Source organism: Ferrovibrio sp. GW821-FHT12D07 (assembly GCF_058807275.1).
The window spans coordinates 937,056-1,048,498 of the sequence record NZ_JBXAQN010000001.1; the positions used below are offsets into that span (position 1 = coordinate 937,056).

The window sequence follows — 111,443 nt, forward strand, 5'->3', positions numbered from 1 at the left end:
GCTGCGCACGCGCGAGGTCAGGGTCTTTTCCCGCCGGGCCGGGTCACGGTCGACCTGGGCGGCGAACATGTGGCGGTCGATATTCTCGGCCGTGCAGATCGCGTCCAGCGCCGCCCATTCCAACCGCTCGAGACGAATACTCGTTCGTCCTCGCCCCAGCCGCAGATTGCGGGTCACGAGGCTGGATCCGCCGAAGGCGGGGGTGGGATGCTGCGGCTGTCGTGTCATTGGCATACCGCAACCTATAATGGATGTTCGTTAAGTTTTCAAAGGAAAAGGTTGTATTATCTGGAATTCCTGCGTGAATCAGGTTGTATAGGCGAATCAACCCATTGGTGGAACTAGGTCTTTTGCTCGTCCGGGCTTTGGGCGGTGATTGCCAGGGCATGCAGCCCGTCTTCCAGTTCCTGGGCCAGAATCTGGTAAATCAGGCGCTGGCGCTGCACCCGGTTCAACCCGTGGAAGCGCTCGGCCACCACCCGCAGCCGGAAATGGGTTTCCCCGGCCGCCAGACCCTTCATGGCGGCATGGCCGGCATGCATGCCGGATTCATCCACCAGCTCGAAATGGCTGGGATTGAGGGCCTCGGTCAGTTTGTCGCGGATGCGGGCGGCGATCGACATGATAAAAAATCCCAAAAGATGGAAGAGCCTGCACAATCAAGAAAAATGCAGGTTTTATGATAGTGCAGGGCACTGGCTATTGCCTTGCCAGTATCCCCCCTTCGACCCATAATTTACCAGTCATGCCGCGTGCCCGGACCGCCCAGCAAAAACTGTTTCTCGACGCCGAGGCGGACGCCGCTTTCGGGCGTCGCCGGCTGAAGCGCTGCGACCATCCCGGCTGTCAGGAAGAGGCGCGGTTTCCCGCCCCCAAAAGCCGCGAACGACACGATGGCCGGTGGCATTTCTGTCTCGATCATGTGCGCCAGTACAATGCCGGCTGGGACTTTTTCCGCGGCATGACCGATGCCGATATCGAGCGCTATCAGCGGCTGGATCCGCTGGGCCATCGCCCGACCTGGAAGCTGGGCACCAAGCCGCAGTCCGACGAGCCCCAGGTCTGGGTCAAGGACGACCTGGGGATTCTGGCCGAGGTGGGCATCAAGCTGGGCGCCGAACGGCGCAAGACGCGGGCCGAACTGCAGCTCGATCCCAAGGAACGGGACGCCCTGGTGACGCTTGGCTTCGACTTGTCCCAATTGACCCTCCCCTTGCGGAAGGCTGACATCAAGGCGCAGTACAAACGGATGGTGAAACGCTATCACCCTGACGCCAATGGTGGTGATAAAGCGGCCGAAGACCGGCTGAAAAGCATCACCCAAGCCTATGCCTTCCTGCAATCACGCGGCTATACTTAGCCCCTGATCTCCCCACGGTGCATGACAAGTCAGGACGATCCGCCCTGACACCGACTTGAAGCCCAAAAACGTTTGAGAGTGACGATGACGGCCCTTCAGACCAAGCCTGTTTCCCAGCCGGCAGCCGATCTGCCGGATATCACCATTTCTGTGCGCGATGTCTTCGGGATCGACAGCGACATGAAGGTGCCGGCGTTCAGCCAGCCCAGCGAGCATGTGCCTGATCTTGATCCGAACTACCGTTTTGATCGCGAGACCACGCTCGCCATCCTGGCCGGCTTTGCCTACAACCGCCGCGTCATGGTCCAGGGCTATCACGGTACGGGCAAATCCACCCATATCGAGCAGGTCGCCGCCCGCCTGAACTGGCCCTGCGTGCGCATCAACCTCGATAGCCATATCAGCCGCATCGATCTGGTCGGCAAGGACGCCATCGTGCTGCGCGACGGCAAGCAGGTCACCGAATTCCGCGAAGGCATCCTGCCCTGGGCACTGCAGTCGCCGGTGGCGCTGGTCTTTGACGAATACGATGCCGGCCGCCCGGACGTGATGTTCGTGATCCAGCGTGTGCTGGAAGTGGAGGGCAAGCTGACGCTGCTCGACCAGAATCGCGTCATCCGCCCGCACAAGGGTTTCCGCCTGTTCTCGACCGCCAACACGGTCGGCCTCGGCGACACCACCGGCCTCTATCATGGCACACAGCAGATCAACCAGGGCCAGATGGACCGCTGGAGCATCGTCTGCACGCTGAACTACCTGCCGGCCGAGGACGAGGCCGGCATCGTGCTGGCCAAGTCGCCGAGCTATACCGGCGACAAGGGCAAGAAGGCGATCCAGAACATGGTCGCGGTGGCCGAGCTGACCCGCGCCGGTTTCATCAACGGCGACATTTCGACCGTGATGAGCCCGCGTACGGTGATCACCTGGGCCGAGAATGCGCGCATCTTCGGCAATGTCGGTTTCGCCTTCCGTCTCACCTTCCTCAACAAGTGCGACGAACTGGAGCGCCCGCTGGTAGCCGAGTATTACCAGCGCTGCTTCGGCGAGGAACTGCCGGAAACCGCCGCGAAGGCTGATCTGAACTGATCTAGCCAGAACTGGAGTTGGCTAGGCGATGGCCAGCAAGCCGGAAAATCCGATCGAACCGTTCAAGCGGGCGCTGACCGCCGCCACGCGTGCGATTTCGCGCGATCAGGATGTGCAGGTCAGCTTCGGTCCGGAAACGCCGGGCCTGCGGGGCAAGCGCGCCCGCCTGCCGGTGCCCGGTCGTGATCTGCCGGCCGCCGAAGTCGCGCAGATTCGCGGCCTGGCTGACGCCATGGCGCTGAAGCTGCGCCATCACGACGATACCCTGCATTCCAGGCTGCTGCCGCAGGGCGGCACCGCGCGCGCGGTATTCGATGCGATGGAGCAGGCCCGCGTGGAGGCCATCGGTGCGACGCGGATGGCTGGCGTGGCCAAGAACCTGAATGCCGCGCTAGAAGACCGCTGTCGTTCCAGGGGCTATGCCAAGGTCAAGGATCGCTCGGAAGCGCCGTTATCTGATGTGCTCGGGCTGCTCGCCCGCGAGCGCTTGACCGGAGAGCCTGTGCCCAAACAGGCGCAGAAGATGGTGGCGCTGTGGCGTGAATGGGTCGAGGAGAAGGGCGGTGCCGATCTCGACGCCATGCTCGCCAACATGAACGACCAGCGCGCATTCGCGAAAATGTCGCGCAAGCTGATCAAGGATCTCGAACTCGTCGATGACGAGAGCGGCGATCTCGACGACGAGGATGAGGGCGAGGACCAGGACAGCCAAGGGCAGCAGCCCCAGAGCGAGTCCGATGGCTCCGATTCCGAACAGGGCGAAGCCGCCAGCAGCGGCATGGAGCAGGCCGATTCTTCCGATGCCTCGGGCGGCGAGTCCGTCGAGATGGATGCCGAAGCCGGCATGGAGGAACAGGTCGCGGGTTCAGGCGAGGAGGCCGGCAAGGGCCGCCGTCCGCCGACCTCCGACATGATGGGCCATAACCGCGAGGCGGCCTACAAGGCCTTCACCAAGCAGTATGACGAAGTGGTGGGCGCCGACGATCTTTGCGATACCGAGGAGCTTGCGCGGCTGCGCCATCATCTCGACCAGCAGCTGAGCAACCTGCAATCGGTGGTCGGCAAGCTGGCCAACCGGCTGCAGCGCCGCCTGATGGCGAAGCAATCACGCTCCTGGCACTTCGATCTCGAGGAAGGCATCCTGGATGCCGCGCGCCTGGCGCGCGTGGTGGCCAACCCGACCGTGCCGCTCAGTTTCAAGCAGGAAAGCGACACCGATTTCCGCGACACCGTGGTGACGCTGCTGATCGACAATTCCGGTTCGATGCGCGGCCGTCCGATCACGGTGGCGGCGATGTGCGCCGATATCCTGGCCCGCACGCTGGAGCGCTGCGCCGTGAAGGTCGAGATTCTCGGCTTCACCACGCGCGCCTGGAAGGGCGGCCAGAGCCGTGAGAAATGGCTGTCTGACAACAAGCCGGCCCATCCCGGCCGCCTGAACGACCTGCGACATATCGTCTACAAGGGTGCCGATGCGCCCTGGCGCCGCGCGCGCCGCAACCTCGGCCTGATGCTGCGCGAAGGTCTGCTGAAAGAGAATATCGACGGCGAGGCGCTGATGTGGGCGCATGACCGTCTGATCGCCCGGCAGGAGCAGCGCCGCATCCTGATGGTGATTTCCGATGGTGCGCCGGTGGATGATTCCACGCTCTCGGTCAATCCGGGCAATTATCTCGACCGCCATCTGCGCGAGGTGATCGACTGGATCGAGCGCCGCTCGCCGGTCGAGCTCACCGCCATCGGCATCGGCCATGACGTCACGCGCTATTACAAGCGCGCCGTCACCATCGTGGATGCCGAGCAGCTCGGCGGCGTGATGATGGAAAAGCTGGCCGAGCTGTTCGACGAGACCGGCGAGCAGCCGGGTCGCACGCGCGTCGGCGGCAAGGGCCGCAGCCGCGCCGCCTGATGCGCGCTCCGCTTCAGGCGGATAGCTTCATTTCAGTTTCTTGAGCGACGCCAGCAGATTCCCCAGGCCGGCCTTGGCCTTCTCATCAAGGACCGGATCGGGTGCGGGCGTCTGCGGTTCTGTCGGCGCTGCGGTCGGGGCTGTTGCCAGGGCTACTGTCTGGGCGGCGCTGCTGCCACCCAGCACGCGATTCATGGCCGCGATCAGCTGGGGCAGGGCAATCGGCTTGGCCACATAATCGTCCATGCCCGACGCGATATAGCGTTCGCGGTCGCCTTCCATGGCGTTGGCGGTCAGCGCGATGATCGGGATGCTGGCGCAGGCCTGAGGCAGGCGACGGATGGTCTGCGTGGCGGTCATGCCGTCCATTTCCGGCATCTGCATATCCATCAGCACCAGATCGTAAGGCACTTTCTGCACCTGCTCGCAGGCCTCGATGCCGTTGATGACGACATCGACCTGGTGGCCGAGCTGGCGCAGCATCAGGCCGATCACCATCTGGTTCACCTGGTTGTCTTCGGCCACCAGGATGCGCAGGGCCGTCTGCGTGGCGGGGCCGTCGGTGCTCATGTCCTGCACTTCGGTGACCACGGCCTGACCTTCGTCCAGCGGCAGGGTGAACCAGAAGGTGCTGCCCTTGCCGTCTTCACTGGTGACGCCGATCTCGCCACCCATCAGTTCGACGAGCTGCTTGGAGATCGCCAGGCCCAGACCGGTGCCGCCGAAGCGCCGCGCGATCGAGCTGTCGGCCTGGCTGAACTTGCCGAACAGGCGGTCGATCTTGTCGGCCTGGATGCCGATGCCGGTATCACTGACCTTGACAGTGAGGTCGTAGCGGCCATCGTCGCGCTTTGCGGTATCGACGATCAGCTTGACGCCACCCTTGTCGGTGAACTTGATCGCGTTGCCGGCCAGGTTGAACAGGATCTGGCGCAGGCGGCCCGGATCGCCCTTCAGGAAGCGCGGCGTATCGAGCGGCACTTCGCTCGACATATGCAGGCCCTTCATCACGGCGCGCGGGTTCATCATGGAGATCGCGCTCTCGACCAGATGCGGCAGGTCGAAGTCGATATTCTCCAGGTCGATGCGGCCGGCTTCCAGCTTGGAGAAATCGAGGATGTCGTTGATAAGGGTCAACAGATGCTCGGCGGATTCGCGCGCCGTGCTGACCAGCTTGTGCTGGTGCTTGGTCATGTCGGTATTCTGCAGCAGGCCGATGGTGCCCAGCACGCCGTTCATGGGCGTACGGATTTCATGGCTCATCATTGCCAGGAATTCCGACTTCGCCCGGCTGCCTTCCTCGGCGCGTTCCTTTTCCTGGGCGAAGCGGTCGGCCAGCTCGCGCATGCGGAAGGACTGCTGCTCGACCTGACGCTTGGCGGCTTCCAGGTCGGCGATGTTGCGGCGCAGTGCCTCCTGCTGTTCCTTCAGCGTGGTGATGTCAGTGCGGATGCCGACCACGCCGCCATCGGAGGTGCGTCGTTCGGTGTTGCGCACCCAGCGGCCATTGGCCAGCCGGGTCTCGGTGCTGCCGCTGCCCTTGCGGAACTGCTCGATGCGCTCCTGCAGCCAGTCGTCGAGGAACTGCTGGTCGAGATCGATGGTGTCGCGCTGGATGCTGGCTTTCAGGATGTCGGAGAAGGTGGCGCCCGGCTTCAGGTGGTCGGTGATTTCCTTGTACAGCTCGCGATACTTGCTGTTGCTCAGCACCAGGCGCTCGTCCTTGTCGTAGAGGACGAAGCCATCGGAGATGCTTTCGATGGCGTCGTAAAGTTGGCGCTCGGCCTGCTTGATCGCCGTGATGTCCGTGCCGATGCCGACGGTGCCGCCGGTGACGGTGCGCTGCTCATGCACCAGCAGCCAGCGGCCGTCTTCCAAGTGGCGCTCGAAGGCCTTGCCCTGCGGATTGCGGTGATGCATGACCCGCTCGGCGATCCAGTCCTCGGTCGACGTGCCGCCCGGCACCTTCATCAGGCCGCGTTGCACAGCGATGCGGATCAGGTCTTCAAACGGCACGCCCGGCTTGATGGCGTCGGCCATGCTGCGGCTGTGATCGACGAAGCGTTCGTTGAACAGCACCAGGCGGTCGTCGGCGTCATACAGCGCGAAGCCGTCGCTGATGGCGTTGATGGCGTCTCGCAGGTTCTGCTCGGCCTGCTTCAGATCCGAGATGTCGTTGAAGACGGTGATGATGCCGCCGTCGCCGGTGCGCCGGCGCTGCATGCGCAGCCAGACGCCGGGGAAGGGTTCGGCGTCGATCGGCTTGCCGGTCGGGTTCTGGAATTCCTTCGAGATGGCGGAGACATAGCCATCGACGTCGAAATCATGATCGAAGTCGATCTGGCGCTGCGCCGTGATGCGCATGATCTCGCTGAAATGGATGCCGGGTTTGACGATGTTAGTGTCATGCCGGGTCATTTCGTAATAGCGCTGGTTGGCCATGACCATGTAGCCGTCACGGTCATAAAGCACGAAGCCCTCGGTCAGCGTCTCGATGGCGTCACGCAGGCGGTTCTCGGCCAGCTTGAGATCGGTGATCTCGCTGGCCACCAGGATGGTGCCGCCATCGACGGTGCGATGACGGACGTTGCGCAGCCAGTGGCCGGGCAGGAATTCGCCGTCGACCGGCTTGCCTGAAGGCTTGTGATAATCGGCGCGGGCGGCAGTGATATAGCCCTGGTGATCGGCATTGGGCCAGGAGCGCGCGCGCCGCGCGGCAGCCACATCCACTACCTCGTCCAGCGTCGCGCCCGGCTGCAGTTCGCTTGGCTCGATATCGAAGACCTCGTAGTAGCGGTGATTGGCCATCACCATGCGGCCATCGGGACCGAACAGGATGAAGCCCTCGGCCAGCGCCTCGATGGCGTCGCGCAGGCGGCTTTCCGCCAGCTTGAGGTCGGTGATGTCGCTCATCACCACGATGGTGCCGCCATCCTCGGTGCGGTGGCGCATGCTGCGGACCCAGACGCCGGGCCGCCCCTCGCGGTCGAATGGCCGACCGGTGGGATTATTGTGCTCCTCCAGCAGTTTCGCGCGATAGGCAGTCTGGTCCTGGCCCGGCCAGGCGACCAGGCGGCGCGCGATGATGATGTCGAGGAGTTCATCATAGGTCATGCCGGCGCCGACGATGTCGGGGTCGTGCTCGCTCAGTTCGTAGAAGCGCCGGTTGGCCAGGACGATGCGACTGTCGGCGTCATAGAGGACGAAGCCGTCGGCCAGCGACTCAATGGCGGTGCGCAGGCGCGCCTCGGCCATCTTGAGGTCGGAAATGTCGGCCACCATGCTGATGACGCCGCCATCGCTGGTCGGGTGGCGCACGGTGCGGACCCAGTAGCCCGGGCGTGGCGAGATGTCGAAGGGCTTGCCGCTGGGCTTGGCGAAATCGGCACGCAGCTCGGCGACATGGGCGGCGGCTTCCATCTCGCGGCCCTGGGCTTTGCCCTGGGCCAGCAGGCTGGCCATGATCTCGCTATTGTGGATGCCGGGCTTGATGATGTTTTCATTATGGCCGGTCAGCTCGTAATAGCGCTTGTTGACCGTGATCAGGCGACCATCGGGACCGAACAGCGCAAAGCCTTCGGCCAGGCTGTCGATGGCGTCGCGCAGCCGCTGCTCGGCCTCTTTAAGCGCAGTGATGTCGGTGATGATGTCGACGGCGCCGCCATCCTGGGTGGGGTTGACGGTGAAGCGCAGCCAGCGGCCGTCTATGGTCTGGCGCTCGAAATGATAGCCCTGACGCTTCTCGCGCAGCATGATGCGTCGGTATTCCAGCCGGCGCGCGCGCTGTTCCTCGGTGGCGCCGCCGAAATCGGCCTCCAGCGCGGTGATCGCATCAATGTAGTGGGGCGACTGCTGCATCACCGGCTCCAGCGTCGGCAGCAGCTCGACGGTGCGGTGGTTGGAGCGGACCAGACGGTCGTTCTGGTCGTAGAGCAAGAAGCCGTCCGACAGGCTGCTGATCGCATCGCTCAGGCTCTGCTCGGCGGAATGACGTCGGTACATCTGCCGCCGCAGCACGATCAGGAAACCCAACCCGGCAATGGCGGCGGCCAGCACCGTCGCGATGGAGAACATTACGTTCTCTTTCCAACTCGACAGCACATTGTCGCGCGCCACGCCGACGCTGATGATCAGCGGATAGCCGACGACATGATTGACCGCCAGATAGCGGACGACGCCGTCGACGCCGCCTTCCGTGGTGATGTCGACGCGCTTCTGCCCCAGATACGGCGGCTTGAAGATCGACAGATTGCGTCCCGATGTGCCGATGCCGGGGCCGTTTTCAGGCACGCGCGCAATGCGGATGCCGGATTCGTGGTACAGCACCAGCGCATTCTCGGCGTCGATGACGGAGTCGCGATAAAAGCTGAGGAAGTATTCCGGCTCGATCGAGACCGCGATCACGCCGCCGAAGCTGCCATCGGGCTTGTTGATGCGCCGGCTGGCGCTGATGCCCCACATGTTGTTGATGCGGCTCTGGCGCGGTTCGTCGATGAACAGGCCGCCATGCGGATGGTCGCGGTGGAACTGGAAATAGGGGCGGTCGGCTCCGTTGAAGCTGCGCGGCTGCATCGAGGCGCTGTCCATGATGGAGTTGCCACTCTCGTCCAGCACGATGAAGGCCCGCACCTGCGGCAGGTCGGCCAGGCGGGCGTTCATGCGCTGGCGTAGCGCCGTCTGGTTGCTGACCTGGCCGGTGCCGGCCATGCCGCTCATGGTTTCGGCGAAATTGATCAGGAAGATGTCGATGGCGCCGATGCTGCGGCCGGCATGTTCCTCCAGCAGGTTGGCCATTGACCGCGCGGTTGCCCGCCCTGCCGTAATCTCGTCATTATATTGCCGGTAGAGTTGCAGCCCGAGCATGCCGGTGAAGAGCAGGACCATGGCGCTGACAAACAGCGCCGGCACACGCATCAGCCCGCCGGTCTGAGTTTGGCCGGTCTGGGTTTGGGCGGTCTGCGGCTGGGCGGCCTGGGATTTGTCTGCAACCTTGTCGATCATGAATACGGATACTCCTCCTCTTGCGGAAGCATACCGAATGCCCGGTTTCAGCCAAGGTAAACATTTGAGAAGGTTGGGGCCTGCCGCGTTATTCACCCTGCTTTTAGGGCTGGGGATGATGGCTGGCGGCGGCACGGCCCGGGCCGAATCGGTCACCGTCCGCAGCGCCGTCCTGCTGCTCAATCCCGACGATCCGGCGCAGGACCGGTTTGGCAGCCTGCAGTATCTGGGCGGGTTGATCCTGGCCTCCGATCGGGATGGCTTCGGCGGCTACTCCGGCATGGTGGTGGATGGCGATGGCGGCGGCCTCTGGGCGGTTGCCGATACCGGGCATTGGCTGCGACTGGATTTCCGGCGCGACGCGGCCGGCCTGCCCACCGAGATCGCGTCCGGCGACATCCAGCCGCTGCGCGATGCCAACGGCGCGCCGGTCACGCGCAAGGTGCTGAGCGATGCCGAAGGATTGCGCCGTGTGCCTGATGGCCGCTGGCTGATGTCATTCGAGCGCGCGCATCGCCTGTGGTTCTACGATGCGCCGGGCGGTGTGGCGACGGGCGCGCTGCAGGTGCCGCCGGCCGTCGCGGCGCAGCCTGACAATGGTGGCATCGAGGCGATCGCGGCCTTTTCAAACGGCGAGCTGCTGCTGTTCAGCGAAGAGATGCCCGCCGTGCTGAATGGGGGCAGCAAGAATGACAGTGCCGTCTGGCTGCTGCGCGACGGCCGCTGGCATGATCTGGCCTGGCCGGCGCGCAACGATTTCAAGCCGACCGATGCGGTGGCGCTTCCCCACAAGGATGGCAAAGGCGGCGATGTGATCGTGCTGGAGCGTTATTTCACGCCCCTGGTCGGCCCCAAGGCCCGGCTGAGCCGCATTGCCGCAGCCGATATCCAGCCTGGCGCAGTGCTGAACGCCACGCTGCTGGCCGAATGGGCGCGGCCGGTTTCGGTCGACAACATGGAGGCGCTGGATGTGCGCCGCGCCGCCGACGGCAGCCTGTGGCTCTATGTGATGTCGGACGACAACCAGAATCTGCTGCAGCGAACGCTGCTGATGGTGTTCAGGCTGATCGAATAGCGGAGAAACGAAAACGCCCGCCAGCATCGCTGCCGGCGGGCGTCTGGAATTCGTAGGTGGAAAGCTTAGGCAGTCCAGCTATTAAGCAGCCTTGGCGGCCAGGGCCTTCTTGATCTTGCGCTTGATGACGCGGGCCGGGCTCGACAGCAGCTCGTCCTTGGTCTTGAGCAGCCAGTTGTCGATGCCGCCGTTATGTTCGACCGAGCGCAGGCCATTCGAGGACACGCGCAGCGTCACATCGCGACCCAGCGCTTCGCTGATCAGCGAAACGACGTGCAGGTTGGGCAGGAAGCGACGCCGGGTCTTGTTGTTGGCGTGGCTGACATTGTTGCCGCTCTGAACGCCCTTGCCGGTGACTTCGCAACGACGAGCCATGGTGAACCTCTAACTTTCCAGTGTTTGTCGCAAATTTGGTGGCCGGTTATAGGGACTGGCCCCCGGCCCGTCAACCGGCAAAACCCCTGCCGGGGCGGACTCTGGCCCAGGTTCGGGCCGGAATGGCTTAACCGGCCGGAAAGGCGGCCAAATCTGCCCGCAAAAGGGCGCGAATCCCGCGTTGACTCCTCCCCGGCGACCCCCTATACAGCGGGACCGATTTTGCAGGGGCCTCCTCGGGCCCCCGCATTTGTATATTATGTTAAGGTTTTTTAGCGGTTTTTCGCTAAAAAACCGGCTGTCAGACGGAGAGCCGCTGTGAAACGGACCTATCAACCCTCCAAGCTGGTGCGCAAGCGCCGCCATGGTTTCCGCGCCCGCATGGCCACCGTTGGTGGCCGCGCGGTCATCGCCTCGCGGCGCGCCCAGGGCCGCAAGAAGCTTTCGGCCTAAGTCAGTCCGCGATGGCGACGGGCGGTGTCGAACGACTCCGCCGCCGCGCGGATTATCTCCGGGTGCAGGCGGCCGAGCGGCGCGTGGCGCTGCCGGGACTGCTGCTGCAGGCCGCACCCGGTGAGAAGGACTGTCGCCGTGTTGGCTTTACCGCCTCTCGCAAAGTCGGCAACGCTGTTGCCCGCAATCGCGCCCGCCGCCGCCTGAAGGCGCTGGTGAGCGAAATCCTCCCCCTTCATGCCATGCCCGGCCATGATTATGTGCTGGTCGCGCGCCGCGACACGCCGGCCCGTGACTTCGCGGCCCTGCGCCGCGATCTCGAAGCCGCGCTGCGCAAGCTGAAGCTCTGGCAGGATGGTCAATCCGCCCAGAATTCCGATCAGATTTCCGGGGGTGCGGCATGACGCCGCTGGCCCGCCTGCTGGCCCTGCCCGTGCAGGCCTACCGCCTCGTACTCTCGCCCTGGATCGGGCATAACTGCCGCTTCCAGCCGACCTGCTCCTGCTATGCCCTCGAGGCACTGGAGAAGCATGGTGCGGGCCGCGGCGGCTATCTCGCCGTGCGGCGGCTGGCGCGTTGCCATCCGCTGGGCGGCAGCGGTTACGATCCAGTGCCACAAAAGTCTGTTACGCCTACCTCGTCATCCGTTCAGCAAGGCTCAGTCTGATGTCCGACCAGAAGAATCTCATCATCGCGATCGTGGTGTCGGTTGCGATCATGCTCGGTTTCCAGTTCTTCGTGGAAGCGCCGAAGCAGGAAAAGCTGCGTCAGCAGCAGGCCGAGACGCAGGCGACCGCACCGCAGGCGCCCGGCGCGCCCACGGCCAGCGGCGGCCTGCCGCAGCTGCCGAGCCTGGCGCAGCAGATGGAGGCGCCTGCCAATCGCGAGAAGGTGCTGTCCGACAGCCCGCGCGTAAAGATCGAAGGCAAGCGCCTCACCGGTTCGCTGAACCTGACCGGCGGCCGCATCGACGATGTGGTGCTGCCTGAATACAAGGAAACCATTCAGCCCGGCAGCCCGGCGATCCATCTGCTGTCGCCGGCCGGCGGCCCGTCGCCCTACTATGCCGAGTTCGGCTGGACTGTTGCTGGCAACAGCGCCGCGCTACCCACTGCGCAGACGCGCTGGACCGCCGACAAGGCCGTGCTGCGCTCGGGCGAGACCGTGACGCTGACCTGGGACAACGGCCAGGGCCTGGTCTTCGCGCGCAAGATCGCGCTGGACGACAACTATCTATTCACCGTGACGCAGACGGTCGAGAACAAGGGCGGGCAGGCGATCACGCTGTTCCCCTATGGTCTGGTCTCGCGTCATGGCACGCCGCATACCGATGGCCTCTACATCCTGCATGAAGGCCCGGTGGGCGTGACGCGCGAGAAGGCCGACGACAAGGGCACGCTGAAGGAGTTCAGCTACAAGGATCTCGCCGACGACAAGGGCCGCGAATTCGACACCATCGGTGGCTGGGTCGGCTTCACCGACAAGTACTGGCAGACCGCGCTGGTGCCGGGACCGGATCAGGCCGTGAAGGCGCGCTTCAGTCATGCCAAGCCGGCGGCCGGCCCTGATCGCTACCAGGCCGATTTCCTCGGCGCGGGCCAGCAGCTCGAGCCGGGCAAGAGCATCACCAGCAGCGCGATGCTGTTTGCCGGCGCCAAGGAAGTGCGCGTGCTGGATCGCTATGAAGAACAGCAGAAGATCGCGCGCTTCGAACTGTCGATCGACTGGGGCTGGTTCCACTTCCTGACCAAGCCGATGTTCTACAGCATCGAGTATCTGAAGGGCGTGCTGGGCAATATCGGCCTCGCCATGCTCGCGGTCACCGTGATCGTCAAGCTGCTGTTCTTCCCGCTCGCCTACAAGTCCTACGTCTCGATGAGCGCGATGAAGAAGCTGCAGCCCGAGATGCAGAAGATGCGCGAGAAATACGGCGAAGACCGCGCCAAGATGCAGCAGGAGCTGATGGCGCTGTACAAGAAGGAAAAGGTCAATCCGGCCGCCGGCTGTCTGCCGATCCTTCTGCAGATTCCGGTCTTCTTCGCGCTGTATAAGGTGCTCTACATCGCCATCGAGATGCGCCATGCGCCCTTCTATGGCTGGATCCAGGATCTTTCCGCGCCCGATCCGACCACCTGGATGAATGCCTTTGGCTTCCTGCCGTGGGATGTGCCGCATCTCGGCCCGCTGCAGATTCTCTCGATCGGCGTCTGGCCGATCATCATGGGCATTTCGATGTTCCTGCAGATGAAGATGAATCCGCAGCCGCCGGATCCGGTGCAGCAGAAAATCTTCGCGCTGATGCCGCTGGTGTTCACCTTCATGCTGGGCAGCTTTGCCGCCGGCCTGGTGATCTACTGGAGCTGGAACAACACGCTGTCGATCCTGCAGCAGTATGTGATCATGAAGCGCATGGGCGTGAAGATCGGCGGTGGTGCCGAAAAGCCCGAGCCCACGCCCAAGCCGAAGAAGTAAGGCGCATGGCCGATCTGCCGGCGCCGGACGAAAGCTTCAGCCCGGCCGCGCTGGAACGCGGCCGGCTGCTGTTTGCCGGTCCCTGCGATTTCTTCGCCGGAGCCATGACCGTGCCGCAGTTGCCTGAGGCGCGCGGACCCGAGATTGCCTTTGCCGGTCGTTCCAATGTCGGCAAGTCCTCGCTGGTCAATGCGCTCTGCGGCCGCAAGGCGCTGGCGCGCACGTCCAATACGCCGGGCCGCACCCAGCAGCTCAATTTCTTCGATCTCGGCCTTGGCACTTTCAGCCTGGTCGACCTGCCGGGCTATGGCTATTCCTCGGTCGGCAAGGCCAAGGCGGCCGCCTGGACCGAAACCACACAGGCTTATCTGCGGGGCCGGCCGGAGCTGAAGCGCGTCTGCCTGCTGGTCGATGGCCGCCATGGTCTCAAGGCCGGCGACGAAGACATCATGAAGCTGCTGGATAAATCGGCGGTGATCTATCAGGTGATCCTGACCAAGGCCGACAAGACCAGCGCCGCGGAGCTGGGCAAGGTGAAGGACGCCGTGGCGGCGGTCCTGAAAAAGCATGTGGCGGCCCACCCCATCATCCGGATGACGTCCAGCCATGATGATATCGGTATCCCCGAGCTGCGGGCCGAGCTTGCGGCCCTGGCCTGACGCCCCGTATAACCGTTTGAACGATAACACGCCGAGAAGCACCATGAAGACGACGACCGGACCGCAGCCGCTGGAAGCGCATCTGCAGCAGACCGCCAAGGTCCTGTCCGAGGCGCTGCCCTATATGCGTCGTTTCGCCGGTCAGACCATGGTCATCAAATACGGCGGCCACGCCATGGGCGACGAGGCCCTGGCGCATCAGTTCGCCCGCGACGTGGTGCTGATCAAGCAGGTCGGCATCAATCCCATCGTGGTGCATGGCGGCGGTCCGCAGATCGGCGCGATGCTGGATCGGCTGAAGATCAAGAGCGAATTCGTCGACGGTCTGCGCGTCACCGATCAGGCGACCGTCGAGATCGTCGAGATGGTGCTGGCCGGCTCGATCAACAAGGCGATCGTCACTGCGATCAGCGCCGCCGGCGGCACCGGCATCGGCCTGAGCGGCAAGGACGGCCGCCTGATCGAGGCGCGCAAACTGCGCCGCAGCGTGCGTGATCCGGGCTCCAACATCGAGAAGCTGCTCGACCTTGGCTTCGTCGGCGAGCCGGTGCGGATCAATCCCGGCATCCTGCAGACCCTGCTCAGCTCCAACGTCATTCCAGTGGTGGCCCCGATCGGCATCGGCGAGAACGGCGAGACCTACAACATCAATGCCGATACCTCAGCCGGCGCGATTGCCTCGGCGGTCGGCGCGACCAAGCTGCTGATGCTGACCGACGTGGCTGGTGTGCTGAACAAGGACAAGAAGCTGATCCCCAGCCTCACGGCCAAGGAGTCGCTGGTCCTGATGGGCGACGGCACCATCTCGGGCGGCATGATTCCCAAGGTGGAAACCTGCCTGGATGCCGTGCGCGGCGGCGTGTCAGCGGCGCATATCTTGGATGGCCGCATCCCGCATGTGCTGCTGCTGGAACTGTTCACGGCGCACGGCGTCGGCACGATGATTGAACGCACGCCTTAAGCGCTGCGTTTTCTGCCTTGAAAAAGCCGCCGGTAAAACTGGCGGCTTTTTTGTTTACCGTGGTGGCGTCCAGGTCTGCAGGAAGCGTTGCACCACCATGGCGGCATTGTCGGATGCCAGTCCCATGAAGGTGGCCATCTCGTTGCCGCCCTGCTCAGCGCCGGCCAGGTCCGACAGGCTGCGGAAGGCGATAAAGGGTGTGCCGTTGGCATAGGCCACCATGGCGACGGCGGCGCTTTCCATATCCAGCACCTGCGCCTTGAAGGTGGCGAAGACATAGCTGCGGAAGGCGGCATTGTCGACGAAAGCCTGACCGGATACGCCGTTGCCGCCGATGATCAGCCGTGGCCGGCGCTCCAGGCAACGAGCGGCGGTGATGCAATGCTTCAGCGTCACATCGCTCATTCTGCCGGCCGCGGCCAGCATGCCGGGGTCGACATCGAACCATGTCTTTTTCTCCGGCGCTGTGCTGCCGGTGCGGCGCACCTCGACCGGGCCGGGGAAGATCATGCCATAATTGGGGGTATCGCGGCTCTGCCAGGGCGGCACAGCCCATTGGCCGTTGCCGAGATCGCGCGCAAAGGTCGCTTCCAGATACTGCGACCATTGCCGCGCCACAACCACGTCGCCGACATGCAGGCCGGGATCGACACCGCCGGCGATGCCGCTGAACACAATGCCGCTGATGTCGAAGCGGTCGAGCGCGATCTGTGTCGACATCGTGGCGTTCACCATGCTGATGCCGCTCAGGAACAGCACGACGTCACGGCCCGCCAGCTGGCCGGTGATGAAGTCGATGCCGTTGACGTTGTGGCTCTGCTGCCCGGTCGTGGTCGCTTTCAGTATCTGCCATTCCGGCGCGAAAGCCGACATCACGGCGATGCGCGGCTTCGGATCGAGGCGCTCGGCCGCCACCAGCGGCGAGGTGATCAGCATCAGCAGGCAGGCAAGCAGCGCATGCATGGCAGACTCCGGGGTTAGCTGAACAGCCAGTTGCGGAAGGCACGGATTGCCGGATCGCGGTCGCGGCTTTTCAGATACAGCAGGTAATAGCCGCCGCGCCGCTCCACGCGATTTCCCGGCAGCGGTTCAACCAGGCGGCCATCGCGCAATTCGCCGGTGACGTAGAAATGCGGGACCAGTGCGAGTCCCAGGCCGTTGACCGCCGCCTCGATCGACATGAAGAAATGTTCGAAGGCAGGCCCTCCGCGCGGTGACGTGGCGCTTTTCAGGCCGGCGGCCGCAAACCACTCCGTCCAGGCTTCGGGTCGGGTCGAATGGGTCAGCAGCGTGTGGCGCTTCACGTCTTCGGGCTTTTTGATCGGCTTGCTTTTCAGCAGCGCCGGGCTGCCGACCAGCACCACGGTTTCAGGAAACAGGAATTCCGCCGTCAGCTCGTCCGGCCATTCACCGCTGCCATACTGGATGCCGACATCGACGGGTTCATGTGCGAAGTCGATAGGACGGTCGGCACTGGTGACATCGACCGAGATATCGGGATACAGCCGCTGGAAGTCGGCCAACCTGGGCATGAACCAACGCATGGCAAAGGTCGGCAGCATGGTGATGGCCAGATGGTTGGCCGGCCGGCCGCTGCGCGCCACCAGCCTGGTCGCGGCCTGCATGCGCTCGAAGGCATCGCTGAGCGGCGGCAGATAGGCGGCGCCGGCCTCGGTCAGCTCCAGCCCGCGCGGTCCGCGGCGGAACAGCGTGACGCCCAGATCGGCTTCCAGCTGTTGTACCAGGCGGCTGACCGCACCCTGCGTGACATGCAGTTCCTCGGCGGCCCGTGTGAAACTCAGGTGACGGCCGGCGACGCTGAAGGCACGCAGCGCGTTCAACGAGGGCAGGCGAGACGGCTCTATATGAGAAAAACTCATGATGGGCCAAGTTTAAATCGGTTGAGAGCGCCGCGCCAGCCGCTAAAATCCCCGCCATAGACCAGCCACCCCGTATGAGGTTTCCCCATGAATGCCCTGACCCCGGTCAAGTCCAAGCACACCACCATCCGCCCGTTCCATCTGGCCTTCCCGGTCAAGGACATCCCGGAAACGCGCAAGTTCTACGGTGAGCTGCTTGGCTGCTCGGAAGGCCGTTCGGCTGAACACTGGGTCGACTTCGATTTCTACGGCCATCAGCTGGTCGCCCATCTGGCGCCGGAAGAATGTGGCGTGAAGGCCTTCAGCTCGGTCGACGACCATCAGGTGCCGGCCAAGCATTTCGGCGTCATCCTCAGCATCCCGGATTGGCAGAAGCTGGCCGACAAGCTGGTCAAGGCCGGCATCAACTTCATCATCGAGCCCTATGTGCGCTTCGAAGGTGAAGCCGGCGAGCAGCACACCATGTTCTTCCTCGATCCCTCGGGCAACGCGCTTGAGTTCAAGGCGTTTGCCAACGACGACATGATCTTCGCGAAGTAACTAGAAGCGGCCGAGCGCTTCGGTCGCGACGCGCTCGCCCCATTCCTGTACGAAATGCCCGGCCTCGCTGAGCTCCAGCGGCGCCGGGCAATTCTTTATCTGCTTGGCCAAGGCGCGCATCACCGGCGGACCAAGCACCGGATCGGTCATGCCGATCGCCATCATGCTGGTGCCGGTCCAGTCCTTGCTCCAGAAATCGCGCGCGCGCCGCGCGCTTTCGGCACCCGGGGCATCCGGACTGTCCGCCACCAGATTGGGAAAGCGCCGCACGCCGGCCTTGTAGGCGGCATCGGGATAGGGCGCATCGTAGGCGGCAGCTTCGGCGTCGCTTAAGTGCGGGCAGCCGCGCTTCATCAGCTTGCCGATCGCCATGTCAGGGTTCTTGTTGTTCCAGGCGCGCCAGTCGAGGAAGCCCTGGGTGAGCGGCTGGTCTCCGGTCGCCAGCGTGGTGTTCATCACCAGCAGGCCGGTGAAGCGCTCGGGCATTTTCTTCGGGATGGTGAGGCCGAGCAGGCCGCCCCAGTCCTGGCAGACCAGCACGATGTTTTGCAGGTTCAATCCGCGGATCAGCGCGATCAGGCTGTCGCGGTGGAAATCGAAGGTATAGGTGCTTTCGTCGCGCGGCTTGTCGGACCTGCCGAAGCCGAAGAGATCGGGCGCCACCACGCGATGGCCGGCGGCGGTGAAGACCGGAATCATCCGACGATAGAGGTAGCTCCAGGTCGGCTGGCCGTGCAGGCAGAGGAAGGTCTTGCCGCCATGCTTGCCCTCGTCGAGGTAATGCATGCGCAGGCCGTTATCGTGGGTGAGGTAGTGGGGCCGAAAGGCGTAGCCGGGCAGGTCTTCAAAACGCTCGTCGGGCGTGCGCAGGGCCTCGATCATGGCATTCCTCTCCCTTTGTTATAGGGAGAGGCTGTCACGATTACCCGGTGACGGGCAATCTTTTACCGCTTCTTCCTGGCCGCCTTCTTCTTCGGAGCAGCCTTTTTGCCCTTGCCTTTCTTCAGCTTGGGCGTCTTGCCTTCCTTGCCGAAGACGCGGGCGAAGATGGTGTCGACATGCTTGAGGTGATAGCCCAGATCGAACAGCGCGGTGACCTGCGCCGGCTTCAGCTTGCTGGTCACCGCCGGTTCGCCCAGCAGCGCCTTCAGGAAGTCGCCGCCATGCTGCCAGATCTGGTGTGCATGCTTCTGCACGATCTTGTAGCTGTCCTCGCGGCTGACGCCGGCCTGGGTCAGCGCCAGCAGGATGCGCTGCGAATGCACCAGGCCGCCGAAGCGGTCGAGATTCTTCATCATGTTGTCAGGGTACACGACCAGCTTCTCGATCACGCCGGCCAGACGATGCAACGCGAAGTCGAGATGGATGGTCGCATCCGGCCCGATACCGCGCTCGACGCTTGAATGGCTGATGTCGCGCTCATGCCACAGCGCGACGTTTTCCAGCGCCGGCACGACGGCGGAACGCACCAGGCGGGCCAGACCGGTCAGGTTCTCGGTCAGCACCGGGTTGCGCTTGTGCGGCATCGCCGAGCTGCCCTTCTGGCCGGGCGAGAAGAATTCTTCGGCTTCCATCACTTCCGAGCGCTGCAGATGGCGGATTTCGGTGGCGAGACGCTCGATGGAGGCGGCGACCACGGCCAGATGCGCGAAGTAGGCGGCATGGCGGTCGCGCGGGATCACCTGCGTCGACACGGTTTCCGGCACCAGGCCGAGCTTCTTGGCCACCCAGGCTTCGACGAAGGGATCGATATGCGCATAGGTGCCGACAGCGCCGGAAATCGCGCAGGTGGCGACTTCCTCGCGCGCGGCTTCCAGGCGCTTGCGGGCGCGCTGGAACTCGGCATGGAAGCCGGCCAGCTTCAGGCCAAACGTGGTCGGCTCGGCATGGATGCCATGGCTGCGGCCGATGGTGGGCAGCAGCTTGAATTCAAAGGCGCGGTCTTTCAGCGCGGCCAGCACGCGATCCACGCCGGCGAGCAGCAGATCGGCGGCGCGCACCAGCTGCACGTTGAAGCAGGTGTCGAGCACGTCGGACGAGGTCATGCCCTGGTGCACGAACCGGGCGGACGGCCCGACATATTCGGCCAGGTTGGTCAGGAAGGCGATGACGTCATGCTTGGTCTCGCGCTCGATCGCGTCGATGCGGTCGACCTTCCACTTGCCCTTTTTCCAGACTTCCTTGGCGGCGGCCTTGGGGATCACGCCGAGCTGGGCCTGCGCGTCGCAGGCATGGGCCTCAATCTCGAACCAGATGCGGAAGCGCTGTTCCGGCTCCCAGATGGCAGCCATTTCGGGACGGGTATAGCGCGGGATCATCGCAAAGCCTCTGGGCAGAATCGGAGGAGGAAAACGGCGGGACTCGGCCCGCCTGACTTGCGCGGCTGGTTTAGACCCTCAGGGCGGGCCAATCAAGGTGATCCAATCGGCTTCGGGCCGGTTCGTTTCGCTTCGTTTGCGTTCGTTTGGCTTCGTTTTGGTTCGTTTGGCTTCGTTCGTGTTCGTTTGCGTTCGTTTTGGTTCGTTTCAGTTCATTCCGGTCCATTCGCTGCCCATTGGTGACCGCTGGAGCCCGCTGGAGCCCGCTGGGGCCCGTTGGCACCCATTCCGGCCCGTTTCCACTGTCCCTGATGAACCGCATACGAAAGTATGCAAATCGGCAAGGTAAATAAGAACATAGATAGAACTAATGTCCCGATAGTCAAGCCGGGAGAGTCCTCCGTGTCCGGTGGATTTCGCCCCCGCAGGTGAAAGGCGCGGGGCGGGCGGCTTGCTAGTTTTCGCGCCCTCCCCGCAACAGCCTTTTTGAGGTTTTCCCATGTTTACGCGTTTCTGCCGTTTTGCCGCCCTGCTGCTTCTGCTTGTCCTGCCTGTCGCCACGTCCGCGCAGGACAAGGGCGCTGATGTCCTGCTGTTCCGGATCGTGACCGTGAAGGACGACGTCACCGTCGGCTTCTCGCGCGACCAGATCGCCGCCATGGGCGCTGGCGGTTCCCATGTCGAGATCGTGTCGCGCGAACTGGCGCGCCAGGGCCAGATGCCGGCCTGGCAATATGCCGTCACCAAGAAGGATGGCGAGAGCCGCATGGCGCCGCTGCGCCAGATCGTGCTGTTCGCCGCCAACACCGCGCGCGTCGAGCCCTTCAGCGCCGCCTGGCCGATCCTGCCGCAGCCGAAGTAACGCTGCCCGAAATAACAGCAGCGGAATTGTCGCAGGACAATTCCGCTGCTGAAGGCGAAAAGACCATCCGCTAGGATGGCGGCATAAAAGCCATAACAGCCGAGTCTTCCCCTCATGCCGACCACCACGAACCTGCTTGCCTTCGCCGCCGTCTGTCTCGGCATGGTGCTGACGCCCGGGCCGAATATGATCTACCTGATCTCGCGCTCGATCTGTCAGGGACGGCTGGCCGGGCTGGTCTCGCTGGGCGGCGTCTGTCTCGGCTTCGTGGTCTACATGCTCTCCGCCGCCTTCGGCATCACGGCTTTGCTGTTTGCCGTGCCCTATGCCTATGACGTGCTGCGCTTCGGCGGCGCGATCTATCTGCTGTATCTCGCCTGGCAGGCGCTGAAGCCCGGTGGCCGTTCGCCGTTCCAGGTGAAGGATCTGCCGCAGGACAGCCCGCGCAAGCTGTTCACCATGGGCTTCGTCACCAGCCTGCTCAATCCCAAGATCGCCATGCTCTATCTGGCGCTGCTGCCGCAGTTCATCACCCCGGCCGAAACCGCCGCCGGCACGATGACGGCGGGCAGCGTGCTGAGCCAGTCGCTGATGCTCGGCAGCACCCAGATCGCCATCAGCATCACGGTGAACGGGATGATCGCCATCACGGCGGGCACCATCGCCAGCTTCCTCGCCGGCCGTCCGCTCTGGCTGCTGATCCAGCGCTGGCTGATGGGCACCGTGCTGGCCGGGCTGGCTGTACATATGGCGCTGGAGGCGCGGCGGTAAGCCTCCTATCGCTGCGGCTGAGTGCAGCCATCGCATAAAATCAGGGCGCGCCGGTCTGGAATGGCTGCGTGTGCCGCGCTACAGTTTTCATGACCGGATCAGCCGGTCATATACACCTGCTCTGTGCCGGCCCAGCGTGCCGATGACCTGAAGACCGCAACCCCGATGCTCTGCCATCAGAGCCTCACGTCATCGGCCATGGACATATGACACAGCACGCACAGACCTCCCTCACACCGGCCTTCGCTGCCGGCCTGCTTGCCGCCTTTGTGGGCTTTGCCTCCTCCTTCACCGTCATCCTGCAGGGCTTCACCGCCATGGGCGCGAGCCAGGCCGAAGCGGCGTCGGGCCTGATGGCGCTCAGCATCGCCATGGGGCTCTGCGCCATCGTGATCAGCCTGCGCACGCGCCTGCCGATCAGCATCGCCTGGTCGACGCCCGGCGCGGCGCTGCTCGCCACCTCTGGCCTCGCGGCTCTTGGCGATGGCGGCTTTGCCGCCGCCGTTGGCGCCTTCATCATCTGCGGCGTGCTGCTCACGCTCGCCGGCATCTGGAAGCCGCTCGGCCGCTGGGTCGCCGCCATCCCGGCGCCGCTGGCCAATGCGATGCTGGCCGGCGTGCTGCTGCCGCTGTGCCTTGCGCCGGTGAAGGCCGTTGCCGCCATGCCGCTGTATGGCCTGATCATCGTGGTGACCTGGGCACTGATGGCGAAGTGGAAGCGGCTCTATGCCGTGCCGGCTGCCGTGATCGTCACGGTGATCATCATCGCCCTCACCACCGATCTGTCCGGCATCGCGCCGGATGCGCTGGTGCCGCAGCCGGTCTTCGTGATGCCGGTCTTCACGTTGCAGGCGATCATCGGCGTGGCGCTGCCGTTATTCATCGTCACCATGGCCTCGCAGAACATCCCGGGCATCGCGGTGCTGAACGCCAACGGCTATCACCCCGATCCGTCGCCGCTGTTTCGCGACACCGGGATTTTCTCACTGCTGGCCGCGCCCTTTGGCAGCCATGCGGTGAATCTCGCCGCGATCACGGCGGCGATCTGCGCGGGGCCCGACGCGCATCCCGATCGCACCAAGCGCTGGGTCGCCGCCACGGTGGCGGGCACGGCCTATATGCTGCTGGGTCTGGGGGCGGGGGCTGCAACGGCCTTCATCGCGGCGGCGCCGCCGATCCTGATCCAGGCGGTGGCGGGCCTGGCCCTGCTGGGCGCGTTTGCGTCCTCGCTGGTAGCGGCATTGAGTGACGCCGAGAGCCGCGAGGCAGCCGCCATTACATTTCTGGTCGCGGCCTCGGGCCTGACCATCTTTGGCATCGGCGGCGCCTTCTGGGGCCTGGTGGCGGGCGGCGCGATCCTGGCGCTGACGCGCTGGAAGGCCAAAAAGCCGGGAATCTGAAAGCCGGAACCTGAAGGCTGCGTGGCGGGTTTCTTCTGCAGAGAAGGAGCCCCGCCATGCCCAAGACGATTGTCCCTCCCAAAGCCCCGCAGCAGTTCACGCTGGAACCCGGCGATCATGGCCGTGGCGACGGGCCGCTGCACAAGGAGCCGCTGGTGAAGAATTCCCCGCGCCAGGGCAGCTATGGCCCCGGCACCTATGGCAACGACCAGTTCGCCGCCGAGCATCACGACGATTTCGTCACCGATGGCACGGGCGAGAAACCCGAAGGCCTGGACGTGCACCCGACGTCACCCACGCGCCCGACACAGCAACCGAAGGAACAGCGCTACGGCCGCACCGGCAAGCACGGAGCAGACTGAGCAGATTTATAGCGAGGCGAGATAGGCGGCGGCGGGTATATCGACCGCCGCCTTGCTGCCGGTTTTCACCAGCAGCGGCGCCAGGGTCTGGCGCAGGCCTGCCTCCAGCGAGACCTGCGTGCGGATGCGCAGGCTGGTGGCGGCGAAGTCGGGATCGCCGACCAGATGGCGCAGGTCGTTGCCGCGCGGCGCGGCCAGCCGCAGGTCGAGTGGGCCGCCGACAATCCGCGTCATCAGCATGGCCAGTTCGCGGATGCGGGTGGCGCGGCCGCTGCAGAGATTGAAGACATCGGCCTGGGCCACGCCACGGTTTTCCAGCCGCTGCATCGCCGCCACCAGCCAGGCCACCGCATCGCTGACATAGACGAAGTCGCGGGTCTGCTCGCCGTCGCCCTGCAGGGTCAGCGACAGGCCGGCCTCCAGCCGCGCGGCGAAGCGCGCGACCACGCCGGCGCCGTCCAGTTCGGCGTCCTGCCGCGGGCCATAGACATGGAAAAACCGCAAGCCGGTATTGGGCACGCCATAGCCGGCTGCGATGCGCCCCTGCACCTCGCAGCTCAGGGCATCGGCGCCGCGCCGGTCGCGCGGACGCGCCGGCATGCCTTCGGCCAGGCGCGGTTCCAGATTCTCGCCATAGATGGCGCAGGATGAGGCATAGACCACCGGCAGCTTGTCGCGGCATGCGGCATCCAGCACGGTGACCGTGCCGGTGAGATTGGTGCGATGGGTGTCGAGCCAGTCCGCATCATCGCTGACCGGCAGGGCGGCGAGATGGAAGCAGCCGTCGCTGTTGCGCATGGCGGCGCGCACGGTGAGCGGATCGGCGACATCGCCGAAGATCAGTTCGGCCTTGGGATTGAGATTCTGGGTGCGGCCGGCGCTGAGATTGTCCAGCACGCGCACATCATGCCCCAGCGCCAGCAGGGCGTCGACCAGATGCGAGCCGATGAAGCCGCAGCCGCCTGTGATGAGATACCGCGTCATGCAGAGCCTTGAGGAAAACCGGCCGTAAACTGGAACGGAATGCGGCGGCTTGCAAGTGGAGTCTGTGCGGCTGCAATACGCTCCGGCGACGGTTCAGAAAATGGTACCAAGCAGGCTGCCGATCAGGCCGTCGCTGTGAATACCAACCTTGGTGAAGAGCGGCGGAGTCTCCTCATCCCCTTGTGGTTGCCCCCCATGCGGCAGACCGGCGCGCGGCGGATCGAAATCGATGCGCAGCAGCTGGTTGCGCGACACCGGCTTGAAGGCGGTCTGGAATTCCCTGGGCAGCGCCATGGCCACCGGCTCGATGGCGGCGATGCGGCCGCGGGTGCGTTTCACGCCCCATTCCACCGTGACGCGCTCACCGACGGCCACAGTGTACAGGGTGCCGATGGGCATATAGGCCAGGATGTAAGTGCCGTTGCCGTAAATTTCGGCAACCACCGCGCCGGGCGCGATCACCGTGCCGGCCTCGACATTGCGGCGGCCGACAATGCCGTCGATGGGTGAGACCAGTTCGCCGGTGCCATAGAGCGTTTCGAGCTGCATGAGCGCCATCTCGGCCTTGTCGATGACGGGCGCCAGCCGCTCGAGCTGCTGCCTGATCGCCGCCGTCTCGGCCTTCAGCGCGCCGGCATCGAGCTGCGAGCGATATTCGCTGTCCATCGCCGCCATGCGCTTGTCCATCGGCAGCACGCCGCGCTTCTGCAGCTCCTCGTATCGTTCGCGCGTCTGCGCGGCGAGCTGGCTGCGCTGGCTGGCCAGCTGGTTGAGCGAACCGTTCTTCTCGGCCTGGATGCGCAGATCCGCCTCCTGGGCGCGCAGGCGGGCGAGATCGCTGGTCAGCCGTGCCACGGTTTCGGTCACCTGCTGCGAGGAAATGCCGGCGATGCGCTGGCCGGCGGTGACGCGGTCGCCCTCGCGCACGCTGATGTCGCGGATGGTGGCCGGATATTCGGTGGCCAGGGTGGCCGAGGGCGCCACCACCATGCCTTCGCTCTTCAGGTAAACATACGAGCCGAAGAGGAAATCGGTGAACCACAGGCCGAGGCCGCCCAGGATGCAGAGATAGACCAGCCTGGTCCAGATCACGGTCTGGCGGCGGACGTCGTTGCCTAAAGTGTCGGGGCGTGAGCGCAGGCGGAAGCGTCGCATTATTCGCGATCCTTTTCTTGTCAGTAGTTTTCCACCTGGCGCATGACGCGCCGGGGCACATAAGAGTCGTGGAAGGACGTGCGGAATATCCATTCGTCGATGGCGGAATAGACCCGCACGGCTCGCATGACGAAGCAGGCGAACAGCACGTAATAGGGCAGGAAGAGAAACCGGTGCAACACCTCGCCGTCATTGTCGGCTAGGCCGGCGATCAGCAGCATCATGGCGGCCAGGATGGCGTAGACCGCCAATGTGGCGATCAGCAGCACGAAGCCGAACCAGCCAAAGGTGAGCAGCAGCCAGCCCAGATAGACGAAGAATCCGCCGGCGATAAGCACTTGCATGAAGACCACGTCCCAGATCACCAGTGCATTGGCCAGGTCGAAATTGGCATGGAAGGGATTCAGCATCTGCTTGTACTTGCGCAGCCAGACGGTGATCACCGAGCGGTCCCAGCGCAGGCGTTGGCGGATCAGGCCGATCACGTCGACCGGCACGTCCGTACCGGCGCGGGCGCGCGGCTCGAACACCAGACGCCAGCCCGCCGCGCGCAGCTTCATGGTCAGGTCGGCATCCTCGCCGACCTCGACATCGAAGCCGCCGACCTGTTCCAGGGCCGAGCGGCGGAAGGCGCCGAAGGCGCCCGACACGATGCCGAGGATGTTCATCATCGAACTGATGCGGCGGCCAAGCGAGATCGAGATGCGGTATTCGATATCCTGGTACAGCGTGGTCAGGCTGGTACGGGCGTTGCGGGCGAACAGGCTGCCGCCCACCGCGCCGACGCGCGGATCGTCGAAATGCGCGATCATGCGCTCGAAGGCGTCACGGTCAAAGGTGGTGTCGGCATCGACCACGATGACGATGTCATGCCTGCAATGGGCCAGCGCCAGGTTGGTGGCGGCGGATTTGCCGCCCCGTAGTTTGAGGGATAAACCGACATCGATCAGGCCCTGGCGCTGCAGGTCGGCGATCACGTCGGCCGTGTTGTCGCTCGAGCCGTCGTCCACCACCACGATCTGGCAGCGCCGCGTGTCCAGCACGGTGTCATGCATCACGGTCTGCTCCAGGATCGAGCGGATGCAGGTGGGCAGCGCCAGCGCCTCGTTATGGCCGGCGAGAATTACGCTGAACTTGCGGCGCTCCAGCGGTGGCTGGCCGGGGTCCTCGGCCGATGCGTCCCTGTACCGGAGGATGCCGCGCTGTTGCAGCGAGCCGGCGAGGAAGACCACCGCGCCGATGAAATAGCGCGGCAGCTCCAGGATGATCATCATCCAGAACAGCGGCACCAGATCCTGCGCATCGAGTGCGAACAGCAGGTCGAGACCGGCAGCGAGGGTCGCGGCAAGATCGCCGGTCATGCCACCAGTTCCTCCAGCAGCTCGCCGGCCTGCGCGGCGGGCATGGCCTCGAAGCGCAGCGCCAGATCATGCACCAGCGTGTCGCCGGCAGCCCTGGCGATGCGGTCGAAAATCCGCTGCGCCTCGCCGACCGGCGTCTCGGGCAGCGCGATCAGCAGCCGATCGTCGCGCGGCACGGTGGCGAAGTCGGTCTCGCGCAGATTTTCCACCAGAATCTGCGCGAACAACCGCAGCGCTGCATTCACCGCCGGCACACCGCTGACACGGCGCAGGCTGGCCAGGTTGCCGATATGGATGCGCCCCAGCGTCATGGCGCGGTCGTAGCGGCGGGCCACCAGCACCTGCTCGCGCACCAGCAGCACGAAATCCTTCAGCGGCATGGTGCGCGGCATGGCGCGGATCAGGCTGGCGATGTCCAGCTGCGGCAGTTCGCCGTCGCGCGCGGCCGCGATGCCGCGCTCGGTCAGGGTGTAGTGGAACCAGTCGACCGGCAGGGTCTGCTCGCCGCGGCTGGTGGTGGCGCAGTCGAGGCAATGGAAGCTCGGCTGCGGCTCACCCATCACCTGCTGGCAGGCGCGGCAGCGCATCATGGTGCCGGGACGGCCATAGTCGACGCCGAAATGCCGCAGCTCCTGCTGGCATTTCGGGCAGACGAGGTCGAGGCCGCTGAGGAAGCGGCTTTCGCCATCCTGGAAGCCGCAGCGGTAGTGATGGATGATCGGTTCCTCGAAGAGATTGGCGCTGCCGCAGGCGGTGCAGGCCTCGAAAGCGTTCAGCCGTCCGCCATGGCAGGCCGGGCAGCCGAGCACGCGCGCAGCGAAGCGGCGTTCCAGCAGGTCCATGCCGGCCAGCGATTCCAGCGTGGGGCGCAGGGTTTCCGCGTCGATGCCGGGACGGCCCTGCAGCAGCGGATAGGTGACAGTGGTGCTGGTGGCCGGGCTGAGCAGCGCATCGATGGACTGCGCGCGGCTGTAGCCCAGACGCAGGACCGACAGTTCCGGCGTGTCGGCCACGGCATTTATATCATCCAGCCGAGTGCGGATCGGCGCGAAGGCCGCCAGCATGGCATCCAGCTGTTCAGGCGCGGCCTGCGTCGCGGCGAAATCAGGCAGCAGGGGCGGCGTCACGCCGAAGCTGGCCAGCGGCGTCAGCGGCGAGAGGTCCGTGGGCAGGAGTGTCGGGCCGAACAGCGCGGCGGCGTCATACGGCGCGCGCGCATCGTCGCTCCAGTGGATGGCGGGATGATCGGGCAGAGAGTCGCCGTACCGACCGATTGCAAGGATGCGCCACATGATGGGTGCCTTGTTCTTTTCGTTTCACAAAAAATATCGCCATCGCGGTAACGGCCCGATGGCGAATAGGGACGTATGCAATGCAAACGTTGCTTGAGCGGAAAAATTCACCGAGTCGGGAGAAAAAATCGTGACAAACGCCGCGGATGTTCCGCATGCGTTACACGGCGCCCCTAATGCGGGCGCGAAACTTCGACCGGGAGATGGTGAAGCGGCATCGCCCGCAGCTGGGGCGGTGCAAAATCGCCGCGGCTGAGCGTCATGCACAGGCCGTCTTCCAGCGGCGTGGTGGCGGCGACATGCAGGTCACGGATGGCGGCCGTGGGATCGCCGAGCGACAGGCGGATATCGCCGGGCCGTGCCGGGCCATGCTGCAACGCCGGCGGCCGGCCGGCCAGTGTCGCCATGGTCAGCGCCAGATCGCGGATACGGGTGGCGCGCCCGGTGCAGACATTGAAGACATGGGCCTCGGCGGTATGGCGATCACGCTGGCGTTCCAGCATCTGGTCCATCGCCGCCGTGAGATGCGTGACGACATCGGCGACGAAGATGAAGTCGCGCACCTGCTGCCCGTCGCCATGCAAGGTCAGTGCCTTGCCGTAGGCCAGTCGGCTGGCGAAAGCACTGATGACTCCGGAATAGGGCGAAGAGCTGTCCTGCCGCGGACCGTAGACATTGAAGAAGCGGAGTCCGGTATTGGGCACGCCATGACCGAGCGCGGCCACACGCCCCTGCAATTCGCAGGCGAGTTTGTCGGCGCCATAGGCGGTGAGGGGACGCGCGATCGACCGCTCGGCCTGATGCGGATCGCTGCTGTCGCCATAGACGGCGGCAGAAGAGGCGTAGGCCACCGGCACGGTGCGCTTGCGGGCAGCATCGAAGATGGTGATGGTGCCGGTCTGGTTGGTGCGGTGGGTTCCGAGCCAGTCTTCTGCCGATGCCTGCACGCTGGCAATGGCGGCCAGATGAAAACAGCCGGTGATGCCGCGCATGGCGGCAGAGGTGATCTCGGGGTCAGCGACATCGCCCAGCACCAGTTCGGCCTGGGGCGCGAGATTATGGGTGCGGCCGCTGGACAGGTCGTCGAGGACACGGACGCGGTGGCCCTGGCCGAGCAGGCGGTCGACCAGATGCGAGCCGATGAAACCGCATCCGCCGGTGACGAGAAAATGTGCCATGCGACGCTCTGCTGAATGACCTGTACCGACAAGTCAGGCAGAACGGCAGAGGCAACCGGAAGTTCCGGGCCGGCCCAGGGGTGAGTCCTGTGGTCGGCCCGGCGGTTTTTTTACGTGGTGTTGGTTTTACGCGTTGGTGCCGCCATCCACGGCGATCTGCGCGCCGGTGATGTAGCCCGCGCCCGGACCGGCCAGGAAGACCACGGTATCGGCGATTTCGCTGGTTTTGCCGTAACGGCCGAGCGCACCGAGCGCGATCTGGCTGGCGGCATTCTCGCCATCGGCCGGGTTCATGTCGGTGTCGATCGGGCCGGGCTGCACGACATTCACGGTGATGCCACGCGGGCCGAGGTCTCGCGCCAGGCCGCGCGTCATGCCGGTCATCGCCGCCTTGCTCATCGAATAGAGCGCGATGCCGGGGAAGCGGACGACCTCGCCCAGGCAGGAGCCGATGGTGATGATGCGGCCACCGCTGGTCATATGTTCGGCTGCGGCCAGCGAGGTGAGGAAGGGCGCACGGGTGTTCACTGCCAAAGTTTGATCGATATCTTCCAGCGTCTGGCCGTAGAGCGCGATGCCGGCGTTGTTCACCAGGATGTCGAGGCGACCCAGCGTCTTCGCCGTCTGGTCGACGGCACTGCGCACCGCTGCCGGATCGGCGCTGTCAGCCTTGATGGCGATGGCGCGTCGGCCCGTGGCCTCGATCTCCTTCACCACCGCTGCCGCCTTGTCGGGCGAGCTGCTGTAGGTGATGGCCACATCGGCGCCGGCCGCAGCCAGGCCCTTGGCGATAGCGGCGCCGATGCCGCGACTGGCGCCGGTCACCAGCGCCACCTTGCCCTTGATATCTGTCGTCATGGTCTTTCTCCTGATTTGTAGTGATCGATACAGAATGTGGGATGGACAATAGGCCCTTGCCGGCGGTGGTCAATCGCATTATTTAGCGACTGATACAGAATGTGATGGAATCACAGGATCCGGATATGCCCCGCCAGACACCCGTGAAAACTGCCAGGACGCCGGACTCCGCCCCGAAACGCGGGCGGCCGCGCAGTTTCGACCGCACCGCCGCGCTGAAAAAGGCCATGGGCGTATTCTGGCAACGCGGCTATGAGGCGACCTCGATGGCCGACCTGACCGATGCCATGGGCATCAACGCGCCCAGTCTCTATGCCGCCTTTTCCTGCAAGGAGGCGCTGTTCGAGGAAGCTGTGCAACTCTACCAGGCCAGCGAGGGCGTGGAGGCCAATAGTTTGCTGGAGGCGGCGCCGACGGCAAAAGAAGGTTTTGCGGCGATGTTCCGGTATCACGCCGCCAATTATGTCGATCCGGCCAAGCCGCCGGGCTGCATGGTGGTGATCTCGGCCATTGTCGGCGCACCGGAAAACAAGAGCGTGCGCACCCTGCTGGCCGGTATTCGCCGCACGGCATCACGGCTGTTCGAGGACCGCATCCGGCGCGGCATCCGCGAAAAGGACGTACCGGCCGGCGCCGATGCGGCGACGATGGCGGCTTTCTATACGGCCCTGCTGCAGGGCCTGTCGATCCAGGCGCGTGATGGCGCAACGAAAAAGCAGCTGCTGGCCATGGCCGAGGGCGGCATGGCGGCCTGGGACGGGATGGTAGGGAAGACGTAGCTATCCCTTGAACGGATGCGTCTTCTTCCAGTGCTCGGCGATGTCGATGCGGCGGGTGATCCAGACTTTATCGTGGCTCTGGATATAGTCCATGAACCGCGCCAGTGCCGCCGCGCGGCCGGGCCGGCCGATCAGGCGGCAATGCAGCGCCACGGTCATCATCTTCGGTGCGCCCGCGCTGCCCTCGCGGTACAGCATGTCGAAGGCATCCTTCAGGTGATCGAAAAAGTCGTTGCCGGTGGCGAAGCCGTGCAACTGGCCAAACTTCATGTCGTTATTGTCAAACGTATAAGGCAGCATCAGCAGCGGCTTCTTGCCCGCCGTGGTCCAGTAGGGCAGGTCGTCGTCGTAAGCATCTGACGCGTAGGCGAGGCTCTTTTCCTCGGCCACCAGTTTCAGCGTGTTGGACGACAGGCGGCCGGTATACCAGCCGCGCGGCGCCGCGCCGGTCGCCTGGCGGATCGCTTCGATGGCCAGTTTCATATGGGCGCGTTCGGTGGCCAGCGGCACCTTGCTGTAGTCGTACCAGCGCCAGCCGTGGCTGGCGACCTCGTGCCCGGCTTCATGCATGGCGCGGGCGGCTTCAGGGTAGCGCGCCACCGCCATGCCGACGGCCCAGGACGTGAAGCGCATGTCGCGCTCTTTGAACAGCCGCATGATGCGCCAGAAGCCGGCGCGGCTGCCGTAGTCGTAGACGCTTTCCACCTGCTCGTCGCGCATGCGGTCGCGCGGTGCGCCACCGGGGACCTCGTGCAGGAAAGCTTCCGAGGTCTTGTCTCCGTGCAGGATGCTGCGCTCGCCGCCTTCCTCGTAATTCAGCACAAAGCTGACGGCGATCTTCGCCTTGCCCGGCCATTTCGGATCGGGCGTATGCTCGCCATAGCCGATCAGGTCGCGCGGATAGGGCTTGTTGCCCAGCGCTTTCGCGACAATATCGGTTTTTTTCGCAGTCTTCTTCGGGGTTTTCTTCTGGGCCATGATCAGGGCGCGCGGAAATTCTCGATGAAATGCAGCAGGGCGCTGGTAGCGACTTCCACATCCTCGGGCAGTACGGCTTCCAGCGGGTTATGGCTGATGCCGCGCGTGCAGCGCATGAAGATCATCGAGATGGGGCAGAGCGGCGCCAGCGTCGCGGCATCATGGCCGGCACCCGACGGCAGGCGCATGGTCTTCACGTCCTGCGCCTTGATAGCGGCCTCGGCCGCATCCATCAACGCCGGATGGCAGGGCGTCGCGGTGCTGTTGTAAAGCTCGGTGATCTTCTTTTCCAGCTTGCGGCCGGCGCAGACGATGGAGATGTGCTTGAGGATGTCTTCCGCCGCCAGGTCGCGCAGGTCGTCTTCACCGGCGCGCACGTCGATCGAAAAGACGGCCTTGCCCGGAATGACATTCATCGCACCGGGCAGCGCTTCCAGCATGCCGACGGTGCCGACCAGCGTGGGCGTGCCGGTGCAGCGCTTTTCGATATACTGCACGATCTCGGCCGCCGCGATCAGCGCGTCCTGGCGTTGGCCCATCGGCACCGTGCCGGCATGGCCGGCGAGGCCGGTGATCTCGACGCGATAGCGGCGTGCCCCGGAAATCGCGGTGACGACGCCCAAAGCAAGACCTTCCTGCTCCAGCACCGGGCCCTGCTCGATATGCAGTTCCATGAAGGCGGCGATGCTGCCCGGCTTGCGGGCGCAGAAGCCGACCTTCGCCGGATCGAGGCCGTAGGTCTTGTAGGCCTCGCCCATGCTGACGCCCTGCTTGTCCCTGGCTTCCAGGATGGCGGGATCGAAGGTGCCGGCGATGGCGCGGCTGCCGGTCATGGCCGAGCCGAAGCGGGTGCCTTCCTCGTTGGCGAAGCCGATCACCTCGATGGCATGGGGCAGGCGCTTGCCGCGCTTGTGCAGGTCGGCGACGCAGGCGATCGGCGCGATCACGCCCAGCATGCCGTCATACTTGCCGGCATTGCGCACGGTATCCAGATGCGAGCCGGTCATCAGGATGGGCGCATTCGGTGTCGCGCCGGCATAGCGGCCGACCACATTGCCGGCCGAGTCATGCTCGACTTCCATCCCGGCCTCGCGCATCCAGTCCGCCGCCCGCTCATGCGCCTTTTTCTGTTCGGGCACCAGGAAGGTGCGCTGCAGGAAATCGGAGCTTTCGCTGATGCGACCGAGTTCGTCCAGCTGGGCGAGCATGCGGTCGGCGAAGCGGTACGCGGGCATGGGGCGGGTCCTTGATCTGAACAAAAGGCTGTGGTCTGAAGAATGGCTGGCCGATAAGTGTATACGGTTTCCATGCCGGAACAACCGCATAGCCCATAGTCGGGCGCATAGTTGGGACTGGCCAAGCCCGACGGCATGGATTAGCACAGGTTGATGAAAGAGGGGGCAGGGGGAGTTCCTGAGATGCACGATCCGGAAGCAATCCTGCAGGCCATGTTCGATGCGGCGCGACGCGCCGCCGATCCGGCTGCCTGCGTGCCGCTGCATCTGCCTCCGGTGCCGAAAGGCAAGACCATGGTGGTTGGTGCCGGCAAGGCCGCCGCCAGCATGGCGCGTGCGGTGGAGCAGCATTGGCCCGCCGATGCGCCGCTGGAAGGCCTGGTGGTGACGCGCTACGGCCATGAAGTCCCCTGCGAGCGCATCACCGTGGTCGAAGCCGCGCATCCGGTGCCGGATTCGGCCGGCGAGAAGGCGGCGGCGCTGATCCTGCAGAAGGTGAAGGGGCTGGGGCCCGACGATCTGGTGCTCTGCCTGATTTCGGGCGGCGGTTCGGCGCTGCTGTCGCTGCCGGCCGATGGCATCACGCTGGAAGACAAGCAGGCGGTGAACAAGGCGCTGCTGAAATCCGGTGCCAACATCGCCGAGATGAACTGCCTGCGCAAACATCTGTCCGCCATCAAGGGCGGCCGGCTGGCTGCGGCGGCTGCGCCGGCGCCATTGGTGTCGCTGCTGATCTCCGACGTGCCGGGCGACGATCCGGCCGTGATCGCCTCCGGGCCCACCGTGCCCGATCCGACGACGGTGGCCGATGCCATCGCAGTGCTGGAGAAATACGGCATCCAGCCGCCGCCCAATGTGAAAAAGCATCTGGAGGCCGGACAGAATGAATCGCCCAAGCCGGGCGACAAGGCTTTCGCCAATACGAAGACCGCGATGATCGCCACGCCGCAGATGGCGCTGGAGGCAGCGGCGCAGGTCGCACGTGACGCCGGCATCACGCCGCTGATCCTGGGCGATGCCATCGAGGGCGAGGCGCGCGAGGTGGCCATGGTGATGGCCGGCATGGCGCGCCAGGTCCGCCGCCATGGTCAGCCGGCCAAAGTGCCGTGTGTGCTGCTCTCGGGCGGCGAGACCACGGTGACGGTGCGCGGCAAGGGTCGCGGCGGCCGCAACGCGGAATTCCTGCTTGCTTTTGCCGTTGCGCTGGATGGCGCAGACGGCATCTATGCGCTGGCGGCCGATACCGATGGCATCGATGGCAGCGAGGATAATGCCGGCGCGCTGCTGAAGCCCGACAGCATCATGCGCGCCGCCATGAAAGGCATCGAGGCCAAGGCCTGCCTGGCTGACAACGATGGCTACAGCTTCTTCCAGGCCGCCGGCGGACTGATCGTCACCGGGCCGACACTGACCAACGTCAACGACTTCCGCGCGATCCTGATAGTGTGAGTGCTGCATGACCGCTGCCGCGCCGAGCCTGTCCGACCTGAACCGCATGACGGTGGCTGCATTCGTGGCGGCGCTTGGCGGCATCTTCGAGCATTCGCCCTGGGTGCCGGAGCGCAGCTTTGCGCATAAGCCTTTCGCCAGCCTCGACAGCCTGCATGGCGCCATGGTGGCGACGATGTGGGCGGCCAGTGCTGAAGAGAAACTGGCGCTGCTGCGTGCTCATCCCGAGCTGGCCGGCAAGGAGGCCGATGCCGGCACGCTGACCAGCCATTCGACAGCTGAGCAGGACAGCGTCGGCCTGACGCGGCTGACGCCTGAGGAAAAGGCGCGCATCGTTGCGCTGAACGCCGCCTATCGCGCGGCGCATGGCTTTCCCTTTATCATTGCGGTGAAGCTGCGCAGCAAGGCGCAGATCTTCGCCGCCTTCGAGCAGCGGGTGAAGAATCCCAAACCCGTCGAATTCACCACGGCGCTGAGCGAGGTGGGCAGGATCGCCCGCATCCGGCTTGAAGCGTTGCTGGACGCCTGAGGAGATATGACATGGCCCGCCTGAGCACCCATGTGCTGGATACCATGAACGGCCGGCCGGCAGCCGGCGTCGCTATCGAGCTTTACGCGCTCGCCGGCAGCCAGCGCATTCTGATGAAGCGCACGGCCACCAATGCCGATGGCCGCACCGATGCCCCGCTGCTGGCCGGCGATGAATTCAAGCCCGGTCAATACGAGCTGGTCTTCCATGTCGGGGACTATTTCAGCAAGACCGGCGCCAAGCGGCCCGATCCGGCCTTCCTCGACACCGTGCCGATCCGCTTCGGCCTGGCCGAACCAGACGGGCATTACCATGTGCCGCTGCTGGTCTCACCCTGGAGCTATTCGACTTACCGGGGCTCGTAACTCTCTCAGGAGGTCTGTCATGACCGACCATCCCGCCTTCATGCGTCGCGCCATCGCGCTGAGCCGCCAGCATATGGAGGCCAATGACGGCGGACCCTTCGGCGCGGTGGTGGTGATGGATGGCAGGATCGTCGGCGAGGGCTGGAACTGCGTCACCTCGACGAACGACCCCACGGCGCATGCGGAAGTGCAGGCGATCCGCACGGCCTGCAAGACGCTCGGCCGCTTCGATCTCAGGGGCGGCGTGCTTTACACAAGCTGCGAACCTTGTCCGATGTGCCTGTCGGCCACTTACTGGGCGCGGATCGAAAAGGTCTATTACGCCAACGAGCAGGCCGATGCGGCGGCGATCAATTTCGACGACGCTTTCCTCTACCGCCAGCTCGGCCTGCCGCGCGAGCGCCGCACACTGGTTTGTGAACAGATCCTGCGCGACGAGGCGTTGGAGGTGTTCCGCGCCTGGGATATGAAGCCCGACAAGGTTCCTTACTGAGGACCAGGACATGCGCGCGATTCTGCTTGCCTGCACGATTGCAACTCTGGCATTGCCGGCCACTGCCGCCGACACCGTGCTGGATATCCCGACCCGCGGCAGTGTGATGCATGTGCTGCTCACCCAGCCCGATACGCCGCCGACGGCGGCCGTGATCCTGATCTCCGGCGGCGCAGGGCGGCTCGATATCCAGCCTTCGGGCCGCATCGGCAGCATGGGCGGAAACCAGATGGTGCGCACGCGCGGCGATTATGCGCGCGCCGGCTTCCTGGCGGCGACACCGGATATCGCCGACGACCTGAAGACCGCCGATGGCGGCGTGCGCAATGCCTATCGCTGGGGCGCAGAGCAGGCGGCCGATCTCGGTGCGTTGATCGAGCATCTGCGCAAGCAGACACCCAAGGTCTATCTCCTCGGCACCAGCCGTGGCGCGCTGACTGTGGCCAATGCCGCCGCCCGCCTGCAGGGCGCGCAGAAACCCGATGCCATCGTCATCACGTCGGGGATGCTGACGCAGACCGATGCCCGGCAGCCGTCGGTGCAGAACATGGTGAAGCCGTTGACGGCCATCACCATGCCGGTGCTGCTGGTGGCCAATGAACACGATGCCTGTCCCTATACGCCGGCCACCAACATGGCGACGTTCCGGCCGCTGCTGCCGGCGGCGACGAAGGTCGAGACGGTGATGCTGAAAGGCGGCCGGCCCGACAAGAAGGGCGAGGAATGCGAGGCCGCCGGCTATCACGGCTTTGCCGGCCTCGACAAAGAGGTGGTCGCGGCGATCGCCGGCTGGCTGCAGGGCCTTAATTAAGCGGCGCGCCCGCTGCGATCCAGGCGCCGAGAATCTGGCGCTCTTCCTGCGTGATCCCGGAAGCATTGCCCGGCGGCATCGCCTCGGTGCGCACCGCCTGCTGGCTGATCTGCGCGGCGAAGCGGCGAATCTGTGCCGGTGTTTCCAGCATCACACCTTTGGGCGCTTCGGTGATGCCGTTGAAGGTTGGCTTGGCCGCATGGCAGGCGGTGCAGCGCGCGGCGACCACTTTCTGCACGTCCTCCACCGTCACGCCTTCCGCCAGTTCGACGCGGCGCGGGTCCCAGTGGGTGAAGAAAACCAGCCCGACGGTGAGCAGGAAGGCGGCGACCAGGAATTCATAGCGGATGCCGCGGCCCTGGTTCTTCAGGTTGAAGAAATGCCGCACCAGGCCGCCGATCACCATCACCACGGCGAGGATCACCCAGCCGTAAGGATGGCCGTAGGTGATCGGATAATGGTTGCTGATCATGGCGAACAGCACCGGCAGGGTCAGGTAGTTGTTGTGCAGCGAGCGCTGCTTCGCCTGCTTCCCGTAAGTGGGATCGGGCACCTGTCCGGCCAGCATCTCGGCCACGGCCTTGCGCTGGTTGGGGATGATGTTATGCGCGACATTGGCGGCCATGATGGTGCCGATCAGCGCGCCCACATGCAGATAGGCGGCGCGGGCCGAGAAAATCTGGGTATAGCTCCAGGCCGCCAGGACCAGCAGGGCGAAACCGACGATGGCGAGCAGCGCATCATTGCGGCCCAGCGGCGAGCGGCAGAGCAGGTCGTAGATGATCCAGCCCAGCACCAGCGACACCAGACTGAAGCCGATGGCGGCCGATTTGCTCAAGGGCAGCACACGCTCGTCGATCAGGTAGAGATCGGCGCTGACGTAATAGAGCGCACCCATGAGGAAGAAGCCGCTGATCCAGGTGAAATAGGCTTCATACTTGAACCAGTGCAGCTCGGCGGGGAGTTGCGGCGGCGCGACGGAGTATTTCTCGGTGAAATAGAAGCCGCCGCCATGGATCAGCCAGGCCTGGCCCAGCACGCCAGGACCCTGATCGGCCGATTTGCGCAGCGAATTGTCGAGCCAGACGAAGAAGAAGGACGAGCCGATCCAGGCAATGCCGAAAATCAGGTGCATCCAGCGCAGCACCAGATTGAGCCATTCCATTGCCAGATCGAACATCAGTCGTCGTCCCCCATGTCGCCGGCGTCCTGCAGCAACAGCATGACAGCCCTACCGGGCGACAGGGGAATCGTCAACCGCGTTGTGTGGAATTTTGCAGCGCCGCTTAAGGATGCTGGCGTCGCATATCATCCTTGCTCAGGATGATGGGGCGGCCCGGCATGTTGCAGGTCATGATGCGGCTGACCTTGCCATCGGCATCGGTCAGCGGCAGCACGATTCGATCCCAGCTGTTGATGGTGATCTGCATCGGCATCTCGTGCCAGGTATGCACAGGCTCCGGCCGCAGCAGCAGGGCGCGATAGACGGCCGTGTAGAAAGTGCTGGCGAGCGGACCGGTCACCATCTCGGAGGTGCGCTTGCCGGTCATGTCAAAACCGGCGACGCGGGCAATCTCGCTGCCGTAAAGCCGGTAGCGGTAGTCATGGCCGTCATCCAGCACATCGAGGATAAGGATGTAGCCCAGAGCGGGCTTGAGCGCGAAGGGCTCGATCCTGTCGTGCGGGACATGGCCTTTTTCGTCGCGCAGGTTTTGCCAGAGCCGCAGCACGAAGGGCAGTTGCGATGTGGGCAGGTCTTCCGGCGCCGGGTTCCAGCGCACCAGCGGGGCCTGCAGGCCATGGGTGATGAACGGCGCGGACAGGCGCGCGATGCCGCCGGCCACGAGCTCGTCACGCATCGCGTCAATCTCTGTCGTATCGATCTTGTTTACCATACCTGCAACCCGCAACCAGACTGACGCTTTCCGGTCAGGCCCGCAAGATCGGGAATGTGACGGGTTGCCGTCTGGTCTATCGGCATCCACGACCACTGGTTGATGCCAGTTTTTACTGCACCTCTGCGAAGGCCGTCTGGTGCACGGCCCGCCGGTTGCGTTAAAACCGGGCCATGAAAAACCGTCTTGTTCTGGTGGTGGGGCCCAGCGGTGTGGGCAAGGACAGCGTGCTGGATGGCGCGCGCCATGCCCTGCGGGGCCAGACGGATATCGTCTTCCCGCGTCGCGTGGTGACGCGGGCGTCAGGCCTGGGCGGTGAGGATTACATCGCCGTCAGCGAGGCGGACTTCATCGCCATGCAGGCGCGCGGTGCCTTTGCCCTGCATTGGCCGGCCCATGGCCTGCACTATGGCATCCCGATAGAAATAGAGCAGGATCTGGCGGCCGGTCGCCAGGTGGTGATCAATGTCTCGCGTGCCGTGATCGACGTGGCGCGCCGCAGATATCCCGACCTGATGGTGATCGGCGTGACGGCTTCGGCCGATGTGCTGCGCGGACGGCTGGAGGGACGCGGACGCGAGACGCCGGCCGAGATCGCCCTGCGGCTGGATCGCGCCGCCGCTTTCGATCTGCATGGCGCGGATGTGGCGAGGCTGCATAATGATGGCGCCCTGGCCGACACGGTGGCGCAATTCCTCGCCCTGCTGCGGGCCTGAAAAAGGAAAGGGTGCATCATGGACGCCATTCTGCCGCTGCTCGGCATCTTTGCCACCATTGCCGTCGGTGCCATGAGTCCCGGGCCCAGCTTCATCATGGTGGCGCGCACCGCGATCGCCGGCACGCGCGGCACCGGACTTGCCGCCGCGCTGGGCATGGGACTGGCGGGATCGATCTTTGCTGCGCTGGCGCTGCTTGGATTGATCGCGCTGCTGGCCCAGGTCGCCTGGCTCTATGCCGGCCTGAAGATTCTCGGTGGCCTGTACCTGCTGTATCTCGCGGTGATGCTGTGGCGTGGCGCCCGGCAGCCGTTGAGCGCACCGGTGACGGCGACACCATCCGCAGCGGGCCTGCGCCGGGCATTTCTGTTCGGCCTGATGACCCAGCTCAGCAATCCGAAAACGGCTGTGGTCTATGCCGGTATTTTTGCGGCTCTCATGCCGGCCGCGCCGCCGCTCTGGCTGGCGCTGGCCTTGCCGGCAGGCATTTTCCTGATCGAGTTCGGCTGGTATGCCGTCGTCGCGGTCGCCTTCTCGGCCGAGCGGCCGCGCGCCACCTATCTGCAGGCCAAACACTGGGTGGACCGTCTGGCCGGCGGCGTCATGGGCCTGCTGGGCCTGCGGCTGATCTACGAGACCGCACGGGGCTGACAAAAACACGGGGCTCACAGAAGCGCGGAGCTCACAGAAGCATGGGGCTCACAAAAAAAGCCCGCCGGATGGCGGGCTTTTCGTTGGCGAACCGAAAATCAGTGGCGCAGCAGGGCGCGGCGCTTGGTCGCGGGGCGCGCCATGGTTTGCCAGTGCGGCGGCGTCGATATTTCAGCGCCTTCGCCGCGACGGTCGGCATTATCGTCCTTGCGTGCCTGTAGACGACGGCGCGCCTTGGTCAGCGCTTCCTGGGTCATGTACAGCAGCAATGTATTGGTCAGCATTATCGCCTCCATGGGCGTTTGGAAAATCGCACGCTTCAATCGCGGCGACACAGACCTATACGGGCAGTGCCGCCAAATCCTGCGGGCTTCTTAGCCCCGGAAGGGTTAAGGAGCCGTTGTCGTGTGCCAGAGGCCATCGGCCATCCGGCATGCCATCCCGTAGCTTTGTTCGGTCTGGCCATCGATGGTTCCTACAGCCTGATATTCCCGGCAGTACTGGCCATCGCGTTCGAATGTCTTCAGCGGCGTGATGGCATAGGCCGGGCCGCCATAATTCGGTCGTGGCGCACCGTACCAGCGAATCGCCGCACGGTCGGGCGCGTATTCCAGAACCCGTCCGACGCAGGCCTGATCGGTGTTGTCCATCGCATGGCCGATGGAGGCGGTCACCAGCAGGCTTTGAACGGCGGAGTCGCTGCTTTTGTTTTTGGCGCTGCGATTCCGGTCTTTGGCCGCGTCGCGCTGTAGCTGTCTGCGGTCACATGTGCCGCGATTGATTCCGTAGGACGCCGCGTGCATGGCATAGTCATCTGCACTGGCGCGGGAAAGTTTGGGGGGCGGATCTGCCATCGCCGTCCCGAATAACATCGAGACGACGATGGCAGCGGCCAGGCCGAGGGTGGGTCGGCGACCAGGCCGCGGCGCGGCAGTGGAGGGGGTACTCCACCACGGGGTTGAGGCAGGCATGACGCGCCGCTCCGCTAAACCCTAAAACTCATACGCACTAACTTACTGTTTGCCGTTGCTCTTCTCGTTCGAGTCAACGATCAGGCCACCGGCCGTACCAGCTGCGGCACCGATGAGGGCGCCGGCTACGGTGTGGCCGGTCAGAAGGCCGATAGCACCACCGGCTGCCGCGCCCATGGCGCCGCCGGATACCGCGCGCTGCTGCGTGTTGTTCATGTTGCTGCAGCCAACGGCAACCAAAGCAGTCAAGGCAAGGGCGACGATCTGCGACTTGTTCATCGTGGATCCTCCTCTCGCTGCAGGGCCGGTCATCCAGTAGCCGCCGGACTGGCGGTTAAGGGGGGCCTGGAGGGCCGTTAGTCCCTGCGTGTCGCTCATAAGAATTGGGGATTCGCATGTATTCAGCAATGAGTATTTCTTGACGTCTCTGTTTTATTGCGGCCATCACAAGTATATCCCCTTTGCATCACACCTTTGTCACACGAATTACTAGAGTATTTACTTAGAACGACTTTGTAGTTCTTTGATCAATCAACTATAAACTTTGGAATACCGACGAATCGTGCTTTTCCACGTCGCCCGTCCTGCGTATCGTTCCGGACATGTCTCGACTCACCCATCGACTGACAATTCTGATCCTGCTGCCGGCTGTAATGCTGCTGGGTGCTTGCGAGATGCTGCAGAAGTACTCCTCGCCTTCTGCCGATCCCGCGCCAGTCACAGCGCCGCCGCCCGTTGCAGAGCCCACACCGGTTCGTCCCGCGCCGGTACCGGCGCGTAAGCCGGCGGTGCCCGCCGTTGCCACGCCTGTGCCGCCCCCGGTCGCCGAGCCCGACCTGCCTGTGCCGCGCGTGATCGGCCTGAATCGCATGGGATTGATGCAGACCTACGGTCTGCCAGTGGCCGAACGTGAAGCGCCACCGGCCCGGATCATGGAATTCGGCATAGGGGATTGTCGTTTAGCTGCATATCTATACTTCGATACCGCGCGAAATGATTTTTATACCTTGCAATATGAAGTGAACGGCATGCCCGCACCCAATGCGTCGGCCGATCGCTGCCTCACCAGGATTTCCCGAGATGCCAACCGCCGCTGATCCAGCCTCCCTGATCGCCGTTGTCGATGACGACGGCCTGTTCCGAGACACGATCTCGGCGAACCTGCGTGAGGCCGGGTATCGCGCCATCACCTTTGAGAACGGCATGAAGGTCGTCGAGTGGTTCGGGCAGGGCAATCGTCCTGCCGCGCTGCTGCTCGACTGGCAGATGCCGCATCAGGATGGTCCGGCGACGCTTGAGCAGCTGCGTGCTGCCGGCCACACCATGCCGGTGATTTTTCTGACTGGCCTGAACCAGCCGATCTTCGAGGAGAAGGGGCTGAAGCTGGGCGCCGTCGACTTCGTCGACAAGAGCAAGAGCTTTGCCATCATCCTGCAGCGCCTGCGCATCGCGCTGACCGCCAAGTCGCCGGCCGCCGGCGAAGCCGCCAATGAAGTGGGCGATGGTGGCGGCCTGGTCCTGGATGTGGCCAGCGCGCGCGCCGTGTGGAATGGCGCCCAGGTCGATCTCACGCATGGCGAGTTCAAGGTCGTACAGCTGCTGGCCCAACGCGTCGGTCGCGATGTCGGGTATCGCGAAATCTATGACGCCGTGCGTGGTGTCGGTTTCGAGGCCGGCCAGGGACCGGAAGGCTATCGCGCCAATGTGCGTGCCATGGTGAAGCGCATCCGGCAGAAATTCCGCGATCTCGATCCGGAATTCGAGGCGATCGAGACCTATCCGGGCTTCGGGTATCGCTGGCGTCATGGCTGAGACAGCGACGCCCTGGACCCTGCATCGCCTCTGGCGCTCGCTGACGGTACGGGCCCTGGTGGTGCTGGCGCTGTTCATCGCGCTGCCGATCGTGCTGTATCTCACCTTCCGCCAGGCCGATCTCGACCGCCAACGGCTGCTGCTGGAAAGCATCCGCGTGAAGGGGCTGACGGTCGGCCGCGTGCTGGAAGAGCGCCTGCAACGCGCCGACATGATTCCCTTGTTCAAGCTGGGCGAAGAACTGTCGCGCTTCCAGACCGAAGGCGTCAGCCTGCGCCTGCTGTTCCGGCCGCAGGAACGCGCGGCGGATTCCGGTTTCCTCTATGTCGCCTCTGCGCCGCCGGTGCAGCCGGCCGATCTGGAATATGAAAAGGCGCGGCTGGCCGATGCCGGCGTGCTGGACCAGCTGGGTGAATCCTGCGCCGGCGATCTGCCGGTGGCGCTGCGGGTCGATCATGCCAGCGGTGCGGCCGAACTGATCACATCCATCACGCCGGTGCGCACGGTGCGTGGCTGCTGGGTGCTGGTGGTGTCCAGCGACCTGACGGATTCAGCCGAGCGGCGGCTGGGCAAGCCCTACTGGCAGGCGCCCGAGGTGCAGATCGCCGCCGCCATCTATCTGATCTTTGCCGCCATCGTACTGATCATCGCCTTCGATATCGGTCATGGCCTGCGGCGCTTCGCCGCCACCGCACGCGCGGTGGCTGAACGACGCATCGAGGGGCGGTTCGCAGCGCGCAACCAGATTCCTGAACTGGAAGCCGTAGCCACTGCCTTCGACCGCATGGAAGACAGTCTGCGGGCGACGGCCGGCGAATTGCGTGCGGCGGCGGAAGAAAGCGCGCATGCCTTCAAGACGCCGCTGGGCACCATCCGGCAGGCGCTGGTGCCGTTGCGCAGCCGGGTGGCCGGTGATGACAAGCGCAGCCATACCGCGCTGATGGCCGTCGATGGCGCGCTTGACCGCCTCGATACGCTGGTGCGCGCTGCCCGTCATCTCGATGATGTGGTGGCCGACCGCCTCGATCCGCCGCGTGAGCGCGTCGATCTCGGCGCGCTGGTGGAAGATGTGGCCGATGCCCATGCCGCCGATGCCGCGACCAGGGGTGTCGTAATCAAGACCTCGGTGGAAGCCGAGGCGACCGCGCCGCTGGGCGGCCGCCTGATCGCTGCCGCGCTGGCGCAGGTGATGGAGAATGCGCTGAGCTATGCGCCGGCGGGCAGCGCGGTGACCATCACCTTGCATCGCGGCACCCGGCGCGTGCTGATCGTGGTGGCCGACAGCGGCCCGGGCGTCGAGCCGGCACTGATGTCCAAGATTTTCGATCGCCATGTCTCGTTCCGCGACGGCAGCCGCAATGACCGCGGTCCGGGTGCGCCGGCGAATTTCGGTCTCGGCCTGTGGGTTGCCAAGCGCAACATGGAAGCCGTGGGCGGCAGCATCGAGGCCGCCAATCGCCGCGGCGGCGGCTTCATCGTGACGCTGGGTCTGCCACTCGTCTGATGACGCTGGTCTACAGCACCATGCTGTCGCGCTGGTGACGGCGCCAGGCAAACGCCAGCAGGCCCGCACCGAGCAGCAGCGCAAGGATGCCGATCACCCAGGTGGCGGCGACAGCCACCGCACCGGGAAACAGCGCCAGCAGCAGGCCGATCACCACCAGCAGGATGCCGCCCTTGCTCACCGGCCAGTCGCTGTGCTGCCGCTTCAGGCTCAGGCTGTGGGCGATGGCGATGAGGCCGAACAGCACCAGCCAGGCGGCAAAGACATAGATCAGCAGCGTCACCGTGACCTGTGGCCACAGCACGCTGATCAGGCCGACGATCAGCCCGGTCGCGCCGGTGAGGACCAGCAGACCGCGGCGCGGGACATGGCGCGGCAGCCGCAGGGCGAGCACCAGTGTCAGTGTGCCGTCGACCAGTGCATAGGCGCCGAACAGGGTGACCAGCAGCGCCAGGCTGACGCCGGGCCAGAAGATGGCGATCAGGCCGAAGGCCACGGCGGCCAGACCGCGCAGCACGATCATCCACCACAGGCGGCGCGGCATCGGGGCGGCGCCTGGCGGCATGCGTTCGACCATGATCTCGTCATCTCCCTGTTGCATGGCGGCAGTATAGTCATGATTACCGCAATTGTCGCGGCGGCAGCGACACGCTAGTCTTTTCTCATGACCGATCTCAGCCCCTTCATCGCCGGTCTGCCCAAGGCCGAGCTGCATGTGCATATCGAAGGCACCTTCGAGCCGGAACTGATGTATGCGCTGGCGCAGCGCAATGGCGTCGCCTTCGCCTATCCATCCGTCGCGGCGCTGAAGGCGGCGTACCGTTTCGGCAACCTGCAGGATTTCCTCGATCTTTATTATCAGGGCATGGGCGTGCTGCTGGTCGAACAGGACTTTTACGACCTCGCCATGGCCTATTTCCGCAAGGCGGCTGCGCAGACTGTGCGCCATGCCGAAATCTTTTTCGATCCGCAGGGCCATACCGACCGCGGCGTGCCGTTCCAGACCATGATCGACGGCCTGTGGCGGGCCAAGGTGGATGCCGAGAGAGAGTTCGGCATGACCATCAGCATGATCCTGTGCTTCCTGCGGCATCTGGATGAATCCAGCGCGCTGCGCACGCTGGAAGAGTCGATGGGATGGCGCGACCGCTTCATCGGTGTCGGGCTGGATTCATCGGAGAAGGGCCATCCGCCGTCGAAATTCCAGCGCGTCTATGCGCAGGCACACCGGCATGGCCTGAAAGCCGTGGCCCATGCCGGCGAGGAAGGTCCGCCAGCCTATGTCTGGGAAGCGCTCGACCTTTTGCGCGTGCATCGCATCGATCATGGCAACCGGTCGCTGGAGGATGCAGCCCTGGTGGCGCGCCTGGCGGCCGAGCAGGTGCCGTTGACCGTCTGCCCGCTGTCGAACCTGCGGCTCTGCGTGGTGGACGACATGGCGCAGCATCCGCTGCGTCGCATGCTGCAGGCCGGTCTGGTGGCGACGGTGAATTCCGATGATCCGGCCTATTTCGGCGGCTATGTCACCGAGAATTACCTGGCCGTGCAGCAGGCGCTTGATTTGAGCCGCGCCGAGATCGCCACGCTGGCCGGCAACGGCTTTCGTGCCGCCTTCATCGACCAGGTTGCCAAGGCGCGGCACCTGAAGACGCTGGACGACTACGTCAGCGCTTCTTGACGGCGCGCTCTTTTTCTATGGTGTCGAGCAGCCAGTCGCGGAAGGCGCGCAGCACCGGATCATTGCGGCGGGCTTCCGGATAGAACAGGCAATAGGCCTGCTTGCTGCCCAGCGATTGCGGAAACGGCATGATCAGGCTGCCGTCCTTCAGTTCCGGCTCGACCAGGAAACGCGGCACGATGGCCGCGCCCATGCCGATGACGGCCGCCTGCAGCACCATCGCAAACTGGCCGTAACGCGGCCCCAGCGGCACCGGCGGGCAACTGATGCCTAATGCGGCGAACCAGTCGGGCCAGGCAGAAAGCCGCGTCGACTGCTGCAAGAGCGGCAGGCGGAACAGGTCCTCGGGTTTCTTCACGCGATGCCTGGCCAGCAGCTTCTTGGAGGCCACCGGCACCAGTTCTTCCTCGATCAGGCGGTCGACGGCGGCGCCGGGCGAGACCGGATCGCCGAACGAGATCGCGGCATCCAGCGGTTCGGCGTTGAAGTCGAAATTCTCAATGCGCGTTGGTAGGTTCACCGTGATCTGCGGATGCTTGTCGGCGAAATCGGGCAGGCGCGGAATGAGCCAGCGCGTGCCGAAGGTGGGCAGGGTTGCGATGGTCAGCATGGCATGGCCGCTGCGCGCGCCCATGGTGTTGACGGTGGCGGTGCCGATGCGACCCAAGGCGTCCTGCAGTTCGCGCGCATAGGCCGCGCCGGCCGGCGTCAGCATCACCCGTTGCCGGATGCGCTCGAACAGGGTCAGGCCGAGGATTTCTTCCAGCAGCTGGACGCGGCGGCTGACGGCGGCCTGACTGACATTCAGCTCGTTGGCAGCCGCCGTGAAGCTTTCATGCCGGGCGGCCGCCTCGAAGGCGGTGAGCGCCGAAAGCGGCGGCAGGTAACGGCGGGGCAGGGCCACAGCAGGCTCTCCTTGACTTGATAACCTCCGGTTATCAAGTAATAGCGAGAAGTCGTTTGCGTGCCAAGGGCGGCTCGGGCAGCTTGCGGCTCCAGTCGAGGGGTATATTTTGCTCCCAAACAGATCGCCCGAGGAAACAGCCATGAACGTCCAGAAAGCCGCCAAGACCGCCTTCAAGTGGGAAGATCCCTTCAACTTGGACGCGGAGCTGACCGAGGACGAGCGCCTGATCCGCGACTCTGCGCGCGAGTATTGCCAGAACAAGCTGCTGCCGCGCGTAAAGGAAGCTTTCCGCGAGGAAAAGACCGATCCGGCGATCTTCCGCGAAATGGGCGAGCTCGGCCTGCTCGGTTCGATGATCGAGGGCTACGACTGCGCCGGCGCGTCCTATGTCGCTTATGGCCTGGTCGCTCGCGAGGTCGAGGCTGTCGATTCCGGCTACCGCTCGATGATGAGCGTGCAGTCGAGCCTGGTGATGTATCCGATCTATGCCTATGGCTCGGAAGCGCAGCGCCAGAAGTATCTGCCCAAGCTGGCGAGCGGCGAATGGATCGGCTGCTTCGGCCTGACCGAGCCGGACCACGGCTCCGATCCGGGCGGCATGAAGACCCGCGCCAAGAAGGTGCCGGGCGGCTATGAAGTCACCGGCGCCAAGATGTGGATTTCCAACTCGCCGCTGGCCACCATCTTCGTCGTCTGGGCCAAGGCCGAGGATGGCATCATCCGCGGCTTCATCCTGGAAAAGGGCATGAAGGGGCTCTCTGCGCCGAAGATCAACGGCAAGCTCTCCTTGCGCGCCTCGATCACCGGCGAGATCGTCATGGACAACGTCTTCGTCCCTGACGAGAACCTGCTGCCCAACGTCGAAGGCCTGAAGGGGCCGTTCGGCTGCCTGAACAGCGCGCGCTACGGCATCGCCTGGGGCGCCATGGGCGCGGCGGAAGCCTGCTGGCACCAGGCGCGTCAGTATGTGCTGGATCGCAAGCAGTTCAATCGCCCGCTCGCCGCCAACCAGATCATCCAGCTCAAGCTGGCGAACATGCAGACCGAGATCGCACTGGGCCTCAATGCCGCCCTGCGCGTCGGCCGCCTGCGCGATGCCGGCAAGGAAACGCCGGAGATGATCTCGCTGATCAAGCGCAACAACTGCGGCAAGGCGCTGGATATCGCCCGCATGGCCCGTGACATGCACGGCGGCAACGGCATCCATGAGGATTATCATGTGATGCGCCACCTGGTGAATCTGGAGACGGTCAACACCTACGAGGGCACGCATGACGTCCATGCGCTGATCCTTGGCCGCGCCATGACCGGCATCCAGGCCTTCTATTAAGCCGCAGATCACGGAGTAGCGTCATGCGCGCGCTCGACGACATCGTCGTGCTCGATCTCAGCCGGGTTCTGGCCGGGCCCTGGTGCACCCAGAACCTGGCCGATCTCGGCGCCACCGTCATCAAGGTGGAAAAGCCGGGCGAGGGCGACGACACGCGCGGCTGGGGTCCGGTCTATCTGAAGGACCCGGAAACCGGCGCGCGGGCCGATTCCGCTTACTATCTGGCGGCCAATCGCGGCAAGCGCTCGATCACCGTCGACATGGCGAGCGAAGACGGCCAGAAAATCCTGCGCGACCTGGCGGCCAAAGCCGATGTCGTGGTGGAGAATTACAAGCTCAGCGGCCTGAAGAAATACGGGCTGGATTACGACAGCCTGTCGGCGATCAATCCGCGCCTGGTCTACTGCTCGATCACCGGCTTCGGCCAGACCGGCCCTTACGCGCCGCGCGCCGGTTATGACTTCATTATCCAGGGCATGGGCGGGATGATGAGCGTGACCGGCGAGAAGGATGATCTGCCGGGCGGCGGCCCGCAGAAGGCCGGCGTGGCGCTGGCCGATGTGATGACCGGCCTCTACTCGACGATCGCCATCCTCGGCGCGCTGAATCAGCGCCATCGCAGTGGCAAAGGCCAATATATCGACATGGCGCTGCTGGATGTGCAGGTGGCGGCACTGGCCAACCAGGCGACCTATTACCTGGTCGGCGGCGAAGCGCCGGTGCGCATGGGCAACGGCCATGCCGCCATCGTGCCCTACCAGAGTTTTCCGGCCTCCGATGGCTACGTGATCATCGCCGTGGGCAATGACGGCCAATTCGGCAAGCTGGCAGACGAACTCGGCCATCCGGAATGGAAGGCCGATCCGCGCTTCGCCAAGAATATCGACCGTCTGAAATACCGCGCCGAGGTGGTGGCTGCGATCGAGGCCGAGACAAAGAAGCGCACGATGGACGACCTGATCGCGGCGCTGGAAAAGCGCGCCGTGCCCTGCGGCCCGATCAACACCGTCGACCGCGTCTTCGCCGATCCGCATGTGCAGGCGCGCGGCTTGCAGAAAACCGTGCCGCACAGCCAGCAGGGCACGCTGCCCAGCGTGGCCAGCCCGCTACGGCTGTCCGATTCGGCCGTCAGCTACGATCGCGGCCCGCCGCTGCTGGGCGAGCATACCGATGAAGTGCTGGCCGAGCAGCTTGGCCTGGATGCGGCAAAGCTGGCCGACCTGCGCAAGAAGGGCGTTATCTAGGCCGGTTCGCGACCCGGAACTTCAGTGCCGGCCGGCGGTTTACCCGGCATGCCGAAACGCACCCTGTCCACCTATAACCGCAAGCGCGATTTCACCAAAACCGCCGAGCCGCGCGGCAGGGCACACAAGCGCGACCAGCATCGCTTCGTGATCCAGAAGCACGATGCCAGCCGGCTGCATTTCGACTTCCGGCTCGAGCATGACGGTGTGCTGAAATCCTGGGCCGTTCCGAAAGGCCCGAGCCTCGATCCGGCTGACAAGCGGCTGGCCGTGCAGGTCGAGGATCATCCGATCGAATACGGTGGCTTCGAGGGCACGATCCCCGAGGGTGAATATGGCGGCGGCACGGTGCAGCTCTGGGATCGCGGCCACTGGCATCCGGTCGAGACCGAGGATGCGGGGAAGGCGTTTCGCAAGGGCAAGATCGCCTTCGAGCTGGAAGGCGAACGCCTGCATGGCCGCTGGGCCCTGGTGCAGATGCGCGGTCCGCGCCGGGGTGACGGCAGGAACTGGCTGTTGATCAAGGAAAAGGACCGCTTCGTCAAAACCGGACGCGCCGCCAACATCGCCGCCATCGATGAATCGGTCAGCACTGGCCGCTCGCTGGTCGAGATCGCCGAAGGCAATTCCGCCGAATGGCGCAGCGGCAAAGCCGTGAAGCCGAAGGCGAAGAAAGCCGCTAAAAAGAAGACGGCAAAGAAAAAGACAGCGACAAAAAAATCCAGCCGCAAATCCCGGGAGGATGAGCCACCGGGCTTCATCGCGCCGCAACTGACCAAGCTGTGGAACAATCCCCCTGAAGAGGCGGGCTGGGCCCATGAGATCAAGTTCGATGGCTATCGCATCCAGTTGCGTATCCAGGATGGCACCGTGACAGCCTTCTCGCGCAGCGGCCTCGACTGGACGGAGAAGTTCCCCGAGATCGCTGCCGCGGCTACCGGCCTGCCGGACGGTATCCTGGATGGCGAAGTCTGCGCGCTGGATGAGGAAGACCGGCCGGACTTTCCCATGCTGCAGGCGGCTCTGCAGGAGGGTGATACCGGAGGTCTGGTCTATTTCGCCTTCGACCTGCTTTGGGGTGCAGAAGGCCGCGACCTGCGAGCAGAGCGATACGAGGAACGCAAGCGCCTGCTGCAGGATTACCTGCCGCCCGAGAAAAAGCAGACGCTTATCCGCTATGTGCCGCATTTCATCTCGCCGGGTGAAACCCTGCGCCAGTCGGCCTGTCGCATGGCGCTGGAAGGCATCATCTCCAAGCAGCTCGATGCGCCTTATCGCTCGGGCCGCAGCGACCTCTGGGTAAAAACCAAGTGCAAGGGACGGCAGGAATTCGTCATCGGCGGCTACAGCCTCGGCACGGCGGGCAAAAGCATGGGCGCGTTGCTGGTGGGAGTCTATGACGGCAAGAATCTGAAATACCGCGGCCGGGTCGGCACGGGATTCAATGCCGCGTTGTCAAAGGCGTTGAACACGGCACTGAAACCGCTGGCCGCCAAGGCGACGCCCTTTGTCGGAACACAGCCAGAAAAGACCTCCGATGTGCACTGGGTGAAGCCGGCACTGGTGGCGGAAGTGGAATATGGCGGCTGGACCGGCGACGGGTTGCTGCGGCATGCCTCATACAAGGGGCTGCGCGAGGACAAGCCGGCGAAAGCCGTGAAGGGCGAGGGCAAGGCCGTGGCGAAAGCGAGGATTCCGGACGCGAAAAGCAAGGTGACGCTGAGCAATCCCGACAAGCTGCTCTGGCCCAAGGAGAAGATCAGCAAGTCCGACCTGGCCGCCTATTACGCGCGCATGGCCGAGCCGCTATTGCGTTTCGCCGGCCGCCGGCCGCTGTCGATCATTCGTGCGCCCGACGGCATTGCGGGCGAGCAGTTCTTCCAGCGCCATCATAACCGCGGTACATCCGCCCTGATCGGCAAGGTGAAGATAAAGGGCGAGGCCCAGCCCTATCTCACCGTGGAGGATGCGGAAGGCCTGCGGGCGATGGCACAGTTCGGCGTGCTGGAACTGCATCCCTGGGGATCGACGGTCAAGGATATCGAGCGCCCCGACCAGATGATCTTCGATCTCGATCCAGATGCAGCCGTACCCTTCGGTTTCGTGAAGAAGGCTGCGCTGGCGATGCGCGATCATCTGGCCGGACTGGGCCTGGTGAGTTTCCCCAAGCTGACCGGTGGCAAGGGCGTACATGTGGTGGTGCCGCTGAAACCCAAAGCCAGCTGGAAAGAAGCCAAGGCCTTCACTCATGCAGTGGCCCTGGCCTTCGAGCAGGCCGATCCGGAGCATTTCATCGCCGAGGCGCGGAAGGCCAAGCGCAAGGGCAGGATTTTCGTCGACTATCTGCGCAATGACCGCACGGCCACGGCGGTGTCATGCTGGTCGCCGCGCGCCCGGCCCGGTGCGCCGCTGGCCGTGCCGGTGACCTGGGATTTTCTTCAGAAGCAGAAACGCCTGCCGGTCTACAGCATGAAAAAGCTGTCGGCCGCGCTCAAACATGTCGGCGACTGGGACGATTTCGAGGCCAGCCGCGTGGTCCTGACCGCGGCTATGCTGCGGCGCGCCGGCGCGTAGCTTTCTTCCGGCTGCTGCGGGCGGCCGGTTTGCGGCGAGCCGTTGTCTTGCGGGCAGCGGTTTTGCGTGCGGCGGTCTTGTGCCGGGCTGTGGAGCTGGCTGCAGGTTTCCCGCCGCCGCCCTTCAGGCTGCGCCGCAGGGCGCCCAGCAGGTCGCTGTCCTCTTCCTTGGCTGCTTCTGGCGGCGGCGCGGAGATTTTCTGGCCTTTGCCCTTGCGCTTGATGATCTTGCGCAGTGCATCTTCATAGCGATCGGTGAAATCCGAGGGATCGAATGCCTCGGCCTGCTGGCCGATGATTTGCTCGGCGATGGTCAGCATCTTCCGGTCGGGCTTGCGCGCCGGAATGCCACGGAAGAAGGGCTCCTCGTCGCGGATTTCATCATGGCTGCGCAAGGTGGTCAGCAGCAGGCCCTTGCCGCGCGGTTCCACGGCGACAACGCGTTCGCGCGTATGCATCACCACCCGGCCAATGGCGATGCGCTGCGTGCTTTCCATGGCTTCGCGGATGATGGCATAGGCTTCCATGGCATTCTTGCCATTGGGCGCGACGTAATAGGGCTGGTCCCAGTAGAGCCGGTCGATCTCGTCCATTTCAACGAAGCTCTCGATCTCGATATTCTTGGTGGATTCGATGCGGGCCGCACCGATTTCCGCATCGGTGAGGATCACGTGGCGGTTCTTGCCCACCTCGTATCCCCGCACCAGATCGGTGCGTTTCACCGCACCCAGTTTCGGGTCATGCGGCACCATGCGGATGCGACTGTGGGTCTTCTTATGGATCAGGTGGAAGGAGATGTCGTTGCCGCGCGTGGTCGCGCTGAACAGGGCGATGGGGCAGGAAACCAGGGAGAGTTTCAGATGGCCTTCCCAGCTCGGACGCTGCATGGCGGTTCTCCAGGCAAAAAATGCACACAGAAAATGTGATGACCGAGTTGAACGGAGGGCCTACCAGGCGGTTCCGGCCGGATTATTTGCTACCGGATGGAACGGATACGGCTCGTCTGGGTTTGAATCGGTAACCACAGAACCGCAGGAGGGACCTATGGAGCAGATACCGAAACAGCCGTCCCCGGTTCCGACCGCAGGGGACAGGGCCAGCCTCTCTGCGCGCGCCCAGCAGGCGACCCGGCTGCAGCCCCGGCCCGAACAGCCAGTCAACCCGGATGCGTCGCAGCAGCAGGACCAGGCCATGCAGCAAGTTCAGCAGTAAGCACCAGTCATGCCCGATATCATTGCCCTTCTTCGCCTCGACCATGAGGAAGCCTTGCGGCTGGCCGATGCGTTGTGCCGGCAAGAGGAGAATGGCCAGAGGCGGCGCGAGATTTTCCACGCGCTGAAACAGACGCTGCAGCTGCATACCCGCGCCGAGGAAGCCGCCGTCTACGAGGCGCTCAAGGCGCTGCGGGACCCGGCAGCCGAGCGCTTTGCCCTGGAAGGCTATGTCGAGCACAATCTGCTCGACTACATCTTCGAGAAGCTGACGCGCTCCAGCGCCACCACCAGCCCATCCTGGACGGCCCATGCCGTGGTGCTGAAAGAACAGCTGCAGCATCATATTGATGACGAGCATGCCGGGCTGTTCGCCCTGCTGACCGGGTATTTCGACGAGACCCAGCGCCGCGACATGGCCACTGCCTACCGGGTCGCCAAGGCAGAACTGGCCGGGTCGGCCGAGCCGGCGAAACGCCGGGCCTGAGGCATTCCCTGCCGGCATAGGGTTCGCACCAAATCGGTTTTGACAGACGAGGGCTGGCTTTCGGAAGCTGACCGCCACAGGTAACCTATGCCTGTTCTGCAGGCGGCCGGGGGGCGAAGCATGCGATTCCGTAACAAGCTACATATCCGGGTGGCGACTCTGCTGGCCATTGGCTTGCTGGCGCCCCCGCTGGCAGCGCAGCAGCGATCATTCGATGCCATTGCCCCGGAAGGAGCCACCGGCCGCGCCGACAAGACCGCCGTTCATGCGAGCCAGTATATGGCCGCTGCCGCCAACCCCCTTGCGGCAGAGGCCGGTGCGCAGATCATGGCGGCCGGCGGCTCCGCCGTGGATGCCGCCATCGCCACGGCGCTGGTGCTGAATCTGGTCGAGCCGCAATCCTCAGGCATTGGCGGCGGCGGCTTCATGCTAGTCTGGGACGATGCCAGGAAAGTCCTGCGCGTTTTCGACGGCCGCGAAACTGCGCCGGCTGGTGTCGACCGCAGGCTGTTCCATGAGGCGGATGGAAAAAGAAAATCCTTCATGAACGCGGTGGTCGGGGGCGCCTCGGTGGGCGTGCCGGGCCTGCTGCGCATGTTCGAGATGGTGCATGCCGACTACGGCAAACTGGCCTGGGCCGATCTGTTCCGGCCGGCGATCAGCCTGGCGGAAGCGGGCTTTCCGATGTCACCGCGTCTGTATGCGCTGCTGGACGGTGACAAGGCCTTCCGCAACACGCCGCAGGCGCGGGATCTCTATTACATGCCGGATGGCGCGCCCAAGGCCGTCGGCACGATGATCGTCAACAGGCCCTTCGCAGGTCTGCTGCGGCGGATCGCCCGTGAAGGCGCAAAGGCTTTCTATACCGGCGAGATTGCTGCCGATATCGTGGCGGCGGTGCGCAACGCCCCGGCCAATCCCGGCGCGATGACGCTGGAGGATCTGGCTGGCTACAAGGCGATCGAGCGCGATCCGGTCTGCATGCCATATCGGGTCTACAGGGTCTGCACTGTGCCGCCGCCGTCTTCGGCGGTGAACATGCTGCAGGTGCTGGGCATCCTGGCGCATTTCGACCTGTCGCGGCACGCGCCGCTCTCGCCCGAGGCCGTGCATCTGATGGCCCAGGCCGGGCGTCTCGCCTATGCCGACCGCGATTATTACGTCGGCGATCCGGCTTTCGTCCGGATGCCGGTGAGCGGCATGACGGACAAGGGCTATCTCGCCGGCCGCGCGAAGCTGGTCGATCCGACCAGGGGCAGTGACCAGCCGGCGAAACCGGGCGAGCCGCCAAGCCGCCATGGTGCTTTGTTTGGCCGAGACAGCGCCATCGAATTGCCATCCACCACGCATGTCTCGGTGGTCGATGCGCAGCGCAACGCGGTCACCATGACCATCACCATCGAGAACGAGTTCGGCTCGCGCCAGATGACGCATGGTTTCATCCTTAATAATGAACTGACCGATTTTTCCAGCGAAGCGGAAGAGAGCGGCCGTCCGGTCGCCAACCGCATCGAGCCGGGCAAGCGCCCGCGCAGCTCGATGGCCCCGACTGTGGTCTTCGATGCTGATGGATCGCTGCGGCTGCTGGTTGGCTCGCCCGGCGGCAGCCGCATCCTGGGCTATGTCGCGCAGGCCATCATTGGCGTCCTGGATTGGAAGCTGGATATCCAGCAGGCGATCAGCCTGCCGCATTACATGGACCGTAATGCCGGGCTGGAGCTGGAGAAGGATACCCCCGCCGGCGTCCTGGCCGAGACGATGCGCCAGCGCGGCCATCAGGTTTCGGTGCGCGACCTGAACAGCGGTCTGCATGGCATCGAGCTGCGCGGCAACGGGTTGATCGGTGGAGCCGATCCGCGCCGTGAAGGCGTGGCGGTGGGGCGCTAGCCCGGGGCGCCAATCACGTGGTCGGCCCGCCGCCGCTGGCGGTCAGGTACTGCATCATGTGCAGGCTGTCGCTGACCAGCTGACGTACATCCTGGAACAGCACTGCCAGTTCCAGGCTGGCGAGGAAGGCCACGCAGTAGAAGGACGTGGCATGCGCCGATTCCCAACGCAGCAGCGGCGCCCCGAGGAAACGCGGACGCAGTATCTGGAAGGTCGCCAGCATGACCACGATGCCGACAAGCGCGCCAACCAGGATATCGGTGGCATAGTGATAGCCGAGATACATGCGCGGCAGGCAGATCACGCAGGCGGTCCATAGCAGCGCCATGATGCCGGCGCCGCGCTGCAGACGCCACATGGCGAAGGCCAGTGCGAAGAACAGTACGGCATGATCACTGGGGAAGGAGCTCCAGCCGTCCAGAGTCTTGGCGTCCATGCCGATCGGCAGGACGAGCTCCAGACTGTCATTGTGGATGGGTCGGTCGCGGAAGGGCAGGATCACCTGCAACACACGGGCAATGGCAATGGCGACGATGCCGCCGGCCAGGGCCGTGATGATGGTCTGGCGTCGTTCGACCATATCGCCGTCGCGGCGGAACCACTGCCACCAGAAGAAGGCCATGAACAGGCCACCCTTGAAGATGGCGGAATCGGCGATGTTGTAGACAAAGCGATCCAGGCTGCCGTCGAGGCCGGCGAACTGGTTGATCCAGATGGCGATGCTGTGGTCGAGCTGGATGACTGGAGCCAGCGCAGCGGCGAGACTGTTCATTGATGCGTTTCCACCCATGTTGGACACGCATTTGTCATAAAACCTTCATCGGGACGCGACTGTGACCAACGCGTCCTGACCGGTGACCAGGCGGTGACTGGGAAGCGAGGCGTAGCCTTAAAGCCTAATGATCCCTGCCGATGGCCGTGCGGATGGCGCTGGCCAGTTCGACATTCCTGTAGGGCTTCTGCAGGAATTTCCATTCACCGGCCCGCTCGGTGCCGGCACTGACACCATTGGAGTTCGCGGATGTCAGTAGCACGGGGAGTGTGGGGCGGAGTGAGGCGATCTTGGCGGCAAGCTGATAGCCGTTCAGATTGCCGGGCATCGCAATATCGGAGAAGGCGAGCGTGATGTCGGCCGCTTTGCCCAGCACGACGATGGCTTCTTCGCCATTAGCGGCTTCCAGGATCTCGTAACCGAGCTCCTGCAGGAAGGCGACGACGATGGCGCGGACTTCGCTGTCATCTTCGACAACTAGGATTTTCTCACCCGGTCTGGCCTTGGGCAGGTCCTGCTCGATCTCCACCGGATTCAGGGAAATGGCAGGTTGGGAGAGGCGGGGCAGCAATATCTCGATCCGTGTTCCCTCGCCGACCTCGCTGCTCAGCCGGATGTAGCCGCCGGATTGCCGCACGAAACTATAGATGATGCTCAGCCCCAGTCCGGTGCCCTTGCCGTCTTCCTTGGCCGTGAAAAAAGGCTCGAACACCTTGTCGATATGGGCGGGCGGAATGCCGACGCCGGTATCGGCCACACTGAGGGCGACATAATTCCCGTCTGGAATATTCACGCCAGCACCCTGGCTCAGGGTGATGTTGCGGGTCTCGATGGTCAGCCGGCCGCCATCCTGCATGGCGTCGCGGGAGTTCACGACCAGATTGATCAGGGCAGATTCCATCTGGGTAGAATCTGCATTTACGTGCCAGAGCGCGCGCTCGGTGATGACCTCGAGGAAGATGGATTCGCCGATCAGCCGGCGCAGGATGGCCTCTGCATTGGCGATCATCTCGTTCAGGTTGATCGAGCGTGGATTCAGAATCTGGTGGCGGGCGAAGGAGAGCAGCCGCTTGGTCAGATCGGCGCAGCGCAATGCACCGTTCAGGGCGAGGTTGATATTCCGCAGGCTTGGCGCATCCGGTTCGACGGATCGCTTCAGGCGATCGAGACTGGAGATAACCACCGTCAGCATATTGTTGAAGTCATGGGCGATGCCGCCGGTAAGACGGCCGAGCGAGTCCATCTTCTGGCCGTGGATCAGCTGCTGCTCCATGATCCGGCGCTCGGTGACATCCAGCCAACTGCCCACGATCTCGGCCGGCGTATCCTGGTTTTCCGGTACGTAGGCGGCATAACTCAGGATGTACCGGTGCGAGCCGTCGGCGCAGAGCCAGCGATATTCGATCACTCCGGCGTCGATATCCGGCAGGCGGTCGATCTCGGCCTGCACCTGGGCCAGATCGTCGGGGTGGACACGGCTGTACCAGAAGCCGGGCTCCAGGAAGCGCGCAGCCGGGAAGCCCGTGATGTCGCTGACCGTATCGCCGATCCGCAGGGGTGACTGCAGCGGCTGGTCTGCATCCATCGAATAAAGTGCGATGGGAAGCGAGCGCAGGATCAGCGCTTGGCGCTCTTCTGCCTTCTGCAGCGCCTTTTCCGCGATCATGCGTTCGGCATTGGCGCGCAGATTGTCCTGCAGCAGGCGACGTTCCTGCTCGGCGCTGCGGCGGATTTCACGCGTCTTCTTGTCGAGATCGACGAAGACCGAAACCTTGGAGCGCAGGATGAAGGGCTCGATCGGCTTGAACACATAGTCCACGGCGCCGGCGGTATAGCCCTTGAACTCGTGCACCTCGTCCTTGCTCGCTGCGGTCAGGAAGATCACCGGGATATGGCGGGAGCGTTCGCGGCTGCGGATCAGACCGGCGGTCTCGTAGCCATCCATGCCCGGCATCAGCACGTCCATCAGGATGAGCGCGCAGTCGTTGTGCAGCAGATAGCGCAGGGCTTCCTCGCCGGAGCGGGCGACGACAAGTTCCTCATTCAGATCTTCCAGGATCATCTGGAGCGACAACAGGTTCCGCTCATCGTCATCGACAATGAGAATCCTGGATTTATCGGTCGCCTCTGCCGATGCGCCTTCTGTCGCAGCGGAAGGCACCGCAGCGGACGAGGGGGTTGGGCCCGGTTCCGGCTCGGTCTGAAGATCGAACGGCTCGCTCATGACCTGTATCACTCACCGGCCAAGACGTGAATCTGGCTGCGGCGCAGCCAGACCCGGACTAGCGAGACCAGATGGTCGACATCGACGGGCTTGGAGATGTAATCGGATGCGCCGGCCTGGATGCACTTCTGCCGGTCGCCTTTCATGGCCTTCGCTGTCACCGCGATCAGCGGCAGATTGCGCAGCTGGGCATGCTGACGAATGGTCTCCATGGTCTGGTAGCCGTCCATGTCGGGCATCATGATGTCGATCAGGGCGACATCGATATCCGGATCGTCCAGCAGTTTCTGCACGCCATCGCGGCCGCTTTCGGCGTAGACGACGCGGATATCGTGCTGCTCCAGTACACTGGTCAGCGAGAAGATGTTGCGGATGTCATCATCGACGATCAGCACTTTCTTGCCACGCAGCGACGGATCTTTCTGCCGTATCTGGCTCAGCAGCTGCTTCTGGTCTGGGTTCATGCCGCTGAGCGCCTGATGCAGGAACAGCGACGTATCCTCGATCAGCTCGGCCTTGCTCTTGGCTTCCAGCAGCGCCAGGCCTGACACGCCGGGCATGCTGCGGCGGGCCGCAGAACCGACCGGCTGGTCGGAATAGAGGATCACCGGCATGCGGGGTTTGGCCGAGCGTTCGCGCTCCTGCTGCAGCAGCGCGATGGTCTCCTCGTCATAGGCGCCGACATCGATGACAATGCAGTCGGCGTTCAGGTTCTCCAGGTAGGCGGCGAAAGCGGCCTTCGAGGTGGCGAGCGTCACATCCACATCGCCGGTGCGCACCATCTTGGCCGTGGCTTCGGCACGGGCAGCATCCTGATCGAACAGCAGCAGCGTGCGGGAGACTTTCCGCGAATACTGGCTGATCTTCTCCAGTGCATCCACGAGGGCGTCCCGGTTGGCGGGTTTCCCGGTGAAACCATAGGCGCCGAGCGAGAAGCCGCTGTCCTGCAGCTCATCGCCGGAAATCACATGGACCGGGATGTGACGGGTGGACGGTTCGCGCTTGAGCAGATCGAGCAGCGCTAGGCCGTCGATATCGGGCAGGCCGACATCCAGGGTGATGGCGCTGGGCTGATAGCGCTTGGCCAGCGCCAGAACGCCCTTGCCTGCCGTGGCGACGATGCCCTTGGCGCCTTTCTCGCGCACCAGATCGAGCAGGATGGAGGCAAAGCCCAGATCGTCCTCGACCACCAGAACCACCGGATCACCGGGCTGAATCTGGTCGCGATCGTCGCCGATCTCGATCGGCGATAGCAGCGCGATGCCGGCCTCCGCACCGCTGTTGATGTAACGGGCGGGCGAGCGGCTGATCACCGGCTGCTCGATGGCGGGCTCGATCTCCAGCGGCAGGAACAGCGTGAAGGTGCTGCCCTTGCCCGGCACGCTCGACACCTGGATTTCGCCATTCAGCAGGCGGGCGATTTCGCGGCTGATCGACAGGCCGAGGCCGGTGCCGCCATATTTGCGGCTGGTGGTGCCGTCAGCCTGCTGGAAGGCTTCGAAGATCAGGCGCTGTTTTTCTTCGGGGATGCCGATGCCGGTATCGGTGACCGAGATCGCCAGCGCATTGGTGCTGACGCCACCCAGCTTGTGATACTGGCCCCAGTTATGCTGGGTGACCTGCGCTGCCAGAGTGACGCCACCGTCATGCGTGAACTTGAAGGCGTTGGACAGCAGGTTCATCACGATCTGCTGCAGCCGCTTTTCGTCGGTTCGGACAGTATTCGGCAGGTTATCGAATTTGATGTCGAATTTCAGTTTCCGGTCGTTGGCGACCTGCGTGAAGGTGCGCTCCATATGCATGCGCAGATTTTCCAGCGGGATGTCGCCGACATCCAGCGTGACGGTGCCGGATTCGATCTTCGACAGATCGAGAATGTCGTTGATCAGCGACAGCAGGTCGGAGCCGGCGGCATGGATGGTGCGGCAGAACTCGGTCTGCTTTTCCGTCAGGTTGCCATCGGGGTTGTCGGAGAGCAGCTTGCTGAGGATCAGCAGGCTGTTCAGCGGCGTGCGCAGTTCGTGCGACATGTTGGCGAGGAATTCGGATTTGTACTTGGAGGTCAGGGCCAGCTGTTCGGCCTTTTCTTCCACCGCGCTGCGCGCCATTTCGATTTCGATATTCTTGGCTTCGACCTGCTTCTTCTCGTTGGAGAGCAGGATGGCCTTTTCTTGCAGCTCTTCGTTGGTGCGCCGCAGTTCATCCTGCTGGCTCTTCAGCAGTTCTTCCGACTCGCGCAGCGACTTGGCCTGCAGTTCCAGGCGGTCGTTGGTGGTCTTGAGTTCTTCCTGCTGGCTCTGCAACTCGCGGGTCAGCAACTGCGACTGCTGCAGCAGGCCCTCGGTGCGCATGGTGGCGGCAATCGTGTTCAGTACGATACCGATACTTTCCGTCAACTGGTCGAGGAAGAGCTGGTGGGTATCGCTGAAGCCGCTGAAGCTGGCCAGTTCGATGACGGCGTTGACGTCGCCTTCGAACAGCACCGGTAGCACCAGGATATTGGCCGGCTGGGCCTCGCCCAAGGCCGAGCCGATGCGCAGATACTGGTCGGGCGTGTTGGTCAGCAGCACGCGCCGCTTGTCGGCCGCACACTGGCCGATCAGGCCTTCGCGCAGGCGGATGCGGGATTCCAGAACGCCTTCCTTCTCGGCCGCATAGGATGCCACCAGATCGAGGATGACGTTGTCTTCCTGCCGGTTGGTGACATAGAAGACCGCGTATTGGGCATTCACCAGCGGCGCCAGCTCGGACAGGATCAGGTTGGTCACGGTGTTCAGATCGCGCTCACCCTGCAGCATGCGCGAGAATCGGGCCAAGTTGGTCTTGAGCCAATCCTGCTCGGTATTTTTGAGCGTCGTATCCTTCAGGTTACGAATCATCTCGTTGATGTTGTCTTTCAGGACCGCGACCTCACCCAGCGCTTCCACGGTGATTGACCGGGTCAGATCGCCCTTGGTCACCGCGGTAGCCACTTCGGCGATGGCGCGCACCTGGGTGGTCAGGTTTGCGGCGAGCTGGTTGACGTTATCGGTCAAGTCGCGCCACAGGCCGGCGGCGCCTGGCACCTTGGCCTGGCCGCCCAGCTTGCCGTCGATACCCACTTCGCGGGCCACGTTGGTCACCTGGTCGGCGAAGGTGGCCAGCGTTTCGATCATGAAGTTGATGGTGTTGGCCAGCGCGGCGATTTCGCCCTTGGTTTCCACCTCCAGCTTGCGGGTCAGGTTGCCCTGTGCCACCGCGGTCACGACCTCGGCGATGCCGCGCACCTGACCGGTCAGGTTGGCGGCCATCATGTTCACGTTGTCGGTGAGGTCTTTCCAGGTGCCGTCGACGCCTTCCACGCGGGCCTGACCGCCGAGCTTGCCCTCGGTGCCGACTTCGCGCGCCACGCGGGTCACTTCGGAGGCGAAGGAGTTGAGCTGGTCCACCATGGTGTTGATGGTGTTCTTCAGCTGGAGGATTTCGCCCTTCACGTCCACGGTGATCTTTTTCGACAAATCGCCAGTGGCGACCGCGGTGGTCACTTCGGCGATGTTACGCACCTGGCCGGTGAGGTTCGCAGCCATGAGGTTGACGTTGTCGGTGAGGTCTTTCCAGGTACCGGCGACGCCTTCCACGCGGGCCTGGCCGCCGAGATTGCCTTCGGTGCCGACTTCGCGCGCCACGCGGGTCACTTCGGAGGCGAAGGAGTTGAGCTGATCCACCATGGTGTTGATGGTGTTCTTCAGCTCCAGAATCTCGCCCTTCACGTCCACGGTGATCTTTTTCGACAAGTCACCGTTGGCCACCGCGGTGGTCACATCCGCGATGTTACGCACCTGGCCGGTGAGGTTGGTGGCCATGGCGTTGACGTTGTCGGTGAGATCTTTCCATGTACCGCCGACGCCCTTCACCTTGGCCTGGCCGCCCAGCTTGCCCTCGGTGCCGACTTCGCGCGCCACGCGGGTCACTTCGGAGGCGAAGGAGTTGAGCTGATCCACCATGGTGTTGATGGTGTCCTTCAGCTGCAGAATCTCGCCCTTCACGTCCACGGTGATCTTCTTGGACAGATCGCCCTTCGCCACCGCTGTCGTCACCTCGGCGATGTTACGCACCTGGCCGGTGAGGTTGGTGGCCATGGCGTTGACGTTGTCAGTCAAATCCTTCCAGGTGCCGGCGACGCCTTCCACCTTGGCCTGACCGCCGAGCTTGCCCTCGGTGCCGACTTCGCGCGCCACGCGGGTCACTTCGGAGGCGAAGGAGTTGAGCTGATCCACCATGGTGTTGATGGTGTCCTTCAGCTGCAGGATTTCACCCTTCACGTCCACGGTGATCTTCTTGGACAGGTTGCCCTGCGCCACCGCAGTAGTGACTTCGGCGATGTTACGCACCTGGCCGGTGAGGTTCGCAGCCATGAGGTTGACGTTGTCGGTGAGGTCTTTCCAGGTGCCGCCCACGCCTTCCACGCGGGCCTGACCGCCCAGCTTGCCCTCGGTGCCGACTTCGCGCGCCACGCGGGTCACTTCCGAGGCGAAGGAGTTGAGCTGGTCCACCATGGTGTTGATGGTGTTCTTCAGCTCCAGAATCTCGCCCTTCACGTCCACGGTGATCTTTTTCGACAGATTGCCGGTGGCGACCGCGGTGGTGACTTCGGCGATGTTACGCACCTGGCCGGTGAGGTTGGTGGCCATGGCGTTGACGTTGTCGGTCAGATCCTTCCAGGTGCCGGCGACGCCTTCCACGCGGGCCTGACCGCCGAGCTTGCCCTCGGTGCCGACTTCGCGGGCCACGCGGGTCACTTCCGAAGCGAACGATCCGAGCTGATCCACCATGGTGTTGATGGTGTTCTTCAGCTGGAGGATTTCGCCCTTCACGTCCACGGTGATCTTTTTCGACAGATCGCCCTTCGCCACCGCTGTCGTCACCTCGGCGATGTTACGCACCTGGCCGGTGAGGTTGGTGGCCATGGCGTTGACGTTGTCAGTCAAATCCTTCCAGGTGCCGGCGACGCCTTCCACGCGGGCCTGACCGCCGAGCTTGCCCTCGGTGCCGACTTCGCGGGCCACGCGGGTCACTTCCGAGGCAAACGAGCCGAGCTGGTCCACCATGGTGTTGATGGTGTTCTTCAGCTGGAGGATTTCGCCCTTCACGTCCACGGTGATCTTTTTCGACAGATCGCCCTTCGCCACCGCGGTGGTGACTTCGGCGATGTTACGCACCTGACCGGTCAGGTTCGCGGCCATCAAGTTCACGTTGTCAGTGAGGTCCTTCCAGGTGCCGGCAACGCCGCGCACGCGGGCCTGACCGCCGAGCTTGCCTTCGGTGCCCACTTCGCGCGCCACGCGGGTCACTTCCGAGGCAAACGAGCCGAGCTGACCCATCATGGTGTTCACGGTGCGGCCGATGCGCAGGAATTCGCCGCGCAACGGGCGGCCGTCGATTTCCAGCTGCATGGTCTGCGACAGGTCGCCGCGCGCCACGCCGCCGATCACACGCGCCACCTCGACAGTCGGCTGCACCAGATCGCCGATCAGCGAGTTCACCGAGGACACGCAGGAATGCCAGCCGCCGGTGGCGCCGGGCAGATCGCCGCGCTGGCTGATCTTGCCATCCTTGCCCACCACGGTGCCGAGCCGCTCGAACTCGCTGGCCATCATCGAATTCATCTGCACGACATCGTTGAAGGCAGCGGCGATCTCGCCATCGATGCCAGTCAGGTCCTCGGCCAGCCGGACCGAGAAGTCGCCACGCCGGAAGGCACGCAAGGCGCCTAGCAGTTCACGGGATTGCAGGGTGGAGATGGTTGCTACCTGAGCCATGGCGATGTCATCCGGGTGGAGAAAAGGTGGAAACCGTATGCCGTATTACGGCAGCGAAATCGGTTGATGTCAGCCGGTAAAAGTCGGATGGTGGCGGCCAGAAGCGCAGCGGTCCTGGACCGGCGCGAAAAGGCAAGCCCGATGACACCCGCAAAAGTTCTGTTCGTTGAAGACGAGATGCTGCTGCGCATGGCGATCGTGCCCGAGCTTGAAGAAGCCGGGTATCTGGTCGAAGAGGCGTCGAACGGGAAGTCGGCGCTGGATATCTTCCGTGCACGGTCGGGCGATTTCACCTGCGCCGTGGTCGACATCGGACTGCCCGACATGAAGGGCGATGCGCTGGTCACCGCCTTCCGCGAACTGGTGCCGGGGTTCCGCTTTATCCTCGCCACCGGATATGGCGGCGCCGATCTGCAGAAGATTTTCGGCAGCGATCCGGGCATTCGCGTGATGGGGAAACCGTATTTCGCCGAGGAACTGACAGCAGCCTTGGCCAGCCTGGGGCTCGCGACGAGTTCTGCCGGCCAGCCGGGTGCGGCGCTTTCAACGAGATAGGATGGCTTCGCGGAATCGATCTGGCCTGCTGCCTCGCCATGCGATGCGCAGCCGATCGGCATTGCCTCTGTGGCCGGATGTGACATCCAACCCGTTCCCCCAATTCCACGTCTACGGCCCCTAACGAGGCGAGACAGGAAGAGTTCCCGGAAAACCGCACAAAAATGTCAAATTGCGGATTCCCGGGTGAATCCTGGTCAGCCAGGGCCGGCCGCAATCCAAGATTACTTTGGAGAGAGGATTGTTCGGGCCATTTCGGGAGGTTGCGTCGCCGGCCGGGCATCAGGACACCCAGGTTCAGATTCTAGGGGTGTTAACGCAGAAGTGTCAGATATTGAAGGAAAAATACCCCTTATAGATTATGAACTTTTGGGAATGCCCGCTTGACGATTGACCCTCCTCTTGGGCTTATGAGAGCGTAATTGCCGACCCGAGCCAGACCTCGTTGCCGAGGTCATCTGGTCGTCAGGGTAAAGCGGGGAAGGCGTGACGGGAAACGGGGTAGAAACTCCGGGTGACAGCGGACTGCTGTGTCTGGCTCTGATCATGCGAATCCAGGGGCGGCCGGTTGAACCCGGCCAGCTCATGCATCGCTTCGGTCTGCCCGGTGGGCGCGTGTCAGCCGACGAGCTTGTGCGTGCGGGCCGCCAGCTCGATATCAAGATCCGGAAGGTGGCGACCGGCTGGAAGCGTCTGGCCGGTACGCATTTGCCGGCGATCGCCTGCCTGAACGATGGCCGCTTTGTCATTTTGGCCGGACATCGGGATCAGAACGGCAATGAAGACGTCCTGATCGCCGAAGGCCATGACGGGAAGCCGCGCTCGCTGCCTCGTGCCGAGTTCGAAAAAGTCTGGACCGGCGACCTGATCCTAGTAGCCACCCGCGCCGACTTGGCGGGGGCGCAGCGCCGCTTCGACGTCTCCTGGTTCATTCCCGCCATCGTCAAATACCGCCACATGTTCGGCGAGGTGTTGCTGGCCTCATTCATCCTGCAGCTGGTTGCCCTGGTGTCGCCGCTGATGTTCCAGGTGGTGATCGACAAGGTGATGGTGCATCGCTCGCTGTCGACGCTGGATGTACTGGTCTTCGCGCTTCTGGTGATGGCGGTCTTTGAAGCCCTGTTCGGATTCCTGCGCAGCTACCTGTTCTCGCATACCACCAACCGCGTCGATCTTGAGCTCGGCGCGCGGCTGTTCGGCCATCTCATGGCCCTGCCGTTGTCGTATTTCGAGGCGCGTCGCGTCGGCGACAGCGTGGCGCGGGTGCGGGAGCTGGAGAATATCCGCAACTTCCTCACCGGTTCGACCGTGACGGTGGCGGTGGACCTATTCTTCACCTTCGTCTTCATTATTGTAATGTTCATGTACAGCCCCACGCTGAGCTGGATCTGTCTCGCGGCCGTGCCGTTCTATATCGGCATCTCGCTGGTGGTGACGCCGGTCCTGAAGCGGCAGCTGGATGAGAAGTTCGCGCGGGGTTCGGAAAACCAGTCTTTCCTGGTCGAGCGGATCGGCGGCATCGAGACGGTCAAGGCGATGGCGGTCGAACCCCAGATGCAGCGGCGCTGGGAAGAATTGCTGTCGGCCTATGTGCGTTCAGCCTTCAAGGTCGGCAACCTAGCCAGTATAGCCAGCCAGCTGGCACAAATGATTAGCAAGCTGGTCACGGCTGCGACGCTCTGGATGGGCGCAAAGCTGGTGATCGACGGCTCGCTGACAGTGGGCGAGTTGATTGCCTTCAACATGCTGTCAGGACGGGTAAGTGGTCCCATCCTGCGCATCGCCCAGCTCTGGCAGGATTTCCAACAGGCCCGTCTCTCGATCGAGCGGCTGGGCGATATTCTCAACACGCGTACGGAATCCGCAGTCAGCGCCGGCCGCCAGTCGTTGCCGGCGATCAAGGGCCATATCGAATTCGAGCGCATGACCTTCCGCTATCGCCCCGATGGTCCGGAAATCCTGCGCAATCTGTCGCTCAATGTGCCGGCTGGCCAGGTGGTCGGGATCGTCGGCCCGTCCGGGTCGGGCAAGAGCACGCTGGCCAAACTGGTCCAGCGCCTCTATGTCCCCGAGGCCGGCAAGGTTACGGTCGACGGCATGGACCTGATGCAGGTCGATCCGTCTTCGCTACGTCGCATGATAGGCGTGGTCCTGCAGGAAAATACCCTCTTCACCGGCACAGTGCGGGAGAATATTGCCCTGACCGATCCTGGTGCGCCGCTGGAACGTGTCATCGCCGCGGCGCAGTTGGCCGGTGCACATGACTTCATCATGGGGCTGGCGCAGGGCTACGATACGGTGGTGGGCGAGCGTGGCTCGACGCTCTCGGGTGGCCAGCGCCAGCGTGTCGCCATTGCGCGCGCCCTGATCGGCAATCCCCGTGTGCTGATCTTCGACGAGGCGACCAGTGCGCTGGACGTGGAATCCGAAGCGGCGATCCAGGCCAATATGGAGCGTATCTGCAAGGGGCGTACGGTGCTGATCATCGCACATCGGCTGTCTGCCGTGCGCCATGCCGACCGCATCATCACGGTCGAGCAGGGTCAGATCGTGGAAGACGGCTCACCGGATCAGCTGATGCGGCAGAATGGCCGTTTCGCGCAGATGACGCGCCAGCAGGCTGGAGGCTTGCATGTCGTTTAGTGCGCGCCTGACCGGCATGCTGGATGGCTGGCGTCATGCCGGCGCGGTGGCGCGTGCCGCCTTGCAGGCGGAAAAACGCCAGCCGAAAGGACCGCAGCGCCAGCGCGACGAGATCGATTTCCTGCCGGCTGCGCTGGAGGTTCTGGAAAGCCCGGCTTCGCCGACCGCGCGGTATACGCTGTGGCTGCTGACGGCCTTGCTGGTGATCAGCCTGGCCTGGTCCTTTATCGGCTATCTCGATGTGGTGGCGGTTGCCGAAGGGCGCACCATTCCCACCGGCAAGACCAAGGTGATCCAGCCGCTGGAAACCGGCGTGGTGCGCGCGATCCATGTGCAGGACGGCCAGATGGTACGGGCCGGCGATGTCCTGGTCGAACTGGATCCGACCGCGGCCGGGTCCGACATGCGGCGGCTGGCGTCGGAGCTGGTCTCGGCGCGCGTCGATGCTGCCCGGCTGGAGGCTGCGGCCCATCCGGACGAACCGCTGAAGCATTTCCGCGTGCCAGTCGGTACACCCAAAACCGTTGCAACGCTGCAACAGGCGCTGCTGATCAGTCAGACCGATGAATACAAGGCCAAGCTGGCCAGCTTGGATGCCGAACGCGACCGCCGGGTGGCGGAGCGCCGCACGGTCGAAGCCGCCATCAGCAGATTGCAGCAGGCCATCCCGCTACTGCGCCAGCGCAGCAACGCCCGCACCGAGTTGGCCGACAAGGGGTTCGGCTCGCGACTGACGGCGCTGGAGCTGCAGCAGCAGATGGTGGAGATGGAGAACGAGCTGATCGGCCAGAACCACCGACGCAGCGAATCTCTCGCCGCGCTGCAGTCTCTGGACCGCCAGCGTCATCAGAGCGCATCGGAGTATCTGAAAGAAATCCTCATGCAGCGTAATGAGGCCGAACGCAAGACGATTGCCATTGAGGAGGAATTGCTCAAGGCCGAGCAGCGCCATGGCCTGCAGACCCTGACGGCGCCGCTGGATGGGGTGGTCCAGCAGCTGGCCATTCACACCATCGGCGGCGTGGTGACGCCGGCACAGGCCCTGATGGCCGTGGTGCCGGAAAGTTCTGCGGGAATCGAAGTCGAGGCGATGGTGCAGAATCGCGATATCGGCTTTATCGTGCCGGGGCAGGACGTGGAAGTGAAACTCGAAACCTTCCTCTTCACCAAATACGGCACCATTCCGGGCAAGGTCGTCTCGGTCTCGCGCGATGCCATGGCCGATGAGAAACGCGGCCTGATCTATCCCGCGCGCATCTCGCTGGAGCGGAACTGGATCGAGGTGGAGGGCCGGCGCATGCTGCTGGGCGCCGGCATGTCGCTGACGGCCGAGATCAAGACCGACCGGCGCCGGCTGATCGATTACGTGTTGTCGCCGATCGCCCGCTACAAGCAGGAAAGCCTGCGCGAGCGGTAAGCCCGATCTTATTACTGTGCGGATTGGTTTGGAGCGGGTGAGGGGAATCGAACCCCCGTCGTAAGCTTGGGAAGCTTCTGCTCTACCATTGAGCTACACCCGCGCGCCTGCAGCGGAAAATAGCCAACCCGTCCCTGCCTTGCAACAGCGAGCCTTGCGGCAGCGACCGCCTAATGGACTTCAGCCATGGTGGCGGCGATCTGGCCCGGGGTGAGGTCGAACAGGCGGGCGAGGCCGGTCTGGCCTGCGGCAGTCAGTGTCACGGCGCGGCTGTCGCGCCGGCGTTCCAGCCAGCCCCGATCGAAGCAGCGGTCGGCCAGGGCCGCGCCCAGCGAGCCGGCCAGATGCGGGCTGCGTTCGCTCCAGTCCAGGCAGGCACGGGCGAAGCGTCGCTTACCACTTGCCATCACATCGACATCGATCTGCATGGCCTTGAACAGTTCGCGGCCAGCCGCAGTCACCACGAAATCTTCCTCGCCACTGGGAAGAAGACAGCCGCGCGCGATCAACTGGTCAAAGAGGCAGACGCCGAGCTTGCCGGCGATATGGTCGTAGCAGGTGCGGGCCGCGCGTAGCGCGCCGGCGACACGGGTATGATGGTGATGCTTGGGCAGCGGGCGCTCTCCGGCGAGCGCCATCAGGCTTTCAATAGCCGTCGCCACCTGTGCATTGGCGAGGTGGTAGTAGCGATGACGGCCCTGCCTGGCGAGGCCGAGCAGGCCGCCCTCGGAAAGCTTGGACAGGTGACCGCTGGTGGTCTGTGGCGAGACGCCGGCGATCTGCGCCAGTTCCTTGGCCGTACGGGCACGGCCGTCCATCAGCGCCTTCAGGATATTGGCCCGCGCCGGATCGCCGATCAGGGCCGCGATCTTGGCCACATGGGGGTCGTTGCTCATGCGCCTGACTCTAGGCGCGGCACCGGCTGTCGTCCATCTGCAACACTTCGGTCCAGACCGTAGTGATCGGTCACCGCAGCGTCATGGGCAGGGCGTATAAGACTGGGCAGCGTCTCCCCGGCGCATATCAAAAAAACGGATTCTCGCCATGACCCAGACAACGACCATCATTGCCGTCCCGTCCCGCAGCCTGCCTGAACGCCTGTGGCTTCAGGTGCTGGCCAGCCTGCGAATCATCACCATCGATGCCGTGGCGGCGCAGCGGCTGTCGCGTGAACGTGACAACCTCGCGACCTTGAGCGATGCGGCGTTGAAAGACCTCGGCCTGACGCGCGCCGACATCGAGGGCGAGCTCCGCAAGCCGCGATGGCAGCGCTGACGCGTTAGATCGGCCAACTCTTAGATCGGCCAACTCTTAGATCGGAAAGATCAGGCAGGTGGTGGTTCCGGTGGCAAGAATCTTGCCGCTGGCATCCACGATGCGGCCTTCAGCGGTGCCGACGCGGTTGCCGACTTGGATCGCCTTGCCTTCGGCATAAACCGTGCCGGTCTTGTGGCTGATCGCGCGCACCAGGCTGACCTTGTATTCCAGCGTGGTGTAACCGCTGCCTTTGGGCAGGAGTGACTGCACGGCGCAGGACATGCAGCTGTCGAGCATGGTGCCGGCATAGCCGCCATGCACGCTGCCGATCGGATTGTAATGCTTCAGTTCCGGCCGGCCAGCGAAGACCACGTGGCCGGGCTCGGCTTCATGAATCCACATGTTCATCAGTTCGGCGATCGGCGCGCCGGGCAGTTCGCCGCGCATGATCTTGCGGAACAGCTCGATGCCCTCCAGTTCGCGGAGCGTCTCCAGCGGGATCGGCGCGTATTTGCCCCCTGTGGGCGGCATCAGGTCGGCGGAGCGGGCTGGAACAGTGGTCTGGGCGGCAGCGGACATCGGGAATTCCTTGGGTCATTTTTTATGAAAAAGCGGGGAGGCCGTGAGTTCAGGCGATCCGGGAGGATGGCTTGCCGGGTCGGCCTGTATCGTGTATATACACGTCATGAGCCAGACCCCGCAAGCCTCCAGATCGGCCGACCCGGTTTTCGTCCTGCCACCGCCGGCGCCGGACGGCACGGATATCTGCATGTGCTTCCAGCTCCGGGCAGCCGCCCGGCGGGTCAACGCTTTTTATACAAAACACATGGCTCCGGTGGGCCTGAGTCTGTCGCAATACAGCCTGGTGGGGATGGCGGCGGCCTGTGAGAAGCAGAATGGCCGCCCGCCCAGCATCACCGAACTGGCGATGGCGCTGGATCTCGAGCGAAGCACGCTGAGCCGCAACCTGAAGCCGATGGTGGCAGCGGGCTTTATCGAGGTGATCCCCGGGCATGGCCGGGCGCGGCTGGTCCGCGCTACACGTGAGGGCCGTGCCGCCTGGCGTGCTGGCATCGCGCTGTGGCGGGATGCGCAGACCGAGGCGCAGGCTATTCTGGGCCGGCAATTCCCCGGCCTGATGCAGGCACTGGCGACCACCATTGCGGGCCTGCCTGCGGCTGCCGGCACGTCCGTCGCGAACGACCTCTGATCCCCCACGATACTTAAGTCTCGACAGGGTCTATGCTTTGGTCGAAAGCCGGGGCGGCCCTGCTTGTCCGCATCCGATCCAGCGGGCATCATCCCGGCCGATAGAGGAAACGCGGCCGGCTCATGCCGGTCAAGCGCATGAGAGAAGGAGCCGATCATGGCCGAGAATGAACTGTTTCCCGTTGCCGCCGACTGGGCCAAGCGCGCCTGGGCCGATGCCGGGAAGTACCAGGCCATGTACGAACAGTCGGTCAAGAATCCGGATGGTTTTTGGGCCGAGCAGGGCAAGCGCGTCGACTGGATCACCCCCTTCACCAAGGTGAAGGATGTCTCCTTCGACAAGAAGGACCTGCATATCCGCTGGTTCTTCGACGGCACGCTGAACGTCTCCGCCAACTGCATCGATCGCCACCTGCCCAAGCGCGCCAACCAGACGGCGATCATCTGGGAAGGCGACGATCCGTCGAAGTCGACCAACATCACCTACCAGCAGCTTCATGACGAAGTCTGCCGGATGGCCAACATCATGAAGGCCAACGGCGTCAAGAAGGGCGACCGCGTCACCATCTACCTGCCGATGATCCCGGCGGCGGCCTATGCGATGCTGGCATGCGCGCGTATCGGTGCCGTGCATTCGGTGGTGTTCGGTGGCTTCTCACCTGATAGTCTCGCCAACCGCATCCAGGATTGCGACAGCCAGTTCGTCATCACCGCGGATGAAGGCCTGCGCGGCGGCCGCAGCGTGCCGCTGAAGGCTAATGCCGATGCGGCGCTCAAATCCTGCCCGGGCGTCAAGAAGGTCCTGGTGGTCAGGCATACCGGTGGCAAGATCGACATGGCCGCCGGCCGCGACATCTGGCTGCATGATGAAGCGGCCAAGGTGTCGGCCACCTGCGCGCCGGAGCCGATGAATGCGGAAGACCCGCTGTTCATCCTCTATACCTCGGGCTCGACCGGCAAGCCGAAGGGCGTGCTGCATACCTCGGGCGGCTATCTCGTCTTCGCCTCGATGACGCATCAGTATGTCTTCGACTACCACGATGGCGACATCTACTGGTGCACCGCCGATGTGGGCTGGGTCACCGGCCACAGCTACATTCTCTATGGGCCGCTGGCCAATGGCGCCACCACGCTGATGTTCGAGGGCGTGCCGAACTACCCCGATGCCTCACGTTTCTGGCAGGTCATCGACAAGCACAAGGTCAACATCTTCTACACCGCACCGACTGCCATCCGCGCGCTCATGCGTGACGGCGAAGCGCCGGTGAAAAAGACCAGTCGCGCCAGCCTGCGCCTGCTTGGTTCAGTGGGCGAGCCGATCAATCCGGAAGCCTGGCTCTGGTATCACCGCGTGGTCGGCGACAGCCGCTGCCCGATCGTCGATACCTGGTGGCAGACCGAAACCGGCGGCATCCTGATCACGCCGCTGCCCGGCGCCATCGCGCAGAAGCCCGGCTCGGCGACGCTGCCCTTCTTTGGTGTGCAGCCGCAGCTGGTCGATGGCGACGGCAAGGTGCTGGAGGGAGCTACCGACGGCAATCTCTGCATCACCGACAGCTGGCCGGGTCAGATGCGCACGGTCTATGGCGATCACCAACGCTTCATCGATACCTATTTCAGCACCTTCCCGGGCAAGTATTTCACCGGTGACGGCTGCCGTCGCGATGCCGATGGTTATTACTGGATCACCGGTCGCGTCGACGACGTGATCAATGTGTCGGGCCATCGCATGGGCACGGCCGAAGTGGAAAGCGCGCTGGTCGCCCATCAGAAGGTGGCCGAGGCCGCCGTGGTCGGCTATCCGCACGACATCAAGGGCCAGGGCATCTATGCCTATGTGACGCTCAAGGCCGGCATCCAGCCGACCGAGGAGCTGCGCAAGGAACTGGTGCAGCATGTTCGCACGCTGATCGGGCCGATTGCCTCGCCTGACCTGATCCAGTGGGCGCCGGGCCTGCCCAAGACGCGCTCGGGCAAGATCATGCGCCGCATCCTGCGCAAGATCGCCGAGAATGAATTCTCGGCGCTGGGCGATACCAGCACGCTGGCCGATCCGACGGTGGTCGACGATCTGGTCAACAATCGTATGAATCGCAGCTGATATCTGCGGTCTTCCAGAACCAAAGCGCCCGGAGCAATCCGGGCGCTTTTTTTATTGTCACGACTTAAACACACCAAGCTTGGCAATGGGGAACCATGCGGCTATCCGCGTCTTATATCTCTTGTGAGATAACCGCAGGAGGTCCTGATGAGCACCGCAGGCTACGGCCCCAAGGAGCGAACGGAATACGACACCCGCGAACGCGTGGTGCCCACCAACAAGGCCCGCTCCGGTATCGAGCTGCACAGGATGCGCTACGTCCTGGGCTTTGGCATCATCGGCGTGGTGATTGCCTTCGCCCTAGTCTGGTATTTCATGTTCCGCGTGTGATCGCGGCACGGGCGCCGGCGCGTTGCGAGGCAATCGCCATGCCGCCGGCAAGTTCGCGAATCTGTCCTGCCATGGCTTCGGCCTGAGTCAGCCGCTGCATCAGTGCAGCCACCATCTGCCATTGTGGTGAAGCTTTCTCCTGCCGGTCGTCGTCCGGCGGGATAGCGTCATCGCCTGAGCTTTGCTCCGCCATCTCGCTGCCCAGCAGTGTCAGCAGGCGGTCGCTATGTTCTCGCAGCAGGCTGTCGGTGAGGACAGGGTCTAGCTCGCGGCCGCGGATGCGCAGCAGCACATGCAGTGCGGCGAGCTGCGCCATCATGCGATAGTTGGCCGAGAGAAACGCCTGCAGCCGCGGCAGGTCGGCCTGCGCCGCACCAGGTTCGGCGGCCAGTCGTCGCACCGCGGTGGCGAAATCGGCACCGGCATCGAAGACATCCTTGCGCGCCAGACGATAAGTCTGCTCGGCCGGCTGCCGTTTCAACGCCTGGCGGGCGTATTTACGGTTGGCGCGCAGCAGGCTGGCCGTCAGCACCGGTAGGCTCTGCCGTTCCCAGTAGGGCAGGATGAAGCTGAAGATCGCGGCGATCAGTGCGCCCAGCGCGGTATCGAGCAGGCGTTCCAGCAGCAGGGATGCCTCGCTCGGATTGAGAAAATGCATCATCAGCAGGGCCATCACGCAGGCGGCTGTCGAGGTGATGCGGTAGCGCACCGGCGCATAGGCATGCGACAGCCCGATGGTGACGAAGTAGATCGCCACCAGTGCCGGATCGGGCAGCATATGCAGGGCGATGGCGGCCAGCACGCAGCCGATCAGGTTGCCGATCAGGCGGTCTTTCTGACGCTGGCGTGTGGCGCTGTAGCTGGCGCGCATGATCACGGCGACAGTCAGCAGAATCCAGCTGCCATGGCTGAAATACCGGGTCAGCACTTCAGCCAGCGCATAGGCGCAGAGCATGGCCGCCGTCAGCCGCAGGGCGTAGCGGAAGATCGGCGAGCTCAGACGCAGGTGGCGGCGGATCAGGATCAGGCGATAGGGACGCGGCGGCAGGAAGTCGGTCAGCTTCACTGCGGCAAGAATCCGGTCGGCGGTGTCTTCGCGATGCAGGGCTTGTTGAATCTGGCCCACCGCTTCAATGGCATGATTGATGCGTTCCAGTGTTGCCCGCAGCTCGATCACCGCCTGGCCGTGTTCGGTGGCCTCGTCCATGCCGGTTTCCAGCGGCACGATTTGCTGCATGCGCTGGCCGATGGCGGCGAATTCCGCCTGCAGCGCGGTCACGGAGGCACTCGGCCGTCCGGTCTCGACCTCGTCGGCCAGGGTAGCCAGCAGGTCGGCAATATGCAGCACGCCGTCGCGGATGGTGCTCAGGATCAGACTGCTGTCCCGCTGGCTGCCGAACTGGCGCTGCAGCAGCCAGTAATCGGTCTGGCTGGAGAGAATGGTCTCGAAGGCATCCAGCGCCGAGACCAGGGCCGCGGCCCATTCTCGTTCCTTTGGCTGCTCCATAGTGCGGAACAGCAGGTTGCGCGCTGACTCCACGCGCTCCATCAGGGTCACCTGCCGCTCGATCAGCGCGGCATAGCTGGCCTCGATCGGCGTTTCGGTATCGTAAAGCTGCGCCTTGGCGCGGACATAGGCCGCGAAAGCGTCGAGCGCGCCACTGAGCGCAATGCGCTTGTGCCGGGCTTCCAGCCATTCCGCCATCAGCATGCCAAAGACGGCATAGGCGGCGGCGCCGGCGGCAAAGCAGAAGGCATGCAGCACAGCAGCTTGCGCGTTGTATGCTGGCGTGCCGAAGGCGAAGATCATCGCCAGGATCATCGACATGCTGAGCGCCAGTGCGCTCTTGCCATAAACCGAGACCATGGCGGCGGCAAAACTGGTGACGGCGACGATGGGAAGCTGCAGCCAGACATTGCCGGTGCTCAGCCCGATGGCCAGCGTGACGGCACTGTCGAACAGCAGGGCGATCAGGAAAGCCCTGCGCTTGTGGTCCGGCGGCGTCGGGGTATCGACGATGCTGACGCAGGTGGCGCCGACAGCGACCACGGCCGCGACCTCATAGCCGGCCGCCAGGGCCGCGATGCCGACGACGATGGATACGCCCAGTGCGGCGGTGAGGCCGCTGAGCAGGTTCTGTGCCGGCAGTGAATAATGCGACAGACTGAACGGATTGATCATGGCGGCCGTGTTTTCCGCCATTGTAGCGATGCCGCTGTGACCTAGGCGAGGTCTTTGTAGAAAAATGCCGCGGCAGCCAGACGGCGGCCATCCGCCGTCCGGGCATAACGCGGGATCGCGCCGATGCTTTTGTAGCCCAGATCGACATAGAGTTGCTCGGCCGTACTACCGTGCTCCGTATCCAGCGTCAGCAGGTCGCGTTTCAGGCGGCGGGCTTCCTGTTCGATGGCTAGCATCAGGGCGCGGGCGAGGCCCTGCCGGCGGGCGCGACGATGTACCAGCAGCTTCTTGACGTCGGCGCGATGGGTCTGGTTCGGTGGCGTGTCGAGGCCCAGCATCACGGTGCCGGAGATCTGCCCGTCATGGCGGGCCACCAACAGGATCGAATCACCGCTGGCGATGCCAGGGATGACTTTGCACCAGAAGGCAGCGGCCTGCTCCAGCGTGAAGGGCTGCACGAAATTCACGCTGGCGCCGCCCTCTACGCAGTCACGCAGGATTTCGCTCAAAGCGTTGATCTCGCGTTCGGCGCTCGCCGCATCAAGGGCTGTGATCATGATTGCAGCATCCTTTGCAGGAAGATGAGATCGAGCCAGCGGTCGAATTTCCAGCCGGCCTCGCGGATCGTGCCGGCATGGCTGTAGCCCAACCGCTCATGCAGACGCAGACTGGCGGTATTGTCAGCGGTAATCCCGGCGATCATGGTGCGCAGGCCGCGCGATGTCGCGATCTCCAGCAGCGGCTCCAGCAGCAGTTTCCCGATGCCCTTGCCGCGGCTGCCGGGCGCCACGTAAATGGCGTTTTCGACGGTGTAGAGATAGGCCGGCCATGGCCGGAACGGGCCATAGCTGCTGTAGCCCAGCATGGTGCCGTTCGCCTCGGCCACCAGCACCGGCAGATTCTGGTCGGCCTTCATCTTCAGCCAGTCGACCTGCGCCTGCGGCTCGCGCGCGGTGTAATCAAAGACCGCGGTCGTGTTCAGCACGGCATCGTTGTAGATGGCGCGGATCGCTTCGGCATCACCGGCGTGGGCATCACGGACAATCATCGGTAAACTCGTTTGGCAATGATGACGAGGTAGCGGCAAGGCACAGTGCCGGTATTGGCGAAGACGTGTGGTTGGTCGAGTGCGCAATGCAGGCAGTCGCCGGCACCGATGGCGAATATATCCGCGCCGCTGTGGAAACTGAGTTCGCCCTCCAAGCCCAGGATATGCTGGTCGTAAGACTGCGAAGGCATGGCGGGATAATCGATATGCGCGCCGGGCGGTAGCGTGGCCTGCACGATTTCCACCGGAGAGCCGGTGCCGGCAGGACTGACGGCCTGGCGCTGGAAGCCGGTCTCGGGGTCGCGCCATTGCGGCTGGGCTTCCGCCTTCAGCAAGACGAGGCTGCGGTCTTCCACGGCGGCCATCAGACCGGACAGCGTGATCTCCAGACCGGCGCAGAGACGGCCCAGCAGGGCAGCCGTCGGGCTGGCCTCCCGGCGCTCGATGCGGGAGATCATTGGCTTGCTGACGCCGCTGCGGGCCGCCAGATCGGCCAGTGACAGCCCCAGCTCCTCGCGCCGAGCCTTCAGGCGCAGGGCGATCCGCAGCTCGATATCATCCGGATTTGTCTCATTCATGAGACGGTTGTCTATTATAAGAGACGAATAGGGTCAAGCTGGGTTCGCCGGCCTTGGCTACTATCTCAGGAAGGTCCGCTTATGGAGATGCCGTCGATGCGCCTGGTCATTGCCCTGCTGTCCGTCATGGCGGTCTTTCCCGCCGTCGCCCAGACGATCCGCACAAAGGCCGCCACGGTGCGGGTGGTGGAGGTGGCCAAGGGCCTGGAGAATCCCTGGGGCATGGCCTTCCTGCCCGACGGGAGCCTGCTGGTGACCGAACGGCCCGGGCAGATGCGCGTGGTGCAGAGCGGGCGGGTCTCCGCGCCGCTGGGCAATGTGCCGAAGGTCTATGACAGCGGACAGGGCGGCCTGCTGGATGTCATGCTTGATCCGGATTTCACCCGCAATCGCATTCTCTATTTCACCTATGCCGAACCGGGTGACGGTGGAGCAGGGACAGCGCTGGCCAGCGCTGTCTTCGCCGAGACACGGCTCGATGACGTAAAGGTGCTGTTCCGTCAGCAGCCCAAGATGTCAGGTGGCAATCACTTCGGCAGTCGCGTCGTCGTCGGCCCCGATGGCAAGCTCTGGCTCGGCGTCGGCGAGCGTTACCGTCGTGATGAAGCGCAGAACCTGACCAACCATCTGGGCAAGGTGGTGCGGCTGAACAGGGATGGCAGCGTGCCGCCTGACAATCCCTTTGTCGGGCGCAGCGATGCACGGCCGGAAATCTGGTCTTACGGCCATCGCAACATCCAGGGCATGACGCGGCATCCGCAGACCGGCGTCGTCTGGCTGCATGAGCATGGCGCGCAGGGCGGTGACGAGATCAATATCCCGGAGAAGGGCAGGAATTACGGCTGGCCGGTGATCACCCATGGCATCGATTATTCTGGCGCTAAGATCGGTATCGGCACGTCCGCGCCTGGTATGGAGCAACCATTGCTGCACTGGACGCCGTCCATCGCGCCCTCGGGCATGGCCTTTTATACCGGTGACAAGATCCCGGCCTGGCGCGGCCACCTGTTTGTGGGTTCGCTGAAATTCGGAATCTTACAGCGTGTCGTACTGGATGGCACACGCGTGGTGCGACAGGAACAGATGCTGAAGGAACTCGACGAGAGAATCCGTGATGTGCGCGACGGACCGGATGGCTATCTCTATATCGCCACCGACAATCCGCGCGGCCGCATCCTGCGGCTGGAGCCGGCGAACTGAATAAAAAAGCCCGGCATTGTTGCCGGGCTTTTGTCTTGGAGCGGAAAGCCGTCAGTCGGCCTTCTGCTGCAGCTCTTCCGGAACCTCCGGCTCGTCGTCGTTCGGTGCATCCACCTCTGGATCGACACCCATCGGATCGTTGGGGATTTCAATCCGGACATCGTTCAGGTCCATGTTCAGATCGGCATCTAGCCAGTAGGTCACCATCTCCGGCCAGAAGATCAACATGCCAACCAGGATCAATTGCAGGATAACCCAGGGGATCGCGCCCCAATAGATATCCGAACTCTTCACCGATTTTGGTGCGATGCCGCGCAGGTAGAATAGCGCGAAACCGAATGGCGGATGCATGAACGAGGTTTGCATGTTGGCGCCGAGCATGACGCCGAACCAGATCAGGTCGATGCCCAGCTTCTGCGCCACCGGTGCCAGCAGCGGGATGATGATGAAGGCGATCTCGAAGAAATCGAGGAAGAATGCCAGGAAGAAGACGAAGATATTGACGAAGATCAGGAAGCCGACAGCGCCGCCGGGCAGGCTGGTCAGCAGGTGCTCGATCCACAGATCGCCATCCACGCCGCGGAAGGTGAGGCCGAAGACCGTGGAACCGACCAGGATGAACACCACCATGGCCGTGATGCGCATGGTCGAGCCCATGCCCTGCCACATCAGGTCCCAGGTCAGCCGCTTGTGGATCGCAGCCAGCGCAATGGCGCCGACAGCGCCCATGGCACCGCCTTCGGTCGGCGTGGCCAGGCCCATCAGGATGGTGCCGAGCACCAGGAAGATCAGCACCAGCGAGGGTACGATGCCCCAGAGGATTTTCTTGGTCAGCGCCCAGCCCTTGATGGTGCGGGCTTCGGGCGGCAGGGCCGGAACCCATTCCGGCTTGAAGATGCTGACGCCGAAGATGAACAGGCAGAACAGGGCAACCTGCATGATGCTGGGGCCGATGGCGCCGGCATACATGTCACCGACCGAACGGCCGAGCTGGTCGGCCAGGACCACCAGCACCAGCGACGGCGGGATCAACTGCGTGATGGTGCCAGAGGCGGCGATCACGCCGGTGGCAAGCCGCATGTCGTAGCCGTAGCGCATCATCACCGGCAGCGAGATCAAGCCCATCGCGATGACGGAGGCCGCCACGGTGCCGGTGATGGCGCCGAGCACGGCGCCCACCAGAATGACCGCGTAGGCGAGACCGCCGCGGATCGGGCCAAAGGCCTGGCCCAGGCCGTCCAGCAGATCTTCAGCCAGGCCGCAGCGTTCCAACACCGCCCCCATGAAGGTGAAGAAGGGAATGGCCAGCAGCAGGTCGTTGGCCATGATGCCGAAGACGCGCTCGGGCAGGGCCTGCAGCAAGGCGGTTGAGAAGAAGCCTTGCTCGATGCCGATGAAGCCGAAGAACAGGCCGACGGCAGCAAGCGAGAAAGCGACCGGATAGCCGATCAACATGAAGACGACGAGTCCCCCGAACATCAGGGGCGCCATCCAATCCAACGGAATCATCTCTGGTATCCTCGAAGTCTGAATGTCACGCTGGCTTACTGCAGCGGCTTTTCATATTTGATGATCAATTCTGCATGACCCTGCAGCGCGGCAATGCGCTTGATGATCTCGGATAGACCCTGGAGGGTGAGCAGGAAGAAGCCGATCGGCACGCAGATCTTGATCGGCCAACGCAGCAGGCCGCCGGCGTTAGTCGACATCTCGTGGATGCTGTAGGAGTTGTAGAACATCGGCCAGGACAGCCAGCCGATGATGACGGTAGCCGGCAGCAGGAAGAAGATGCCGCCCAGCAGGTCGATCCAGAGCTGAGCGCGCGACGAGACGTTGCCATACACCAGGTCGACGCGGACATGCTCGTTGCGGTTCAGCGTGTAGGACGCGCCCAGCAGGAACATTGCACCGAACATGTACCACTGGATTTCCAGCCAGGCGTTCGAGCTCATATTGAATAGATAGCGGGTAAAGGCATTGCCCGCGCTGATCACGCAGGACAGCAACACAAGCCAATTGGCGACCCAGCCGATCCAGGTATTGAAGCGATCGACCGCGGTGCTGAAAGCCAGAAGTAACCGCATATAACTCCCCCCTTCGTGCCGGACGGTCAGTCCGGATCGTGGATGGCACGCGGTATGAAATCCGGAACCATTCCCTGTTTGCGGGGCTGTTTATTATTCTATGCGGGTCGTTCTATCCAGCCCCGGCCGACGACCGGGGCTATATATAAGCTACTGCCCGCGAATGAGGCATAAAATTTTTGTAAAATCGGACACTTAGGGCGTTTTCAGCCCATTTCCCCGGTGCTGGGGTTGTAGTTGTTAATCGTCCGGTGGACCACATCCAGCAGGTTGCGCTGGATCGGGTCCTGACCATTCAGGATCAGGGTGAAGGCGACCCGGGTCAGACCCAGTTTCGAGGCCACCTGGTCCAGGGTGATCCCGCGGGCCCGGCAGGCCGTGCTGACCTGATCAAACGAGCCCTTGTCGAGGAAGACCCGGCCCCATTCATCGCGGCCGGTCAGGCGGATCGGCTTGAGATCGGTGGTGGGCTGTGCATTGCGCGCTGTCTGCTTGGCGGCCGAGGCGGTGCCGACGACCGGTACGGTACGGCCGCTGCGCTGCGGCGGCCGGTAGTCGGGTTCACGTTCAAAGACTTCGAGCTGCGGGGCCTGGTCGATCAGGTGCTGCAGCATTTTGCGCATGTGATCCAGCAGGTCGCCTGCGCCGCCGCCGGCATCGGGACCGTCGATCAGCATGCTGCTGAGTTCTTCCAGCCGCTTGAGCCGGGAGGCGAAGAATTCCCGTGCGCCATAGGGCAGCGCCGAGCGGGCCTCGATGAGGTTCTCGAGGTAGCCCTGCTTGATATCGATTTCCATTTTGAGAATCTTGGCCCGCATCTGCACCACATAGCGGCGCAGTTCGTCGCGGCGGCCGGTCTTGAGTACCGAGAGGCGGCTCTCGGCCACTTCGGCGGCCTGATGGAACTCGTCGACCAGGCTGGAGAACTTACGGAAGCCCGAAACGGTATTGCGCTTCTCACCCGGATCTTCAGTGAATTTGAAGATCTGGATCGCGCGCTGCTCGATCTTGGAAACCAGTTCGTTGGCTTCCTGGTTATGAGCTTGGTTATCGGCAATCATCGGGCGGGAGTGTGTTTCCGGTGTGGTTACATTAACCTTAACACAATCCCGTGATTTGGCGAACCGCCTGGTTACCCCGCCAAAAGGATAGGGTGCACCGCCGAAGGATTTGTCTGTGGCGGCTCAGGCGGTCCGCAGGCCTTCCCGCTCGACCCAGGCCTCGGTCTTGGCCAGCGCCCGCTCGAACCGGTCGAACAACTCGTCGATCTCGCTTTCGGTGATGATCATCGGCGGGCAGAAACCCATGACATCCCCGCCCATGGCGCGATTGATCAGGCCTTCCTCCTGCGAGAAGTTCATGCAGGCCGCGCCGACGCCGGCGGTGGGGGCGAAATTGCGTTTGGTCTTCTTGTCGGCGACCAGTTCGACACCGCCGATCAGGCCGATCCCGCGGGCCTCGCCGACCAGCGGGTGGTCGGCCAGTTTTTTCAGCCGCGTCAGGAAGCGCGGCGACACATGGTTCACATGGTCCAGGATATTGCGCTCCTCATAGAGCTGCAGCGCGCGGAGCGCCACGGCGGCGGCGACCGGGTGGCCACCATAGGTGAAGCCGTGGCCGAAGGTGCCGATTTTGCCGGAGTTGTCGCGGATCACTTCATAGACATGTTCCGGCACCAGCACGGCCGAGATCGGCAGATAGGCGCCGGACAGCTGCTTGGCACAGGAGATGAAATCAGGCTTGTAGTCGAAGGTCTGGGCGCCCCACCATTCGCCAGTGCGGCCGAAGCCGCAGATCACTTCATCTGAGACGCTGAGGATGTCGTGCTTCTTCAGCACGGCCTGGATGGCAGGGAAATAGCCCTTCGGCGGCAGGATCACACCGCCGGCGCCCATGACCGGCTCGGCGAAGAAGCCGGCGATGCTGTCGGCCCCTTCCTCGGCGATGAAGGCTTCCAGATTGCGGGCCAGGCGGGCGACAAAATCGGCCTCGCTCTCGCCTGCTTCTGCAAAGCGGTAATGGTGCGGGCAATCAACATGCTTGATGCGGGCGATCGGCAGGTCGAAGTCACGATGGTTGGCGGGCAGTCCGGTCAGGCTGGCGCTGGCTACAGTGACGCCGTGATAGCCCTTCATGCGGCCGAGGATGGTCTTCTTCTCGGGCTTGCCGCGGGCATTGTTGTAATACCACATCAGCTTGATCAGCGTGTCGTTGGCGCCTGAGCCGCCTTCGGCGAAGAAGACCTTGCCCACGGGCAGCGGGCTCAGGGCCTTCAGCTTCTCGGCCAGTTCCACCACCGGTCCGGTCGTCTTGTGCCCGAAGCCGTGATAGTAGGGCAGCTTGCGCATCTGCTCGATGGCGGCGTCCACCAGGGCTGCCTCGCTGAAGCCCAGGCCCGCGCACCACAGGCCGGCCATGCCCTCGATATATTCCCTGCCCTGGTCGTCATAGACATAGATGCCCTTGCCGCGCTCGATCACCAGCGGGCCGGCGATCTCATGCTTCACCATGTTGGTATAGGGGTGCATGACATGGGCGATGTCGCGGGCGGCCATGGAATTCGGACGAGGGGAATTCGGGCGCGGGGCATTGGGCATGGCGGTCATGGCACTCTCCGGGCGGAATGATCTGTTCAGTAGACGGCGAAATCGTCACCCTGTCAAAACGGCCGGTTGTCGAACCGGGCACTCCCTCGCTAGGCTCCTGTCATGACCCAGCCCGATCTCACGCTTTCATCCCCTGCCGATGGCCTGCTGCTGCGCGGTTATGCTTGGTTACCCGCCGGCATGCCGCAGGCTGTGGTGGTGATCGCACACGGCATGGCCGAACATGCCGCACGCTATGCCCGTTTCGCCGCCGCGCTGAACATGGCCGGCTTCGCCGCCTATGGCTTCGATCATCGCGGCCATGGCTATACGGCAGCCACGGCCGGCGATCTGGGCCGCATGGGCGAACGCGACAGCTGGAACCGGGCGGTGGGTGATCTGGCGGCAGTCTGCCGTATGACGGCAGAACGTCATCCCGGGGTGCCGGTGCTGCTCTTTGCCCATTCGATGGGCTCCTTCATGGCGCAGCAGCTGCTGTATCAGCATGGGGACCTGCTGGCCGGCTGTGTGCTCTGCGGTTCCAACGGCAAGCCGCCGGCGATTGCGGCACTGGGACGTCTGGTGGCGCGGCTGGAGCGTCTGCGTCATGGCCGAAATGGCATCAGTCCGCTGATCCAGACACTATCCTTCGATGCCTTCAACAAACGCTTCGAACCGGCGCGCACGGAATTCGACTGGCTGTCGCGCGATGCGGCCGAGGTCGACAAATATATCGCCGATCCTTTCTGCGGCTTCCCGATCAGCACGCAGTCCTGGGTCGATCTGCTGGACGGGCTGGACGCGATGGCACAGCCTGGCAACCAGGCGAGAATCCCGAAAAACCTGCCGATCTTCGTGATCGCCGGCCGGCATGATCCGGTATCCGGTGGCGGCAAGGGATTGCAGCAGCTGCTGGACGCCTATGCGGCGGCCGGGCTGACCCGGGTGGAAAGCCGTTTCTACGATGAGGCGCGGCACGAATTGCTGAATGAGACCAATCGCGATGCAGTGACGGCGGATGTGATCGCCTTTATGCGCCGCTGCCTGGCCTAGCTTTCTTCCGCAGTCGTATCGGTCAACAGATTGCCATAGACCTTGTTCAGCAGGGTCTTGAGCTGTCCGATTTCGGCATCACTCAGACCGGTGAGCGCCGTGCGCTCCAGCAGGGCGGCGGCCGGGGTGAGCGATGCAGTAAGGGCGGTGCCGGCCGCGGTCAGGCGGATGGCGATGGCGCGTGCATCGCCGCTGTCGCGTTCACGCACCACCAGCGCCGCGGCTTCCAGGCCGCCAACCAGGCGCGACAGCGTCGAGACCTCGATGCTGGTGCGGGTGGCAAGCTCGGTCAGCCGCTGGCCATCGCGTTCGCGCAGCGCGGCCAGCACGCGCCAGTCCTGCAGTGTGACGCCAGCGCGCCGCAATTCGGCGCCGAAACGCAGCGCCAGTGAAACGCCGGCCCGATTGATCAGGTAGGGAAGATAATCATCCAGCCGCAGCGGTGATGGCGCAGGCCCCTGTGGGCCGGAATCCGATGCGGCGGGCGAGACGTCGGTCGGCGGGTGGGCTGCCATGGGCGACGCCGCAGCGTCAGGCGCCGAGCTTGCCTATGACGGCTTCGATCTTCTGCTTCATGGTCGCGGCGTTGAACGGCTTGACCATGTAGTTGTTGACGCCAGCCTGGATGGCAGTCTTCACCATCTCGGTGTCACGCTGACCGGTGGCCATGATGAAGGGCATGCGCTTGGTCAGTGGATTGCTGCGGATGGTCTTGAGCAGCGTCAGGCCATCCATCCCGTCCATGTTCCAGTCGGAGATGATCAGGTCGAATTTGTTCGAGCCGATGGCGACGAGTGCTTCCGCGCCGCTTTTGGCTTCAACGACATTCTTGATGCCGATTTCTTGCAGACAGTAACGCGCGATACCGCGCATGCTCATCTGATCGTCGACAATCAAAACTCTAAGAGTGCTAGCCGAAGGCATATCGCCCCTCGTTCTTCCTCAACGCAAACCCGCCGCAGCCTTCCTGGCCGGCGGCACCCGATTCAAGGCTTAACATCATGGTTTTTAGCGTAAAAAACAAGGTTCCTCAACGCTGTTTGCAACGGTTCAGGATCTCGGAGGCGACCTGCCCGATCGCCACTTCAGCCTGTACCGCACCGACCAGTTTCGCCGCTTTGGGCATGCCATAGACCAGGCTGGTGGACTCGTCCTGGCCAATAGTCTGGGCGCCGGCCTCCAGCATTTTCTTAAGGCCGGTGGCGCCATCCTTGCCCATGCCGGTCAGGATCACGCCAATGGCATTATGCCCCGCATGCTCAGCCACCGAATTGAAAAGGACGTCAACGGAAGGCCGGTGACCGGAGACCGGCGGATCATGGTTAAGTTTGGTGTAATAGTGGCCGCCGGAGCGATGCAGTGTCAGATGGAAGTCGCCCGGGGCGATATAGACGTGGCCGGGGAAGACGCGGACATTGTCCTTTGCTTCCGTCACGGTAACCGCCGACAGCGAGTCGAGTCGGGCGGCAAAGCTGCCGGTGAAGCGCGGCGGCATATGTTGAGTGATCAAGATCGGCGGGCTGTCGGGCGGCAGGACGGTGATGACTTCCTTCAGCGCCTCGACTCCGCCGGTGGACGACCCGATCGCCACGATGATGTCGGTCGAGTTGAAGCCCGGGCCCGGGGTCAGCCGCTTGGGCGTGTGACCTTCCGGCGGCCGGTTGCGCGCCACGACGCGGGCGGTGGAGGCCATCTTGACCTTGGCGATCAGGTCGGTCCGGATCTCTTCCAGGGCATGCTTGATGTCCAGGGTCGGCTTGGGCACGAAGTCGACGGCGCCCATTTCCAGCGCCTGCATGGTGATGGTGGCGCCCTTCTGGGTCAGGGTAGACACCATCACGACCGGCATCGGCCGCAGCCGCATGATCTTTTCGAGGAAGGAGATGCCGTCCATGTTCGGCATCTCGATATCTAACGTCAGGACGTCCGGATTGAGTTCCTTGATCATGGTGCGGGCGATCAGGGGGTCGGGGGCGGCGCCCACCACCTCAAGTTCAGGGTCGCTGGATAGCGCCGCCGTCAGCAGCTGACGGATCAGCGCGCTGTCATCCACGATCAGAACTCGAATTCTCTTACCGGCCACGATGAGCTCCGCGCGTATTTTTACGCGATCTTGCGATGGATGTTGCGACCAAGCAGCTTGAACCGTTCGGTGATGCCGAACAGGTTTTCCGAATGGCCGATATACAGGAAGCCGCCCGGCGCCAGCATGTTGGCGTAGCGGTCGAACAGCACGCGCTGGGTGTCCTTGTCGAAATAGATCACCACGTTGCGGCAGAAAATCACGTCAAACGGGCCTTTCATGGGCCATTTGTCGATCAGGTTGAGGTGCTTGAAGCTGATCAGGTTCCGCGCCTCTTCCACCACACGCACCTTGTCGGTGCCGTGGGGCTCGAAATACTTCTTGGCGATGTCGGCAGGCATGCCTTCCAGCGCGGTCGCCGCATAGAGGCCTTCGGAGCCGCGCCGCACCATCTCGGTGTCGATATCGGTCGCCAGGATCTTGGCATCCCACTGCTTGATGTCAGGCATCGAGCGCAACAGCGTGATCGCCGTGGAGTAGGGTTCTTCACCGGATGAGCAGCCGGCCGACCAGATGCGAAGCCGGCGGCCCTGGCTGACGGCGCGGGCGCGCACTTCCTGCAGGGCCGTGGTGGCCAAATGCTCGAAATGGTGATTCTCGCGGAAAAACTTGGTGAGATTGGTGGTCAGCGCATTGAGCGTGGTGCCCAGTTCATCGCGCCCGGCATCCGAGCCGATGAATTCGATATACTGGCGGAAGCTCTTCATGCCCAGTTTGCGTAGGCGCTTGGCCAGACGGGCATAGACCATATTGTGCTTGGTCGGCCCCAGCTCGATGCCGGTGCGCTCTTTCAGCATGGACCGCAGATAATCGTAATCCCCGGTGGAGAAACTGAATTCCCGGTCTTCAGCGGAAGGAATATCGGCGTTTGCCATCTGGGATGTTATGCGCTGCGATCAGGCGGCCGCGCCGGCTTCCGACGGACCCGCCAGCATCGGCTTGCCGGTGTTGTCGGCAGCTTCCAGCATACGTTCGGAGAACATGCGCTCCAGGCCGATCAGGCCGACCATGCGCTCGCCCACGGTGATCAAGCCTTCCATGAAGCCCAGGCCGCTGACCTGCTCCATGCTGGGCATGGGGCGGATCTCGTCCTCGTTGATCGTGATGATGTCCGACACCGCGTCGACCAGGATGCCGACAATGCGGGAGGCGATCGAAACGATGATGACGACGTTGTACTTGGTCGGTTCGGTGCGCGGCATGCCGAAGCGGGCGCGCAGGTCGAAGATCGGCACGATGGCGCCACGCATGTTGATGACGCCGCGCACCACTTCGGGCGTGTTCGGCAGCGGGGTGGTCTCCGACCATGCCCGGATTTCGCGCACGGCCATGATGTCTACGCCGTATTCTTCATTGCCGACCGTGAAGGAGACGAGCTGCACGGTGCGGCTGGAGCGCGCGGTCTGTTCTGCCTCGGATGCCATACGGACTCTCTCCTGACTTACGCTGCGGGCGCCGCGAGGCGCGGGCGGGCGCCGCGCGGTTCATGCTCCGCGATATGCTTGATGCCGGCCACATCCAGAATGAGCGACACGCGGCCGTTGCCCAGAATGGTGGCGGCGCCGACACCGCGGATCGGGTCGAAATTCTCTTCCAGGCTTTTGATAACCACCTGCTGCTGGCCGATGATCTCGTCCACGACCAGGCCCATCTTCCCGCCGTCTTCCAGCTCCACGATGATGACCAGCGCCTTGGTCGGATCGTCGATGCCCATCGGCACCTTGAAGATGCGGTGCAGATAGACCAGCGGCACATATTCGCCGCGGATACGCAGCAGCTCGCCCTGGTTGGCGACGATGTTGATCTGCTCCGATTCCGGACGCAGGCTTTCCACGATATTGGCAAGCGGCAGGATGTAGGACTGCACGCCGACCTTGAGCACCATGCCGTCGAGTACCGCCAGTGTCAGCGGCAGGGTCAGGATGAAGGATGAGCCCTGGCCGGGGCGCGACTGGATGTGAACGCGACCGCCCAGCGACTGGATATTCTGGCGCACCACGTCCATGCCGACCCCGCGGCCGGAGATGTTGGACACCGTATCCGCCGTTGAGAAGCCGGGCAGGAAGATCAGGTTGTCGATTTCCTCGTTGCTCAGCACCGCATCGGGTGCGACGAGCTTCTTCTCGATCGCCTTCTGCATCACCTTGTCGCGGTTGATGCCGCGGCCATCGTCGGTGATTTCAATCACGATGCGGCCGCCGCGCTGGTCGGCCGAGACATGAATCACGCCTTCGGCCGGCTTGCCGGCAGCAACGCGGTCATCCGGGCCCTCGATGCCATGATCGCAGGAATTGCGGATCATGTGGGTCAACGGATCGCCCAGCTGCTCGATCACCGTCTTGTCGATTTCGGTGTTCTCGCCACTCATGTCGAGGCGGATTTTCTTGTTGGTCATCATCGCCAGTTCGCGCACCAGGCGCGGCAGGCGGGCAAATACGCTTTTCACAGGCTGGGCGCGCATCGCCATCACGCTTTCCTGCAGATCGCGGATGTGATGCGAGAGTTCGGCCAGGCCGTTGGCGAGTTCGGGGTGCTGGTCGGCATGCAGATGTTCGGTCTGCTGCGCGATCATGGCATGCGTGATGACCAGCTCGCCGACCATGTTGACCAGCTTGTCGACGCGGTCGAGATCAACGCGGATGGAGCGCACCTGCTTGGCATCGCCACCGCCGCCGCCACCTGCGGCACCGGCACCGGCACCGGCACCAGCTTCAGCCTTGGCGGCAGCCGGCTTGGGCGCGGCAGCTTCGGGTTTCGGCGCAGCAGCGGCAACCGGTGCGGCGGCCGGCTTGGGCGCAGCAGCTTCAGCCTTCGGTGCAGCAGCCGGCTTGGGCGCGGCGGCTTCGGCTGGTTTCGCGGCAGCAGCGGCCGGCGGGTTCAGGCAGGTAACTTCCAGCAGGCAGTCGTCGAGTACGAATTCGAAGACTTCCCGGATCGCGGCTTCGCCGCGATCGGTCTCGATCTCGAATTCCCATTTGATATAGGCGCCTTCGGGCTGGATCTGGTCGATCGCCGGCACGGCCTCGGCATCGGCCCTGGCCATGAAGCCGCCGAGTTCGCGCAGTTCGCGGATCAGGATCAGCGGCTCGTTGGCGCGCTGGTAGAGCGCATCACGCGGCTCGAACTTCACCAGGTATTTCAGCAGTGGCGCCTTGGCGGGCGCGGCGGCGGCCGCTTCAACAGCAGGCTCCGGCTCGGCTTCAGGTTCCGCCTCGGCCGGCACGGCGGCCGGTTCGTCGTCGAGACTGCCGCCGGCGAGTTGCGCGTCCAGTGCGGCCAGCGCCGCATCGGCGGCATTCGGATCGGCATCGATGCCGATGCTGGCGGCCAGGTCGATCAGCGACTTGCGGCCTTCGCTTTCATGATCGGGCGGCAGGTCGGTGCCGTTCTGCGCGGCCTTCACCAGGTCGGAGAGAATGTCGGCGCAATGCAGCACCAGCAGCACGGAATCCGGCGTCGGCTCCAGGCGGCCGTCGCGCATCAGATCCAGCACGGTTTCGAAAATATGGGCAAAGGCGACCAGGCGGTCGAAGCCGAACGCGCCGGCGCCGCCCTTCACCGAATGGATGGCGCGGAAGACGGCGTTCAGCGTGTTGTTGTCGCCTTCGCCGGCCTGGAGCGCCATCAGATGGCCTTCCAGATCGCCGAGCAGCTCCTCGCACTCCGAGAAGAAGGTCTGCTTGAATTGCTCTAGATCATCCATTGGCGCGTCCCGCTTCTGCTCCGCGTCGCCGTTCCGTTTTCAGCCGCTTACGGGCTGACCTTACGGATAACTTCCAGCAGCTTGCCCGGATCGAACGGCTTGACGATCCAACCCGTGGCGCCTGCACTGCGGCCTTCTTCCTTCTTCGACTGGCTGCTTTCGGTGGTGAGAATCAGCACCGGAATGGCCTTGTTCTTGGGCTGCTTGCGCAGCTCCTTGATGAAGGTGATGCCATCCATTACCGGCATGTTGATGTCGGTGATGATCACGTCGATATTGCTGTTGGCTTCGAGCAGGTCCAGACCTTCCTGGCCGTTCTCGCCCTGAATGACCTCAAAGCCGCCCTGCTTCAGTGCGAATTGCAGCATCTGCAGCATGGTCTTTGAATCGTCGACAGTAAGAACGCGTTTGGTCATGTCTGTACCGGCCATTTCATGAGAAACGAGAAGAGGCCCAGATCGTCAAAGGCGGATACGAAGGCGTCGCTGGGGGCTTTCACGACAAAAGCGATGCCGTGCTCCTCCATATGCTTCGCCGCCGACAGCAGGATCTGCACGCATGGCGTGGAAAGACGTTCCACTGCCGAGGCGTCGATCACGATTTTGCCGCCCTGGGACAGAATCTCGTGGAAGCTATGCAAAAGGGGTTCGGCGGCGCGCAGATCCATGCTCGCCGCCAAGGCGATCTGGGTTGCATCATCCGTCTTTGTGACCGTGAACGAGTCCATCCACATTCCCCCGGAACACCCGCAAGGCGGGCGTCAGCCTACCCCGTGGAGGGGCTTGGCTTTGTTAGGATAAGCCTAGCCGAGGGGGCGCAGGGACGGAAGGGGGATGCATCGGGGGTTATCAAAAAACCACAATTAGCCCCGTGGCTTCCGTGGCAGCGGAAGGTGCTCGAAAAATAGCCCTATTGGGCGCGGCTCAGGTCGACCGTAGCGTGCTGACGTGCCTGCAACATCCGCTTGATCTCGTGATAGCGCTGGCGCAGCTCCTGACGGGTGCCGCCGGCAAGCTGGAACATCATCATGATGGCGTTTTCCAAGTCTTCGGCGCAGCGCCCGATACTGTCAAGGTCGCCGTCGGCCATCTCGGTCTCGCCCAGCTGCCGCAGATAATCGGCGATCCACAGCGAGTGTACCGCAAGTTGCGACAGCGAGAGGCCGTGAAAATTGGTCTCGGTGTTGAAGCGGTCGTTGATCCGCGGCGGCGGCACGATCATGGTCTGGCGGGTCACGCCGTCCCGGTCGCGACGCGGCTGGATATCCTCGATATCCTCGGCCTCGATATCGATGATCGGATCGACGGAATAGGAATGGCTATATCCGGCATCATCGTGGCCGGAATCTGCATCGCGATCTGCGAACAACCCTTGATCGAGATCCACGGGTGTTCCAATCCCTAAAAAAGTCACGGTGTCTGTGGCGAATCGGACCGTCGGCCCGAGTCGGGTAGACCTTAGCCACCGCGATTCCGGGGGTCAAGGAGGAACCGCGATATCACGGATTCCTCAGCCCTATGGGCTACCAAATATTGGGTTATGCAGGAAAAGGCAGGAAATCAGCCAACGCCGCCGATGCGGGCGCCGGTCTTGAGCACGACCTTCTGCAGACCGGACACCAGCTCGCGGCCGATGGCGCCGCCATCGCCGCTGATTTTCTGGCTCAGCACGACATAGAGCGCGTCGATATGCGGCGAGACGACGGCGGCGCTGACAGTCGCCGCTGCATCATTCAGGCAATGCTCGAGATAATTGCTCAGATAATGCGTGATCGTGGTGACCAGCGGATAGCCGAAGGTGCCGCCCAGGCCTTTCATGTCCCAGCAGATGCGCAGCATGTGTTTCACGCTGTTCGGATCGTCCAGGTTGGTCTGCTTGAGTTCTTCGAAAGCAGTGCGCATGCGGCCAAGATCGTCGTCGGCCCATTTGGCATACATCTTATGCCCAAGCACCTGCACGGCGATCTCGGCTTCCTTGATCGCTTCCTTGTCGATGCCGCCGCCGCCGACCTTCATCTTGAGGTAATTCGGCGGCGTAACGAATTCGGCTCCGCCCGCCTTCTTGTCGTCGGCGTTTGCGTTGGTCTTGGCGTCGTTATCGGCCATGTTGGGTATCAACGCTCCTCATGCGACGGCATAACACGCCGCCACGGTAACACCGGCAAGGTAAACATCCCGTGTGACAGCCGCAACCGAATACGCAGTTCTCAGCATAGGGACTAAAAAAGCTCGACTTCACTTTTATGTGCGGCTGCAGAAGTGCCAGATCCTGCATCCTCCGAGGGCGCGCCCAGCAGGTAGTGCTGAAAATGGGTGCGCACCTGCTCCAGGGTCTGACTGGCCACCAGGCCTTCACCCCAGCCCGCGGCGCGATCGGTCAGGCGCGGTGCCCATTCGCGGCCCGACTGGTCGCGGATGATGTCTTCAACATAGCGCAGGGCATTGATCACATGCTGCTGGCGCTGGCTGCGCAGGTCATCGCTCTGCATGAGGCTGACCACTTCGCCCATCACCGGCGAGCCCGGAAGCTGCTTGCCCAGCTCGACCAGCTTGGCCGCAAAGGACTGCGCATTGGCGCTCTGCACCTTCTGCAAATCCTCAACTTCTTCCTTGATGGCCAGCAGGACGAGCGCAATGAAATCCAGCAGCTCGCGCGCTCCGGCCGGCGACACGCCCGTCGCCTCCGTACTGCCCGATTGCGTCTTTCGATTGTCCTGCGACAGCGCCGGAGCCTTCCCCATAGAGCCAATTCTTCCATAATTGCCGCGGATATGCACTCTTCCCGAGGCAACCCGCTGATATCTTTTTGTTATTCGCCCAGTGGTATTACGACCACCGGTTGATCGTTCGTGCCCCCAAGTCTCTTGCCTGCACAGTGGGCAATGTTGGCATATAAGGGAAATTAAAAGCTGATAACCAGTCGTCACGGGCATATGTGCGCTGTGGGAAACATGCTAACTACCTGATCAAACAGGGGGCCACGAGCGGATATGGATCCGATCGATATCAAGGAGATGCTGCATCACCATCATCTCTGGCTGAAGGGGATGCCCACAGGCCAGCCGGCGGATTTCTCCGGCAAGGATTTGAGCGGTGCTGACCTGAGCGGCGCAGACCTGCGCCGGGCGTCATTCCGCATGACCAATCTGCGTGCTGCCAAGCTGGCCAAGGCCCAGCTGATGCAATGCGACATGTTCAAGGCCGATCTGTCCAATGCCGATCTCTCGGATGCCGATCTCACCCGCGCGGACCTGCGCGGTGCGACGATGGAGCGGGTGAACATGGCCGGCGCCAATCTCACCGGCGCCAATTTCCGTCGCGGCCTGGAACTGGGGCAGAACCCGAAAGAGGGCATCGAAGTCCTGCGTCTGAACGTGACGGGCAGCAATTTCGCCGGCGCCACCATGATCGGCGTCGATGCACTGGGCGCGGATTTCAGCGGCAGCAACCTGGCGGGCGCCAACCTGCAGGATGCGGCACTCACCGATTGCCAGCTGGTCAGCGTTGATTTGTCGGGTGCCGATCTTGCCGGCGCAACGCTCGCCAGCGCCAATCTCGTGGGTGCTGAGCTGGCCGGTGCCAATCTCGCCGGCGCGACGCTGCAGGGCGCCAATCTCACCGATGCGCATCTGCACGGTGTGGACCTGAGCGATGTCGAGGTGTCCGGCGCCAATGTGGTGATGGCCAACATGGCGGTCGAGCATGCGACGGCCGCGCCGAAACCGTTGAGTGAAGACGAAATCAAGGCTGCGCTCGCCGCCCATAAGAGCTGGGTCGGCGGTGGCGATGGCCGGCCTGCCAATCTGCGCGGGCAGGATCTGAGCGGCTTTGATCTGAGCGATCTCGACCTGTCCGGCATCAAGCTGCGCGGCGCCGCCATGCGCGACGTGACGCTGGACAATACCACCCTGCAGTTCGCCGACCTGTCCGGTGTCGATCTGCGCGGCTGCAGCGCCAAGGCTACAACCTTCGCCGGTTGCAACCTGACCGGCGCCGACCTGCGCAACAGCCGCCTGCACGGCAGCCGCTTCGGCAGTGCCGAAATTCTGAGTGCCAAAGGCGAACAGACCGGGCGCAGGATATATACTGACCTCTCCGGGGCCCGCCTGAACGGGGCGGTCCTTGAGGGCGTGGACTGGGGTGATGCGATCCTGCATGACACCAGCGGTCTTGAACCCTGACCGGCGCATAGCCATGATGACCCGATGAACACGACGCCTGGCAGCATCCTGCGCCGCCCCCCGACCGCCGATGGCGGTGCTTCGGGGGATCGTCGTCGTTATTACGACCCCATTCTGAAGGTCAATGTGGTCCAGGTCTTCCAGGGCGATTTCTTCGTCTCGACCCGCGAGGGCGAGATGCTGGCTACCGTTCTGGGCTCCTGTGTGGCCGCCTGCATCCGCGATCCCGTGGCCGGGGTGGGCGGGATGAACCATTTCCTCCTGCCCGACAAGGGCGGGGACACCAATCCGGATTTGCCGTTTTCCGCCTCTTTGCGCTACGGTAGCTACTCCATGGAGCAGCTGATCAACGGAATCCTGGGCGCCGGTGGCCGCCGCGAACGCCTGGAAGTGAAAATCTTCGGTGGTGCCAACGTGCTGGCCGGGTTGCGCGGCATCGGCCACCAGAATGCCGACTTCGTCGAACGCTATCTCAAGGATGAAGGCTTCCGCATCATGGGCAAGGATTTGCGCGGCACGCTGCCTCGCAAGGTCCAGTATTTCCCCTCGACCGGCATCGTCCGCATGAAGCAGATCGAGGATGCCAGCGCGAAGGCCGTGTTCCAGCGCGAGAGCACCAAGAAGATCACTGCCGTGCAGACGACGGCGGGCAGCATCGAACTCTTTGACTGAACGGCACAGGCGCTTTCGGTCATGACTTATAAACTCAATAACGTTGCAGTGCTGGTGGTCGACAGTAACCACAACCACATGCAGCTTATCAAAGAGGTTTTGCGACCGCTTGGCGTGGCGCGCATCGCAGAGTGCATGAATGCGAAAGATGCGCTGACCTATCTCGAAAACAACGTCGTCGACATCATCTTCACCGAATGGCACATGGACGGTGAAATGGATGGTCTTGGCTTGGTTGAGTGGATACGCAAGAATCCCGCCTCCAAGAATGTGTTCGTTCCCATCGTGATGGTGACGGCGCAGTCGGAGGAGTGGAAGGTGATGAAGGCGCGCGATGTCGGCGTCACCGAATTCCTGGTCAAGCCCTTCTCGGCCAAGACCATGGCGCGCCGTATCACCGTCGTGGTCGAATATCCCCGCCAGTTCGTGCGCACCGACGATTTCTTCGGCCCCGATCGCCGCCGCCACAAGGTGTCCAACTATACCGGCGAGGAGCGCCGCAAGGACATGATGGAAAAGGGCGACCAGCAGATGGACGATGCCGCCGTCGAGCGGCTGCTGAACGAAATCTGAGCCATTCGGCCCCCGGGAGCGGCCCGGTGCTGCAATCCCGGCTTGACGGACTTCCGTCACAGGACCAAGATTCATACCACCAGAGTCGATTTGGGAGGTCAGCCGTTTCGGCATGAGCGAGGTTGTCGCCTTGCATCAGTTCCGGCGTTCGATGCCTGAGGATACCGCTTCGCCAGGGGCGGCTCCGGGTGCGGATGCAAAGCTGATCGTCGCCAGAAGCACCGACCCCAGGCCGGCAGTAGAGCCGGCCGTATTTTTTGATCGCCGCGAATTCAATCTGATCCTGAATCTCTATGCCCGCATGGTGGGGCAGGGCGAATGGCGCGACTATGCCATTGGCCATGATCGTGAAAGCTGCAGCTTCGCGGTATTCCGCCGCACGGCCGACGGCGCGCTTTACCGCATCGTCAAGACGCCGAAGCTGGCGCGCAAGCAGGGCGCTTTCGCCATCATCGCCCAGGGCGGCCGCGTGCTGCGCCGTGGCCGTGACCTTGCCGTCATGCTGCGCTTCTTCGAGCCCAAGCGCGAAGCGGTCTTCTGATTCCCCAAAAGAAAAGGCCCCCGTCCAGCGAACGAGGGCCTTTCCAGATCGAATGCTTGAAAGCGATTAGGCCTTCTTGGCCTTCTTCGCCGGCTTGGCAGCCTTCTTTTCGCCAGTCTTCTTCTTCTCAGCCTTCTTCTTGGCGGGCTGAGCGGTCTGGGCTTCGGCGGCAGGGGCGAAGGCAGGGGCAACAGCGCCAGCCAGGAAGCCAGCCATCACGAAAGCAGCGGCGATCGTCTTGAAACGGGTCAACATCGGGGTCCATCCCTTAAAACAGTGTTGCTGCATACCTGCACGAATCACAGGCTGCATCACGATCATTCTTGCGCCTGTCTTCGCGGAACGGCAATGGCCGATATTTTATCTGCGACACTCTGTCGGTTTACGATATTTTTATACTGACGTGACAGAAGCCATGTCCCGACGATGCTTGGCCACAGACGGACGCTCGGCCAGCCGGCGTTCGAAATGCGGTTTTACTGCAGCATTTTCGCCACTTTCCACACCTGCGCGCAGCCACAATTGCCAGAACAGATCGCGTTGCGCGTGACTGCCGCCGATCTGCTGCAGGCCTTGTAACGCCGCAGGTAATTTTTCGAATACCTCGCGCCACGCGCCGCGGCCATAGGCGGCGACGCCTTCGGCCAGCGGCAATCCGACGCCGCGCCAGATACGCCCGGCCAGATGATCAGGCTGCGCATCGACATACGTCTGCAGGCTTTGCAGCAGACGCTGGACGGCAGCATCGCGGCCGGCGCGGCTTAACCCCAACAGGTAATGCGCATCCAGAAACGGCTCGACATGCTCGGGCCCGCGGCGCTCCAGGTAATCGGCAACATCCTGCCAGCGCTCGCCCACATCCAGGCCGGCGATTTCCAGTCGCGCCAGCAGCGCCACGGCGTTCACCTGGTCCTGGCTGTAGTCCTTCACCAGGCCCCAGACTTGCTGGTCATACAGCCGCAGCGCGGCATCGGGCTGGTCGCAGTCGATGGCGAAAAGCCCGACATGCCACCAGTTATGGCTGCGCATGAAGGAATTCCTGTCGGTCCAGGTATCGGCCAGCGCCGTCATCGTCTCCAGGCCCTCGGTGCAGCGACCCTGGGCTTCCATCACATGTGCGAGAGCATGATGTGCCCAAGGTTCACCGCGCTTGAGGCTGATGGCATGGCGGGCGGCCGTCTCGGCTTCCTCCAGCCGGTTCATCTCCTCCAGCCCGAAGGCCAGCATGCCATGCATCTCGGCGCGCGCGCGGTGCACCGGCAGCGCGGCCTCGGCCACCGCCAGCATTCCGGCCAGATCGCCGACATGGAACATGTGATATTGCGCCATCTTCATGGCCGGCAGATCGTCGGGCCAGCGGGCGCTCAGGTCGCGGCAAAGCGCTATGGCGGTCTCCACATCACCGTTTGCCCAGGCCGTCACCTGGGCATGCCACAGCCGCTCGCGTTCGGTGGCGTTATGCAGATGTGCTTCGGCGCCCGCCAGCCAGGGCCTGGCCCTGGTGATGGATTGGCCGGTCTGCAGGAACATCTCCAGCGCCGCGGCCTTGGCCTGTGCCATCACGCAGGCCGGATCGGCCTTGGCGGCGGCCCAGATCGCGGCGGCCGTGGTGCCATAGGTGAGGAAGCTGGTGTCGAAGGTGTTCAGGCCCTCGATGGCGGCCGGATTATCGGTGGCGACGTCCAGGCCCCACTGATCCTGCAACATGCCCGTATCGTCCTTACCGGCCTTGCCAGTCGTTGATCTTGTCCAGCGGATACATCGGCCGGCGCAGATTGGCGTAGTCGAGGATGCTATTGTCCGAGGTGGTGACGCCTTCGCCGTCCAGCGTGAAAGTCGCCTTGGCCAGCGGCGCGAAGCCGGCGCGGTAGTGGATGCGCGACTTCAGTAGCAGGTAGCGCTTGTGCTCGGGCTCGATGCCGACCGAGCGGAACACGCCGGTATCCCAGGGCTCGTGATGTCGCGAGACGACCACGATCTGCATGCGGCCCTCCACCTCCAGCACGGCTGTCGGGCCCATCATGACCTTGTAGCCGGTATACATCGGGCCGCGCACGATCCACTCGCCATCAGTCACCGTGCGCACCTTGCCGGTCAGCTTGAGCGGCTTGCCTTTAAGATTCAGCGACGGCATGTCGCTCTTGCCGCCCAGTTCCAGCGTCACCGTGGCGCCCACGCCGGCCTTCTGCATCACCTGCACGGCCTCGGGGTCCCAGACCGCGCCGACGGCCACGTCTTCCAAGCCCTGTTTCAGCACTTCGGCGATCACCATCATCACATCCTGCGTGCCGCCCGAGCCGCAGTTGTCGGCATGATCGAGCAGGACGACGGGACCATCCTTCAGCTTCTTGGCCTTGGCCACGGTCTCGGCCAGATCGCGATGCTGGTAGATGTGGATGTCGCGCTTGTCCCAGACCTGGGCTGCGATCTTGTCGGCTGCCACATCCGCCTGCTGCTGGTCGTCGCCCACCGTGATGACCGTCGTGCCGGCGTCCTTGATATCCGCCATGGCGAAACCGCCGAATACGCTGGCGCAGGGCAGGCCCTTCGCTTCTTCATCGACGCAGGCCTGGATCGCCGATTTCATGGGCTCATCATCCGTGCCCTGGCACAGCGTCTGCGACAGCAGCGGCAACTGGCGCAGTGCCATTGCCGGCTGCTTGCGCTTGCCGGCCATAAATTCCAGCACCACGCGGCCGACCTGCTGCGCCACCACATCCATGTCGACATGCGGATAGGTCTTGTAGCCGATCAGCGCCGTGCAGTTGGCCACCATCTTGGGCGTCAGGTTGCAATGCAGGTCCAGCGTCACGGCAATCGGCAGATCGGGCGCGATCTGGCGGATCTGCTCCAGCAGCGTGCCTTCGCCGTCTTCCACCCCGTCCACCACCATGGCGCCATGCAGGTCAAGCAGACAGCCGTCACAGCCGGCGCGCACGGCATCCAGGATCGGATCGGTCAGGCGCTTCCAGGCATCCTTGGTGACCTTGCCGCCGGGCATGGCTTCGGCCGCCATCGGCAGCACCACCTCGGCGCCGAATTCCCTGGCCAGGTTCAGGTAGACCCCCAGCGGCATGTTGGTCTTGGCATAGGCGTCGATGGCGGCCTGGCCGGTATAGAGACCCCAGGCCTCAAAGCGGGCGAAATCGGTGACAATTGGCGAGAAGGTGTTGGTCTCGTGCTTCACCATCGCAAGGACAAGCTTCATCGGACGGGCGATCCTTTGGCAGAATTCGTAAGCCGGCGAATAAAGCTTAAGACTGCCGGATCGGGCTTGTCACGGGGAACCTCATGGTCCGCCCTTTGGTTCGCGATAAAATGGGGCGCGCATGAAAAAAGCCCCGGCAGTTGCCTGCCGGGGCCTCGATCTATTCCGGTCTAAGCCGGGATCATTCGTTCTTCTGGCCGAACAGGTTCAGCAGGGCCATGAAGATGTTCAGGAAGTTCACATACAGCGAGGTCGCGCCGAAGATCGCCTGCTTGGTCTGGATGTCCGACGGGTCGCCTTCATAGAACTCCGACTTGATGCGCTGCGTATCGAAGGCGGTCAGGCCGGTGAAGACCAGGACCGTGATCGCCGAGATGGCGAACTGCAGCACGCTCGAGCCCAGGAAGATGTTCACGATGCTGGCGATCATCAGGCCGATCACGCCCATGAACAGGAAGCTGCCCATGCCGGTCAGGTCGCGCTTGGTCGTGTAACCCCACAGGCTCATCGCGCCGAACATTGCGGCGGTGATGAAGAAGATGCGCAGGATCGAAGTGCCGGTGTAGACCATGAAGATGGTCGACAGCGACAGGCCCATCGTGGCGGTGAAGGCCCAGTACAGCCCCTGCACGGCGCCGGCCGAGAGCTTGTTGGCGCCGAAGCTCATCACCAGCAGCAGGCCGATCGGAGCCAGCATCACCACAAAGGCGAGGCCGCCCGAGAAGAGGGTGCTCATGAGGGCAGGCGACTGCGAGGCCAGCAGGGCAACGATGGCGCTGAGCGCCAGGCCCGAGCCCATGTAGTTGTAGACCCGCAGCATGTAGCTGCGCAGGGCCTCATCGACCACCGCACGGTCGATCGTGGCGGTGCCGTAGCCATAGCGCGGCTGGTTGAACGGGGTCGACATGGTGTTGCCTCCTCAGACAATGGTTGTGATCAGCATATTGTCAGTGCCGGAGCGGATTTCAAGCGTAAACACCGCATAAAATTCTTATATAAGTCATTCATAAACCGCACATTCTTTCCGCAAGCCCTAGCGCCGCAGGCGGCCAGGCGCAGCCGGTGGTGTGCCGCGCGCCCTCGTCAGCCGGCGGCGGATCGCGTATGACGGGCCGCCTTTTCCCCTGAAAACACCCGGACCGGCGGAAAACCGCCAGCCGACAGAGAGTCTCATGTCCGATTCGCCCGCCGGCCAGCGCACGCCCAGTCAGCGCTCACTTTGGCAGCTCACCCTGATCCTGGGCGCGTTGAGCGCCTTCACGCCGCTGGCGGTCGACATGTACCTGCCCGGCCTGCCGGCACTGGAGCGGGCGCTCGCCACGGATGCCGGCAAGGTGCAGCAGACCCTGTCGCTGTTTTTCCTCGGCCTTGCCATCGGACAGCTTTTCTATGGCCCGGTCAGTGACCGCTACGGCCGTCGCGCGCCGCTGCTGATCGGCAACCTGCTCTATATCGGCGCCTCGGTCGCCTGCGCGCTGGCGACCAATATCGACAGCCTGATCGCCGCGCGTTTCGTGCAGGCCTTTGGCTCCTGCGCCGGGCTGGTGATCTCGCGCGCCATGGTGCGCGACCTGTTCGAGCCGCGCGAAGGTGCCCGCGTCATGTCGCTGCTGATGCTGGTGATGGGTGTGGCGCCGATCCTGGCGCCGCTGCTCGGTGGCTATGTTCTGGTCTGGTTCGACTGGCACGCGATCTTCTGGTTCCTCGCGGTTTTCGCCGCGATTGTTATGGTCGCCGGCCGGCTCTGGCTGCGCGAGACCCATGTGGCGCATCCCGAGGCGCGGCTGACCATCGGTTCGGCGCTGCGCAATTACGGCCAGTTGCTGCAACATCGCCGCTTCATGGGCTACACGCTGGCCTCCAGCCTCGGCATGGGCGGCATGTTCGCCTATATCGCCGGCTCACCCTTTGTCTTCATCGATCTGTTCCAGATATCACCGCAGGCCTATGGCTGGATATTCGGCATCAACGCCATCGGCATCATCGGCCTGTCGCAGGTCAACCGCGCGCTGCTGCGGCGTTTCACACTGGATGAGGTGCTGATCGTCGCCGTCAGCGTCATGGCCCTGTCCGGCGTGGTGCTGGTGCTGCTGACCGTGTTCCGGATCGGCGGCATGTTCGGCCTGTGGCTGCCGCTGTTCGTCTATATCGCCAGTCTGGGCACCGTGCTGCCCAATGCCGCCGCCAGCGCCATGGCGGGTGAGGCGCATCGCGCCGGCACGGCTGCCGCCCTGATGGGCACGCTGCAATTCACTGGCGGCGCCGTCACCAGCGGCCTGGTCGGCCTGCTGCATGACGGCACGGCACTGTCGATGGTGGTGATCGTCGGACTGTGCGGCCTGGGCGGGCTGTCGGCGCGCCTGATCCTGGTGCGCTAGCGGGTCGTCGGTGTTTTTCAGTTCCCCTTTGGGCCATCAGCGCACTATGATTCACACAGTCTCGCAATCGGCATGAGTCATGACCATGAACACCTCCGTGGAGTCGCCGGGTTTCTCAACTGAACCGGCTGAACGCCTGCTGCGCAGCACCATCCGCGCAATCCGTCCGACTGTGGCCTCCAACCCGGCTGCGATGATGCAGATCGCAGATAACGTGGTGACCGGCCTGCGCGGCGCTTTCCCTGCCATGACACCGGCCAAAACCACGGCGGAGGCGATGCAGGATGATAGCGCGCGCGAATTCTCCAAGCTGGGCCGCCTGAAGCTGGGGCAGTTCGTCACGCCCGAAAAGATTGCCGATATCCGCGCCTATCTGGCCAACTGCGAGGTCGAATACCAGGACGCTTCGCATAATCCGATCGGTGGCGGCCTGGCATCCGAGGCGCCAGATACCACCTATATCGGTTACCACAAGACCAGCGATGTGATTGCCTGCCCGCATCTGGTCGATATCGCCAACGATCCGCGCATCCTGGATGTCGTGCGTGCGCATCTGGGCTTTGAACCGATCATCGACACCTACATAGCCTGGCATTCCTATGCCGGACGGTCGATGCCCGGCAGTCCGCAGACCTTGCATCGCGACAAGGACTGCTTCCGTTTCTGCAAGCTGTTCCTGTATCTGAGCGATGTGGACGAGGATTCAGGTCCGCATGTCTTCCTGCCGAATTCGCACCGTCCCGACCGGTTTGAGCAGATTTACCGCGCCTCGACCAAGGACAACCATAATCCGCTGCAGTTCTTTGTCGGTGGCCAGCGCGGTCAGGCGCCCTATCTGGAAAAGGTGTTCACCGGACAGTTTGAACATTTCGTCGGCCCGGCCGGCTCGGCCTTCATGGTGAACACATACGGGCTGCACAAGGGCGAGGTGCCGAAGACGCGCAACCGCATGCTGTTCCAGGCACTTTATACGCTGCTGCCTTATGGCGACGTGATGGGATCGGCAACCGAGCGGCTGCCGGTGAAGGACCTGCCGATCACCACCGAGATCACGCCGCAGTTCATGTATCGCAACCAGCTCTATATGCGCTGATCGTCCGATCCGTCAGCGGACCGGACGATAGCGGATCACCGTGCCGGGCAGGTCCGGGCGGTGCGCCAGGAACTGCGGCAGTTCTTCATCGAGGATGATGCGCCCGGCTTTGGCCAACGCATGCAACTGTGGCACCAGCGACTGGTTGTAGCCCTTGCGGGCCGACGACTTGCGCATGCGGCGGTCGACTTCAACAGCAACGGGATCGGCGTTGGGAGGCAGGGGATACTGCCAGCCCACCGGCTCGATATGTAGCACCGAATCCAGGTTCGGCAGGCTGAGCAGGCGATCAAAGAAATCATCGGGCATGAAGGTGATCTGCTCGATGCTGTAGCTGGTGAAGACAAACAGCTTCTCGGCGGCACGCAGTTCGTCCAGCGTCGACTTGTAATAGTCGAAGGGCACCGATTTGAATTTCATCTGGGGCACCAGTGCCGCCAGCTTCTCGGCGCAGGCGCGGCCGGCGGCTGTGTATTCCAGTGCATGGAAGCGGATTTCGGGTGACAGGCCGGCGAGCCAGAGTGCGAACAGGTTGTTACCGCTGCCGCTGCCCAGTTCGGCGATGTCGGTGACGCCCTGCGGCAGGCACCGTTCGATCAGCCAGTTCTTCTGGGTGATGAATAGACGGTTTTCCAGATTACCGTCACAGACCGGGCTGGGCACGACCTGGCCGGCGACGCGATAACCGATTTCGCTCAGGGCAATGGCATTGTTGTCGGCCGGAGCACCGGATATCCGGCTGAGGATGCGGCCCAGGTCGCGCTCGCCACTAGCCAGCATGGCATCGATGGCCGACTGCGCGGCGCCCCAGTGGGATTCGTACGCGGCACCGGCATTGGTGCGACGGTCGTTGATCATGCTGCTGGTCTCCACGGATGCCGGTGCGGGTGCCGGCTTGGCCGCCGGTGTGATGGTCGGCGCGCTTTCCTCCGGCGGATTGGTCAGGAAATGCGTCAGGAAGGTCGACATGATGCTGTCTACCTTGGCGGGACGTACGTGCCGCCCATCGGGCTCGAAGGCATTCGGATCGGTCATGCACAGTTCGAAGGACGGGAAGTAATGGACATTCTTGAATTCACGGCAGATCTGCGCGGCCACGGTACGCAGGATCGACTTGCTTTCCATATTGGCGACCGCAATGTCCTGGTGATCGGTGAAGGTGCGCGACAGCGCCACCGGTGACACGGTCAGAACGATGTTGCGGTTGGGGAATTTCTCGAAATACAGCGAGCAGAGCCGGCGCATGTTGGCCAGGTTCTGATCGAAGTTGGAGGTGAAGAAGGTGGTTTCCCTCATGATCTCGGGGGAGCGCAGCTTGGGCGGCTCGCAGACGGCGCGGCCGTTGGAACGCTGCCAGATTTCGGTCAGGCCCATGGTCAGCACCAGCACATCGCTGGTCATGATGCCGTCGCGCAGCGCGCCTTCCATGATGCGGCGCATGGCCAGCAGGTCGTCGAGGCTGTCAGCGAACAGGCGCCGCTTGTAGGGCTCCTGGAAGATCGGGCGTTTTCCGGCCTCGGTCTTGGCGACGGCCGACCAGATGTCAGTATCCTCGTGCTGCCACAGGCCAAAGGCCTTTTCAAATTCCTGCAGCATCGAGAAGGTGGTGTAGAACTGGTAGTGCACGCGCTCGTCATAGACGCCCCAACTCGGCATTTCATGCGAGGCGGCGGAGACATGCTTTTTGAAGTCGCCGCTCAGGACCGGCAGGGTATCGAAATTCTTTTTCGCCAGGGCGAGACGGATTTCATTGGCGAAGCAGCTGCCCATAGTGAAGACGCGGTCGGTCGGGCCGATGAAACGGTTCTCTTCCACGCCAATCGCGCGCGTCTTGACGAAATCGTCCCAGGTCTTGTTCAGGCGTGACATGCTTCTGGTCCCGTGGATGCTGGCCCGTGATGCCGGATCAGCGCCCATCCTACCTCGCATGTAAAGGTTAATACTGCCTTTCGGCAGCAGGGCTGATCATCCTCAGGCGCTGCGCAGCAGCGGCGCCGGTTTGGCGGCCAGCGCCTGCCAGGCCCCGGCCAGACCCAGCAGCAAGGTGGCGGCCACACCGCCCAGGGCGGTGGCCGTGGCCACCCCCGGCGCGAAGTAGAAACTGGCATTCATCATCAGCGTCACCATGGCCCAGGCGGCGAGCCAGCCCAGTCCGAAGGCCAGGACCGCGCCGACCAGCCCCACGCTGCCATACTCAATCAGATGCGCAATGATGATGTCGCGTCGGGTCGCACCCAGCGCCTTCAGGATCGCGCCTTCCTTCAGGCGACGGCGATGCTCTGCCGCCAGTGCCCCGGCGAGCACGATAAGCCCGGCCAGCAGGGTCACGGCGGCCGCGCCGCGCACGGCGCTGCCCAGCTTCTGCACGATGGCATTCAGTTCGGTCAGCACATCCTTCATGCGCACCACCGAGATATTGGGGAAGCGCTGTGTCACTGCCTTGAACAGCGCCGTCTCGGCCGCCGGCTGCGCCTTCACGGTGGCCAGCAGGGTATGCGGCGCGCGTTCCAGCAGGCCGGGCGAAAACACCAGCACGAAGTTGATGCCAAACGAACTCCAGTCGAGCCGACGGATGCTGGCCAGTTCGGCTTCGATGTCGCGGCCCAGTACATTCACGGTCAGCTTGTCGCCGATGGTCATGCCTAGGCCCTGCGCGACTTTCTCTTCCATCGAGATCAGCGGCGGGCCGTCGTAATCCGCTGCCCACCACTTGCCCTGCAGCAGCGTCGAACCGGCCGGCAGTGCACGGGCATAGGTCAGGCCCCGATCGCCCTGCAGCACCCAGCGCTGTTCGGCCATCACCTCGACCTGTTCGGCCGGCACGCCCTTCACGCTGGCGATGCGGCCGCGCAGGTTGGGCACGGTTTCCAGATCGCGGGCGCCCGGAATGGAATTCACGGTGGCGCGGAACTCATCCATCTGGGCGGGCTGGATGTCGACAAAGAAGAAAGCCGGCGCTTCATCCGGCAGGCGGTCTTCCACCTGCGCATGCAGATTGCTCTCGACCAGCGCGATGGCGACGAGAAGCGTCAGCGACACGCCCAGCGACAGCAACAGCGCGGCGGTGGCAGCACCAGGGCGGTGCAGACTGGCCAGCGCCAGTTTCAGCCGCACGGCGCGCGGCGGCCGGATGCGCTTGGCCACGGCGGCCATGCCGGCGGCGATCAGGCGGAACAGCACGAAGGCGATGATGGCGCTGATCACAAACGACAGCGCGAAGCGGCGTTCATCGGTGCCCAGCACGGCCAGCGCGGCCAGGATGACGAACAGCGCCAGTGTGGCGGCGACATAGGCTGGACGCGGAAAGCGGCTGCCCGGCGAGACCAGGTCGCGATACAGTGCGGCCGGGCGGATATCGGCGGCGCGCGCCAGCGGCCAGATGGTGAAGGCCAGCGCTACCAGCAGGCCGTAAACGGCGGCCAGCGCCAGCGGCTGCCAGTACAGGCCCGGCACCAGAGGCAATGGCAGGATGTTGGCCAGCGCACCTGCGGCGAGGTTCGGAATGGCCGCGCCCGCGATCAGGCCGAGCGCGATGCCGAAAGCAGCCAGCAGCAATGTCTGCCACAGATAGACGCGGAAGATCAGGCCTGTTGTCGCGCCCAGCGATTTCAGCGTGGCGATGGTTGGCGTCTTGCCGTCCAGATGCGCATGCACGGCATTGGCGACACCCACGCCGCCGATCAGCAGCGCGGTGAGGCCGACCAGCACGAGGAACAGGGAGGCGCGATCCAGGAAGCGTCGCACGCCGGGGCTGCCTTCCTTCCAGTCGCGGATGCGCCAGCCGGAGGCGGCGTAGTCTTTCTGCGCGGCATCCTGCACCTGTGATGCGCTCAGCTCGGGGCGCAGCTGCACACGGTAATGCCAGTAGGCAAGCGTGCCCGGCTGCACCAGCTTGGTCGCGTCCAGTGCGTCCAGTCCGATCAGGATGCGCGGACCCAGCGTCAGGCCCTCGGTGGCGCGATCAGGTTCGCGCGCAATCACGGCGCGAATCTGGAATTCTTCCTCGCCGATGGTGATGCGGTCGCCCACTTCGGCGTCCAGCCGGATCAGCGCCTGCGGATCGACGGCCGCGCCGCGCAGGCCATTCTGCGCCGCCAGCAGGCTGTCCAGATTGCCCGGCTGTTCCAGGTCTATACGACCATAGAGCGGATAGGCGGCATCGGTGGCTTTCAGTTCCACCAGTGTGCGCTGGTCGCTGCGTAGGGCATGCGCCATGGCGCGCATCTGCGCGGTTTCGGAGATATTGCCCTGGCGCTGCAGGAAATCACGTTCCTCCGGCGTGGCGCCGCGATGGGCGAGGCGGAATTCAATGTCGCCGCCCAGCAGGCTGCGGCCGTCGCGCTCCAGTCCGGTGACGATGGAGGCCGACAGTGTGCCGATGCCGGCGATCACGGCGACGCCGAGGCTGAGGCAGGCGACGAACAGGCGGAAGCCGCGCAGGCCACCGCGCAGTTCACGAAGCGAAAAGCGCAGCGATAGCATCAGCTGGCGGCCAGCGTCTGGGATTTCGGAGCTTGCGGGCGCTGTTCGATGGTCTTGATGCGGCCGTCCTCGATGCGCACCACGCGATCGCACAGCGCAGCCAGCGTCTCGTCATGGGTGATCAGGATCAGCGTGGAGTTCAGCCTTGCCGCTTCGCCAAACATCAGGTCGATGATCGCATGACCGGTGTTGCCGTCGAGATTGCCGGTCGGTTCATCGGCCAGCAGCAGGGCAGGGCGGGGTGCCACCGCGCGCGCCAACGCCACGCGCTGCTGTTCACCGCCCGACAGCTGTGCCGGATAATGTGTCTCGCGATGACCGAGGCCCACCTGCTTCAAGGCGGCGCGTGCGCGATCGATGGCGTCAGTCACGCCGGCCAGCTCCAGCGGCACGGCGACATTCTCGATAGCCGTCATGGTGGGAATCAGGTGAAAGCTCTGGAACACGATGCCGACGCGGTTGCGGCGCCACAGTGCCAGCCGGTCTTCACTCAGGGCATTCAGATCGGCGTCGGCAACGGCAACGCTGCCCCCGCTCACGCGCTCCAGCCCGGCCAGCACTGCCAGCAGGGTGGATTTGCCCGAGCCCGACGGGCCAACGATGCCGATGCGTTCACCGGCCTGCACGGTCAGGTCGATGCCGCGCAGGATATTGACCGGCCCGGCCGTGCTGGCGAGAGTGAGGGTCACATCGCTCAGGCGAACGATGGCCTCGCGCTCGACGGCAGAGGGGGGCGCGCTAGGTGATGGCATCAGAAGTCCAATCTCGGCAAAAGGCGTGCGTGCAATGTTACAGGCAGAATATGGGGTCTACCGGCGCTGTCGCAACGCTGCCGGGCTGCTGGCGGTGATGCTGGTCACGCTGATGTCAGGCCAGGGCTGGGCGGCGCCGGCCCGTCTGCTGGTCTTTGGCGACAGCCTGGTGGCTGGCTACAGCCTGCCACCTGATGCTTCCTATCCGGCCCAGCTCGACCGGGCGCTGAAGGCGCGCGGCATCACCGATGTCACCGTGCTGAACGCCGGCGTTTCTGGCGATACCACGGCCGCCGCGTTGTCGCGGCTGGACTGGGCGCTGGCCGAAAAGCCCACACATGTGCTGGTCGAGCTGGGCGCCAACGACATGCTGCGCGGCCTGGCGCCGGAGCAGGCGCGAGCCAATCTGGAGGCGATCATCATCAAACTGAAACAGGCCAACCTGCCTGTTCTGCTGGCCGGCATGCTGGCCGCGCCCAATCTGGGGGCCGACTATGGCCGCCGCTTCAATGGCATCTTCCCCGAGCTGGCGCAGAAGCACGGCCTGCCGCTCTATCCGTTTTTCCTGGATGGCGTGGCTGGCGAGGCCAGCCTGAACCTGTCCGACGGCATCCACCCGACGCGGGAGGGCGTCGCACGCATTGTTGAGCGGACCATGCCCCATATTTTGCGGTTCCTGGGGCGCTGACCGCAATTCGTTGTTGAAAACGCCGAGTCCTGCCGACAATATGGGCTGCCGGCAAAACAGTCGGCCTGCTTCGTGTTTGCCGGGAGTTTTGTCATGGAGTTCCGTCGCTTAGGCCGCACCGACATCAAGGTGAGCCTGATTTGCCTGGGTACCATGACCTGGGGCGAGCAGAACACCGAAGCCGAGGCCCATGCCCAGCTCGATTACGCGCTGGAGCGCGGCATCAATTTCATCGATGCCGCCGAAATGTATCCTGTACCGCCCAAGGCGGAGACGCAGGGCCGCACCGAACGCTACATCGGTACCTGGCTGAAGGCGCGCAAGAACCGCGACAAGGTCGTGCTGGCCACCAAGGTGGCCGGCCGCGGCGGTGGGCCGCGCGGCGACTTCGACTGGCTGCGCGATGACAAGCAGCCGCCGAATCTTGGTCGCAAGCAGATTTTCGAAGCGGTCGACAAGAGCCTGCAGCGCCTGCAGACCGATTACATCGATCTCTACCAGACCCATTGGCCTGATCGTCTCACGGTCAATTTCGGCCGCGCCGAATATCCGTGGAACACCGAAGAGAGTATTGCCATCGCCGAGACGGTGGACGCGATGGGCGAGCTGGTGAAGGCCGGCAAGATTCGCATGATGGGCGTGTCGAACGAAACCGCCTGGGGCGTGATGCGCCATGTCGCAGTGGCCGATGGCAACAAGGCGCTGCCGCGCATCGTCTCGATCCAGAATCCCTATAATCTGCTGAACCGCTGGTACGAAGCCTCGCTGTCGGAAGTCACCCAGATGGAAGAGGTTGGCCTGCTGGCTTATTCGCCGCTCGCCATGGGCGTTCTCAGCGGCAAGTATCTGGGCGGCGCGCGTCCGCCGGGCAGCCGTCTGGCGCTGTTCACCCGTTTCACCCGCTACAGCAATCCGCAGGTCGATCGCGCCACCGAGCGCTATGTGGCGCTGGCCAGGCAGCATGGCATCGATCCGTCGCAGATGGCGCTGGCCTTCGTGAACAGCCGGCCCTTCGTCGCCAGCAACATCATCGGCGCCACCAGTCTCGAGCAGTTGAAGATCGATATCGACAGTGCAGGCGTTACGCTGTCCAAGGAAGTTCTGGATGGGATCGAGGCGATCCATCGCGATCAGCCGAACCCAGCCGCCTGAGTTGAAGCGTACCTGAGTGGCGTTATCTGAGTAGGGTTGTTTTCCGGGCCAGTGTGCCCGTCAGCGGAGGGCTTACCATGATGCGCCTGTTCGTTGCCTTACCTTTCCCCGACGAAGTTCGTCGGTCGCTGGCTGCCCTGTGCGCCGGCGTGCCCGGCGCGCGCTGGGCCAACCCCGATCAATTCCATCTCACGCTCCGCTTCATGGGTGAAGTCGATGGCCGCACCGCGCGCGCCGTCAGCGAGGAGCTGGGCAGCATCGTGGTGCCGAGCTTCGATCTCGAGCTTTTCGGCGTCGGCACCTTCGGCGACAAGCGCAAGGCCAATTCACTCTGGGCCGGCGTGCGCCCCAATCCGCTGCTGAACCGCCTGCAGGACAAGATCGACAATGCCGTGCTGCGCGCTGGCCTGCCGCCGGATCGTCGCAAGTTCATGCCGCATGTGACGCTGGCGCGGCTGAACAATGCGCCGTTCGACCGCCTCGGCGCCTTCCTGAGCCATCATGCGCTCTACGCGGCGCCGGTCTGCCATGTGAACCGTTTCGTGCTCTATTCCAGCTTCCTGTCGTCCTCGGGCGCCATCTACACGCCCGAGCAGGTGTACCGTGTCGACGGCGGCTATGCCGAAGACGAGCATGACGACTGGATGGCGGATGAGGCCGAACACTGGGAACGCCAGGAAGCTGCTGCATATGGCCACGGCGAGTAATTTCCCGCGTGCAACACCGCTTCCGTTCCATTGTCATCCTGACCGGCGCCGGCATCTCGGCTGAGTCCGGTCTGGGCACCTTCCGCGACAAGGACGGCCTGTGGACCAAGTATGATCTGCAGGAGGTGGCGACGCCGGAAGGCTTCGCGCGCAATCCCGTGCTGGTGCATGACTTCTACAATGCACGCCGCAAGAACCTGATCGAGGCCGTGCCCAATGCGGCGCATGCGGCGCTGGCCGAATTGGAACGGCAGTTCGATGGCGACTTTCTCCTGGTGACGCAGAATGTCGACGACCTGCACGAGCGGGCCGGCTCGCAGAAGCTCATGCATATGCATGGCGAGCTGCTGAAAATCCACTGCGAGGCCTGCGGCAACG

At 63.7% G+C, this 111,443-nt stretch carries 106 protein-coding genes and 1 tRNA gene (2 of these 107 cut by a window edge); 51 read left to right on the plus strand and 56 right to left on the minus strand.

What is annotated here, in order from left to right; all coding sequences use genetic code 11:
* Positions 1-234, minus strand: the 5' portion of a protein-coding gene (locus tag AC1RRE_RS04765) for a ribbon-helix-helix domain-containing protein (RefSeq protein ID WP_492979947.1). The gene continues 135 nt to the left of window position 1, outside the view; the window shows 234 of its 369 coding nt (coding positions 1-234); the start codon lies at positions 232-234; its stop codon lies off the left edge, out of view.
* 107 nt (positions 235-341) lie between these two features.
* The gene (locus tag AC1RRE_RS04770) at positions 342-623 is read right to left on the minus strand and encodes a BolA family protein (RefSeq protein WP_492979948.1); all 282 of its coding nucleotides are present in this window, start codon (positions 621-623) and stop codon (positions 342-344) included.
* A gap of 122 nt (positions 624-745) precedes the next feature.
* Here AC1RRE_RS04770 and AC1RRE_RS04775 point away from each other — a divergent pair, with 122 nt between their 5' ends.
* The 3 genes from AC1RRE_RS04775 (at position 746) to cobT (ending at position 4,355) form a co-directional block, all read left to right on the plus strand.
* Positions 746-1,360, plus strand: a complete 615-nt coding sequence (locus tag AC1RRE_RS04775; protein WP_492979949.1) for a J domain-containing protein — start codon at positions 746-748, stop codon at positions 1,358-1,360.
* An 84-nt stretch (positions 1,361-1,444) separates the two neighbouring features.
* Positions 1,445-2,446: a cobaltochelatase subunit CobS gene (gene cobS / locus AC1RRE_RS04780; protein ID WP_492979950.1), complete on the plus strand. Its 1,002-nt coding sequence runs from the start codon at positions 1,445-1,447 to the stop codon at positions 2,444-2,446.
* Positions 2,447-2,474: 28 nt separating this feature from the next.
* Positions 2,475-4,355 (plus strand): cobaltochelatase subunit CobT, encoded by a 1,881-nt coding sequence (cobT, locus tag AC1RRE_RS04785; protein ID WP_492979951.1) that lies wholly within the window; start codon positions 2,475-2,477, stop codon positions 4,353-4,355.
* Positions 4,356-4,382: 27 nt separating this feature from the next.
* On the opposite strand, the gene AC1RRE_RS04790 is transcribed toward cobT, so the two are convergent.
* Entirely contained in the window at positions 4,383-9,356 is a 4,974-nt protein-coding gene (locus AC1RRE_RS04790) for a PAS-domain containing protein (protein ID WP_492979952.1), read from the minus strand.
* Between the two features lie 115 nt (positions 9,357-9,471).
* Between AC1RRE_RS04790 and AC1RRE_RS04795 the strand changes: the two genes are divergently transcribed.
* Positions 9,472-10,431 carry an esterase-like activity of phytase family protein gene (locus tag AC1RRE_RS04795; RefSeq protein ID WP_492979953.1) on the plus strand — a complete coding sequence of 320 codons (960 nt, stop codon included), beginning with the start codon at positions 9,472-9,474 and terminating at the stop codon, positions 10,429-10,431.
* 81 nt (positions 10,432-10,512) lie between these two features.
* On the opposite strand, the gene rpmB is transcribed toward AC1RRE_RS04795, so the two are convergent.
* A complete protein-coding gene (gene rpmB / locus AC1RRE_RS04800) occupies positions 10,513-10,806 on the minus strand; it encodes a 50S ribosomal protein L28 (RefSeq protein ID WP_492979954.1) in 294 nt (97 codons plus the stop codon).
* A gap of 318 nt (positions 10,807-11,124) precedes the next feature.
* Here rpmB and rpmH point away from each other — a divergent pair, with 318 nt between their 5' ends.
* The 6 genes from rpmH to argB are packed head-to-tail and all read left to right on the plus strand — an operon-like array spanning position 11,125 to position 15,351.
* Entirely contained in the window at positions 11,125-11,259 is a 135-nt protein-coding gene (gene rpmH, locus AC1RRE_RS04805; RefSeq protein ID WP_492979955.1) for a 50S ribosomal protein L34, read from the plus strand.
* 11 nt (positions 11,260-11,270) lie between these two features.
* Positions 11,271-11,663 (plus strand): ribonuclease P protein component, encoded by a 393-nt coding sequence (gene rnpA, locus AC1RRE_RS04810; RefSeq protein WP_492979956.1) that lies wholly within the window; start codon positions 11,271-11,273, stop codon positions 11,661-11,663.
* Complete coding sequence (gene yidD / locus AC1RRE_RS04815) at positions 11,660-11,926, plus strand: membrane protein insertion efficiency factor YidD (RefSeq protein WP_492979957.1); 267 nt, start codon at positions 11,660-11,662, stop codon at positions 11,924-11,926. The genes rnpA and yidD overlap by 4 nt, the downstream gene beginning before the upstream one ends.
* Positions 11,926-13,731, plus strand: coding sequence for a membrane protein insertase YidC (yidC, locus tag AC1RRE_RS04820; protein ID WP_492979958.1), 1,806 nt, complete (start codon positions 11,926-11,928; stop codon positions 13,729-13,731). The genes yidD and yidC overlap by 1 nt, the downstream gene beginning before the upstream one ends.
* Positions 13,732-13,736: 5 nt before the next feature.
* Positions 13,737-14,390 carry a ribosome biogenesis GTP-binding protein YihA/YsxC gene (gene yihA / locus AC1RRE_RS04825; RefSeq protein WP_492979959.1) on the plus strand — a complete coding sequence of 218 codons (654 nt, stop codon included), beginning with the start codon at positions 13,737-13,739 and terminating at the stop codon, positions 14,388-14,390.
* 43 nt (positions 14,391-14,433) lie between these two features.
* Entirely contained in the window at positions 14,434-15,351 is a 918-nt protein-coding gene (argB, locus tag AC1RRE_RS04830; RefSeq protein ID WP_492979960.1) for an acetylglutamate kinase, read from the plus strand.
* Between the two features lie 54 nt (positions 15,352-15,405).
* On the opposite strand, the gene AC1RRE_RS04835 is transcribed toward argB, so the two are convergent.
* Positions 15,406-16,314 carry a 5'-methylthioadenosine/S-adenosylhomocysteine nucleosidase gene (locus AC1RRE_RS04835; protein ID WP_492979961.1) on the minus strand — a complete coding sequence of 303 codons (909 nt, stop codon included), beginning with the start codon at positions 16,312-16,314 and terminating at the stop codon, positions 15,406-15,408.
* Positions 16,315-16,328: 14 nt separating this feature from the next.
* Positions 16,329-17,231 carry a transcriptional regulator GcvA gene (gene gcvA / locus AC1RRE_RS04840; protein ID WP_492979962.1) on the minus strand — a complete coding sequence of 301 codons (903 nt, stop codon included), beginning with the start codon at positions 17,229-17,231 and terminating at the stop codon, positions 16,329-16,331.
* Positions 17,232-17,318: 87 nt separating this feature from the next.
* On the opposite strand from gcvA (AC1RRE_RS04840), the gene AC1RRE_RS04845 reads away from it, so the two are divergent.
* Complete coding sequence (locus AC1RRE_RS04845) at positions 17,319-17,771, plus strand: VOC family protein (RefSeq protein ID WP_492979963.1); 453 nt, start codon at positions 17,319-17,321, stop codon at positions 17,769-17,771.
* Here the strand turns inward: AC1RRE_RS04845 and AC1RRE_RS04850 are convergent, their stop codons facing one another.
* Both AC1RRE_RS04850 and purB read right to left on the minus strand, forming a co-directional pair.
* A complete protein-coding gene (locus tag AC1RRE_RS04850; RefSeq protein ID WP_492979964.1) occupies positions 17,772-18,653 on the minus strand; it encodes a haloalkane dehalogenase in 882 nt (293 codons plus the stop codon). It lies immediately after the preceding gene.
* A 62-nt stretch (positions 18,654-18,715) separates the two neighbouring features.
* Positions 18,716-20,089 carry an adenylosuccinate lyase gene (gene purB, locus AC1RRE_RS04855; RefSeq protein ID WP_492979965.1) on the minus strand — a complete coding sequence of 458 codons (1,374 nt, stop codon included), beginning with the start codon at positions 20,087-20,089 and terminating at the stop codon, positions 18,716-18,718.
* 499 nt (positions 20,090-20,588) lie between these two features.
* On the opposite strand from purB, the gene AC1RRE_RS04860 reads away from it, so the two are divergent.
* The 4 genes from AC1RRE_RS04860 to AC1RRE_RS04875 all read left to right on the plus strand — a co-directional run bounded on the left by AC1RRE_RS04860 (position 20,589) and on the right by AC1RRE_RS04875 (position 23,484).
* Positions 20,589-20,951: a hypothetical protein gene (locus tag AC1RRE_RS04860; protein WP_492979966.1), complete on the plus strand. Its 363-nt coding sequence runs from the start codon at positions 20,589-20,591 to the stop codon at positions 20,949-20,951.
* A 114-nt stretch (positions 20,952-21,065) separates the two neighbouring features.
* On the plus strand, positions 21,066-21,722 hold the full coding sequence (locus AC1RRE_RS04865) for a LysE family translocator (protein ID WP_492979967.1): 657 nt from the start codon (positions 21,066-21,068) through the stop codon (positions 21,720-21,722).
* Positions 21,723-21,928: 206 nt separating this feature from the next.
* Positions 21,929-23,122, plus strand: a complete 1,194-nt coding sequence (locus tag AC1RRE_RS04870) for a benzoate/H(+) symporter BenE family transporter (protein WP_492979968.1) — start codon at positions 21,929-21,931, stop codon at positions 23,120-23,122.
* A 56-nt stretch (positions 23,123-23,178) separates the two neighbouring features.
* Positions 23,179-23,484 (plus strand): hypothetical protein, encoded by a 306-nt coding sequence (locus AC1RRE_RS04875; RefSeq protein WP_492979969.1) that lies wholly within the window; start codon positions 23,179-23,181, stop codon positions 23,482-23,484.
* A gap of 6 nt (positions 23,485-23,490) precedes the next feature.
* On the opposite strand, the gene AC1RRE_RS04880 is transcribed toward AC1RRE_RS04875, so the two are convergent.
* The 6 genes from AC1RRE_RS04880 to AC1RRE_RS04905 form a co-directional block, all read right to left on the minus strand.
* Positions 23,491-24,468 carry an NAD-dependent epimerase/dehydratase family protein gene (locus tag AC1RRE_RS04880; RefSeq protein ID WP_492979970.1) on the minus strand — a complete coding sequence of 326 codons (978 nt, stop codon included), beginning with the start codon at positions 24,466-24,468 and terminating at the stop codon, positions 23,491-23,493.
* 93 nt (positions 24,469-24,561) lie between these two features.
* Entirely contained in the window at positions 24,562-25,623 is a 1,062-nt protein-coding gene (locus tag AC1RRE_RS04885) for an HlyD family secretion protein (RefSeq protein ID WP_492979971.1), read from the minus strand.
* Between the two features lie 20 nt (positions 25,624-25,643).
* Entirely contained in the window at positions 25,644-26,984 is a 1,341-nt protein-coding gene (locus tag AC1RRE_RS04890; protein WP_492979972.1) for a glycosyltransferase family 2 protein, read from the minus strand.
* Entirely contained in the window at positions 26,981-28,276 is a 1,296-nt protein-coding gene (locus AC1RRE_RS04895; protein WP_492979973.1) for a TackOD1 domain-containing metal-binding protein, read from the minus strand. The genes AC1RRE_RS04890 and AC1RRE_RS04895 overlap by 4 nt, the downstream gene beginning before the upstream one ends.
* 173 nt (positions 28,277-28,449) lie before the next feature.
* Entirely contained in the window at positions 28,450-29,454 is a 1,005-nt protein-coding gene (locus AC1RRE_RS04900; protein WP_492979974.1) for an NAD-dependent epimerase/dehydratase family protein, read from the minus strand.
* Positions 29,455-29,580: 126 nt separating this feature from the next.
* Complete coding sequence (locus tag AC1RRE_RS04905) at positions 29,581-30,312, minus strand: SDR family oxidoreductase (protein ID WP_492979975.1); 732 nt, start codon at positions 30,310-30,312, stop codon at positions 29,581-29,583.
* Positions 30,313-30,437: 125 nt separating this feature from the next.
* Between AC1RRE_RS04905 and AC1RRE_RS04910 the strand changes: the two genes are divergently transcribed.
* Entirely contained in the window at positions 30,438-31,091 is a 654-nt protein-coding gene (locus tag AC1RRE_RS04910; protein ID WP_492979976.1) for a TetR/AcrR family transcriptional regulator, read from the plus strand.
* Here the strand turns inward: AC1RRE_RS04910 and puuE are convergent, their stop codons facing one another.
* Both puuE and AC1RRE_RS04920 read right to left on the minus strand, forming a co-directional pair.
* Positions 31,092-32,069, minus strand: coding sequence for an allantoinase PuuE (gene puuE, locus AC1RRE_RS04915; RefSeq protein ID WP_492979977.1), 978 nt, complete (start codon positions 32,067-32,069; stop codon positions 31,092-31,094).
* A gap of 2 nt (positions 32,070-32,071) precedes the next feature.
* Positions 32,072-33,304 carry an allantoate amidohydrolase gene (locus AC1RRE_RS04920; protein ID WP_492979978.1) on the minus strand — a complete coding sequence of 411 codons (1,233 nt, stop codon included), beginning with the start codon at positions 33,302-33,304 and terminating at the stop codon, positions 32,072-32,074.
* Positions 33,305-33,487: 183 nt separating this feature from the next.
* Between AC1RRE_RS04920 and AC1RRE_RS04925 the strand changes: the two genes are divergently transcribed.
* From AC1RRE_RS04925 to AC1RRE_RS04945, 5 genes are read left to right on the plus strand one after another with little or no spacing between them, the layout of a single operon-like run.
* Entirely contained in the window at positions 33,488-34,753 is a 1,266-nt protein-coding gene (locus AC1RRE_RS04925; protein ID WP_492979979.1) for a glycerate kinase type-2 family protein, read from the plus strand.
* Between the two features lie 7 nt (positions 34,754-34,760).
* Complete coding sequence (uraD, locus tag AC1RRE_RS04930) at positions 34,761-35,282, plus strand: 2-oxo-4-hydroxy-4-carboxy-5-ureidoimidazoline decarboxylase (RefSeq protein WP_492979980.1); 522 nt, start codon at positions 34,761-34,763, stop codon at positions 35,280-35,282.
* A gap of 11 nt (positions 35,283-35,293) precedes the next feature.
* Positions 35,294-35,647, plus strand: coding sequence for a hydroxyisourate hydrolase (gene uraH / locus AC1RRE_RS04935; protein ID WP_492979981.1), 354 nt, complete (start codon positions 35,294-35,296; stop codon positions 35,645-35,647).
* A gap of 19 nt (positions 35,648-35,666) precedes the next feature.
* Complete coding sequence (locus AC1RRE_RS04940) at positions 35,667-36,140, plus strand: nucleoside deaminase (RefSeq protein WP_492979982.1); 474 nt, start codon at positions 35,667-35,669, stop codon at positions 36,138-36,140.
* Positions 36,141-36,150: 10 nt separating this feature from the next.
* Positions 36,151-36,951 carry an alpha/beta hydrolase gene (locus AC1RRE_RS04945; RefSeq protein WP_492979983.1) on the plus strand — a complete coding sequence of 267 codons (801 nt, stop codon included), beginning with the start codon at positions 36,151-36,153 and terminating at the stop codon, positions 36,949-36,951.
* Here AC1RRE_RS04945 and AC1RRE_RS04950 read toward each other — a convergent pair.
* Both AC1RRE_RS04950 and AC1RRE_RS04955 read right to left on the minus strand, forming a co-directional pair.
* Positions 36,944-38,131 carry a urate hydroxylase PuuD gene (locus AC1RRE_RS04950; protein ID WP_492979984.1) on the minus strand — a complete coding sequence of 396 codons (1,188 nt, stop codon included), beginning with the start codon at positions 38,129-38,131 and terminating at the stop codon, positions 36,944-36,946. The genes AC1RRE_RS04945 and AC1RRE_RS04950 overlap by 8 nt on opposite strands.
* 106 nt (positions 38,132-38,237) lie before the next feature.
* Positions 38,238-38,810: a PAS domain-containing protein gene (locus AC1RRE_RS04955; protein WP_492979985.1), complete on the minus strand. Its 573-nt coding sequence runs from the start codon at positions 38,808-38,810 to the stop codon at positions 38,238-38,240.
* Between the two features lie 209 nt (positions 38,811-39,019).
* On the opposite strand from AC1RRE_RS04955, the gene phnN reads away from it, so the two are divergent.
* Both phnN and AC1RRE_RS04965 read left to right on the plus strand, forming a co-directional pair.
* Entirely contained in the window at positions 39,020-39,562 is a 543-nt protein-coding gene (phnN, locus tag AC1RRE_RS04960) for a phosphonate metabolism protein/1,5-bisphosphokinase (PRPP-forming) PhnN (protein ID WP_492979986.1), read from the plus strand.
* A gap of 18 nt (positions 39,563-39,580) precedes the next feature.
* Complete coding sequence (locus tag AC1RRE_RS04965; RefSeq protein WP_492979987.1) at positions 39,581-40,213, plus strand: LysE family translocator; 633 nt, start codon at positions 39,581-39,583, stop codon at positions 40,211-40,213.
* Positions 40,214-40,311: 98 nt separating this feature from the next.
* Here the strand turns inward: AC1RRE_RS04965 and AC1RRE_RS04970 are convergent, their stop codons facing one another.
* The 3 genes from AC1RRE_RS04970 to AC1RRE_RS04980 all read right to left on the minus strand — a co-directional run bounded on the left by AC1RRE_RS04970 (position 40,312) and on the right by AC1RRE_RS04980 (position 41,463).
* On the minus strand, positions 40,312-40,497 hold the full coding sequence (locus AC1RRE_RS04970) for a hypothetical protein (RefSeq protein WP_492979988.1): 186 nt from the start codon (positions 40,495-40,497) through the stop codon (positions 40,312-40,314).
* 105 nt (positions 40,498-40,602) lie between these two features.
* Entirely contained in the window at positions 40,603-41,184 is a 582-nt protein-coding gene (locus AC1RRE_RS04975; RefSeq protein ID WP_492979989.1) for an RT0821/Lpp0805 family surface protein, read from the minus strand.
* Between the two features lie 42 nt (positions 41,185-41,226).
* Positions 41,227-41,463: a YMGG-like glycine zipper-containing protein gene (locus tag AC1RRE_RS04980; RefSeq protein ID WP_492979990.1), complete on the minus strand. Its 237-nt coding sequence runs from the start codon at positions 41,461-41,463 to the stop codon at positions 41,227-41,229.
* 323 nt (positions 41,464-41,786) lie between these two features.
* On the opposite strand from AC1RRE_RS04980, the gene AC1RRE_RS04985 reads away from it, so the two are divergent.
* Genes AC1RRE_RS04985 through AC1RRE_RS04995 form a run of 3 tightly spaced genes read left to right on the plus strand, consistent with a single transcriptional unit; the run spans position 41,787 to position 44,500 of the window.
* A complete protein-coding gene (locus AC1RRE_RS04985) occupies positions 41,787-42,281 on the plus strand; it encodes a hypothetical protein (RefSeq protein WP_492979992.1) in 495 nt (164 codons plus the stop codon).
* Entirely contained in the window at positions 42,265-42,996 is a 732-nt protein-coding gene (locus AC1RRE_RS04990) for a response regulator transcription factor (protein ID WP_492979993.1), read from the plus strand. Before AC1RRE_RS04985 ends, AC1RRE_RS04990 begins: the two co-directional genes overlap by 17 nt.
* Positions 42,989-44,500: a sensor histidine kinase gene (locus tag AC1RRE_RS04995; RefSeq protein WP_492979994.1), complete on the plus strand. Its 1,512-nt coding sequence runs from the start codon at positions 42,989-42,991 to the stop codon at positions 44,498-44,500. Before AC1RRE_RS04990 ends, AC1RRE_RS04995 begins: the two co-directional genes overlap by 8 nt.
* A gap of 10 nt (positions 44,501-44,510) precedes the next feature.
* On the opposite strand, the gene AC1RRE_RS05000 is transcribed toward AC1RRE_RS04995, so the two are convergent.
* Positions 44,511-45,101, minus strand: coding sequence for an HdeD family acid-resistance protein (locus tag AC1RRE_RS05000; RefSeq protein ID WP_492979995.1), 591 nt, complete (start codon positions 45,099-45,101; stop codon positions 44,511-44,513).
* Positions 45,102-45,164: 63 nt separating this feature from the next.
* On the opposite strand from AC1RRE_RS05000, the gene AC1RRE_RS05005 reads away from it, so the two are divergent.
* Complete coding sequence (locus tag AC1RRE_RS05005) at positions 45,165-46,178, plus strand: adenosine deaminase (protein WP_492979996.1); 1,014 nt, start codon at positions 45,165-45,167, stop codon at positions 46,176-46,178.
* Here AC1RRE_RS05005 and gcvA (AC1RRE_RS05010) read toward each other — a convergent pair.
* Positions 46,165-47,082, minus strand: a complete 918-nt coding sequence (gene gcvA / locus AC1RRE_RS05010) for a transcriptional regulator GcvA (protein WP_492979997.1) — start codon at positions 47,080-47,082, stop codon at positions 46,165-46,167. The two genes, AC1RRE_RS05005 and gcvA (AC1RRE_RS05010), sit on opposite strands and share 14 nt — an antisense overlap.
* A 142-nt stretch (positions 47,083-47,224) precedes the next feature.
* On the opposite strand from gcvA (AC1RRE_RS05010), the gene AC1RRE_RS05015 reads away from it, so the two are divergent.
* From AC1RRE_RS05015 to ligD, 3 genes are read left to right on the plus strand one after another with little or no spacing between them, the layout of a single operon-like run.
* Positions 47,225-48,415, plus strand: coding sequence for an acyl-CoA dehydrogenase (locus AC1RRE_RS05015; protein ID WP_492979998.1), 1,191 nt, complete (start codon positions 47,225-47,227; stop codon positions 48,413-48,415).
* A 23-nt stretch (positions 48,416-48,438) separates the two neighbouring features.
* Complete coding sequence (locus AC1RRE_RS05020) at positions 48,439-49,659, plus strand: CaiB/BaiF CoA transferase family protein (RefSeq protein WP_492979999.1); 1,221 nt, start codon at positions 48,439-48,441, stop codon at positions 49,657-49,659.
* Positions 49,660-49,707: 48 nt separating this feature from the next.
* Positions 49,708-52,233: a DNA ligase D gene (gene ligD, locus AC1RRE_RS05025; protein WP_492980000.1), complete on the plus strand. Its 2,526-nt coding sequence runs from the start codon at positions 49,708-49,710 to the stop codon at positions 52,231-52,233.
* On the opposite strand, the gene ku is transcribed toward ligD, so the two are convergent.
* Positions 52,208-53,119, minus strand: a complete 912-nt coding sequence (ku, locus tag AC1RRE_RS05030) for a non-homologous end joining protein Ku (protein WP_492980001.1) — start codon at positions 53,117-53,119, stop codon at positions 52,208-52,210. The two genes, ligD and ku, sit on opposite strands and share 26 nt — an antisense overlap.
* A 334-nt stretch (positions 53,120-53,453) precedes the next feature.
* Between ku and AC1RRE_RS05035 the strand changes: the two genes are divergently transcribed.
* Together AC1RRE_RS05035 and ggt are read left to right on the plus strand one after the other, a co-directional pair.
* Complete coding sequence (locus tag AC1RRE_RS05035) at positions 53,454-53,930, plus strand: hemerythrin domain-containing protein (protein ID WP_492980002.1); 477 nt, start codon at positions 53,454-53,456, stop codon at positions 53,928-53,930.
* Positions 53,931-54,050: 120 nt separating this feature from the next.
* Positions 54,051-55,817: a gamma-glutamyltransferase gene (ggt, locus tag AC1RRE_RS05040; RefSeq protein ID WP_492980003.1), complete on the plus strand. Its 1,767-nt coding sequence runs from the start codon at positions 54,051-54,053 to the stop codon at positions 55,815-55,817.
* 13 nt (positions 55,818-55,830) lie between these two features.
* Here ggt and AC1RRE_RS05045 read toward each other — a convergent pair whose 3' ends face one another.
* The 3 genes from AC1RRE_RS05045 to AC1RRE_RS05055 form a co-directional block, all read right to left on the minus strand.
* On the minus strand, positions 55,831-56,589 hold the full coding sequence (locus tag AC1RRE_RS05045) for a phosphatase PAP2 family protein (RefSeq protein WP_492980004.1): 759 nt from the start codon (positions 56,587-56,589) through the stop codon (positions 55,831-55,833).
* Positions 56,590-56,713: 124 nt separating this feature from the next.
* A complete protein-coding gene (locus AC1RRE_RS05050; protein ID WP_492980005.1) occupies positions 56,714-58,813 on the minus strand; it encodes a response regulator in 2,100 nt (699 codons plus the stop codon).
* Positions 58,814-58,821: 8 nt separating this feature from the next.
* Complete coding sequence (locus AC1RRE_RS05055; protein ID WP_492980006.1) at positions 58,822-64,611, minus strand: hybrid sensor histidine kinase/response regulator; 5,790 nt, start codon at positions 64,609-64,611, stop codon at positions 58,822-58,824.
* A gap of 141 nt (positions 64,612-64,752) precedes the next feature.
* On the opposite strand from AC1RRE_RS05055, the gene AC1RRE_RS05060 reads away from it, so the two are divergent.
* From AC1RRE_RS05060 to AC1RRE_RS05070, 3 genes are all read left to right on the plus strand, one after another.
* A complete protein-coding gene (locus AC1RRE_RS05060; RefSeq protein ID WP_492980007.1) occupies positions 64,753-65,166 on the plus strand; it encodes a response regulator in 414 nt (137 codons plus the stop codon).
* 486 nt (positions 65,167-65,652) lie between these two features.
* The gene (locus AC1RRE_RS05065) at positions 65,653-67,809 is read left to right on the plus strand and encodes a type I secretion system permease/ATPase (protein WP_492980008.1); all 2,157 of its coding nucleotides are present in this window, start codon (positions 65,653-65,655) and stop codon (positions 67,807-67,809) included.
* Entirely contained in the window at positions 67,799-69,226 is a 1,428-nt protein-coding gene (locus AC1RRE_RS05070) for an HlyD family type I secretion periplasmic adaptor subunit (RefSeq protein WP_492980009.1), read from the plus strand. Before AC1RRE_RS05065 ends, AC1RRE_RS05070 begins: the two co-directional genes overlap by 11 nt.
* A gap of 29 nt (positions 69,227-69,255) precedes the next feature.
* Here AC1RRE_RS05070 and AC1RRE_RS05075 read toward each other — a convergent pair.
* Positions 69,256-69,329 (minus strand) — tRNA-Gly (locus AC1RRE_RS05075).
* 67 nt (positions 69,330-69,396) lie between these two features.
* The gene (locus AC1RRE_RS05080; RefSeq protein ID WP_492980011.1) at positions 69,397-70,122 is read right to left on the minus strand and encodes an ArsR/SmtB family transcription factor; all 726 of its coding nucleotides are present in this window, start codon (positions 70,120-70,122) and stop codon (positions 69,397-69,399) included.
* Positions 70,123-70,270: 148 nt separating this feature from the next.
* Here AC1RRE_RS05080 and AC1RRE_RS05085 point away from each other — a divergent pair, with 148 nt between their 5' ends.
* A complete protein-coding gene (locus AC1RRE_RS05085) occupies positions 70,271-70,501 on the plus strand; it encodes a DUF1127 domain-containing protein (protein ID WP_492980012.1) in 231 nt (76 codons plus the stop codon).
* A gap of 36 nt (positions 70,502-70,537) precedes the next feature.
* Here the strand turns inward: AC1RRE_RS05085 and AC1RRE_RS05090 are convergent, their stop codons facing one another.
* The gene (locus AC1RRE_RS05090) at positions 70,538-71,062 is read right to left on the minus strand and encodes a PaaI family thioesterase (protein WP_492980014.1); all 525 of its coding nucleotides are present in this window, start codon (positions 71,060-71,062) and stop codon (positions 70,538-70,540) included.
* Between the two features lie 106 nt (positions 71,063-71,168).
* On the opposite strand from AC1RRE_RS05090, the gene AC1RRE_RS05095 reads away from it, so the two are divergent.
* The 3 genes from AC1RRE_RS05095 (at position 71,169) to AC1RRE_RS05105 (ending at position 74,123) form a co-directional block, all read left to right on the plus strand.
* Complete coding sequence (locus AC1RRE_RS05095) at positions 71,169-71,693, plus strand: MarR family winged helix-turn-helix transcriptional regulator (protein ID WP_492980015.1); 525 nt, start codon at positions 71,169-71,171, stop codon at positions 71,691-71,693.
* A gap of 156 nt (positions 71,694-71,849) precedes the next feature.
* Positions 71,850-73,793 carry an acetate--CoA ligase gene (acs, locus tag AC1RRE_RS05100; protein ID WP_492980016.1) on the plus strand — a complete coding sequence of 648 codons (1,944 nt, stop codon included), beginning with the start codon at positions 71,850-71,852 and terminating at the stop codon, positions 73,791-73,793.
* A gap of 147 nt (positions 73,794-73,940) precedes the next feature.
* Positions 73,941-74,123 (plus strand): hypothetical protein, encoded by a 183-nt coding sequence (locus tag AC1RRE_RS05105; RefSeq protein WP_492980017.1) that lies wholly within the window; start codon positions 73,941-73,943, stop codon positions 74,121-74,123.
* On the opposite strand, the gene AC1RRE_RS05110 is transcribed toward AC1RRE_RS05105, so the two are convergent.
* The 4 genes from AC1RRE_RS05110 to AC1RRE_RS05125 are packed head-to-tail and all read right to left on the minus strand — an operon-like array spanning position 74,107 to position 77,931.
* Complete coding sequence (locus AC1RRE_RS05110) at positions 74,107-76,326, minus strand: FUSC family protein (RefSeq protein ID WP_492980018.1); 2,220 nt, start codon at positions 76,324-76,326, stop codon at positions 74,107-74,109. The two genes, AC1RRE_RS05105 and AC1RRE_RS05110, sit on opposite strands and share 17 nt — an antisense overlap.
* Positions 76,327-76,346: 20 nt before the next feature.
* Positions 76,347-76,862: a GNAT family N-acetyltransferase gene (locus AC1RRE_RS05115; protein WP_492980019.1), complete on the minus strand. Its 516-nt coding sequence runs from the start codon at positions 76,860-76,862 to the stop codon at positions 76,347-76,349.
* Positions 76,859-77,353, minus strand: a complete 495-nt coding sequence (locus tag AC1RRE_RS05120) for a GNAT family N-acetyltransferase (RefSeq protein ID WP_492980020.1) — start codon at positions 77,351-77,353, stop codon at positions 76,859-76,861. The genes AC1RRE_RS05115 and AC1RRE_RS05120 overlap by 4 nt, the downstream gene beginning before the upstream one ends.
* Complete coding sequence (locus tag AC1RRE_RS05125; protein WP_492980021.1) at positions 77,350-77,931, minus strand: helix-turn-helix domain-containing protein; 582 nt, start codon at positions 77,929-77,931, stop codon at positions 77,350-77,352. Before AC1RRE_RS05125 ends, AC1RRE_RS05120 begins: the two co-directional genes overlap by 4 nt.
* Before the next feature lie 81 nt (positions 77,932-78,012).
* Here AC1RRE_RS05125 and AC1RRE_RS05130 point away from each other — a divergent pair, with 81 nt between their 5' ends.
* Positions 78,013-79,131 carry a PQQ-dependent sugar dehydrogenase gene (locus tag AC1RRE_RS05130; RefSeq protein ID WP_492980022.1) on the plus strand — a complete coding sequence of 373 codons (1,119 nt, stop codon included), beginning with the start codon at positions 78,013-78,015 and terminating at the stop codon, positions 79,129-79,131.
* Between the two features lie 51 nt (positions 79,132-79,182).
* Here AC1RRE_RS05130 and AC1RRE_RS05135 read toward each other — a convergent pair whose 3' ends face one another.
* From AC1RRE_RS05135 to AC1RRE_RS05150, 4 genes are all read right to left on the minus strand, one after another.
* Positions 79,183-80,640, minus strand: coding sequence for a TRAP transporter large permease (locus tag AC1RRE_RS05135; protein WP_492980023.1), 1,458 nt, complete (start codon positions 80,638-80,640; stop codon positions 79,183-79,185).
* A gap of 35 nt (positions 80,641-80,675) precedes the next feature.
* Positions 80,676-81,215, minus strand: coding sequence for a TRAP transporter small permease subunit (locus AC1RRE_RS05140; RefSeq protein ID WP_492980024.1), 540 nt, complete (start codon positions 81,213-81,215; stop codon positions 80,676-80,678).
* Between the two features lie 206 nt (positions 81,216-81,421).
* A complete protein-coding gene (locus AC1RRE_RS05145; RefSeq protein WP_492980025.1) occupies positions 81,422-82,276 on the minus strand; it encodes a hypothetical protein in 855 nt (284 codons plus the stop codon).
* 123 nt (positions 82,277-82,399) lie between these two features.
* Entirely contained in the window at positions 82,400-83,821 is a 1,422-nt protein-coding gene (locus AC1RRE_RS05150) for an aspartate aminotransferase family protein (protein ID WP_492980026.1), read from the minus strand.
* Positions 83,822-83,923: 102 nt separating this feature from the next.
* Between AC1RRE_RS05150 and AC1RRE_RS05155 the strand changes: the two genes are divergently transcribed.
* Positions 83,924-84,853, plus strand: coding sequence for an alpha/beta fold hydrolase (locus tag AC1RRE_RS05155; RefSeq protein WP_492980027.1), 930 nt, complete (start codon positions 83,924-83,926; stop codon positions 84,851-84,853).
* Here the strand turns inward: AC1RRE_RS05155 and AC1RRE_RS05160 are convergent.
* From AC1RRE_RS05160 to AC1RRE_RS05210, 11 genes are all read right to left on the minus strand, one after another.
* Complete coding sequence (locus AC1RRE_RS05160) at positions 84,850-85,368, minus strand: MarR family winged helix-turn-helix transcriptional regulator (RefSeq protein WP_492980028.1); 519 nt, start codon at positions 85,366-85,368, stop codon at positions 84,850-84,852. The genes AC1RRE_RS05155 and AC1RRE_RS05160 overlap by 4 nt on opposite strands.
* Before the next feature lie 16 nt (positions 85,369-85,384).
* Entirely contained in the window at positions 85,385-85,777 is a 393-nt protein-coding gene (locus tag AC1RRE_RS05165) for a response regulator (protein ID WP_492980029.1), read from the minus strand.
* Positions 85,778-85,883: 106 nt separating this feature from the next.
* Complete coding sequence (locus AC1RRE_RS05170; RefSeq protein WP_492980030.1) at positions 85,884-86,936, minus strand: protein-glutamate methylesterase/protein-glutamine glutaminase; 1,053 nt, start codon at positions 86,934-86,936, stop codon at positions 85,884-85,886.
* 20 nt (positions 86,937-86,956) lie between these two features.
* On the minus strand, positions 86,957-87,811 hold the full coding sequence (locus tag AC1RRE_RS05175; RefSeq protein WP_492980031.1) for a CheR family methyltransferase: 855 nt from the start codon (positions 87,809-87,811) through the stop codon (positions 86,957-86,959).
* A gap of 21 nt (positions 87,812-87,832) precedes the next feature.
* On the minus strand, positions 87,833-88,360 hold the full coding sequence (locus AC1RRE_RS05180; RefSeq protein ID WP_492980032.1) for a chemotaxis protein CheW: 528 nt from the start codon (positions 88,358-88,360) through the stop codon (positions 87,833-87,835).
* A gap of 17 nt (positions 88,361-88,377) precedes the next feature.
* Positions 88,378-90,639, minus strand: coding sequence for a chemotaxis protein CheA (locus tag AC1RRE_RS05185; RefSeq protein WP_492980033.1), 2,262 nt, complete (start codon positions 90,637-90,639; stop codon positions 88,378-88,380).
* Between the two features lie 47 nt (positions 90,640-90,686).
* The gene (locus AC1RRE_RS05190; protein ID WP_492980034.1) at positions 90,687-91,055 is read right to left on the minus strand and encodes a response regulator; all 369 of its coding nucleotides are present in this window, start codon (positions 91,053-91,055) and stop codon (positions 90,687-90,689) included.
* Positions 91,052-91,366, minus strand: a complete 315-nt coding sequence (locus AC1RRE_RS05195) for an STAS domain-containing protein (RefSeq protein ID WP_492980035.1) — start codon at positions 91,364-91,366, stop codon at positions 91,052-91,054. Before AC1RRE_RS05195 ends, AC1RRE_RS05190 begins: the two co-directional genes overlap by 4 nt.
* A gap of 182 nt (positions 91,367-91,548) precedes the next feature.
* Positions 91,549-92,025: a hypothetical protein gene (locus AC1RRE_RS05200; RefSeq protein WP_492980036.1), complete on the minus strand. Its 477-nt coding sequence runs from the start codon at positions 92,023-92,025 to the stop codon at positions 91,549-91,551.
* A 173-nt stretch (positions 92,026-92,198) separates the two neighbouring features.
* The gene (locus AC1RRE_RS05205; protein WP_492980037.1) at positions 92,199-92,744 is read right to left on the minus strand and encodes a hypothetical protein; all 546 of its coding nucleotides are present in this window, start codon (positions 92,742-92,744) and stop codon (positions 92,199-92,201) included.
* Positions 92,745-92,857: 113 nt separating this feature from the next.
* Positions 92,858-93,379 (minus strand): hypothetical protein, encoded by a 522-nt coding sequence (locus tag AC1RRE_RS05210; protein ID WP_492980038.1) that lies wholly within the window; start codon positions 93,377-93,379, stop codon positions 92,858-92,860.
* Positions 93,380-93,628: 249 nt separating this feature from the next.
* Between AC1RRE_RS05210 and AC1RRE_RS05215 the strand changes: the two genes are divergently transcribed.
* The 4 genes from AC1RRE_RS05215 (at position 93,629) to AC1RRE_RS05230 (ending at position 96,605) form a co-directional block, all read left to right on the plus strand.
* Complete coding sequence (locus tag AC1RRE_RS05215) at positions 93,629-94,819, plus strand: pentapeptide repeat-containing protein (RefSeq protein ID WP_492980039.1); 1,191 nt, start codon at positions 93,629-93,631, stop codon at positions 94,817-94,819.
* A 24-nt stretch (positions 94,820-94,843) separates the two neighbouring features.
* Positions 94,844-95,491 carry a chemoreceptor glutamine deamidase CheD gene (locus AC1RRE_RS05220; protein WP_492980040.1) on the plus strand — a complete coding sequence of 216 codons (648 nt, stop codon included), beginning with the start codon at positions 94,844-94,846 and terminating at the stop codon, positions 95,489-95,491.
* Positions 95,492-95,512: 21 nt separating this feature from the next.
* Positions 95,513-96,064 carry a response regulator gene (locus AC1RRE_RS05225; RefSeq protein ID WP_492980041.1) on the plus strand — a complete coding sequence of 184 codons (552 nt, stop codon included), beginning with the start codon at positions 95,513-95,515 and terminating at the stop codon, positions 96,062-96,064.
* Positions 96,065-96,176: 112 nt separating this feature from the next.
* Entirely contained in the window at positions 96,177-96,605 is a 429-nt protein-coding gene (locus AC1RRE_RS05230) for a DUF2794 domain-containing protein (RefSeq protein WP_492980042.1), read from the plus strand.
* A 66-nt stretch (positions 96,606-96,671) separates the two neighbouring features.
* Here AC1RRE_RS05230 and AC1RRE_RS05235 read toward each other — a convergent pair whose 3' ends face one another.
* The 4 genes from AC1RRE_RS05235 to AC1RRE_RS05250 all read right to left on the minus strand — a co-directional run bounded on the left by AC1RRE_RS05235 (position 96,672) and on the right by AC1RRE_RS05250 (position 100,720).
* Entirely contained in the window at positions 96,672-96,860 is a 189-nt protein-coding gene (locus AC1RRE_RS05235; protein WP_492980043.1) for a hypothetical protein, read from the minus strand.
* Between the two features lie 138 nt (positions 96,861-96,998).
* Positions 96,999-98,312 (minus strand): tetratricopeptide repeat protein, encoded by a 1,314-nt coding sequence (locus AC1RRE_RS05240; protein ID WP_492980044.1) that lies wholly within the window; start codon positions 98,310-98,312, stop codon positions 96,999-97,001.
* A 13-nt stretch (positions 98,313-98,325) separates the two neighbouring features.
* A complete protein-coding gene (locus AC1RRE_RS05245) occupies positions 98,326-99,813 on the minus strand; it encodes a M81 family metallopeptidase (protein ID WP_492980045.1) in 1,488 nt (495 codons plus the stop codon).
* Between the two features lie 181 nt (positions 99,814-99,994).
* Positions 99,995-100,720, minus strand: coding sequence for a Bax inhibitor-1/YccA family protein (locus AC1RRE_RS05250; protein ID WP_492980046.1), 726 nt, complete (start codon positions 100,718-100,720; stop codon positions 99,995-99,997).
* 265 nt (positions 100,721-100,985) lie between these two features.
* On the opposite strand from AC1RRE_RS05250, the gene AC1RRE_RS05255 reads away from it, so the two are divergent.
* Positions 100,986-102,191 carry a Bcr/CflA family multidrug efflux MFS transporter gene (locus AC1RRE_RS05255; protein WP_492980047.1) on the plus strand — a complete coding sequence of 402 codons (1,206 nt, stop codon included), beginning with the start codon at positions 100,986-100,988 and terminating at the stop codon, positions 102,189-102,191.
* Between the two features lie 85 nt (positions 102,192-102,276).
* Positions 102,277-103,284, plus strand: a complete 1,008-nt coding sequence (locus AC1RRE_RS05260) for a phytanoyl-CoA dioxygenase family protein (RefSeq protein WP_492980048.1) — start codon at positions 102,277-102,279, stop codon at positions 103,282-103,284.
* Positions 103,285-103,296: 12 nt separating this feature from the next.
* Here the strand turns inward: AC1RRE_RS05260 and AC1RRE_RS05265 are convergent, their stop codons facing one another.
* The 3 genes from AC1RRE_RS05265 to AC1RRE_RS05275 all read right to left on the minus strand — a co-directional run bounded on the left by AC1RRE_RS05265 (position 103,297) and on the right by AC1RRE_RS05275 (position 108,518).
* Positions 103,297-105,153 (minus strand): GSCFA domain-containing protein, encoded by a 1,857-nt coding sequence (locus AC1RRE_RS05265; RefSeq protein ID WP_492980049.1) that lies wholly within the window; start codon positions 105,151-105,153, stop codon positions 103,297-103,299.
* A 102-nt stretch (positions 105,154-105,255) separates the two neighbouring features.
* Entirely contained in the window at positions 105,256-107,766 is a 2,511-nt protein-coding gene (locus AC1RRE_RS05270; protein ID WP_492980050.1) for an ABC transporter permease, read from the minus strand.
* Positions 107,766-108,518: an ABC transporter ATP-binding protein gene (locus tag AC1RRE_RS05275; RefSeq protein ID WP_492980051.1), complete on the minus strand. Its 753-nt coding sequence runs from the start codon at positions 108,516-108,518 to the stop codon at positions 107,766-107,768. Before AC1RRE_RS05275 ends, AC1RRE_RS05270 begins: the two co-directional genes overlap by 1 nt.
* Before the next feature lie 34 nt (positions 108,519-108,552).
* On the opposite strand from AC1RRE_RS05275, the gene AC1RRE_RS05280 reads away from it, so the two are divergent.
* The 4 genes from AC1RRE_RS05280 to cobB form a co-directional block, all read left to right on the plus strand.
* Positions 108,553-109,206, plus strand: a complete 654-nt coding sequence (locus tag AC1RRE_RS05280) for an arylesterase (protein ID WP_492980052.1) — start codon at positions 108,553-108,555, stop codon at positions 109,204-109,206.
* A gap of 93 nt (positions 109,207-109,299) precedes the next feature.
* A complete protein-coding gene (locus AC1RRE_RS05285; protein ID WP_492980053.1) occupies positions 109,300-110,358 on the plus strand; it encodes an NADP(H)-dependent aldo-keto reductase in 1,059 nt (352 codons plus the stop codon).
* Between the two features lie 77 nt (positions 110,359-110,435).
* Entirely contained in the window at positions 110,436-111,065 is a 630-nt protein-coding gene (gene thpR, locus AC1RRE_RS05290) for an RNA 2',3'-cyclic phosphodiesterase (RefSeq protein ID WP_492980054.1), read from the plus strand.
* Between the two features lie 8 nt (positions 111,066-111,073).
* Positions 111,074-111,443, plus strand: the 5' portion of a protein-coding gene (cobB, locus tag AC1RRE_RS05295) for a Sir2 family NAD+-dependent deacetylase (RefSeq protein ID WP_492980055.1). Its footprint extends 344 nt past the window's final position; the window shows 370 of its 714 coding nt (coding positions 1-370); the start codon lies at positions 111,074-111,076; its stop codon lies beyond the right edge, outside the window.

Bases quoted from the DNA above. Each gene is read 5' to 3' on its own strand.
- AC1RRE_RS04860 (WP_492979966.1), top strand. From the start codon at position 20,589: ATGTTTACGCGTTTCTGCCGTTTTGCCGCCCTGCTGCTTCTGCTTGTC.
- AC1RRE_RS04995 (WP_492979994.1), top strand. From the start codon at position 42,989: ATGGCTGAGACAGCGACGCCCTGGACCCTGCATCGCCTCTGGCGCTCG.
- AC1RRE_RS05000 (WP_492979995.1), bottom strand. From the start codon at position 45,101: ATGCAACAGGGAGATGACGAGATCATGGTCGAACGCATGCCGCCAGGC.
- AC1RRE_RS05190 (WP_492980034.1), bottom strand. From the start codon at position 91,055: ATGACCAAACGCGTTCTTACTGTCGACGATTCAAAGACCATGCTGCAG.
- purB (WP_492979965.1), bottom strand. From the start codon at position 20,089: ATGATCCCGCGCTATACCCGTCCCGAAATGGCTGCCATCTGGGAGCCG.
- AC1RRE_RS05085 (WP_492980012.1), top strand. From the start codon at position 70,271: ATGACCCAGACAACGACCATCATTGCCGTCCCGTCCCGCAGCCTGCCT.
- AC1RRE_RS05120 (WP_492980020.1), bottom strand. From the start codon at position 77,353: ATGATTGTCCGTGATGCCCACGCCGGTGATGCCGAAGCGATCCGCGCC.
- AC1RRE_RS05225 (WP_492980041.1), top strand. From the start codon at position 95,513: ATGACTTATAAACTCAATAACGTTGCAGTGCTGGTGGTCGACAGTAAC.
- AC1RRE_RS05045 (WP_492980004.1), bottom strand. From the start codon at position 56,589: ATGAACAGTCTCGCCGCTGCGCTGGCTCCAGTCATCCAGCTCGACCAC.
- AC1RRE_RS04980 (WP_492979990.1), bottom strand. From the start codon at position 41,463: ATGAACAAGTCGCAGATCGTCGCCCTTGCCTTGACTGCTTTGGTTGCC.
- AC1RRE_RS05275 (WP_492980051.1), bottom strand. From the start codon at position 108,518: ATGCCATCACCTAGCGCGCCCCCCTCTGCCGTCGAGCGCGAGGCCATC.
- AC1RRE_RS05230 (WP_492980042.1), top strand. From the start codon at position 96,177: ATGAGCGAGGTTGTCGCCTTGCATCAGTTCCGGCGTTCGATGCCTGAG.
- AC1RRE_RS04885 (WP_492979971.1), bottom strand. From the start codon at position 25,623: ATGCGACGCTTCCGCCTGCGCTCACGCCCCGACACTTTAGGCAACGAC.
- AC1RRE_RS04865 (WP_492979967.1), top strand. From the start codon at position 21,066: ATGCCGACCACCACGAACCTGCTTGCCTTCGCCGCCGTCTGTCTCGGC.
- AC1RRE_RS05110 (WP_492980018.1), bottom strand. From the start codon at position 76,326: ATGGCGGAAAACACGGCCGCCATGATCAATCCGTTCAGTCTGTCGCAT.
- AC1RRE_RS04950 (WP_492979984.1), bottom strand. From the start codon at position 38,131: ATGTTCGATCTGGCAATGGAATGGCTCAATCTGGTGCTGCGCTGGATG.
- AC1RRE_RS04970 (WP_492979988.1), bottom strand. From the start codon at position 40,497: ATGCTGACCAATACATTGCTGCTGTACATGACCCAGGAAGCGCTGACC.
- cobT (WP_492979951.1), top strand. From the start codon at position 2,475: ATGGCCAGCAAGCCGGAAAATCCGATCGAACCGTTCAAGCGGGCGCTG.
- AC1RRE_RS05055 (WP_492980006.1), bottom strand. From the start codon at position 64,611: ATGGCTCAGGTAGCAACCATCTCCACCCTGCAATCCCGTGAACTGCTA.
- yihA (WP_492979959.1), top strand. From the start codon at position 13,737: ATGGCCGATCTGCCGGCGCCGGACGAAAGCTTCAGCCCGGCCGCGCTG.
- AC1RRE_RS05080 (WP_492980011.1), bottom strand. From the start codon at position 70,122: ATGAGCAACGACCCCCATGTGGCCAAGATCGCGGCCCTGATCGGCGAT.
- AC1RRE_RS04945 (WP_492979983.1), top strand. From the start codon at position 36,151: ATGCGCGCGATTCTGCTTGCCTGCACGATTGCAACTCTGGCATTGCCG.
- AC1RRE_RS05130 (WP_492980022.1), top strand. From the start codon at position 78,013: ATGGAGATGCCGTCGATGCGCCTGGTCATTGCCCTGCTGTCCGTCATG.
- uraH (WP_492979981.1), top strand. From the start codon at position 35,294: ATGGCCCGCCTGAGCACCCATGTGCTGGATACCATGAACGGCCGGCCG.
- ggt (WP_492980003.1), top strand. From the start codon at position 54,051: ATGCGATTCCGTAACAAGCTACATATCCGGGTGGCGACTCTGCTGGCC.
- AC1RRE_RS05280 (WP_492980052.1), top strand. From the start codon at position 108,553: ATGTTACAGGCAGAATATGGGGTCTACCGGCGCTGTCGCAACGCTGCC.
- AC1RRE_RS05050 (WP_492980005.1), bottom strand. From the start codon at position 58,813: ATGAGCGAGCCGTTCGATCTTCAGACCGAGCCGGAACCGGGCCCAACC.
- AC1RRE_RS05255 (WP_492980047.1), top strand. From the start codon at position 100,986: ATGTCCGATTCGCCCGCCGGCCAGCGCACGCCCAGTCAGCGCTCACTT.
- phnN (WP_492979986.1), top strand. From the start codon at position 39,020: ATGAAAAACCGTCTTGTTCTGGTGGTGGGGCCCAGCGGTGTGGGCAAG.
- AC1RRE_RS05155 (WP_492980027.1), top strand. From the start codon at position 83,924: ATGACCCAGCCCGATCTCACGCTTTCATCCCCTGCCGATGGCCTGCTG.
- AC1RRE_RS04835 (WP_492979961.1), bottom strand. From the start codon at position 16,314: ATGCATGCGCTGCTTGCCTGCCTGCTGATGCTGATCACCTCGCCGCTG.
- AC1RRE_RS05115 (WP_492980019.1), bottom strand. From the start codon at position 76,862: ATGATCACAGCCCTTGATGCGGCGAGCGCCGAACGCGAGATCAACGCT.
- AC1RRE_RS05285 (WP_492980053.1), top strand. From the start codon at position 109,300: ATGGAGTTCCGTCGCTTAGGCCGCACCGACATCAAGGTGAGCCTGATT.
- puuE (WP_492979977.1), bottom strand. From the start codon at position 32,069: ATGGCCCAGAAGAAAACCCCGAAGAAGACTGCGAAAAAAACCGATATT.
- uraD (WP_492979980.1), top strand. From the start codon at position 34,761: ATGACCGCTGCCGCGCCGAGCCTGTCCGACCTGAACCGCATGACGGTG.
- AC1RRE_RS05070 (WP_492980009.1), top strand. From the start codon at position 67,799: ATGTCGTTTAGTGCGCGCCTGACCGGCATGCTGGATGGCTGGCGTCAT.
- AC1RRE_RS05020 (WP_492979999.1), top strand. From the start codon at position 48,439: ATGCGCGCGCTCGACGACATCGTCGTGCTCGATCTCAGCCGGGTTCTG.
- AC1RRE_RS05105 (WP_492980017.1), top strand. From the start codon at position 73,941: ATGAGCACCGCAGGCTACGGCCCCAAGGAGCGAACGGAATACGACACC.
- AC1RRE_RS05185 (WP_492980033.1), bottom strand. From the start codon at position 90,639: ATGGATGATCTAGAGCAATTCAAGCAGACCTTCTTCTCGGAGTGCGAG.
- AC1RRE_RS05240 (WP_492980044.1), bottom strand. From the start codon at position 98,312: ATGTTGCAGGATCAGTGGGGCCTGGACGTCGCCACCGATAATCCGGCC.
- AC1RRE_RS04985 (WP_492979992.1), top strand. From the start codon at position 41,787: ATGTCTCGACTCACCCATCGACTGACAATTCTGATCCTGCTGCCGGCT.
- yidD (WP_492979957.1), top strand. From the start codon at position 11,660: ATGACGCCGCTGGCCCGCCTGCTGGCCCTGCCCGTGCAGGCCTACCGC.
- AC1RRE_RS04875 (WP_492979969.1), top strand. From the start codon at position 23,179: ATGCCCAAGACGATTGTCCCTCCCAAAGCCCCGCAGCAGTTCACGCTG.
- AC1RRE_RS05260 (WP_492980048.1), top strand. From the start codon at position 102,277: ATGAACACCTCCGTGGAGTCGCCGGGTTTCTCAACTGAACCGGCTGAA.
- AC1RRE_RS05250 (WP_492980046.1), bottom strand. From the start codon at position 100,720: ATGTCGACCCCGTTCAACCAGCCGCGCTATGGCTACGGCACCGCCACG.
- AC1RRE_RS04905 (WP_492979975.1), bottom strand. From the start codon at position 30,312: ATGACGACAGATATCAAGGGCAAGGTGGCGCTGGTGACCGGCGCCAGT.
- AC1RRE_RS05265 (WP_492980049.1), bottom strand. From the start codon at position 105,153: ATGTCACGCCTGAACAAGACCTGGGACGATTTCGTCAAGACGCGCGCG.
- AC1RRE_RS05035 (WP_492980002.1), top strand. From the start codon at position 53,454: ATGCCCGATATCATTGCCCTTCTTCGCCTCGACCATGAGGAAGCCTTG.
- AC1RRE_RS04920 (WP_492979978.1), bottom strand. From the start codon at position 33,304: ATGCCCGCGTACCGCTTCGCCGACCGCATGCTCGCCCAGCTGGACGAA.
- AC1RRE_RS05140 (WP_492980024.1), bottom strand. From the start codon at position 81,215: ATGCGGTTACTTCTGGCTTTCAGCACCGCGGTCGATCGCTTCAATACC.
- AC1RRE_RS05005 (WP_492979996.1), top strand. From the start codon at position 45,165: ATGACCGATCTCAGCCCCTTCATCGCCGGTCTGCCCAAGGCCGAGCTG.
- AC1RRE_RS05205 (WP_492980037.1), bottom strand. From the start codon at position 92,744: ATGGCCGATAACGACGCCAAGACCAACGCAAACGCCGACGACAAGAAG.
- AC1RRE_RS05220 (WP_492980040.1), top strand. From the start codon at position 94,844: ATGAACACGACGCCTGGCAGCATCCTGCGCCGCCCCCCGACCGCCGAT.
- AC1RRE_RS04795 (WP_492979953.1), top strand. From the start codon at position 9,472: ATGATGGCTGGCGGCGGCACGGCCCGGGCCGAATCGGTCACCGTCCGC.
- AC1RRE_RS04975 (WP_492979989.1), bottom strand. From the start codon at position 41,184: ATGCCTGCCTCAACCCCGTGGTGGAGTACCCCCTCCACTGCCGCGCCG.
- AC1RRE_RS04770 (WP_492979948.1), bottom strand. From the start codon at position 623: ATGTCGATCGCCGCCCGCATCCGCGACAAACTGACCGAGGCCCTCAAT.
- AC1RRE_RS05135 (WP_492980023.1), bottom strand. From the start codon at position 80,640: ATGATTCCGTTGGATTGGATGGCGCCCCTGATGTTCGGGGGACTCGTC.
- AC1RRE_RS04850 (WP_492979964.1), bottom strand. From the start codon at position 18,653: ATGATCGAGGCCCTGCGCACGCCCGACGAGCGTTTTGAAGACCTGCCC.
- AC1RRE_RS04910 (WP_492979976.1), top strand. From the start codon at position 30,438: ATGCCCCGCCAGACACCCGTGAAAACTGCCAGGACGCCGGACTCCGCC.
- AC1RRE_RS04925 (WP_492979979.1), top strand. From the start codon at position 33,488: ATGCACGATCCGGAAGCAATCCTGCAGGCCATGTTCGATGCGGCGCGA.
- AC1RRE_RS05060 (WP_492980007.1), top strand. From the start codon at position 64,753: ATGACACCCGCAAAAGTTCTGTTCGTTGAAGACGAGATGCTGCTGCGC.
- ku (WP_492980001.1), bottom strand. From the start codon at position 53,119: ATGCAGCGTCCGAGCTGGGAAGGCCATCTGAAACTCTCCCTGGTTTCC.
- AC1RRE_RS05195 (WP_492980035.1), bottom strand. From the start codon at position 91,366: ATGGACTCGTTCACGGTCACAAAGACGGATGATGCAACCCAGATCGCC.
- AC1RRE_RS04845 (WP_492979963.1), top strand. From the start codon at position 17,319: ATGAATGCCCTGACCCCGGTCAAGTCCAAGCACACCACCATCCGCCCG.
- AC1RRE_RS05245 (WP_492980045.1), bottom strand. From the start codon at position 99,813: ATGAAGCTTGTCCTTGCGATGGTGAAGCACGAGACCAACACCTTCTCG.
- AC1RRE_RS05165 (WP_492980029.1), bottom strand. From the start codon at position 85,777: ATGCCTTCGGCTAGCACTCTTAGAGTTTTGATTGTCGACGATCAGATG.
- AC1RRE_RS05210 (WP_492980038.1), bottom strand. From the start codon at position 93,379: ATGGGGAAGGCTCCGGCGCTGTCGCAGGACAATCGAAAGACGCAATCG.
- AC1RRE_RS05015 (WP_492979998.1), top strand. From the start codon at position 47,225: ATGAACGTCCAGAAAGCCGCCAAGACCGCCTTCAAGTGGGAAGATCCC.
- AC1RRE_RS04900 (WP_492979974.1), bottom strand. From the start codon at position 29,454: ATGGCACATTTTCTCGTCACCGGCGGATGCGGTTTCATCGGCTCGCAT.
- AC1RRE_RS04965 (WP_492979987.1), top strand. From the start codon at position 39,581: ATGGACGCCATTCTGCCGCTGCTCGGCATCTTTGCCACCATTGCCGTC.
- acs (WP_492980016.1), top strand. From the start codon at position 71,850: ATGGCCGAGAATGAACTGTTTCCCGTTGCCGCCGACTGGGCCAAGCGC.
- AC1RRE_RS05160 (WP_492980028.1), bottom strand. From the start codon at position 85,368: ATGGCAGCCCACCCGCCGACCGACGTCTCGCCCGCCGCATCGGATTCC.
- AC1RRE_RS04990 (WP_492979993.1), top strand. From the start codon at position 42,265: ATGCCAACCGCCGCTGATCCAGCCTCCCTGATCGCCGTTGTCGATGAC.
- AC1RRE_RS04775 (WP_492979949.1), top strand. From the start codon at position 746: ATGCCGCGTGCCCGGACCGCCCAGCAAAAACTGTTTCTCGACGCCGAG.
- AC1RRE_RS05125 (WP_492980021.1), bottom strand. From the start codon at position 77,931: ATGAATGAGACAAATCCGGATGATATCGAGCTGCGGATCGCCCTGCGC.
- AC1RRE_RS04895 (WP_492979973.1), bottom strand. From the start codon at position 28,276: ATGTGGCGCATCCTTGCAATCGGTCGGTACGGCGACTCTCTGCCCGAT.
- AC1RRE_RS04955 (WP_492979985.1), bottom strand. From the start codon at position 38,810: ATGCGTGACGAGCTCGTGGCCGGCGGCATCGCGCGCCTGTCCGCGCCG.
- AC1RRE_RS04940 (WP_492979982.1), top strand. From the start codon at position 35,667: ATGACCGACCATCCCGCCTTCATGCGTCGCGCCATCGCGCTGAGCCGC.
- rpmB (WP_492979954.1), bottom strand. From the start codon at position 10,806: ATGGCTCGTCGTTGCGAAGTCACCGGCAAGGGCGTTCAGAGCGGCAAC.
- AC1RRE_RS05175 (WP_492980031.1), bottom strand. From the start codon at position 87,811: ATGGCAAACGCCGATATTCCTTCCGCTGAAGACCGGGAATTCAGTTTC.
- AC1RRE_RS04880 (WP_492979970.1), bottom strand. From the start codon at position 24,468: ATGACGCGGTATCTCATCACAGGCGGCTGCGGCTTCATCGGCTCGCAT.
- gcvA (WP_492979962.1), bottom strand. From the start codon at position 17,231: ATGAGTTTTTCTCATATAGAGCCGTCTCGCCTGCCCTCGTTGAACGCG.
- AC1RRE_RS04870 (WP_492979968.1), top strand. From the start codon at position 21,929: ATGACACAGCACGCACAGACCTCCCTCACACCGGCCTTCGCTGCCGGC.
- AC1RRE_RS04790 (WP_492979952.1), bottom strand. From the start codon at position 9,356: ATGATCGACAAGGTTGCAGACAAATCCCAGGCCGCCCAGCCGCAGACC.
- AC1RRE_RS05150 (WP_492980026.1), bottom strand. From the start codon at position 83,821: ATGACCGCCATGCCCAATGCCCCGCGCCCGAATTCCCCTCGTCCGAAT.
- ligD (WP_492980000.1), top strand. From the start codon at position 49,708: ATGCCGAAACGCACCCTGTCCACCTATAACCGCAAGCGCGATTTCACC.
- AC1RRE_RS05145 (WP_492980025.1), bottom strand. From the start codon at position 82,276: ATGATTGCCGATAACCAAGCTCATAACCAGGAAGCCAACGAACTGGTT.
- AC1RRE_RS05235 (WP_492980043.1), bottom strand. From the start codon at position 96,860: ATGTTGACCCGTTTCAAGACGATCGCCGCTGCTTTCGTGATGGCTGGC.
- yidC (WP_492979958.1), top strand. From the start codon at position 11,926: ATGTCCGACCAGAAGAATCTCATCATCGCGATCGTGGTGTCGGTTGCG.
- AC1RRE_RS05215 (WP_492980039.1), top strand. From the start codon at position 93,629: ATGGATCCGATCGATATCAAGGAGATGCTGCATCACCATCATCTCTGG.
- cobS (WP_492979950.1), top strand. From the start codon at position 1,445: ATGACGGCCCTTCAGACCAAGCCTGTTTCCCAGCCGGCAGCCGATCTG.
- AC1RRE_RS04890 (WP_492979972.1), bottom strand. From the start codon at position 26,984: ATGACCGGCGATCTTGCCGCGACCCTCGCTGCCGGTCTCGACCTGCTG.
- AC1RRE_RS05090 (WP_492980014.1), bottom strand. From the start codon at position 71,062: ATGTCCGCTGCCGCCCAGACCACTGTTCCAGCCCGCTCCGCCGACCTG.
- AC1RRE_RS05095 (WP_492980015.1), top strand. From the start codon at position 71,169: ATGAGCCAGACCCCGCAAGCCTCCAGATCGGCCGACCCGGTTTTCGTC.
- rnpA (WP_492979956.1), top strand. From the start codon at position 11,271: ATGGCGACGGGCGGTGTCGAACGACTCCGCCGCCGCGCGGATTATCTC.
- argB (WP_492979960.1), top strand. From the start codon at position 14,434: ATGAAGACGACGACCGGACCGCAGCCGCTGGAAGCGCATCTGCAGCAG.
- AC1RRE_RS05270 (WP_492980050.1), bottom strand. From the start codon at position 107,766: ATGCTATCGCTGCGCTTTTCGCTTCGTGAACTGCGCGGTGGCCTGCGC.
- thpR (WP_492980054.1), top strand. From the start codon at position 110,436: ATGATGCGCCTGTTCGTTGCCTTACCTTTCCCCGACGAAGTTCGTCGG.
- AC1RRE_RS05180 (WP_492980032.1), bottom strand. From the start codon at position 88,360: ATGGCATCCGAGGCAGAACAGACCGCGCGCTCCAGCCGCACCGTGCAG.